A 115,343-nucleotide genomic window follows, 5' to 3' on the forward strand; every position below is an offset into this window, starting at 1 on the left:
CACCGGGACATCAAGCCGGCCAACGTGCTGACGAACGACTACGGCTGGCCGGCGCTGACCGACTTCGGGATCTCCGTGATGGGGGCGGGCGCGTCCGAGACCGAGACCGGCATGTCGATCCCGTGGGCCGCCCCGGAGTTCTTCGCCGACGACTCCCCGCGCGGCGTGACCGCCGACGTGTACTCCCTGGCCGCCACCCTCTACACGGTGCTCGCCGGCCGGTCGCCCTTCGAGGTCGTCGGGGGCAGCAACGCCGCGTTCGACCTGATCTCCCGGATCACTCGCGAGGACGTCGCGCCCATCGGTCGCCAGGACGTGCCCGGTTCGCTCGAGAACGTGCTCGCCCGCGCGATGGACAAGCGTCCGGCTCGACGGTTCGCGACGGCGCTGGATCTCGGACGGGCGCTGCAGCGCGTCGAGCTGGAGCTCCACCTCGCCCCGACGCCGATCGACGTCCCCGACGTGCGCAAGGTCGGCGGCCAGACGGGCGCCGCGGCGAGCGTCGTGTTCGGCGAGACCCAGGTGCGCCCGGTCATCGACATCGACCCGTCGCCCGGGACCGCCGCCGGCTGGACGCCGGGGACGCAGCCGACGCGCCCGCTGGCCGGTCAGGGCCAGGAGCGGCAGCCGTTCACCGGCGTCGCCGGCTACTCCGTGACGAGCCCGACGGGCGGTCAGACGGCCCCCGTCCGGGTGCCGCGCCGGCCGGACGACCCCTCGGTCTGGGAGGCTCCGGCACAGGTCGCCAAGCCCTGGGAGAAGCCGACCGAGCAGGAGGTGGACCCGCACGAGCTGCCGCCCGTCCCGCGGCGCCCCTGGCTCGGGGTCCTGGTCGGGGGAGCGGTCGTCGCGATCGCCGTGACCGCCGTCGTCATGCTCAACCTCAACGGCGCGGACGAGCCGGAGACCCCGTTCACCCCGACCGCCGAACCGACCGAGAACGAGACCGTCGCCACCGGTTTCGTTCCCGAGCCCGACGACGTCCGCCTGACCCGTTCGCCCGACGAGCCCACCACGCTGATCATGGAGTGGGTGGCGCCCGAGGGGGTGCCGGACGCCACGTTCACCTATCGTGTGACCAACAGCGACGAGCCCTCGAAGCCGGTGGCGTCCTCGCCGCTCGTGCTCGACGGGATGCCGTCGGAGGCGACCTGCGTGGAGCTGCGGACCCGCACCCCGCAGGGGCAGGTCTCCCAGCCCTTCACGTTGTGCGTCTGACCCCCGACAGCTGATGGATCAAGGAGTTGCCCGTGCAGGTCGAGTTCTGCGGTGAGTGGTTCGACGTCGACCCCGAGACACCGTTCGTCGTCGGACGCGAGGGTGATCTCGCGATCGACGACAACCCCTACCTCCACCGGCGGTTCCTCGCCATCACGCACACGGGTGGGCTGTGGTGGCTGGAGAACGTCGGCTCGCTGATCCCGGCGACCGTCGCCGACGCGCAGGGCAACGTCCAGGCGTGGATCGCTCCCGGCGCACGGCTCCCGCTCGTCTTCGCACGGACGACGGTGCTCTTCACGGCCGGGCCGACGACGTACGAGCTGCTCGTGGTCGGCGAGGAGCCCGCCTACGTCTCCACCGCCCAGGAGGTCGAGCAGGGCGACACGACCATCGGCCCCGTCGTGCTCACCGACTCCCAGCGCGCCCTGGTCCTGGCGTTCGCCGAGCCGGTCCTGCGGGGCCGCGGCAGCACGACGGCGATCCCCACGTCGGCCCAGGCCGCCGCGCGGCTCGGCTGGACGATCACGCGTTTGAACCGCAAGCTCGACAACGTGTGCGACAAGCTCGCGCGGCAGGGGGTGCGCGGCCTCCGCGGCGGCCCCCGGAAGCTGGCGGTGAACCGCCGGGCACGCCTCGTGGAGCACGCCGTCGCCTCGCGTCTGGTCACCGTGGACGACCTGCCGCTGCTCGACGAGCAGGCGGCGCTGGCGGCCGCCGCGGCGGCCGAGCCCGAGGACGACTGACCCCGCTCCACGGCGGTCGGGATCGTCGGTATCGACGACGGACCCGAGTCCCTGCCACCGTTGGGCCTCGGATAACCTGGAACCTCATGTGCCGAGTTCCCCGGGGGAGACGTTGACCGAGCGTTCGAGACGTCGCAGCACGGTCGCCAGCGCGACCGCCGTCAGCCTCGTGGTCGGGACGGTCGTCGCGCTCAGCCTGACCTACGACGGCGTCGCGACGGCGGACGTCAGCCTCAACGACGGGGGCGTCTGGGTCACCTCCACCGGCGACGTCCAGTTCGGTCGCCTCAACTACCCGATCAGCCAGGTCGACGGTTCGCTCGCGGCCGACACCGCCGCGTTCGACGTGCTCCAGGAGGACGGCGACGTCCTCGTGATCGACGACGGCACCGACTACGTCAAGCGGGTCGATCCGGCCCAGGTCGCGTTCGTCGGGGGCGCCAGCCTCCCGGCCACCCGCGAGATCGCGCTCGGCAACGGCACGGTGTCCGTCCTCGACAGCGGTACCGGCGACCTGCGCATCGTGACCGTCGAGACGCTGAGCGTCCTCGAGGACGCCGAGACGCCGCCGACGCAGCGGTTCGACGCCCGCTCGGCGATCGACGTCGACGTCGAGGGCACCACCTGGGTCTTCGACCCCACCACGCGCGTGCTCACCGCCATCACGGCGGAGGAGGCCGAGATCTACGCCGCGATCGCGCGGGGCGAGGCCGCCGAGGCCGAGGCGACCGAGACCGCCGATGCCGACGCCGCCGACGACGCGGCCTCGACCACGGGTGCGGAGGCCGCCGCGGGCGAGCTCCCCACCGACCTGGAGGACCTCGAGGAGCCCGAGCCCGAGACCTGGGACCTGACCGAGTCGATCCTGGCGCCCGACGACCTCGACGACGCGGAGATCTCCCTCACGACGGTCGGGACCAGCCCGGTCGTCCTCGTCCACCGGACCATCCGCGTGGACGAGGAGAACGTCCCCCAGGTGGAGATCGTCCAGCCCGAGGTCGAGACCGTGCTGCTGTCGGAGCTCGCGGAGACCTACGAGCTCGACCTCGACGCCGAGGAGGTCGCCCTGCAGGCCACGGGCGAGGCCCGACCGGACGTCACGCTCGCGACGCGCGACGCCGTCGTGCGCCTCCCGCTGGACGGCGGTGAGCCCGACGTCGCCGAGGCCGGTGTGTCCGGCAGCCCGGCGACCCCCGTCGTCGTCAACGGCTGCGCCTACGGCGCCTGGAGCGGCGACACCAGCGCGACCGTACGGCTGTGCAACGACGCCGGCGTGCCGTGGCAGGTCGACGGCCTCGCGCCCGACGCCGACCTCACCTTCCGCATGAACCGCGGCTACGTGGTCCTCAACGACATGGCCACGGGCGCCGTCTGGAAGATCGAGAACCAGCTCATCCCCGTGGACGACTGGCTCGACACCTCCCCGCCGCCCAACGCGCAGCAGGAGGAGGAGGACTCCCACGACACGGTCCAGGAGGACGTTCCGCTCGACCGCGACGAGGAGAACCGGCCTCCGACCGCGAACGACGACACCCTGGGGCTGCGCCCCGGGACGACGCGGCTGCTGCCGGTGCTCGACAACGACGCCGACCCCGACGGCGACCTCCTCACCGTCCTGCCGCCCGCCGACTTCCCCGAGGGGTTCGGGACGCCGCAGGTCGTGCTCGGCGGTCGCGCGCTCCAGGTCGTCGTCCCCGAGGACGCCTCCGGCAGCGGCACCTTCACCTACACCGCCGACGACGGTCGCGGCGGCACCGACGACGCCACCGTCACGCTCAACGTCGTGCCCCCGGGGGAGAACAACCCCCCGGAGCTGCTGCGCGACATCACCATGCAGGTCTCCAGCGGCGCCAGCGTCAGCCGGAACGTGTTCGCGGACATCCGCGACCCCGACGGCGACGAGCTCACGCTGTCGTCGGCGACCGTCGACAGCGAGGGCGACAGCGTCCGCACGACGCCGGACGGGAACGTCACGTTCTCCGACGCCGGGGTCTCGACGGCGGCCAAGACCATCACGCTGCAGGTCTTCGACGGGTACGACGCCACCCCGATCGACATCATGGTCGAGGTGGTCGACGGGAACCAGCCGCCGCGGGCCGAGTTCGACTTCGCCTCCGGTTTCGTCGGCGACACGATCGTCGTCGAGCCGCTGCTGAACGACACGGACTCCTCCGGCGAGCCCCCGAGGCTGGCGCAGGTCAACCCGTTCTCGCCCGGTGGCACGACCACGCCCAACTACACCGACGGGACGGTCGAGCTCACGGCCGACCAGCCCGGCGCGTACTACGCGACCTACCTCATCGCCGACGACGACGGCGCGACCGGCGAGGGACTCATCCGCGTGGACGTCAAGGCGCGGGGCGAGGGCGACCCGATCGCCGTCCGCGACACGGCGCTGCTACCGCCGGGCGGCGAGGTCGTCGTCGACGTCCTGGTGAACGACACCGATCCCCGTGGCGGGGTGCTCGCGGTGCAGCAGGTCGACGTGCCGACCGGCTACGGGCTGAACGTCGCCGTCATCGAGCACCGGCTGCTGCGCATCACCAGCGACCGGGTGCTCCAGGAGCCCGTCACCGTCGGCTACACGATCGCGAACGAGAGCGGGACGGCCGAGGGCCAGGTCCAGGTGATCCCGCTCCAGGCCGACACCCAGCCGCAGCCGCCGATCGCCGTCAAGGACGTCGCGAACGTGCGGGTCGGCGACTACGTGACGATCCCCGTCCTCGCCAACGACCACCACCCCAACGGGCTCGAGTTCCACGTCGAGGAGACGATCGTGACGCCGCCCGCGGCCGGCCTGATGTTCGTGACCCAGGACGTGGTGCGCTACCAGGCGCCGACGGAGGCGGGGCAGCAGACCGCCATCTACTCCGTCGTCGACTCCAACGGGCAGAAGACCTCGGCCCAGATCGTGATCAACGTGCTCGCGTCCGAGGGCAACGCCGCCCCCGTGCCCGTGGACGTCGAGACCCGGGCGTTCCAGCGCGAGCGGATCCGGGTCCCGATCACGCTGATCGGCATCGACCCCGACGGCGACTCGGTCCAGCTCCTCGGCATCGGCTCCGCGCCGACGCTCGGCCAGATCGTGGAGGTGGGGACGGACTACCTCGACTACGTGGCGTATCCCAACTCGGTCGGCACCGACGAGTTCACGTTCCAGGTGCGCGACCGTCCGGGTCAGATCGCCACGGGTGCCGTGTCCGTGGGGATCGTTCCGCCGCCGGCCATCAACCGCAATCCCGTGGTGCCGGCCGTCGAGGCCCACCACCGCCCCGATCGCGACGTCACGGTGGACGTGCTGGCCGAGGCGACGGATCCCGACGGCGATGCGCTCGTCGTCGACGCTTTCATCGACAAGGGCGGGCTCGAGGTCACGACGGGCGAGGAGAGCCGGCTCGCGATCCGCACGCCGGTCGATCCCGGCACCTACACGGTGACCTTCCGGGTGATCGACCGCAACGGCGGTCAGGCGATCTCGACGCTCACGCTCCAGGTCTCGCCCGACGCCCCGCTGCACACGCCGATCGCGCTGGACGACATGGTGCCCGTCCCGGAGATCGTGGGGCAGGACTCCGTCGAGGTCGACGTGCTCGCCAACGACTACGACCCCGACGGCGAGGCGGCCTCGCTCGTGCTCGGCCTGCCGGACGGACAGCCGAACGCGTCGCTGGTCACGGTCGACGGGATCAGCAAGGTGCGGGTCGTGCTCGCGCCGACCCGTCAGATCGTCACCTACCAGGTGACCGATCCGGACGGCCTGTCGACCTATGCCTTCGTGGACGTGCCCGGGGTGGAGGACTCCGGTCCCGCGCTGCGGACCGATCTCGCCCCGCTCGAGGTCCTCACGGGTCAGCCGCTGACGATCGAGCTGAACGACGTGATCGTCACGGTCTCGGGCGACCCGGTGCAGGTGACGGACACGAGCAAGGTGCTCGCCACCAACTCCGACGGCTCGGAGCCCGTCGTCGACAGCGACACCGTGACCTTCACGTCGCTGGCCGGCTACGTCGGCCCGGCCAACGTCACCGTGGAGGTCACCGACGCGGCCGACCTCAACGATCCGGAGCGCAAGGTCTCGACGCTCACGATCCCGATCGAGGTGCTCCCGGACGGCAACATGCCGCCCACGCTGAGCAGCACGGAGATCGACGTCGAGGCCGGGGTGACCGAGCCGCAGGTGATCAACCTGCAGAGCCTGTCCAACGACCTCAACCCCGAGGACCTGGAGAACCTGCGGTTCGAGCTGCTCGGGCAGCCGGCGGGCTTCACCGCCGAGCTCGTCAGCGGCATCGAGCTGCACGTCACCGCGGCGCTCGACACGCAGAAGGGCACGCGGGGGGAGTTCCAGGTCTCGGTCACCGACCAGGTCAACGAGCCGGTGGTCGCCACGATGATCGCGAACGCCGTCGCGAGCCAGCGGCCGATGGCCTTCGCCGCCGACGACGACCTCGGTGAGGTGCAGCAGGGACAGACCGTCCCGATCGACGTGCTCGCCAACGACACCAACCCGTTCCCCGACCAGCCGCTCGTGATCGTCGGGACCCCCGAGGTCGAGACGGGGTCGGCCTCGGTCTCGGTGTCCGGCGGCACCGTGAGCGTCACCCCGCCCCAGGACTTCGTCGGCCGCCTCTCGATCCTCTACACGGTGCAGGACGCGACCCAGGACCCCGACCGCGCCGTGCAGGCGCGCATCCGCGCCAACGTCATCGGCGTTCCCGCCGCCCCGTCGGCGCCGCGGGTCGAGGCCGTCGGGAACCGCGAGGTGACGCTGTCGTACACGACGCCCGTCGACAACGGCGCCCCGATCACGGGTTACACGGTGACCTGGGCGGGCGGCGCGCAGCAGTGCGCCGCGACGACCTGCGTCATCGGGGGCCTGACCAACAACGTCGAGTACACGTTCACGGTGACGGCGAGCAACAAGGTCGGCGAGGGGCCCGCCAGCGCGTCCTCCGCCATCGCCCGCCCCGATGTCAAGCCCGAGGCCCCGTCCGCTCCGACCCTGGCGTTCGGCAACGCGCTGATCGACGTCACGTGGACGACGCCGGTGAACGAGGGGTCGCCGATCCTGGAGTACGACGTCCAGATCTCGCCCGCGACGGGCGGTGGTCAGCAGACCGTCGGCGCCCAGACCCAGCTCACGTGGTCCTCGCTCCAGAACGGCACGGCCTACACGTTCCGCGTCCGGGCCCGCAACAGCGCACCGGATCCGGGGGACTGGTCGGCGTGGTCGGCCCCGGAGATCCCGGCGGCACCGCCGTCGCGCCCCGAGGCCCCGCGGGCGACGCGCGTCGACACCCCGATCGGCGGCCAGATCCAGGTCGCCTGGACGGCACCGGCGAACAACGGCGACGCCCTGCGCGACTACATCCTCACGCCGTACCGGACCGGCGTCGCGCAGCCGTCGATCAGTCTCCCGCCGGGGCAGACGTCCTACACCTACGCGGCCGACAACGGTCAGGACTACACGTTCACGGTCAGCACCTCCAACAAGGCGGGACCGTCGGAGACGTCGGCGGCCTCCGCCTCCGTCCGGTCGTTCGGCAAGCCCGGGCAGGTGACCGGCACGACCGCGGCTCCGACCGGCTCCAACGGCCAGATCGTCATCGACTACGGCACGCCGGGCGACAACGGCCAGGCGATCGACCGGTTCCAGTACGCGCTGAACGGTGGCGGCTGGTCGAACGTGCCGGCCAACAAGACGATCGGCGGGCTCACGAACGGCTCGAGCTACACGGTCCAGGTCCGGGCGTGCAACACCTACTGCGGCGACGCCAGCGCGGCCACGGGTGCCGTCACGCCGTACGGTCCGATCGGTGCGCCCGCGGTGCGTGGCGAGAAGGTCGGGGCGCAGGGCGTCCGCTTCACGATCACGCGACCCGCCAGCGGCGCCAACGGAAGACCCGAGGCCGCGTTCCAGTACCGCGTGAACAACGGTGGCTGGGAGAACGTGCCCGGCAGCGGGGTCGTCAACCTCGGCAACGGCTACGACCAGGAGTTCACCGTGCAGGCGCGCTACGCCGTGTCCGGTCCGGCGCAGGAACAGCTGTCGAACACCGACACCCGACGGACCGACCCGCCGCCGCCGCCGGACCCGCCGCGGCTGTGGATCACGAAGGGTGGGGAGCGAGCCTGCCAGCGCCCGTACAGCCCGTCGGGCTGCTACACGCTCATCGTCCACTGGGCCGGCGTCACCGCGGACCGCGACCTGGTCGTCGGCTTCAACATGGACGGACAGTGCAACTTCTCGGGATCGGGATACTCGCTCGCGATCCGCGGGGCGAGCGGTTCGCAGCAGATCTCTCGGGGGGACCCGCCGCCCCACCGCGGCGCCTGCTCCGGCCAGGTCTGGGTCACGGGTGCTCCCGGCGAGTTCACCGCTGAACGCAGAGCCTGGTGAGGGGCGTCATGATTCCGACACGCCCCGAGCACGATCCACCTCCCCAGAACGTCGAAAGGCCGGCCGCCACGTGACCACCGCCCCCGCCCCGCAGTACATGACGGCCGAGCAGGCCGCCTGGTTCTCCCAGACGTTCACGCGCCTCGTCGACAACGTCGGCCAGGCGGTCCTCGGCAAGCCCGAGGCCGTCAAGCTCGCGTTCACGTGCCTGCTCTCGGGCGGCCACATGCTGCTCGAGGACTTCCCCGGCACGGGCAAGACGTCGTTGGCGCGCTCGCTCGCCGCGACCGTGCAGGCCACGCACAGCCGCATCCAGTTCACGCCCGACCTGCTCCCGAGCGACGTCACGGGTGTGACGATCTTCGACCAGAACAGCCGCGAGTTCGAGTTCCACCCGGGCCCGATCTTCGCTTCGATCGTGCTGGCGGACGAGATCAACCGCGCCTCGCCGAAGACGCAGTCGGCACTGCTGGAGGTCATGGAGGAGGGGCGCGTCACGATCGACGGCACCCCCCACGAGGTGGGTCGTCCGTTCCTCGTCATCGCGACGCAGAACCCCATCGAGCAGGCCGGCACGTACCGGCTCCCCGAGGCGCAGCTCGACCGCTTCCTCATGAAGTCCTCGCTCGGCTACCCCGACCACGACGCCACGGTCGACATCCTCAGCGGGGCCGCGGTCCGCGACCGCTCGGCCACGCTGGCGCCCGTCATCACGGCGCAGGCCGTGGTCGAGATGATCGACCTCGCCGCCACCGTCTACGTCGACCCCGCCGTGCTCGACTACGTCTCGCGCCTCGCCGCCGCGACGCGCTCCACGACCGACATCCGCCTCGGCGTCTCCGTCCGCGGCGCCCTGTCGCTCGTCCGGGCCGCGAAGAGCTGGGCCGCCGCGAACGGCCGCCACTACGTCGTGCCGGACGACATCAAGGACCTCGCCGAGCCGGTCCTCGCACACCGCATGGTGATGGACGCGGAGGCCGAGTTCGACGGCGCGACGGCGGCCGTGTCGCTCGCCCGCGTGCTCGCCGACGTCGCACCGCCCCAGCAGCGCGCCTGAGCATGTCCACGACGTCCCGCACCCCCGCACCCGTCGCGGGGACCACCACCCGCGGTCGCCTGTTCCAGGGCACGCGGTCGACCCTGCAGGCGGGCCTGCGCCAGGTCACCCCGGTCCTGGGATGGGTGAGCCTGTCGGCGTGGGTGGTGCTCGCCGTCGTCGTCGCGAGCCTCGTGATCGGCCACCGTTTCGGGTGGGTCGAGCTGGTCGCGATCGGCTGGGGGCTCGGGGCGACGCTCGTCGTCGCGCTCGCCTTCACCGTCGGTCGCCACCCCTACGAGGTGCGGCTCCGGCTCCGCGAGCACCGCGTCACCGTCGGCGACCGGGCCGTCGGCGGCATCACGGTGCGCAACGTCGGCGACCGCCGCGTGCTACCTGCCCGGATCGAGCTGCCGGTCGGCGCCGGCCGAGCCGGCTTCGGCCTCCCGTCGCTGGGTGCGGGGGAGGAGCACGAGGACCTGTTCGCCGTCCCGACCTCCCGGCGCGCGGTCATCGTCGTCGGCCCCGTGAGCTCGGTGCGCGGCGACCCGCTCGGCCTCGTGCGCCGCACGGTCACGTGGACCAAGCCGCAGGAGCTCTACGTCCATCCCCGCACGGTTCGCCTCGCGAGCAGCCACTCCGGGCTGGTGCACGACCTCGAGGGCCAGGAGTCGCGGGACCTCACCGCCTCCGACCTCACCTTCCACGCGCTGCGCGAGTACTCCCCGGGAGACGACCGCCGCAGCATCCACTGGCGCTCGTCCGCGCGCACCGGGAAGCTGATGGTCCGCCAGTTCGTCGAGACCCGGCGGTCGCAGCTCGTCGTCGCGCTCTCCTGCCGGCCCGGCGACTACGGCACGGATCCCGAGGAGTTCGAGCTCGCCATCTCGGCGCTCGGCTCCTACGCGCTGCACGCCGTGCGCGAGCAGCGCGACATCGCGGCGCTGACGACCCACGAGACGCTCCGCACCTCCTCGCCGGACGCGCTGCTCGACTCCCTCACGGCGGTCGAGCAGGCGGGCGGCGGCGTCACGCTGACCGAGACCTGCCGCACGATCGCCCGGGACTACCCGCGCGCCGCGATCATCGTCCTCGGCGTCGGGAGCGTGCCCGGCCCCCGTGACCTGCGCGCCATGGCGTCGGTCCTGCCGCTCGGGGCGCAGGTCATCGCGGTGCGGGCCCAGCCCGGCGCGCCGACCGCCGTCCGGAAGATCCCGGGGCTGTCCTCCATCACGCTCGGGTCGCTCGGCGAGCTCGCCCGCGCCCAGCACCGGAGCTCCTCGTGAGCGGGACGTCGGCGCCCGCCGTCGAGGTCGGTGCCCGCCGCGCGACCCGCACCGGTGCGTCCGGCACGGTCCAGCGCGTCGTCGACATCGCCGTCCCGAGCCTGCTCCTCCTGGTGGCGCTCCTCCCGCTCTGGCCCGTCTACCGCTCGGGTCACGCCGTCGTGGCCGCGGTGGTCGGCGTGGCGCTCGGTGCGGGGATCGCGCTGCTCGGTGCGCGACGGCGATGGAACGCTGTCGTCGTCGCCGCCGTGACGCTCGGTGGCCTCATCGCGACGGCGGCGCTCACCGCGCCGACGACGGCGATCGGCGGCGTCCTGCCGACGCTCGAGACGTGGCGCACGCTCGGGATCGCCGTCGTCCGCGTCTGGAAGCAGGTGCTGACGCTGCAGCCGCCGCTCGGCAACGCCGACGGCCTCCTCGCGGTCGTCTACCTGCTCGCGCTCCTCGGCTCCGTCGTGGCCGTGACGATCGCGCTCCGCGCGGGACGGTTCCGGCCGCTCGCGCTGCTGGTGCCGGCGATCGTGCTCGTGGGCAGCGTGCTGCTGGGCACGACGACGACCGTCGCGCCCGCGGCGATCGGCGGCGTCGCCGTGCTGGCCGGCCTCGCGTGGCCCGCGTGGCGCTCGGGGCGCATCGAACTCAACCGCCCCGTGGGCACGGCGGTGCTGGGCGCGGTCGCCGTGCTCGGGGTCGTCGGCGGCAGCATGCTCGCCGCGCCCGCGGAGCCCCGCTACGTGCTGCGCGACCACGTCGAACCGCCCCCGCTCGAGGAGAACTACCCGAGCCCGCTGGCCGGCCACCGCGCCTACCTGAAGGACTTCGAGGACGACGTCCTGCTCACCCTCGACGGCGTCCCCGAGGAGCTGACCCGGATCCGGCTCGCGACCCTGGACACCTACGACGGCCTCGTCTGGGACGTCAGCGACGGCGAGACGCTCACCGGTGGCCGCTACCTCCGCGCGACCGACCGGTTCGTCGCGGAGCTCGACCGCGACGCGATCGAGATCGACGTCACCGTGAACGCGTACGACGACGTGTGGCTGCCGATGATCGGCCGCGTCGAGGACGTGACCTTCGAGGGCGACCGGGCCACGAACCTCTCGCGGACCGTCTTCTACAACGACCGGACGACGACGGCGATCGTCACGGCGAAGCTGACCGAGGGCGACTCCTTCACCCTCACCACCCGGCCCGACCCGGTCGTCACCGGCGACCAGCTCAGCGGTGAGGTGTTCAGCGAGACCCCCTACCCCCAGGTCACGGGCGTCCCCGACGGGCTCACGGCGAAGGCCGCCCAGCTCATGGAGGGCGCGACGACGGACGTCGACCGCGTCCAGAAGCTGGCCGACGGCCTGGCGCTGCAGGGCTTCTTCTCCCACGGCCTCGAGGGCGACGTCCCCTCGGCGGCCGGGCACGGCCAGGCGCGGATGGCCCTCATGATCGAGGCGCCCGAGATGATCGGCGACGCCGAGCAGTACGCGGCGCTCATGGCGCTCATGGTCCGCGAGCAGGGCTGGCCCGCCCGCGTCGTGTACGGCTTCGCGCGCGGCGAGCGGGACACGGGCACCACCTGGGAGGTCACGGGCGGCAACGTCACGGCCTGGGTCGAGGTGCAGTTCGAGGGTGCCGGCTGGGTCGCGTTCGACCCCACGCCGCCCGAGAACAACGTCCCCATCTCCGAGGACCCGGCACCGGCCGACCGCCCCCAGCCCCAGATGCTGCAGCCCCCGCCGCCGCCGGTCGCGGCCCCGGACATCCCCAGCCTCGACTCCGGGAACGCCGACGTCGAGACGGACAACGAGCCCGAGCCCGAGCCCGAGGTGCCCGCCGTCGTCCGCTGGCTCGGCTACCTCGGCATCCCGCTGGTGCTGCTGCTCCTGCCGGCGCTGGTCGCCGTGCTGCTCAAGGTCCGCCGGCGACGGCGTCGCAAGCGTCGCGGCGACGGCGCGGCGCGTGTCGCGGGCGGCTGGCTGGAGCTCCAGGACACCGCGCGCGACCTCGGCCTGGAGCGGCTCCCGACCGGCACCCGCCGGGAGCAGGCCGGTGCGATCCGCGGCTACTTCGGCAGCTCCGGGACCTCGGCCGTCGCGCTCGCCACGCGTGCCGACGAGGCGGTGTTCGGCCCGACCCCGGCCGACGAGGCCGCGGCCGACGCGTTCTGGTCCGAGGTCCGCGGGACGGAGCGCTCGTTGCGCACGAAGGCCTCGCTGTGGCGACGGCTGCGGGCGCGCACGACGTTCGCCTCGCTGCGCCGGCGCGCGTGAGCCGCCCCCGGACCACCACAATGGCCCCATGGCGCTGCTCGACTCCACCCCCGCCCGGGCCCGACCGTTCCTCGGCGAGGCCTACCGCCGTCCCCGCGTCGCCGGGTCCGGCGGCGAGGCGCTGCGGCAGGAGGCCGTCGGCACGCTGACGGCGACGCTCGCCCGGCCCGGCCGCCTCGTGCGTCAGGTCGTCGCGCTCCTCGCCGTGAACGCCGGCCTCGTCGTCCTGCTCCGACGCTGGCTCGTCGACGCCGGTGCCGGGGTCGGCGTCCCCGGTGGTTCCGTCACCGGCACGCTCGGCGGGGTCGCCCTCCTGCTCGGCGGGCTGCTGCTCGCGGCGGGCCCCGTCCGCGAGGGGTCCACCACCACCCGCGCCCTCCAGGGATGGTTGGTCGGAGCGCCGACGCCCCCCACCCTCGGCGCCCTGCTGCGCCCGACCGGGGTCGTCCGGCTGGTGGGCTGCGGCGTCCTCGTGCTCGGTGTGCTGGCGTCCGTCGCGACCACGGTCCTCGGCGGACCGCCGGCGCCGACGGCGGGGCAGGTGGTGGCCGGGCTGGTCACCACCGTGCCGGCCCTGGTGACGCTGGCGCTGGCCGCCGTCGGCACCCGGCGCCTGGCCCAGGGCCGGCGCGGCCACGACGTCAGGGGGCGTGGCGACGTGGCGGAGCAGGCGGCGAGCTTCGCCCCGCTCGACTCGCCGGCCGCCGGGGCCGGGTGGGTGGCGCCGAGCCCGTACCCGAACGCGGCTCCTGCCCCGGTGGCGAGCCCCGTGCCGCCGCCTCCACCCCCGCCGTCGCCCCCCGTCCCGCTGGTCCCCGGCGCCCCCAGCCCGCTGCCGGCGACGACGACGGAGCGGGCACCCCGCGCCGTCGTCCCGCCACCCGCCCTCGCACCCGCGCCCGCACCGAGCCAAACCCCGAGCTCCGACCTCCCGGAGCACACCACCGTGCGACCGGTCCCCAGCCCGTCCGTGCCGGTCGTCGTCGTGCTCGACGACGGCCAGGACCCCCGCGTGCTCGGCCCCGGCCGGTGGCTCGTGGGACGAGCGCCCCGCGCCCGGGAGGGCGAGGAGGGGCTGCTCCCGCTGGTCGTGACCGATCCGGGGGTCTCCAAGACGCACGCCCTGCTCGAGGTCGGGGAGCACGAGGTGACGGTCACCGACCGCGCCTCCAGCAACGGCACCGCGGTGGTCTGGGCCGCTGGACGCCGGCGCCTGCACCCGTGGGAGGGCGCCGTCGTCGGGCCGGGAGAGACCGTGACGCTCGGCGCGGTCGCGATCCGCGTCGAGGCGGTCGATCACCGGTCCGCGTGAGGGACGGTGCGTCACCGGTCCTCCGACGTGGGCTATGGTGACGGCGTGCTGCCCTTCGGTGCCCTCCTCCTTCGGTGCCGCGACGAGGCCTAGAACGGCTGGCTTCCTCGTCGCGGCGTTCCCGCTGCCTGCCGGAGCCCCTCGCACTGGAGAGAGAACGATGAGCCACCGCCCTTCCACCAACAGCCCCGCCGAGCTGGACGTCACCCCGATGCCGCTGGCGAAGTACCCGCCCTTCCACGAGGTCAACGGGATCGATCTGCCCGACCGGACGTGGCCGAGCAAGCGCATCCTGCAGGCGCCGCGCTGGCTGTCCACCGACCTGCGTGACGGCAACCAGGCCCTGATCGAGCCCATGGACCCGGCGCGCAAGCACCGGATGTTCGAGCTCCTGGTCCGCATGGGCTACAAGGAGATCGAGATCGGGTTCCCGGCCGCGAGCCAGACCGACTTCGACTTCGTCCGCTCGCTGATCGAGTCCGACGCGATCCCGCAGGACGTGACGATCTCGGTGCTGACGCAGGCCCGCACGGACCTGATCGAGCGCACCGTCTCCTCGCTGGTCGGCGCGCACCGCGCGACGGTCCACATGTACAACGCGACCGCGCCGGTCTTCCGCGACGTGGTGTTCCGCACGGACAGGGACGGCACGAAGAACATCGCCGTGTCGGGCACGCGGGACGTCATGGACTACTTCGAGAAGTACCTCGACTCCGACACGATCGTCGGCTACGAGTACTCGCCCGAGATCTTCATCGACACCGAGATCGACTACGCGCTCGAGGTGTGCGAGGCGGTCATGGACGTCTGGGAGCCCGACGGCGACCGCGAGATCATCCTCAACCTGCCGGCCACGATCGAGCGCGCCACCCCGAACGTGTACGCCGACCAGATCGAGTGGATGAGCCGCAACCTCAGCCGCCGCGAGCACGTCGTGCTGTCCGTGCACCCCCACAACGACCGCGGCACCGCCGTCGCCTCCGCCGAGCTGGCCGTGATGGCCGGGGCGGACCGTGTCGAGGGCTGCCTGTTCGGCCACGGCGAGCGCACGGGCAACGTCGACCTCGTCACGCTGGGGATGAACCTCATCTCGCAGGGCGTGGACGCCGGGATCGACTTCTCCGACATCGACGACATCCGTCGGACCGTGGAGTACTGCGGCCAGATGGACGTCCACCCGCGTCACCCCTACGGCGGCGACCTGGTCTACACCGCGTTCTCGGGCTCGCACCAGGACGCGATCAAGAAGGGCCTGACCAAGCGCGACGCCGACGTGGCCGCGGCCGGTGGCGACGAGCTCGCCGTGCCGTGGACCGTCCCGTACCTGCCGGTGGACCCGCGCGACGTCGGCCGCAGCTACGAGGCCGTCATCCGCGTCAACAGCCAGTCGGGCAAGGGCGGGATCGCCTACCTGATGTCGACCGAGCGCAAGCTCGACCTGCCGCGCCGCCTGCAGATCGAGTTCAGCCGCATGGTGCAGGCGCACACGGACAGCGCCGGCGGCGAGGTCACCGCCGACCGGCTGTGGGACATCTTCACGGACGAGTACCTGCCCGCTCCCGCGGATTCCGCGCTGCACCCGTGGGGCCGGTTCGCCCTGCGGTCGACGCGGCTGACGACGGCGGGCGAGGGCAGCGACACCGAGCTCGAGGCGGTGCTGGTCGACGGCGGCGTCGAGCACGAGCTGCGCGGCCTCGGCAACGGCCCGATCGACGCGTTCTCCTCGATCCTGCGTCAGCGCGGGGTCGACGTGACCGTCATGGACTACGCCGAGCACGCCCTCTCGCAGGGCGAGGACGCCAAGGCCGCCTCCTACATCGAGGCCGAGGTCGAGGGACAGGTCCTGTGGGGTGTCGGCATCGACGCGTCCATCACGACGTCGTCCTTCCGCGCGATCGTCTCGGCGGTCAACCGCGCGGTGCGCTGAGCCACCACCAGCAGCAAGCACCACCAGCACCGCCGAGGGCGATCCATCCGACCCGACGGCGATCCGCGCAGGATCGCCGTCGCGGCGAAGGATCGCCCTCGCGGTCGCTCACGCTCGTCGCGTGCGCGTCGCGGAGGGCGATGTCGCATGCGTGAGGGAGGATGGACCGGTGCGGACATATCGGGACGAGGCGGTGGTGCTGCGCACCCACGACCTCGGCGAGGCCGACCGCATCCTGACGATGCTGACGCGCGAGCACGGGCTGGTCCGCGCCGTCGCGAAGGGGGTGCGCCGCACCTCGAGCAAGTTCGGCGGGCGCCTGGAGCCCTTCGGCGTGATCGACGTCCAGCTCTACTCGGGCCGCAACCTCGACGTCGTCACGCAGGTCGACACGCTCGCGCCGCACGGCCGCTCGCTCATGGCCGACTACGCGCTGTTCACGACGGCGACGGCGATGGTCGAGACCGCGGCCCGGCTCACCGACGTCGAGCACGAGCCGGCCACGCAGCAGTACCTGCTGCTCGTGGGGGCGCTGCGCGCGCTGGCCGACCGCCGGCACGCCGCCACCCTCGTGCTGGACTCCTACCTGCTGCGCGCGCTCGCCGTCGCCGGCTGGGCCCCCAGCTTCTCCACCTGCGCGCGCTGCGGCGAGGCAGGTCCGCACCGCGCGTTCTCCGCCCCGATGGGCGGCGCGCTGTGCACCGACTGCCGTCCCCCGGCGCCGCCGCCCCCGCCCCCGAGACGTTCCTGCTGCTGGGCGCCCTCCTGGCCGGTGACTGGTCGGTGGCCGACACCAGCGACGAGCGGCACCGCCGGGAGTGCAGCGGCCTGGTCGCCGTCTACCTGCAGTGGCACATGGAGCGTCAGCTGCGGTCGCTGCGCCACGTGGTGCGCGCATGAGGCGCCGTCAGGGGCCGGTGCGCTGGGAGCCGCACGAGATCGTCGACCCGCCCGCGCACCCCTCGGGTGAGACCGCGCCCCGGCTCGACCCGCGGTTCGTGCCGAAGCACGTCGCCCTGGTGATGGACGGCAACGGCCGGTGGGCGAACGCCCGCGGCCTGCCGCGCACCGAGGGGCACGCCGCGGGGGAGCAGGTGCTCCTCGACGTCGTGGCCGGCGCCATCGACCTGGGTGTCTCCCACGTCAGCGCCTACGCGTTCTCCACCGAGAACTGGAAGCGCTCGCCCGAGGAGGTGCGGTACCTCATGGGCTTCAACCGGGACGTGCTGCGCCGCCGTCGCGACGTCATGAACTCCTGGGGCGTGCGTGTGCGGTGGGCCGGCCGCCGGCCGCGGCTGTGGCGCAGCGTCATCGCCGAGCTCGAGGAGGCCGAGGCGCTCACCGAGGGCAACACCCGCTGCACCCTGACGATGTGCGTGAACTACGGCGGGCGCGCCGAGATCGCCGACGCGGTCCGCCGCATCGCCGCCGACGCCGCGGCCGGGCGGATCGACCCCGCCCGCATCAGCGAGCAGACGATCGCGCGTCACCTCGACGAGCCGGACATGCCCGACGTCGACCTGTTCATCCGCACCGGCGGCGAGAAGCGCGCCTCCAACTTCCTCATCTGGCAGGCGGCGTACGCCGAGTTCGTGTTCCTCGAGAAGGCGTGGCCCGACGTCGATCGCCGGGACCTGTGGGCCGCCGTCCTGGAGTACGCCCGTCGCGACCGCCGCTACGGCGGGGCCGTGGACGCCGTCGGGAGCTGACCGCCGCCGCCGGGTCCGCCGCCGGTCGGTGAGACCGCGAAACCGTTCCCGCCCGGATGTCGCACGGCCGCCCTACGCTGGCGGCATGGGCCTCAACCTCGGCATGATCACGACCGACTCCACCGACCCGGTGCCGCTCGCGCACTGGTGGGCCGGGATCCTCGACGGTGAGGTGCTGGCCGAGAACGAGGGCTGGTTCGTCGTCGTCTCGACGCCGTCGGGCACCCTCGCGTTCCAGAAGGTCGACGAGGTCACGCCCGGCAAGAACAGGGTGCACGTCGACCTCGTCGTGGACGGCGACCTCGACGTCGAGCACGCCCGCCTGGTCGAGCTCGGCGCCGCGAGCCTGGGGGAGCGCAGCGAGGGCGAGAACCGGTGGTTCACGCTCGCCGACCCGCAGGGCAACGAGTTCTGCGTCGCCACCGAGGCGACCGAGGGGCCCTAGCTCAGTCGGACGAGGACTCGACGGACGCGCGCCGGCGCCGCACCCGCACGACGATCGCCGCGGCGGCGAGCATCACCACCGCGACGATCGCGGCGATGCCCCACGGTGACCCGGTCGCCGCCGCCAGGGCCGCGCTCCACGCCGCCCAGCCGACCGTCGCGTAGATCGTGGCGTGCGCGACGCACCCCAGCAGCATCGCCGGCAGGTAGCGCGTGAAGGGCATCGTCAGGACGCCGGCGGCGGCGTTCACCACCGTCTTGGTCCCTGACGCCAGGAAGGACAGCGGGACGGCGACCAGCCCCCAGCGCTCCACGGTGCGGACCCCGCGGGCGGCGCCCTCGCCCTGGAGCCAGTCGTGCACGCGCCGGACCCACGGCCGCTGGGGCCGGGTGTGGTCGAGCGACCACGCCGTCACGAGCCGCGCGGCCCAGTAGGTCAGCTGGGTGCGGAGCAGGACGATGCCGAAGAAGAAGGCGAAGAGCGGCCAGAAGGGCGCGCCGTCGAGCTGCTCGGGCACGGGAGAGCCCGGTCAGGCGGCGGCGCTGCAGGCGGCGCAGAGGCCGAACAGCTCGATGGTGTGCTCGACGGCGGTGAAGCCGTGCTGCGACGCGATGCGGGTGGACCACGCCTCGACGGCCTCGGCGTCGAGCTCGACGGTCGTGCCGCACGAGCGGCACACGAGGTGGTGGTGGTGGGCCTGCTGGTCGCAGCGGCGGTAGCGCGTCTCGCCGTCGGGCCCGCGCAGGGCGTCGACCTCACCGGCGTCGACCATGGACTGGAGCGTGCGGTAGACGGTCGCGAGACCGACCGGGGCATCGCGGTCGGCGAGCATCCGGTGCACCTCCTGGGCGCTGTGGAACGCCTCGGTGTGCTCCATCAGGTCGCTGACGGCGGTGCGCTGACGCGTCGTTCGCTGCACTCCTCAGGCCTCCACTCAGGTGCGATCGCCGGCCGGGGGCGTCATGAGGACGTCGTCCGGCAGGTCCGGGTGCGGGTCGGCGTGCTCGGCGCGTCGGCGACGCAGCCACGGACCCACGGCGGCCACCCCAGCGTAGACGGCGATGGCGAGGCAGACGATGACGGCGCCGGGGGAGAGCTGGTGGTAGTACGTGATGACCAGCCCGCTGACGCAGACGAGGACCCCGACGACCATCGCGATGCTCATCGTGGAGCGGAACGAGGGTGCCACCTGCTGGGCGACGGCGACGGGCACGATCATGATCGCGCTCACCAGCAGCAGCCCGACCACGCGCATCGAGACGGTCACGGTCAGGGCCGCGACGACGGCGATCACCAGGTTGAGCACGCGGACGGGGAGGCCGAGCGAGAGCGCGAACTCCTCGTCCTGCGAGACGGCGAACAGCGCCGGCCGCAGCCCCAGCCCGATGGCGAGCACCACGGCACCCAGCACGGCGATCGTGAGGACGTCGCCCCCGCTCACGGTGGCGATGGAACCGAAGAGGTACCCCATGAGGTTGGCGGTGGTCCCGCCCGCCAGGCCGATGAGGAGGACGCCGCCGGCGATGCCGCCGTAGAACAGCAGCGCGAGCGCGACGTCACCGCTGGTTCGTCCACGAGAGCGGACGACGTCGATGACGACCGCGCCGATGACCGCCGCCACGACGGCGCCGGGGATCGCCAGCGCGTCGTGGGGGGTGAGCGACATCGCGCTGCCCACCAGCCACCCCGCGGCGACGCCGACGAGCGCCACGTGACCGACGCCGTCGCCCAGCAGCGAGAGCCGGCGCTGGACGAGGTAGGTGCCGACGACGGGCGCGGCCAGGCCGACGACGAGCGCCGCGACGAGCGCGCGCTGCATGAGCGGGCTGGTGAGCATCTCCACGAACGTGCTCATCGAACGACCCCCGGGTCGGCGGGAAAGGCGCTGTGCAGCCCGAGCGTGTCCGGCGGCAGCAGGTCCTCGGCGTGCGCGTGCTGGTGGTCGTGGTCGAGGTGGTCGTGACCGGGCGCCGGGCGGGGCGGTGCGCCGTCGTGGACGACGCGGCCGTGGCGCAGCACGACGGCGCGCGAGAGGAGCGGCGCCAGCGGTCCGGCCTCGTGGAGCACGACGAGCACGGTGACGCCGTCGTCGTGCAGCTGGCCCATCGTCTGCGCGAAGGAGTTCTGGTTGTCGCTGTCGACACCGGCCAGGGGCTCGTCGAGCAGGAGCAGCTCGGGTTCGCGCGCCAGGGCGCGGGCGATCAGCACGCGCTGCTGCTGACCGCCGGAGAGCTCGGCCACGGCGCGCGGCGCGCGGTCGGCGAGCCCGACACGGTCGAGCGCCGCGAGCGCCCGCGCCCGCGAGTCGCGTGGCGGTCGCAGCCGGCCCGCGGCCAGCAGGCCCGACGTCACGACCTCGATCACGGTGGCGGGGACCCCCGCCGTCGCCGTCGACCGCTGCGGGACGTAGCCGAGCCGGGACCACGGCACGCCGCGACGCCGGGTGATGTCGGCGTCGAGCACGCGAACGGTGCCGCGGGTGGGGGGCACCACGCCGACGAGGGTGCGCACGAGGGTGGACTTGCCCGAGCCGTTCGCACCCAGCAGCGCGACGAACTCCCCGCGGCGGACCGTCAGGTCGACGTCCTGCAGGATGCCGGCGGTGCCGAGGGTGACGCCGAGGCCGCGGACGTCGATGACGGGGGTGGGCTCAGGCACAGCGCAGGGCCTCACGAAGCGTGGCGAGGTTGGACTCCATGACAGCAAGGTAGTCAGAGTCGGGGTGGGTGAGGTTCTCGACCGGGTCGAGGAGCGCCGTCGTGATGCCGAGGTCGTCCGCGAGCACCTGCGCCACGCGGGGGTTGATCAGCGACTCGGTGAAGACGACCGTCACGTCGCGCTCGTCGATGACCCTCTCGATCTCGCGGAGCCGGGCCGGGGAGGGCTCGCTCTCGGGGTCGATCCCGGCGATCCCGACCTGCTCGAGACCGTAGGCCTCCGTCAGGTAGCCGTACGCCTCGTGGGCGACGACGATCGTGCTCTGCTCGCACGAGGCGAGGCCCTCGCGGTAGTCGGTGTCGAGCTGCTCGAGCCGGGTGCGCAGGTCTGCCGCGTTCGCCTCGAAGGTCTCGGCCTGCTCGGGCACGGCCTCCGCGAGGTTCGCGGCGACGGCGTCGGCCGTGTCGGCCATGCGGAGCGGGTCGAGCCAGAAGTGCGGGTCCGAGGAGCCGGCGTGGTCGGCGTGCTCCTCCTCCGTCTCGCCCTCGGCGTGCGCGTGCTCGCCCTCGAGCCGCGCCGCGTCGGCGACGTCGAGCGCCGTCGGGTCGGCCTGGGCCACGGCGTCGTCGACGGCGGGCTGGAAGCCGCCGAGGTAGACCACCAGGTCGGCCGAGGACATGCTCGCGACCTGGGAGGGCGACAGCTCGAGGCTGTGCGGGTCCGTGCCGGCCGGGACGAGGCTGGCGACCGTGACGGCGTCGCCGCCGATCTGCTCGACGGCGTACTGGAGCGGGTAGAACGCCGTCATCACCTCGACCTCGCCGCCGTCCGCGCTACCGCCCGAGCCGCCGCCGTCACCGCACGCCGCGAGCGGCAGGGCCAGGGCGAGGGCGGCCAGGGGGACGAGGGCACGACGAAGGGAACGCTGCATGAGAATCATTCTCGACTGAGTGAGAATCGTTGTCAAAAGGACGTGGCGCGCCTCACGTGAACCGTCCGAGCAGCAGCGTCACGATCATGGCGACCAGGACGCCGTTGACGATGAAGGCCGTCACCGCGTGCTGCGTGAGATCCCGCCAGCCGGCCCGCGTCGTCGGCGTCGCCGGGGCGGCGACCCCGGCCACCGAGACGAGCAGCGAGTGCTGGAGGTAGTCGGCGAACACGGGCTCCTCGTCGCCGCCGAAGTCGAGCGAGCGCTCCTGGGCGTCGCGCTCGCAGTAGCGAAGGGCGTGGGTGTAGACCATCACGACCCACGACGACGCGACGCTCAGCGCACTGATGGCGAGGAGCCAGATCGAGGATCGCCAGACCGGGGACTGCGCCAGCACGAGGGTGAAGACGAGCACGATGAATCCACCGCTGATCGTCCACGACGCCGGACCGCCCGAGCCCAGCAACGGCGTGTACCAGTGGCGGTGACGGGACGCGGCCTCGCGCGCCGACCGCTCGCGCAGGGTGGCGGCGCCCAGGCGGGAGAGGTGGACGTGTGTGAGGAGGCAGTACAGCAGCGTGGCCGCCGACCAGAAGGTGAGCATGATCGTCGGGATCCCGACCTCGGCGTAGCGCTCGACGAAGAGCTCGGCGCCCCACACCCGCGTCTGCACCACCGTCACCGCGAGGGCGAACGGCAGGGCGGAGACGGTGGCGGTGATGGTGCGGGACAGGTCGCTGGCGACGGCACGGCTGAGGACGGACATCGGCGGGTCTCCTGCGGGGTCGTCGGGCGGGGCGGTGGGACGGAGCGGCGATGCGGGGAACAGGTCCGGCCGGCGCCCGCACGGTAGGTTGGACGACGCCGTGCGCACCAGCCAGGTGCGCCTCCCCAGTCTGCAAGGAGCACCACACCGTGGCTACCAGCCGTCTCGACTCCGTCATCGCCCTCGCCAAGCACCGGGGCTTCGTGTTCCAGTCGGGCGAGATCTACGGGGGTTCCCGCTCCGCCTGGGACTACGGACCGCTCGGGGTGGAGCTCAAGGAGAACATCAAGCGCCAGTGGTGGCGCGCGATGGTCACGCGGCGCGACGACATCGTGGGTCTCGACTCCGCCGTCATCCTCCCGCGCCAGGTGTGGGTGGCCTCCGGCCACGTCGGCGTCTTCACCGACCCGCTGACCGAGTGCCTGTCCTGCCACAAGCGCTTCCGCGAGGACCACCTCATCGAGGAGTTCGAGGCGAAGAAGGGCCGCGCCGCCGAGAACGGCCTCGGCGACATCGCCTGCCCGAACTGCGGCACGCGCGGGCAGTGGACCGAGCCGCGCGACTTCAACATGATGCTCAAGACCTACCTCGGCCCGGTCGAGGACGAGTCGGGCATGCACTACCTGCGCCCCGAGACGGCCCAGGGCATCTTCGTCAACTACGGCAACGTCGCGACGGCGGCCCGCAAGAAGCCGCCGTTCGGCATCGCCCAGATCGGCAAGTCCTTCCGCAACGAGATCACGCCGGGGAACTTCATCTTCCGCACGCGCGAGTTCGAGCAGATGGAGATGGAGTTCTTCGTCGAGCCCGGCACCGACACCGAGTGGCACCAGTACTGGATCGACACGCGCATGGAGTGGTACACGGGCCTCGGCATCGCCGCGGACAACCTGCGCCTGTACGAGCACCCGGCCGAGAAGCTCTCTCACTACTCCACGCGCACCGTGGACATCGAGTACAAGTTCGGCTTCACGGGCGGCGAGTGGGGCGAGCTCGAGGGCATCGCCAACCGCACCGACTTCGACCTCAAGACCCACACCGAGCACTCCGGCAAGGACCTGTCCTTCTTCGACCAGGAGAAGGGTGAGCGCTGGGTGCCGTACGTCATCGAGCCGGCCGCGGGCCTGACCCGCTCGCTGATGGCGTTCCTCGTCGAGGCCTACCACGAGGACGAGGCGCCGAACGCGAAGGGCGGCGTCGACAAGCGCACCGTCCTCAAGCTCGACCCGCGCCTCGCGCCGGTCAAGGCCGCCGTGCTGCCGCTGTCGCGCTCGGGCGAGCTCTCGCCCAAGGCGCGCGCGCTGGCCGCCGAGCTCCGCGAGCACTGGAACGTCGACTTCGACGACGCCGGCGCCATCGGCCGCCGCTACCGCCGCCAGGACGAGATCGGCACGCCGTTCTGCGTCACGGTCGACTTCGACACGCTCACCGACGACGCGGTCACGATCCGCGAGCGGGACACCATGTCGCAGGAGCGTGTCGCGCTGTCGCAGGTCGCGAGCTACCTGGGCGCGCGACTCCTCGGCGCGTGACGACCCACGAGCACGGCCACGGCCCGGTGCACCTCCCCGCGGGGGAGGTGCGCCGGGCCCGGCTGCTGCTGACGGCGATCGTCGTCCCGCTGCTGCTGGCCACGATCGTCGGGCTGGCGCTGCTGTGGCCCAAGGGCGACTCGCTCGCGGGGTCGATCCCGATGACGGCCCCCGGGGTCTCGTTCGAGGAGGCGCGGATCCTCGCCGTCCCCGGCACCGAGGGGGCCGAGGTCACGGCCGAGCTGCTGACGGGCGAGGGCGCGGGCCTCGAGGTCGCCGTCGGCGTCCCGCCCGACGTCCTGGCCGAACCGATCCCCGTCGGCGCGCGCATCGTGGTGCTGTTCCAGCCCGGGGGACTGGAGTCCGGCGCCGCGTTCACCTTCATCGACTACCAGCGCCAGATCCCGCTGATCTGGCTCGCGGTCGCCTATGTCGCCCTGGTGGCGGTCGTGGCGCGCTGGCGCGGGCTCGCCGCCGTCGTCGGCCTCGCGGTCTCGCTGGGCGTGATCGGCCTGTTCGTCCTGCCCGCGCTGATGAGCGGCACGAACCCGCTGCTCGTGGCGATCGTCGGCTCCAGCGCCATGATGTTCGTCTCGCTGTACCTCGCGCACGGGGTATCGATCAGGACGACGACGGCGCTGCTCGGCACCTTCGTCGGGCTGGCGGTGACGGCGGTGCTCGCCATCGTCTCCGCCTCCGGCGCCCACCTCCTCGGCACGGGGTCGGAGGAGGGGTACCAGGTCATGACGACCTTCCCCGAGATGAGCATGCGCGCCCTGCTGGTGTGCGGGTTCGTCATCGCCGGCCTCGGGGCGCTCAACGACGTCACGATCACCCAGGCCAGCGCCGTCTGGGAGCTGCACGCCAGCGACCCGACCGTGCCACGCCGTCGGGTCTTCCTGCGCGCGATGCGCATCGGCCGCGACCACATCGCCTCGACCGTCTACACGCTGGCGTTCGCCTACGTCGGAACGGCCCTGCCGATGCTCATGATCGCCTCGGTCTACGACCGCTCGCCCGTGCAGCTCATCACGTCGGCGACGATCGCCGAGGAGCTCGTGCGCACGCTCGTCTCCTCGATCGGCCTCGTGCTGGCGATCCCGGTGACGACGGCGATCGCGGCGGTCCTGGTCCGGACCTCGCGCCGCGACGAGCGGCAGCACGTCGTCGTGGCCGCCGGGCCGGCCACCGCGGCCGTGCCCGTCGCGCAGGGGCCCACGCCCGCCGTCGGCCCGGACCCGGCCCCCGTGCCCGACCAGACCCCCGCGCCGGACCCCACCCCCGCCGTCGACCCGGACGGGCCGCCCCGCCGGGACCGCCGGTCGCTGCGGTCTGGGACCATGGAGGAGTGAGTCTCTCCCTCGGCCGCTTCACCGTCGGCACGCCCGTCGTGCTCGCCCCCATGGCGGGGGTGACCAACGCACCCTTCCGTCAGCTGTGCCGCGAGGCCGCCAGGGCAGGGCTGCCCGGTGTCGACGACGCCGTGGCGGCGTCCGCCGTCGACCTGGCCGCCGTGCACGCGAGCGACGCCCCCGAGGGCATCTTTGTCTCCGAGATGGTCACCTCGCGCGCGCTCGTCGAGCGCTCGCCCGAGTCGATGCGCATCATCACGCCGGCGCCGGACGAGACGATCCGCAGCGTGCAGCTCTACGGCGTCGACCCCGCCACCGTGCGGGCGGCCGTCCGCCTCCTCGTGACGGAGGACCGTGCCGACCACATCGACCTCAACTTCGGCTGCCCGGTCCCCAAGGTGACCCGGCGCGGCGGGGGAGCGGTGCTGCCCTGGAAGCGGGACCTGTTCACGGCGATCGTGCGCGGTGCCGTCGCGGAGGCCGCGGAGGGCGGCGTGCCGCTCACGGTCAAGATGCGGATGGGCATCGACGACGACCACCTCACCTACCTCGAGGCCGGGCTCATGGCGCAGGATGCCGGCGCCGCCTGGGTGGCGCTGCACGCCCGGACCGCGGCCGAGTACTACTCGGGCAACGCCCACTGGGACGCGATCGGTCGGCTCAAGGAGACGGTCACGGACATCCCGGTGCTCGGCAACGGCGACATCTGGTCCGCCGAGGACGCCGTGGCGATGGTGGCGGACACCGGCTGCGACGGCGTCGTCGTCGGCCGCGGCTGCCAGGGTCGCCCCTGGCTGTTCACCGACCTGGTCGCGGCGTTCGCGGGCTCGGAGCGCCGCGAGCGTCCGGGGCTGCGGTTCGTCGCGTCCGTGCTGCGGCGCCACGCCGAGCTGATGATCGATCACGCGGCCGGCGACGAGGGCCGGGGACTGCGCGAGCTGCGCAAGCACATGGCCTGGTACCTCAAGGGGTACTCCGTCGGGGGCGACGCGCGCGCCGGCCTCGCGCTCGTCGACTCCCTCGCCGACCTCGACGCCAAGCTCGGGGCGCTCGACCTCGACCAGCCCTACCCTGGCGAGGCTGCGGAGGGGCAGCGCGGTCGCGCGGGCACCCCCAAGATCCCGCACGTCCCGCAGGGCTGGCTCGACTCGCGCGAGATCGACGCCGAGCTCGCGGCCGCGCTGCACGAGGCCGAGCTCAGCGTCTCCGGCGGCTGAGCGTCTCCGGCGGCTGAGCCCGAGGTTCAGTCCCGCGCGGTCCGTGCGGGTGCCGTCGACCCGCGCACGATGAGCTCCGGGGCGAACCGCAGCTCGATCGGGGCGGCGGTGCCCTGCATCGCGCTGAGCAGCGTGTCCACGACCGCCTGGCTCATCGTGTCCACGGGCTGCCGCAGCGTCGTCAGCGGCGGGTCGGTGAAGTTCATGAAGACGGAGTCGTCGAAGCCGACCACGGAGACGTCCTCCGGTACCCGCATGCCGGCCTGACGGACCGCCCGGATCGCCCCGAGGGCCATCACGTCGCTGCCGCAGATGATCGCGGTCGCGCCCTCCCGCACGAGGGCGCGGGCCGCGGCCTCGCCCCCCTCGACCGTGAACAGCGACGTCAGCACGCGGTGCTCGGCGTCGTGCCCCACGTAGCGCTTCATGGCGGTGACGAAGCCCTCGCGCTTGTGGGCCGCGGGCAGGAGTCGGTCGGGGCCGACGGCGAGGGCGATGCGCGTGTGGCCGAGCGAGGCCAGGTGCCGCACCGCGATGTCCATCCCGAGCCGCTCGTCGACCGAGACCGACGGCGCCACGAGCTCCTCGCGGTGGCCGTTGACGAGCACGTAGGGACGCCGCGCTCCGTGAGGCGCTGGTACCGGGCCACGGGGCCTGGGAGTCGGCGTGCAGACCGTTGACGAACACGATCCCGGCGACGTCGGCCGCCAGGAGCGTCTCGACGTACTCGTCCTCGGAGACGCCGCTCGCCGTCTGGGTGCACAGCAGCGGCGTGTAGCCGTGGTGCGCCATCGCGGTCTCGACCTCCTGGGCGAACGCCGGGAAGACCGGGTTGGACAGCTCCGGGATGACCAGTCCGATGAGACCCGCCGACGGCGAGTTCAGGCGGCGCGGTCGTTCGTAGCCGAGCATGTCGAGCGCGTGGTAGACCGCCTGCCGGGTCGACTCCGCCACGCCGGGCTTGCGGTTGAGCACGCGCGACACCGTCGCGGTGCTGACCCCCGAGTGCTCGGCCAGGTCGGCCAGCCGGGTGCGCGGCACGTCGTGAGAGCTCACGGCGAGGTCCTTTCGATCACGGTGGGCGAGGCGTCGCCCGAGGGCGATCGTCCCCGCTCGCGACGCGACGGCGCGCCCCGACGGGTTCGGCAACGGTTACCGGGATGAAAATCTATCGCAACTTGCAGACGAGGTGACGGAGGTCACGCGGGGTGGCACGTCGCGGACGGCCGCAGCGCGATGCGGTTGCGGGGGAGCCCTCCCGTCACGATTCGGTCACAGTCGCAACGGGGTCGAGAGAAGCGTCCTTCTTTGCTGCAAGTTGCAGTACTGTGACGCACGTCGCAGCGTGGCGAACGGAGCTCGGCCATCGGGGCCCGGGCAACCCTCGTTGCAGACCCGCAACCGGAGGATGAACATGCGCAAGAGCACCATCACGGCAGTGATCGCGTCAGCGGCCCTGCTCCTCACCGCCTGTGGCGGTGGGGGCGGCGGCACCGAGGAGGAGCCCACCACCGGCGAGACGACGTCCGAGGAGGCGACCGAGACCGAGACCGAGGCCGCGCCCGAGGGCGAGGAGGGGGCCACCGAGGCTCCCGTCCGCGGCAGCGAGGACCTGGTCATCTGGACCGACGACGTCAAGTTCGACGCCGTGCAGGCCGCCGCCGAGGCGTTCGGCGAGGCCAACGACATCACGGTCGGCGTGCAGGCGATCGTCAACACCCGCACCGACTTCATCACGGCCAACCAGGCCGGCAACGGCCCCGACGTGCTCGTCGGCGCCCACGACTGGATCGGCCAGCTCGTCGCCAACGGCGCCATCGACCCCCTGCAGGTCGCGCCCGACGCCCTCAGCGGTTACGCCGAGCGCGCCGTCTCCGCCGTCAGCTACAACGGCCAGCTCTACGGCATCCCGTACGGCGTCGAGTCCCTCGTGCTGTACTGCAACACCGCGTACGCCCCGACACCTACGCCACGATCGACGACGCCATCGCCGCCGGTCAGGCCGCGAAGGACGCCGGCTCCGTCCAGTCCGCGCTCAACGTCGCGCAGGGTGTCGACGGCGACCCGTACAACATGCAGCCCCTGTACACCTCCGCGGGCGGGTACCTGTTCGGTCTCACGGCTGACGGCACCCCCGACCCGGCCGACCTGGGCGTCGGCTCGGCCGCCGGTCAGGCCGCCGCCGCCAAGCTCGCCACGCTCGGCGACGCCGGCTCGGGCGTCCTGTCGACCGCCATCTCGGGCGACAACGCGATCGCGCTGTTCGCCGACGGTCAGGCCGCCTGCCTGATCTCGGGCCCCTGGGCCCTGGGCGACGTGACCACCGGCCTCGGCGCGGACGGCTTCACCGTCCAGCCCATCCCGGGCTTCGCGGGCATGGGCCCGGCCGTGCCGTTCATGGGCGCCCAGGCGTTCTACGTCGCCGCCAACGGCCAGAACAAGGCGTTCGCCCAGGCCTTCGTCACTGGCACGACGGCCGGCGGCCTGAACACCGAGGAGACCATGCAGATCCTCTTCGACAACGCCAACCTCCCGCCGGCCATGACGTCGGTGCGCGAGGCCGCGGCCGCGGCCGACCCGCTCGTGGGTGTCTTCGGCGACGCCGCCGACCAGGCCCAGCCGATGCCGGCCATCCCGGCCATGGACCAGGTCTGGACCCCGCTGGGTCAGGCCTACGCCGCGATCATCGGCGGAGCCGACCCCGCGGCCACGATGACGACGGCGGGCGACACGATCGCCGCGGCGATCGCCTCCTCCTGACGGCACGCCCGGGGACCCGTCCGGCAGGACGGGCCCCCGGGCCCTCCCTCGTTCCCATCGTCCGAGCGGGCGCGCGTCCCCTCGTCACCTCCTGGAGCGTCCCCGTGACCCAGACCCTCACCCCGCGCCGCACCGTCGCAAGGAAGCGACCCGGCGCCGACGTCATCCGTTCTCCATCGACGCGTCCACCTCGGGCACGCTCCTGGTCAAGATCCTCGGCCTCGGGCTCCTGCTGGCACTGCTGATCGCCCTCACCCCCACGCTGGTCGCCACCGCGAACTGGACGCTCCTGGCGGTGATGTGGGGCGCCGTCCTCGTCATCCTCGGCGTCTACGTGACGGGTCGCGCGATCCCCGCCAAGTACCTGCTGCCGGGGGTCCTGCTCCTGGTGCTCTTCCTGATCTACCCGATCCTGCTGACCTTCCAGCTCTCCACGACGAACTACGGCGACGGCACCCGCAACAGCAAGGAGGCCTCGATCGCGCGGATCGTCGGCAGCTCCGCGGTCCAGGTCCCCGACGGCTCCATCTACTCGATGGTCGTCGGCACCACGGGCACGGCCACCACGGGTCCGTTCGTCATGCTGCTCGTCGACTCCGCGACCGACCAGGCCTACCTCGGCTCGGAGGAGGACGGCCTGAGCGAGCTCAGCGGCGACGCCGTCGTCGTCGAGGAGGGCACCGTGGTCGAGGCGGCCGGCTACACGATCCTCACCCGCAACGAGCAGAACGACCTCAGCGGCGCCGGCCAGCCCCTCGACGGCTTCGCCGTCCCCGTCAGCGACGACACGGTCATCAAGGCCCAGGGCTTCCAGGCGCTGGAGATGCGCACCCCCTCGTCTACGACGAGGCGGCCGACACGATCACCAACATCGACACCGGCACGGTCTACACCGCGGAGCGAGGACCGTCCGGCGACCGGTCGTTCTTCGTCGACGCCAACGGCGAACGCCTGTCGCAGCAGTCGTGGGCGGAGAACGTCGGCCTGTTCAACTACGAGCGGGTCTTCTCCGACTCGAAGATCACGCGGCCGTTCCTGTCGATCCTCGGCTGGACGCTGATGTTCGCGGTGGGGTCGGTCGGCAGCACCTTCGTCGTCGGGCTGCTGCTGGCCACCACCCTCAACGAGCCCCGGATGCGGTTCCAGAGGCTCTTCCGGTCGCTGCTGATCATGCCGTACGCCATCCCCGGCTTCATCTCGCTCATGGTGTGGGCGGGCTTCTGGAACCGTGACTACGGCCTCGTGAACGACATGCTCGGCCTCGGCATCGACTGGCTGGGGAACGCCAGCTGGGCGAAGGTGGCCGTGCTGATGACGAACCTGTGGATGGGCTTCCCCTACATGTTCCTCATCTGCACCGGCGCGCTGCAGTCGATCCCGAGCGACCTGAAGGAGGCCGCGGCGATCGACGGGGCGACCGGCGTCGTCCAGTTCCGCCGCATCGTGCTGCCCCTCCTGCTGGTCTCCACGGCACCGCTGCTGGTGTCGTCGTTCGCGTTCAACTTCAACAACTTCAACGCGATCCAGCTGCTCACCGCGGGTGGCCCGTTCAGCCCGGACAACCCGACGGCCGGCGGCACCGACATCCTCATCAGCTACACCTACCGACTCGCGTTCGGCAACGGCGGCTCGCAGATCGGCTTCGCGTCCGCCGTCTCCGTGCTGCTCTTCATCCTGACCGGTGTGCTCGCCGCGATCCAGTTCCGGGGCACCCGGAAGCTCGAGGAGATGAACTGACATGACCTCCGCACCCACTCCCACGGCCGCCACCGTCGCCACGACCGCGGTCACCAAGCCGTCCCGCCGTCGCGGTGAGGACAGGGGCGCCCCCCAGGACAAGGTCCGCGGCGCCCGCTGGTGGCGCGAGATGTCCTGGCGCTACCTCGTCGGCGTCATCGCGTGCGTCTACGCGGCGATCCCGATCCTCTACATCGTCTCGGCCTCGCTCAACCCGATCGGCTCGGTCGCCTCCACGGACCTGATCCCGACCACGATCAGCTTCACCAACTTCGAGCAGCTGTGGAGCACGCCCTCGCGACCGTTCTTCCGCTGGGCGGGGAACACGGTCGTCGTCGCCCTCGTCGTGGTGGTGGCCCAGCTGCTGTGCAGCTGCTTCGCGGCCTACGCGTTCTCGCGGTTCCGCTTCAAGGGTCGCCGCGCGGGGCTCCTGTCCCTGCTGCTGGTGCTGATGTTCCCGCAGATCCTCGTGACCGTCGCCCTGTTCCAGATGTTCAGCGTCGTCGGCGAGGTGATGCCGTCCGTGGGGCTCGACACGCTGCCCGGGTACATCCTCATCATGCTCGGCGGCTCGCTGGGCCAGGTCTACCTGATCAAGGGCTTCTTCGACACGGTCCCGCCGGAGCTCGACGAGGCCGCGAAGATCGACGGCGCGGGCCACTTCCAGGTGTTCGTGCGCATCCTGCTCCCGCTGCTGCGCTCCATCCTCGTCATCTCCGGACTGCTGGTCTTCGTCGGCGTGGTGGGGGAGTTCCTCCTCGCCTCGATCTTCCTGCGCTCGACCGACATCAAGACGATCGCCGTCGGCATGCAGGGCGTGCTCGCGGCCGACAAGTCCAACAACCTGGGCTGGTTCGCCGCGGGGTCCGTGGTCATCGCTGTGCCGATCATCCTGCTCTTCCAGTACCTGCAGCGGTACATCGTCGGAGGGATCACCTCGGGCGCGGTCAAGGGATGACGGGCCCCACGCTCCGAGATCCCCACCACGACGGCTCGGTGCGCTTCGTCGCGCCCGGACCGCACGCGCTGGGCGACGACGTCCGGCTGACGGTGCTCGTGCCCGACCTGGCCGACGGCCGCGAGGGCGCCGAGCGCGTCGTGCTGCGATCGCTGCGCGACGGCGAGCCGCACCTCGCGCCGGCCGCGCCGGGGGAGCGCACGGCGGGCAGCCGGTGGTGGACGGTCGAGATGCGCCTGGTGAACCCGGTGATGCGCTACCGGTTCTTCCTCGGGGGACCCGACGGCGGCTACCGGTGGCTCAACGCCGAGGGCGTCCACGCCCGGGACACCTCCGACGGGGCCGACTTCGTGCTCAACGCCGTCGCGACGCCGCCGGACTGGGTCGTGGACCAGGTCGCCTACCAGATCTTCCCCGACAGGTTCGCGCGGTCGTCGCCCGACACCCCCCGGCCGGTCTGGGCCGACGAGGTGTCCTGGGAGACGCCGGTGATCGGCTCGGGGCCCGGCGTCGAGCGTCAGTGGTACGGCGGCGACCTGGACGGGATCGCCGCCCGGCTCGACCACGTCGTCGCCCTCGGGGCGGGCGTGATCTACCTGACCCCGGTCTTCGAGGGGCGCTCGAACCACCGGTACGACGCCGTGACGTTCGACCGCGTCGACCCGGCACTGGGCGGGGACGCGGCGCTGCGCCGACTCATCGACGCCGCGCACGCCCGCGGGCTGCGGGTGCTCGGCGACCTCACGACCAACCACACCGGTCGCGAGCACGAGTGGTTCCTGGCGGCGCAGGCCGACGCCGACGCCCCCGAGGCGGCCTTCTACCGTTTCCGCGAGCACCCCGACGACTACGTCGCGTGGCTCGACGTCCCCTCCCTGCCGAAGCTCGACCACGCGGGCGAGGAGATCAGGCGTCGGCTGTACCGCGGCCCCGACTCCGTCGTCGGCCGCTGGCTGCTGGCCGGTCTGGACGGCTGGCGCATCGACGTCGCGAATATGACCGGACGGCTCGGGGCGGACGACCTCGCGCACGAGGTGGCCAGGGAGATCCGCGCCACGATGCACGCGATCGATCCGGAGGCGTGGCTGCTCGCCGAGCACGGTCACGACGCCGGGGGAGACCTCGTCGGCGACGGCTGGGACGGCACGATGGACTACCAGGGCTTCACCCGGCCGCTGTGGGTGTGGCTCAACGGCGGGGCCCCCGGCGCCGCCGCGGCCGCCGAGGCGGCCGGGACCGGGCCGCGACCCGTCGAGCACGGGCTCGACTTCCTCGGGCTGCCGGCCGACGTGCCGGTCCTGCCGGCGACGGCCGTCACGGCGACCATGCGGGAGGTCCACGCCGCCATGCCGTGGGCGGCGCAGGCCGCCTCGACGCTGCACCTGGACTCCCACGACACGCCCCGGTTCCGCACGGTGGTGGGCGGCGGGACCGACGGCACGGTCGACCGGTCGGGGGCGGGGCGGAGGCGCCACCTCCTCGGCCTCGCGCTGCAGCTCACGATGCCGGGCGTGCCGAGCATCTTCGCCGGCGACGAGATCGGACTCACCGGGATCAACGGCGAGCACTCCCGCACACCGTTCCCGTGGGATCCAGCAGCCTGGGACGCCCCGACCTGGGACGCCTACCGGACGTGGGTCGCGCTGCGCGCCGACAACGTCGCCCTGCGGCGCGGCGGCCTGCGCTGGGCGCACGTGGGCGCCGACTCGATCACCTACCTGCGCGAGCACCCCGAGCAGCGCGTCCTCGTGCACGTCGCGCGGGCCGACGGCGAGGAGGTCCGCCTGCCGCTCGACCTGCTCGGCGGCGAGGCCCCCGTCGCGCTGCAGGGGAGCGCCCCGCGCGTGGAGGGAGCCGACGTCGTGCTCCCCGCCGTCGCCGGCGCGCTGCTGTGGCAGCTCGCCACCGACACCACCTGGACCTCGAGCAAGGAGAACGCGTGACCAACCCCTCCCGACAGCGGATTGTCCACCCGGAGTGGAGCCGGGACGCCGTCATCTACCAGATCAACACCCGACAGTTCACGCCGGAGGGCACGCTGACCGCGGCGAGCGAGCAGCTCGGGCGGCTCGCCGACCTCGGCATCGGGATCGTCTGGCTGATGCCCGTGCACGAGATCGGCGAGCTCAACCGCAAGGGCAGCCTCGGCAGCCCGTACGCCGTCAAGGACTACTACTCCGTCAGCAGCGAGCTCGGAACGGTCGAGGACCTGCGGGCGTTCGTCGAGCAGGCGCACGCCCTGGGGCTGCGCGTCATCCTCGACTGGGTCGCCAACCACACGGCGTGGGACAACGTGCTCGTGAGCGAGCGGCCCGAGCTGTACGCACGCGGCTGGGACGGCGAGCTCACGCCGACGCCGTGGTGGGACTGGGACGACATCGTCGACCTCGACTTCGCCGCCCCCGGGATGCGCGAGTACATGCGCGACGCGATGACGTACTGGGTGCGGGAGGTCGGCGTCGACGGCTACCGGTGCGACGTCGCCGGATTCGTGCCGACCGACTTCTGGGAGGACGTGCGGGACGCGCTCGAGGAGATCAAGCCGGTCTTCATGCTCGCGGAGTGGGAGTCGCGCGAGCTGCACGAGGCGGCGTTCGACATGACCTACGCCTGGTCGTGGAACTCCTCGATGCACGAGCTCGCCTCGGGCAGGGCGGACGTCGACGCGCTGCGCGTCTACTACGCGTGGAACGACCGGGCCTACCCGGACGACGCGATGCGGATGCTGTTCGTCTCCAACCACGACAAGAACGCGTGGGAGGGCACGGAGTTCGAGCAGTTCGGCGACGCCGTCGAGGCGGCCGTCGTGCTGTCGTTCGTCAGCGACGGCATGCCGCTGATCTACAACGGCCAGGAGGCGGGCAACGACCGTCGGCTGGCGTTCTTCGACCGTGACCCGATCGTCTGGCGCGAGCACCCGATGGGGGACCTCTACCGTCGGCTGATCGAGCTCAAGCACGCCACCGCGGCGCTGCACAACGGCGCGTGGGGAGCCCGGATGGTCGAGGTGCGCACGTCCGACCGCCAGCAGGTGCTGGCGTTCGTCCGCGACAGCGGCCAGGACGCGGTCCTCGCGGCGTTCAACCTCTCCGGCGCCGCGCGCGACGTCGAGCTGCTCCGCGGTCCCGTGGCCGGCACCTGGCGGGACCTCGCCACGGGCCGTCAGGTGCGGCTCGAGGTCGGCGACGTCCTCCCGCTGCCCGCGTGGGGCTGGCAGGTGCTGGTGCGCGCCTGACCTGCGCCGCCGTCGCGACCGAGGCGACCGACGACGGCGGGGCCCACCTCTGGGAGGTGGGCCCCGCCGTCGTCGTTCTGGGTGCCGAGGTTCTGAGGTGCTGGTGCCGGTCAGTCCGGGCCGAACGGCTTGCGGCCGGGCTCGGGGTGGACCCGGGTCGCCCACAGGGTGGTGTCGGCGGGCAGGAACAGCGCACCGTCGGTGTGCTTGTCCAGCTCCGTGCTGCTCAGGAGCGGCTCGAGGTCCTCGGGCAGGCGCACCTGCTCGCCGGTGGTGTTGGCCAGGACGACGAGCTCGCCGTTCGCCAGACCCAGCACGCCCGGGCGGTCGAGGTCGATCCACGCCAGGCCGCCGGAGCCGAGGGCGAAGTCACGGCGGGTGCGCAGCGCGCGACGGTAGAACTCGTACGTCGAGCTCGGGTCGCCCTTCTGCGCGTCGAGCGCGTACCGGGCCCAGCCCTCGGGCTGCGGCAGCCAGCTCGCGCCGGTGGGGGAGAACCCGAACGCCGGGGCGGCGGCCTCCCACGGGAGCGGAACGCGGCAGCCGTCGCGGCCGAGGCCGCCCCCGCGGGCCACGGTCGGGTCCTCGCGGACCTCGGGCGGCAGCGTCGTGTGCTCGGGGAGACCGAGCTCCTCGCCCTGGTACAGGTAGGCGGAACCGGGGAGCGCGAGCATCAGCAGCGTGGCGGCGCGGGCGCGGCGCAGGCCGAGCTCGGCGTCGGGCTGGAGGTCGTCGGGACCGACGGGCTCGACGTTGCCTCCGGCGGACGGCAGCCCGAGACGGGAGGCGTGGCGCACGACGTCGTGGTTCGACAGCACCCAGGTGGTCGGGGCGCCGACCGTGTCGTTGACCTGGACGGAGTGCTCGATCACGCCCCTCATCTCCTCGGCGTGCCAGTGCGAGGCGAGGAAGGCGAAGTTGAACGCCTGGTGCATCTCGTCGTCGCGCACGTACTTCGCGAGGTCGGTCAGGGGGGAGACCCAGGCCTCGGCCACGAGCATCTTGTCGGCGCCGTACTCGGCCAGCACGGCGTGCCAGTCGCGGTAGACCTCGTGCACGCCGGGCTGGTTCCACATCGGACCGTTGTTGCGCAGGTCGACCTCACCGTCGTCGGCCTGCTCGTCGTCGTCGCCGTCATCGTCGGCCGGGGCGGAGGTCTCCTCGCCCGACTCGTGCTCGGAGATCATGGAGGAGTGCCCGGCCCAGTCCGGCAGGCCCTCCTCCTTGACGAGGCCGTGCGCGACGTCGACGCGGAAGCCGTCCACACCGCGGTCCAGCCAGAACCGCAGCACGTCGCGGAACTCGGCGCTGACCTCCTCGTTGCCCCAGTTGAGGTCGGGCTGCCGCACGTCGAACAGGTGCAGGTACCACTGGCCGGGCGTGCCGTCCGCGTCGGTGGTGCGCGACCACGCGGGGCCGCCGAACACGCTGAGCCAGTTGTTGGGGGGCAGCTCGCCGTTCTCGCCGCGACCGTCGCGGAACAGGTACCGCTCGCGCTCGGGGCTGCCGGGGGCGGCCTCGAGGGCCGCCTGGAACCAGACGTGCGCGTCGGAGGTGTGGTTGGGGACGAGGTCGACGACGACCCGCAGCCCCAGCTGGTGCGCGCGCTCCAGCAGCGCGTCGGCGTCGGCCAGCGTGCCGAACAGCGGGTCCACGTCGCGGTAGTCCGCGACGTCGTAGCCGGCGTCGGCCTGGGGGGAGGTGTAGAACGGCGAGAGCCACAGGGCGTCGACGCCCAGGCGCGCGAGGTGGCCGAGGCGGGCCGTGATGCCGGGGAGGTCGCCCATCCCGTCGCCGTCGGAGTCCGCGAACGAGCGCGGGTAGACCTGGTAGATGACGGCGGTGTGCCACCACTGGAGGGTTCCGGTGCGGGGCACCGAGATCGGGCGGGTCGTGCAGATGGCGGGGGCGCTTGCACTCATCCGTCCATTGTCGCGGCGTCGTCACGGAAGGGCCAAATCGTGCGGTTCGTCCACATCCGCGCGGTCGCGTCGCCGCCCCGCCCACTAGGCTGGTGGCGATGTCCTGGCAACCACCTCTGACGATGCACGCCTCCGGCGTGAGCGACGTCGACCGGTGGCTGCCCGAGGAGTCCAAGAACGTCCGCCGCTCGCCGTTCGAGCGTGACCGCGCCCGGGTGCTCCACTCCTCGGCGCTGCGGCGGCTCGGGGCCAAGACCCAGGTGCTCGCCCCCAGCACGGACGACTTCGTCCGCACCCGACTGACGCACTCGCTCGAGGTCGCCCAGGTCGGGCGCGAGCTGGCCAAGCAGCTCGGCTGCGACCCCGACGTCGTCGACACCGCGTGCCTCGCCCACGACCTCGGTCACCCGCCCTTCGGCCACAACGGCGAGGCCGCGCTCGCCGTCGTCTCGGAGGACGCCGGGGGCTTCGAGGGCAACGCCCAGACCCTGCGCATCCTCACGCGGCTCGAGCCGAAGGCGTTCCGCGAGGACGGCCGCTGCGTCGGCCTCAACCTCACGCGCGCCAGCCTCGACGCCTCGGCGAAGTACCCGTGGCGCCGCGAGGACGCCCCGCGCCGCGTGGACGGCCGACGGAGCCGGAAGTTCGGCGTCTACGACGACGACCTCGAGGTCTTCGCGTGGCTGCGCGCCGGCGCCCCGATCGCCACGACGTGCCTCGAGGCCCAGGTGATGGACCTGGCCGACGACGTCGCCTACTCGGTGCACGACGTCGAGGACGCGATCGTCGGGTGGCGCGTGGAGCCGCGACGGCTGCGGGCGCAGGCCGAGCAGGACCGCGTGGTCGCGCAGGTGCGCGCCTGGTACGACCCGCCCGAGTCCGACGACGAGCTCGGCGCCGCCCTCGGCCGGCTGCTGGAGTCCTCGGCGTGGGTCGAGGAGTACGACGGCACCCGCACGAGCCTCGCGCACGTGAAGGACATGACCTCCCAGCTCATCGGCCGCTTCGTCGGCGTGAGCGTGGACGCGACGCGCGCCAGCCACGGCTCCGGCGACCTCGGGCGGTACTCGGCCCGGCTCGAGGTGCCCCCGACGACCCGGGCGGAGATCGCCGTCCTCAAGGGGATCGCCGCCCTGTACGTCATGGCGCCGCGCGAGCACGAGCCGCTCTACCGCTACCAGCGCCAGATCATCACGGAGCTGGTGGAGGTCCTCACCGAGCGCGCCGAGCTGACGCTCGAGGCCCACTTCCTCGAGGACCACCGCGCGGCGACGACGGATGCGGAGCGCCTGCGCGTCGTCGTCGACCAGGTCGCCTCTCTGACGGACCTGTCGGCCATGGCGTGGCACGCGCGGCTCGTCCCCGCGCCCTGAGACGGACGATCCCGATCGGGTGACGTGGCTCACCCCGGCGTAGCGTGGAGGCCATGACCTCTGTGCGCATCGGTGTCCAGCTCCAGCCCCAGCACGCCAGCTACTCCCAGATCCGCGACGCGGTGCTGCGCGCGGAGGAGGCCGGCGTCGACGTGATCTTCAACTGGGACCACTTCTTCCCTCTCTCCGGTGAGCCCGACGGCCTGCACTACGAGTGCTGGACGATGCTCGCCGCGTGGGCCGAGCAGACCGAGCGGGTCGAGCTCGGCGCGCTCGTCTCGTGCAACAGCTACCGCAACCCCGAGCTGCTGGCCGACATGGCCCGCACGATCGACCACATCTCGAACGGCCGCCTGATCCTCGGGATCGGCGCGGGGTGGTTCGAGCGCGACTACGCCGAGTACGGGTACGAGTTCGGCACGGCGGGCAGCCGGATCGCGGACCTGGGCCAGGCGCTGCCGCGCATCAAGGCGCGCTGGGCGAAGCTCAACCCGGCGCCGACGCGCGACATCCCGATCCTCATCGGCGGCAGCGGTCCCCGCAAGACGCTCCGACTCGTGGCCGAGCACGCCGACGTCTGGCACTCCTTCGGTGACGCCGCCGCGCTCCGCGAGCGCTCGGAGCTCCTCGCCGCGCACGGCGAGGACGTCGGCCGACCGTCGTCCGCCGTCGAGCGCTCGATCGGTGTCTCCGTGCCGCCGAGCGAGGTCGCCGACGAGCTGCTGGAGGCCGGCGCGACGTTCTTCACGGTCAGCACCGGCGGTCCCGACTACGACCTCGAGCTGACGAAGCAGTGGGTCGCCTGGCGCGACGAGCGCGCGGGCGCGAGCGCCTGAGCTGTCCCCAGGCGGTGGCGACGGCGGGCTCCCCACGGGGACCCGCCGTCGCGTCACGTCGTGGCCCGCGGCGACCTAGACTCGGGCCATGGCTTCCCTGATCCGTCGCGACGTCATCGCGACGGTGCGGGAGACGGCCAAGATCGAGGAGGTCGTCGGCGAGCACGTCGCGCTCCGCGGCGCCGGCGTCGGCTCGATGAAGGGCCTGTGCCCCTTCCACGACGAGCGCACGCCCTCCTTCCACGTCCGACCTCCCGTGGGCCTGTGGCACTGCTTCGGCTGCGGCGAGGGCGGCGACGTCATCTCGTTCGTCCAGAAGATCGACCACCTCCCGTTCGGTGAGGCCGTCGAGCGTCTGGCGGGCCGCTACAACGTCACGCTGGCCTACGAGGACGACGGCGTCGGCGGCCCGTCCCGGCCGCGCGAGGAGCCGGGCAAGCGCCAGCGCCTCGTCGAGGCCCACCGCGTCGCCGCGGAGTACTTCGCGCAGCAGCTCACCTCCCCGGAGGCCGCGACGGCGCGTGCCTTCCTCGCCGAGCGCGGCTTCGACCGCGCGGCCGCGGCGCACTTCGGCGTCGGCTACGCCCCCAAGGGTTGGGACTCGCTGCTGCGCCACCTCCAGGGCCGCGCGTTCACGCAGGCCGAGCTCGCCGCCGCCGGGCTGGTCTCGCAGGGCAACCGCGGCCACTACGACCGGTTCCGCGGACGCCTGATGTGGCCGATCCGCGACCTCACGGGTGACGTCATCGGGTTCGGCGCGCGGCGCCTGTACGACGACGACCCCGGGCCCAAGTACCTCAACACCCCCGAGACGCCGATCTACCACAAGGCCCAGGTGCTCTACGGGATCGACCTCGCCAAGAAGGCGATCTCGACCGGCCGCCAGGTTGTCGTGGTCGAGGGCTACACGGACGTGATGGCGTGCCACCTGGCCGGGATCACGACGGCGGTGGCCACCTGCGGCACGTCGTTCGGCAACGACCACACGCGGATCATCCGACGGCTGCTGGGGGACTCCCAGACCGGCGTCGCGGGCGTTCAGCTCTCCTCCGGCCACGCCGTCGGGGGAGAGGTCATCTTCACGTTCGACGGCGATGCCGCCGGCCAGAAGGCCGCGATGCGCGCGTTCGACGAGGACCAGCAGTTCGCCGCGCAGACGTTCGTGTCGGTCTCGGCCGACGGCCTGGACCCGTGCGACGTGCGCGTCCAGCACGGCGACGCCGCCGTGCGCAAGCTCATCGGGGACCGCGAGCCGCTGTTCGAGTTCGCCATCCGCACGGTGCTCTCGAACGTCGACATGGCGACGGCGGAGGGCCGGGTCGCGGGTCTGCGCGTCGCGGCACCGGTGGTCGCCACGATCCGCGACGTCGCCCTGCGCGCCGAGTACGCCCGGCAGCTCGCCGGCTGGGTCCAGATGGAGCCGACCGACGTGCGCAAGGCCGTCGGCGAGGCCGCGCGGCGGGCGCGCAGCACGCCGCCCGCCGGCTCCGGTGGCTCGGGTCCGGACCAGCGCCGCGGCCAGGGGCCGTCCGGCGGCCAGGGCGCTCGTGGAGGCGACCAGCGGGGCGACCGTCGCGACGGCGGTAGCGGGGCCCGCCAGGAAACCCCGCCACCGCCCTACCGCCTGCCCGACGACCCCGTGGCCCGGCTGGAGCGGCAGGTGCTCGAGGTGGCGCTCCAGCTGCCCGGCTTCGCCGCGCCCGCCGGCTTCGACGCGCTCGACGCGCAGGTCTTCCAGGTGCCGAGCCACCGCGCCGTGCACGACGCGATCCGCGCAGCCGGGGGAGTCTCCATCCCGGCCCGCACGACCGTCGAGCTCGGCGGCACCGCCGACGCCCACCGAGCCGCGTCCGCGCGCTGGGTGACCGAGGTGCTCGAGGGCGCCACGGACGCGCTGGCCCCGCTGGTGCGCCAGATGACCGTGGCGCCGATCCCCGCCGTCGAGACCGAGATGGAGGGTTACACGCTCGGCGTCGTGACGGCGCTGCGTCGGCTCGGTCTGACGCGGCAGATCGGCGATCTGAAGTCGCGCGCGCTCTCCCTGGACGCCACCGATCCGGAGGCCGGTCCGCTGTGGGCGCAGGCGTACGCGCTCGAGGAGGAGCGGCGACGCCTGGCGGAAGTCTGAGGCGCTGACGTCCGACGACAGTCGCCGGCGCTCAATCTGATTCAACTTTCCACTACGATAGTTGCGCAGAAGCGGCGCACGCGTTGGGCGCCAAGTTGCGCACGCCGATCACAGTTGGTTTAATACTGCACGAAGGCCCCCTCGGCCGAACGGCTCCGCCCCCTGCGCCGCTCGAACGAGGGGGCCTCTCTCATTGCCGCGGCCGGCCGGCGGAAGGCGCGTGGCCTCCTCGCGCACGTCCCTGACCGTCCCCGGGAGGGACGAGTTGACCCCGCCCAACCGTGGCGGCTGGGCGGGGTCGACCGCTCGGCTACCCGCGAAGAGCGTTGCAGGCGATGCCGTCCCTGTTGCCGTCGAGGCCGTAGACGTCACCGTAGAGCGGGAACCAGTACTCGAACGTGTCCTGCGCTGCGCGCCAGCTTCCGCCGAAGCTGTCGCAGTTGCGTGAGTCCGTCGGACGATTCGGCGTCCGGACCTGCGGCGCCGGAGAGCCCATCGCGCGCCACTCGGCGGCGGTCAGGATTCTGTTGAACGCCGGTCCGGCGTACCAGATGTTCGGGTCACGGTAGTTCTGGTAGACCGTGTCGCCGGGTACCCGGCCGACGACCTGCGGCGTGGGGAACGCCTCTGCCGCCCACTGGTTGTAGTTGATGCCGTACCCGCTGCCCCCGGCGATGTTGGTCATGCGGATGATGGTGTTGTCCCAGGAGTACTTGAAGAAGCCCTCGTTGGAGCGGTTGTTGAACGTCCCCACCTGGGCCTGGGCCCACTCGGAGGCGGTGAGCTTCTTGTACACGCCGTCGGGCGCGATCGCGAAAAGCTCCGGGCTGGTCGCCCACTTGTAGAAGTAGGTGCCCTCGATCCACCCTGCCGTGCTGGGCGCAGGGAAGCCGGCGCGCTGCCACTGGTCGTAGGTGACCTTGGCCCAGACCCACTCGCTTCGCTGGTCGCCGAAGAACGTCACCGCGTAGATGGTGGGCGACCAGGCGTACTTCTTGAACTCGGTCGGCGCGGGACGCGGCGCGGGGGACCCGAGGCTCTGCCATTCGGCGAAGGTGAGCTTGCGAATCTCGCCGCTGCTGGCGTTCACGTTGTAGAGGTCCCCGCTGTAGGGGATGGAGAAGACGCCGCTGGAGTAGATGGCGGCGTTGGCTGCGGGGGCGACGACAGCGGCGCCGGTCAGGCCGACGATCGCTGCGGCGAGGATCGCGCCGAGCCTTTTCATACGCTTCACGAGAAAGGTGCCTTTCGGAGATGTCAGGAGAGCGCGCCAGCGCTGGCGCACGGGATCACCGTAAAGCGGGCCGCTGAAAACCGCCTGCGGAGAAATGTCGGTTCCATCTCGTTCGGCAGGGTGGGGACGGACAGAGGTTTCGTGTGCCAAGAATGCGCCTCAAGGCCAAGAAGCATTGTTTAAGTGCGTTGTAGGACTTTGGGCCGCAGGAGCACCGCGGGCCGCGTTTCAGGGCGACGTGAGCCGCAGCTACAAGAATGCGGCGTTCGCGCGCGCCGGTCTCGAGCATCGAGAGCTCGATGGGCGGAGGGGCCTCGTCGGCCATCTCGTCACCCTGCCTGACTCCGCCACCCCATGCAGGTGGAGCAGTCAGGGGATCAGCGAGCTCGTTCTCGACGCCGCGCTCGCACCTGAAGAGACACGGCGAAGGTGCCGAGGGCGAGGAAGAGGAGCGCGAGAACGCCGTCCCGCGTGCCGCCGTCGAGGAACCACAGAACACCCCAGGAGGCAGCGAAGATGAGCCAGACCACGCCCATCGCGAGCATGTAGGGCGTCCAGACGAGGGCGGGCGGTCGTCGGCGCGGATCGGGGGCGTCCATCGATGCACCATGCCGGAGGAGGGTGCGCGCGGCGAGCCGGAAGATGGGGCTGGCCCCGGGTGGCCGCTGGGCCGATGCACGACCAGCCGCGGCGGGGACATGGAATCGTGGCGTTCAGGGCTCGGCTGCAGCGCTGACGGTGCCCCCTCTGGGGCTTGAACCCAGGACCGACGGATTATGAGTCCGCTGCTCTGACCGGCTGAGCTAAGGGGGCGGTCGCCGGCGTACCGGCGGCGTCGATCCTACGGCGACGACGACGGACGGGCCCCCTCGTCCATCACGAGGAGGCCCGTCCGTGTCGTGCGTCAGCGGCTCACCGGTTCACCCGAGCGGCCGCGGGGTGGTCACCTGTCCAGCTCGTCGAACCGGGAGAGGAAGGCGGCCATGGCGTCGCGGGCGACGGAGGAGAGCGGCTGGTAGATCGCCGTCCCGTCGTTGCCCTTCCAGCCGGTGGCCACGCCGGTCTCGGCGAGCCAGGTGATCTCGGCGTAGAACTGGTCCTGCGGCGTCACGTCCGTGAAGGGTGAGGTCGCCGGGCTCTCGTGCGCCGGCTCGTCGGCCAGACGGTAGAGGAACGCCGCCATCGCGTCACGGGCGATCGGCTCGAGCGGGCGGAAGGCGAACGTGCCGTCACCGTTGGCCCACCCGGTGGAGACGCCGCTCTCGGCCAGCCAGGCGATCTCCGTGTAGAACTGGTCGCCGACGTTCACGTCCGAGAACGGGGACGTCGCCGGAGCCGTGTAGCCCTCGGGCGCGACCAGGCGGTAGAGGAACGCCGCCATCGCATCGCGTGCGATCGGTGCGAGCGGCCGGAACGTGTACGTCCCGTCGCCCTCGTCCCAGCCCGTGGAGATTCCGCGCTGCGCCAGCCAGGAGATCTCGGCGAAGAACTGGTTGTCCGGCGCGACGTCGCTGAAGCTGCGCACGTAGGTGAGCGGCGGCGCGAACGTCGTGTGCTGCTGCGCCTGGGTCTGCTGCTCGAGCGCGTAGCCGAGGCCCAGCACCTGAGCGTCGTCCCAGGCCCGCCCGACGAGCTGCAGCGACGTCGTGTAGCCGTGCGGGTTGGTGCCGACGGGCACGACGACGGTCGGGAGGCCGACGTTCGACGTCAGGACGCCGCTCGCCCGGTCCGAGGTGAGCTGGCTCGCCGCGGCGTCGTTGTTGTACATGTCGCTGAGGAAGCCCGGGTAGACGACGGCGTCGACTCCCGCCGCGTCCATCCACGCGCCGATCTCGGTCTTGTAGGTCTTCCGGTAGGTGTCCCAGGCCGTCACCTGCTCCGGCGTCAGACGCTGGGTGGTGCCCAGGTTGCGGCGGTTGTAGGGAAGCACCTTGTCGGAGGCGAGGATCGCGTTGCCGTCGACGAACGGGAAGTTGTCGTGCAGCTCGATGTAGCGGGCCCAGCCCTCCATGCCCCGGCTGCCGCCGGGTGCACCCGGGACGACCGGCGGCGCGGTCATCTCCACGACCGTGGCGCCGGCCGCGACGAGTTCGTCCAGGCGCTCGCGCGCGGACTCCCCGGTGCCGTCGTCCGCGTAGCTGGAGGTGAACGAGGTGGGGATGTAGCCGACGACGGCGCCCTCGAGGGCCTCGGCGTCGAGCGAGGTCGTCCAGTCCGCGGGGCGGCGGGCGTCGGCCTCGACCGTCAGCGGGTCGCCCGCGTCGGTCCCGGTGGTGGCGTTGAGCAGGTAGGCCAGGTCGGTGACGGTGCGGGCGATCGGCCCGGCGTAGTCCTGGTACCAGGTCAGGGGGATGACGCCGTGGCCGCTGGCCATGCCGTCGGTGCCGCGGAACGTCGTGAGCGAGGCGCCCGTCGTCGGCGCGTACAGCGAGACGCCCGTCTGGGTGCCCATCGCGGCCGTCGCGAGGCTCGTGGCGACGGCGACGGCGGAGCCGCCCGACGAGCCGAACGACGTCTTCGACGGGTACAGCGCGTTCCACGTCTGCATCCAGCCCGACTCGCTCTGACCGCCCGAGTTGGCGAACTCAGAGAGGTTGGCCTTCCCGATGACCACCGCCCCGGCCTCGCGGAGCTTCGCGACCTGGAACGCGTCCTGGGCGGGCTGGAAGCCCTCGAGCGCCCGGGTGCCACCCGTGGTCGGCATGTCGTAGGTGTCGTAGAGGTCCTTCAGCGCGATCGGGATCCCGAGCAGCTCACCGCTCGTCCCCGCCGCGCGGGCCGCGTCGGCCGCGCGGGCCTGCTCGACCGCGTCGTCAGCGACGTGGAGGTAGGAGTGGAAGCCCTGCGGGCCGCCGTCGTACACCGCGATGCGGTCGAGGTAGGCCTGCGTGATCTGCTCCGACGTCACGACGCCGGCGGTCATGTCCGCCTGGAGCTGCTCGATCGTCTTCCCGACGACGTCGTAGTCCACCGACGTGAACGGGGCGGGGGCACCCGGTGCCGCGGGCGGGTTCACGGTCGTCACGGCGTCGCAGGCCGCGGCGTCGTAGCCCGGCAGCGCGGTGACGTCCCAGTTCTCCAGGGTGCAGACCTGGGCGATGGTGAGGCCCGCGAGGTCCGGAGCGGCGCTGAGGGCCGCCAGGCTCTGCTCGGCGGCGGGGAGACGCTCGGCGCCCTGCGTGCCGACGTGCACGAAGCGGGCGAGAGAGCTGGAGGTGCCGGGCTCGATCGTGAGCTCGTTCACGAAGCCGTAGAACGACGCCTCGTGGCCGGTGGTGGACAGCGGCGTCTCGAACGGGTCGCGCTGCTGGTTGCCCGTCCCCGTCAGCGTTCCGGGGGCGCCGAGCACGACGCCCACCGGGCGCGAGTTGGCCACCGTCGTCGCCATCACGGCCCACGCGTCGGAGGAGTCCACGGTCGTGTCCCCGCTCGACGTCGCGCGGACGAGGCTCTGGTTGGTCCCGGTGCCGTAGCCGAGCGAGCCGCCGAAGGAGACCTGCACCGTGAGGGGCGCGTCGGTCGTGTTCGTGAACGAGTCGACGAACCGGGCGGCGGTGCCGGCGGAGTCCAGGTCGAGGTCGCGCGTCACCAGGACGCCGCCCAGGTCGACCGACTGCGTCGTGTCGAAGGAGAGGTCACCGGTCTGGGTCAGCCCGAAGCCGCGGGCCAGCTCGCCGTTGAGGCGGGGCTCGTCGGCGGGGTCGAGGCCGTCGACGCGGACGAAGATGCCGCCGAAGCCCTGGATCGGGGAGCCGCTCGCCAGGCGGATGCTGCCGGTGTCGAGGCCGGGCGGGGCGGCGTCGTGGACCTGCCACTGGATGCCGCGGGCGTCGGTGACGTAGGTGAGCGCGCTCGCGGGGACGACGGCGCCGGTGAGTGCGACGGCGACGGCGGCAGCCCCGGTCAGGAGGCGCCGTCGGCGGAGCGTGGCGGGAGAGGGTGACGAGGAGAGTGGCATGACCAGCTTTCGTGCTCGGTGCGGTGCCCCCCGCCCGTCCATACGACAGGTCGCGCGTGTCGCGGGCGTTACGCCCGAGGCCCACCTCTGTTTCGACGTCCCGCGCGCTAGGTTCGGAGCATGGCTCTGTTCCGTCGTCCCGCCCGCCTGCCCGCCGAAATCGCCGCCCGGATCCCGGGGGCGACGCCGATCGCGGTCGCCGAGGTCGTCGGGGGAGGCTGGCTCGTCCTGACCGCCCGCGAGTGGATCGACGTCCCTGCCGGCGCCGACGCCGCTGTGGCACGCCACGGGTGGCACGAGGTCGACAACGCCCAGTGGCTGACGGACACGAACGCGCTCCAGGTGCGGTGGATCGACGGCGTCTCGCGGGAGGTCCGGCTCGTGGGGGAGGACCCGCGCGTGCCGCAGGTGGTTCGCGAGCGTGTGGAGGCCTCGATCGTCCACGTGGTCTCCGGTGACCTTCCCGGCGGCGTCCAGGTGCGAGCCGTCGTCCGGCGCGACGGCGACGGTGCGCTCTCCAGCCAGGTCAGCGTGGTCGGCACGGCGGCCACGAGCCCTGCGATGGCGCGGCTCGCGACCGAGCTGGAGGCCCGCGCGAGGGCCGACGTCGGGCTCCCCGAGTAGCGGTGTGGTCGAAGCAGCTCGTCGGCGCTGGTAATGTTTCTTACCGCGATCCCGCATAGCTCAATTGGCAGAGCATCCGACTGTTAATCGGACGGTTGATGGTTCGAGTCCATCTGCGGGAGCCACCTCGACCCCCGTCGGCCAGCAGGCCGGCGGGGGTCGTCGCATCTCCGACGCCACGGCGTCCGGCCCGCGACGAATCCCGCCGCCGGGCGCGGCCATCTGCGAGAATGTTGGCCGACGCGTCCGTACCGAAGGGGACACCTGTGGCCTACCAGTTCAACCCGCCGCCCGGCTGGCCGACCCCGCCCCAGGGATGGTCCCCGCCCGAGGGGTGGGAGCCCGACCCGTCGTGGCCCTCGCCGCCCGAGGGCTGGGCGTTCTGGGTCGAGGAGTCCGCCGCCGCGCCGACGCCGCCGCCCGCGAGCGAGCCGCAGCCGTTCAGCCAGCAGCTCCCGCCGGCGTCGTTCCCCGGGTCCACGCCGTCCTCGGCGCAGCAGCCGGCGAGCCCGCCGCCGCCCGCGTCGTTCCCCGGTTCCTCCGCCACGCCGTCGCAGCAGCAGTCGTCCGCGCAGCAGCCGACGCAGCAGTTCCCGTCGCAGCAGCCGCCGACCCAGCAGCTGCCGTCGTCCTCGACGCCGGCGCCTCCCGCGCCCTACCAGGGCGCCCCCACGCAGCAGCTCCCGAGCCAGGGCTTCGGCAGCCAGGGCTTCGGCCTCCCGGGCGCCGGCCACGGCGGCGACCCCTCCTACTCCGCCGCTCCGGCCCCGTACTCGGGCGAGCCGACGGCGCAGCTCCCGTACGCGACGGACCCCTCGGCCTTCGGCGGGTCGCCCCCGAGCTACGCGACGGGTGGCTTCGGCGGTCAGCCGGGCGGGCCGGGTGGCCCCGGCGGTCCTGGTGGGCCGGGCGACCCCGGGAGCAAGAAGCAGAACGTCGGACTCCTGATCGGCATCATCGTGGGCGCGGTGGTGATCCTCGGTCTGGGCGCCTTCTTCCTGTTCCGGGCCCTGACGAGCAACGAGGCGGACCCGACGCCCTCGCCGAGCACGTCCGCGACGGCCGACCCCACCACGGACCCGACCACCACGGACCCCACCGAGGACCCGACGACGGACACCCCGACGGAGGACCCCACCACCGACGAGCCCACCGAGGACCCGACGACGGACGACCCCGCGCCGCCGGCCGGGGGCAGCGCGCCCGCCGGCACGGTGGAGGTGGCGCTGGGCGCCCCGTACGACGTCACGGACTTCGACGGCGCCGTCGAGGGCACGATCACCCTCACGGAGATGGCCTGGGACCCGGAGTGCACCTCGTCCTTCGGGGCCGACGCGGAGGGCCGCCTCCTGGCGCTGCGCTTCGACGTGACCGTCCCCAACCCGACCCCGTCGGGTGACGCCTTCACGCTGAACACCTTCTACTTCGACGCGTTCAGCGACTCCGCCAACACCGGGACCTCCTGGAGCTTCTGCGACGTCGCCGACGCGCTGCCCTCGGACGTCCAGCCCGGCGCCTCGGCCTCCGGCTGGGTCGTCGTGGACGTGATGGAAGGATCGACCTGGATCACCTACGAGCCCCTGTTCGGGCTCGGCGGTGACAGCGCCGCCTGGCGCCTCCCGAGCTGAGGTCGGTCCCGCTCCATGGCTTTTCGTGACATCCGTGTGATCGGCGACCCGGTGCTCCGCACCCCGTGCGCCCCCGTCACCGTCGTCGACGACCGCGTCCGCGCCCTCGTCGATGACCTCCTGGAGACCGTCGACCACGACGGGCGCGCCGGCCTCGCCGCCAACCAGATCGGCGTCGGACTGCGCGCCTTCTCGTGGAACATCGACGGCGACGTCGGCTACGTCCTCAACCCCACGATCGTGGAGCTCTCGGAGGAGGTGCAGGACGGCGACGAGGGCTGCCTCTCCGTCCCGAGCCTGTGGTTCCCGACGGCGCGCGCCTGGTACGCGCGGGTCGTGGGCACCGATCTCGACGGCGGCGAGGTCGTCGTCGAGGGTGAGGAGCTCATGGCCCGCTGCCTGCAGCACGAGGTCGACCACCTCGACGGGATGCTCTACATCGACCGCCTCGAGCGGTCGGTCCGCAAGAAGGCGATGCGCGCGCTCCGCGACCTCTGACCGGCACCCTCGCGCACTCCCGGAAGCCCCGGGGGTGCGCGAAGTGCTGTTCATCGGGCATAGTGGTGCCACTCCGTTGCCGCATGGCACCGACGGTCAGGTTCGAGCGCGTTGGGGAAGACGTCACTCGAAACGACTGGAGGGTCGACATGCCGGGTCCTACCCGCGGTGTTATTTTCGTGCACTCTGCGCCCCGGGCTCTCTGCCCGCACGTCGAGTGGGCGGCAGCATCCGTACTCACGGGCCGTCCGGTCATCGACTGGACGGCGCAGCCCGCCGCGCCCGGGATGCTGCGCACCGAGATCTCCTGGACCGGCCCCGTCGGTACCGGCGCCCGCCTCACCTCCGCCCTGCGCGGCTGGGACCACCTGCGCTACGAGGTGACGGAGGAGGCCACGACCACGACGGACGGCTCGCGCTGGTCGCACACGCCTGACCTCGGCATCTTCCACGCCCAGACCGACCGCGTCGGCAACGTCGTCGTGCCCGAGGACCGCATCCGTGCGGCGCTGGTGCACGCCGGTGACCCCGTGCGCCTCGCGCAGGCGCTCGACCTGGCCCTCGGCCAGGCGTGGGACGACGAGCTGGAGCCCTTCCGCTACGCCGGCGCCGGCGCTCCCGTGCGCTGGCTACACCGCGTCGGCTGACGCCCGGACCTCCGGGGCGGGATCGCAGCCCGCCCCGGGACCACGACGACGGCCCCCGTCACCTTCGCAGGTGACGGGGGCCGTCGTCGTCGGGGCTGGTGCCTCAGGCCGAGGCGACGATGAGGCTCACGTTGTGCCCGCCGAACCCGAACGAGTTGTTCAGCGCGGCGATCTGACCCGACCGCAGCTCGCGCGGCGACGTCGCGACGTCCACCGGCAGGCGCGGGTCAGGGTCGTGCAGGTTGATGGTCGGGGGAGCGACGTGGTTGGCCACGGCGAGCACGGTGAAGACCGTCTCGAGCGCGCCGGCGCCGCCCAGCAGGTGGCCCGTCATGGACTTGGTCGCCGAGACGACGACGTCACCCATCACGCTCGCGATGGCCTCGGCCTCGCCGATGTCGCCGGCGGGCGTGGAGGTGGCGTGGGCGTTGGCGTGCACGACGTCCTCGGCCGTGAGGCCGGCGTCGACCAGGGCCGAGCGCATCGCGCGGGCCTGCCCGGCGGCGTCGGGAGCGGCGATGTCGCCGGCGTCCGAGCTCATGCCGGCACCCGCGAGGCGGGCGTAGACCTTGGCGCCGCGGGCGCGGGCGTGCTCCTCGCTCTCGAGCACGACGACCCCGGCACCCTCGCCCAGCACGAAGCCGTCGCGGGTGGAGTCGTAGGGCCGCGAGGCGGTCTCGGGGGAGTCGTTGCGGGTGGAGAGCGCCTGCATCCGGGCGAAGGCGGCGATCGGGAGCCCGTGCACGCACGCCTCCGTGCCGCCGGCCACGACGACGTCGGCGCGACCCGAGCGGATCATGTCCAGCCCGTAGGCGATGGCCTCGGCGCCGGAGGCGCACGCGGAGACGGTCGCGTGCGTCCCGGCCTTGGCGCCCAGCTCGATCGAGACGTAGGCGGCGGAGGAGTTCGGCATCAGCATCGGGACCGTCATCGGCAGGACGCGGCGCGGGCCGCGCTCCTTGAGCGTGTCCCAGCCGTTCATGAGGGTCCAGAGACCACCGAGACCGGTGCCGACCACGACGCCGAGACGCTCGCCGTCGACCTCGGGGGCGCCGGCGTCGGCCCACGCCTCGCGGGCGGCGACCATGGCGACCTGCGCGGAGCGGTCCATGCGGCGGGTCTCGGGGACGGTGAGGACCTCGGAGGGCTCGACGGCGAGCTCGGCGGCGAAGGTGACCGGGAGGTCGAGCGCCGTGACCCAGTCGTGGGTCATCGTCGCGACGCCGGACGTGCCAGCCAGGGCGGCGGCCCAGGAGTCGGCGGCGGTGCCGCCGATCGGAGACGTCGCACCGAGTCCGGTGACGACGACGGTGCGAGCGGCTGACATCAGTCGGTCTCCTCGAGGTGGTGGGGTGGGGGATGGGCGACGGCCGCGCCGAGCGCGGCCGTCGCACCGTCAGTGCGTGGGGCGCTGGATCAGGCCTGCGCGCCGGTGATGAAGCGGACGGCGTCGCCCACGGTCACGAGGTTCTTGACCTCGTCGTCGGGGATGGTGACGCCGAACTTGTCCTCGGCCTGCGTGACGATCGTCATCATCGACAGCGAGTCGATGTCGAGGTCGTCGGTGAAGGACTTCTCCAGCTCGACCGAGTCGGTCGGCAGGCCGGTCTCCTCGTTGACGATCTCGGCGAGGCCCGTGAGGATCTCCTGCTCGGTGTAAGCCATGGTGCTTCTCCTAGGTGAAGGTGTGTGGTGCGGGTCAAGTGTTCCAGCCCGGGCGCGCGTGGCGAACCCGGCGCGCGGGATCAGGGCAGGACGACGACCTGGGCCGCGTAGGCGAGACCGGCGCCGAAGCCGATCTGGAGCGCGATCTGCCCGGAGCGGGCCTGGCCCTCGCGCAGGAGTCGCTCGGTCGCGAGCGGGATCGACGCGGCCGAGGTGTTGCCGGTGTCGGCGATGTCGCGGCCGACCACGACGTCCTCGCGCAGGCCGAGCATCTTTACGAGCTGGTCGATGATGCGCATGTTGGCCTGGTGGGGGATGAACACGTCGATGTCGTCGAGCTCGAGGCCCGCGGCGGCGACGGCCTGGCGCGCGATCTCCGGGATCGAGGAGATGACCCACTTGAAGACGCTCGGGCCCTCCTGGCGCAACGTCGGCCACGCGGCGGCGTCGACCGTGGCCGGGACGCCCTCGCCCTGGTCCTGGCGCAGCTCGAGCCACGGCGTCGTCTGCGTGATGTGACCGGCGAGCGACCCGTCCGAGCCCCACACGGTCGGGGCGATGCCCGGCGTGTCCGAGGGGCCGACGACGGCGGCGCCCGCGCCGTCGCCCAGCAGGAAGGAGATGCTGCGGTCCGTCGGGTCGATGAAGTCGCTCATGCGCTCCACCCCGACGACCAGCACGTTGCGGGCCTGGCCCGAGCGGACCAGCGCGTCGGCCTGGCCGATGCCGTAGCAGTAGCCGGCGCACGCCGCGGAGACGTCGTAGGCGGCGGCCGGCGTGGCGCCGATGGCGTCCGCGAGACGGGCGGCCAGCGACGGCGTCTGCTCGAAGTAGGTGACGGTCGACAGCAGCACGACGTCGATCTGGTCCGGCGTGACGCCGGAGGCCTCGAGCGACTCGTTGGCGGCGATCACGGCCATGTCGAGGATCGAGGTCTCGGGGTTGGCGCGTCGGCGCGTGACGATCCCCGTCCGCTGCCGGATCCACTCGTCGGAGGAGTCGATCGGGCCGATGATGGCCGCGTTGTCGACGACCTGTTCGCCGCGGAAGCCTCCGACGCCCAGGATGCGGGTGCCGGCGACGGGCTGGATCTGCTTGAGCTGGACGGTCATGCCGCTCCTTCGCTGTGCTCGGCCACCAGCGCGGCGGCCGAGGCGAGGTCGTCGGGGGTCTTGATGGCCACGCGGGCCACGTCGGGAAGGGTACGCCGGGCGAGGCCGGCCAGGACGCCGCCGGGGGCGAGCTCCACCAGGCCGGTGACGCCGAGCGCGCCGAGCCGGTCCTGGCACAGGTCCCAGCGCACCGGCGAGACGATCTGCGACGAGAGGCGGCGAAGCACCTCGGTCCGGTCGCCGAAGCCGACGCCGTTACCGCCGTCGGGGGCGACGGCGAGCCCGCCGTCGGTGTTGGACAGCAGCGTCAGCCGGGGGTGCTCCGCCGTCCACTCGGCCACGACGGCCTCGAAGCTCTCGTGCGCGGTCGCCATCAGCGGCGTGTGGAACGCCCCGGCGACCTGCAGCGGGACGACGCGGGCCTTGGCGGGCGGGCCGGCGGCCAGGGCCGCCAGCGCCTCGTGCGAGCCGGCCGCGACGACCTGACCGGCACCGTTGACGTTCGCGGGCCAGGCGCCCGCGCGCTCGATGGCCGCGAGGACCTCGTCGGGGTCGCCCCCGAGCAGGGCGGTCATGCCGGACGGGTTGGCCGCGGCGGCCTGGGCCATGAAGCGCGCCCGGGCGGAGACCAGGGCGACGGCGGACGCGGCGTCGAACAGGCCGGCCACCGAGGCGGCGGCGAACTCGCCGACGGAGTGACCGGCGGCGACGTCCACGAACGAGGCGGCGTCACGGCCGGCCGCGAGCGCGTGGAACGCGATCAGCGACGTCGCCACGATGAGCGGCTGCGCGATCGCGGTGTCGCGGATCGTGTCGGCGTCGGAGACGGTGCCGTGGGTCGTCAGGTCGGTGCCGGAGGCCTCGCTCAGGGAGTCGAGGAGCTCGGGCACACCGTCGAGGTCGAGCCACGGGGAGAGCATGCCGGGGGACTGGGCGCCCTGTCCGGGCGCGAGGATGGCGAGCACGTCTCCAGCATGCCGCGCCGGACCCGTCGTGGTGGGATGACGACGCGGACAAGGGCGCGCGTGTCGTTTGTAGGTTTCCTACGAGGCGCCGCTCGAGCCGGCGCCGAGGCGCCCGAGCACGAGGGCGATCTGGAGGACGAATCCCTCGCGCGCGTCCATCGCGTCCCAGCCGGAGACCTGGGCGATGCGGCGCAGCCGGTAGCGGACCGTGTTGGGGTGCACGAACAGGGTCCGCGCGGCCGCCTCCAGCGAGCGACCGGACTCCAGGTAGGCGGCGAGGGTCTCCACGAGGGGACCCGGGGCGGCGTCCAGCAGGTCGTGCACCTCGCGCAGCGCGGTGAGGGCCTCGGCGTCCCCGGCGAGCGCACGCTCGGGCAGCAGGTCGGCCGCCAGCGCGGGTCGGGGGGCGTCGGGCCAGCCGCGCGCCGCCGTGAGGCCGGCCAGGGCGATGCGGGCGGAGCGACCCGCGCGGGTGACGTCGGCGACCTCGGGCCCCAGCACCACCGGACCCGCCGAGAACCTCGGCAGCAGTGCCTCGGCCGACCGGCGCAGGTCGCCCTGGCCGCCCAGCACCACGATGATGCGGTCGCCGTGGATCCCGACGAGCGCGTCGGCGGCCGTGCGGCGGGCGGCCCGTCGCAGGTCGGCCGCCATGCCCTCGTCGATCGGCCCCTCGACGGTGCCGACCATCGTCAGGACAGCGCCCGTGCCGCTCCAGCCCAGGGCCGCGACGCGCGAGCGGAGACCGTCGTCGTCGCCCCGCAGCAGCGAGTCGACGGCGAGCGCCTCCATCCGCGCGTCCCACGCGCCGCGCGCCTCGGCGGCGCGGGCGTAGACCTCGGCGGCCGAGAAGGCGACCTCCCGGGAGTACACCAGCACGGCCTCGCGCAGCTGCGAGGCGCGCGCGGGGGAGGCGATCTCGTCGGTGTGCTCCTCGACGATCTCCACCACGATCCGCACCAGCGCGAGCGCGTGCTGCAGCGAGATCGACCGGATCAGCTCGGGCGGGGCGGCCCGGAAGATCTCGGCGGCGTTGTAGGTGGTGGGGGCCGGGTTCTCGTACCAGTCGATGAACGTCGTGATGCCCGAGGTGGCGACGAGGCCGATCCAGGACCGGTCGTCGGCGGGCAGGGCGCGGTACCACGCGACGTCGGAGTCCAGCCGGCGCAGGGCGGCGGCGGTGAGGACGTCGGTGCGGCCGCGCAGGCGACGGATCGTCTCGGCATCGGCGCTGCGTCGGACTCCCACGACGATCAGCCTACGGCGTCGCCGCCGGCCGCCGCTCGCGCGCTGTTGTAGACCTGCCACAACGCGAGGTCCTGACGAACTCGCCACTGTGCTTGCGGCGTCGACCGGCTAGGGTAAAGAAATGGCATTGATGAGCTGGTTGCGCCGTCTCGGCGAACGCGAGTCCCGTCCTGCACCCGCCGAGCGGGTCCTCACCCATCGCGAGAGCACTCCCGCGGAGCACGAGCTGCGTGAGCAGCTGGCGCACGACCCCAACGACGAGGCCGCGTTCGACGCCCTCGTCGAGATCGTCCGCGAGCGCGCGGACGAGGGGACGCACCTCGACCCCCTGACCGCCGCCCCCGAGACCCCCGTCGCTCAGGACCACGCCGTGTGGGCCCTGGCGGAGGAGCTCGCGGGTCAGCCGCGCGCGTGGCTGCCGCTCATCGTCCTCGCGCGGCTGTCGCTCGAGGCCGACCACGAGTCCGCCATGCGCCGCCTGCACCTCGCGTGCGAGCGCGAGACCACCGGGCTGGCGCTGACGCACGCCGTCGCGATGCTGCGCGACGCCGACGCCCCCGCCGAGGCCATCGCCTTCGGCGTCTCCCACTGGGAGCTCGCGTCCCGCGACCCCGAGGCCGGGGGAGAGGTCGTCCTGGCGGCGCTGGAGACGGGCCGTATCGAGGAGGCCCGCCGCCTGCTGGACTCGCTCGAGGCCACCACGCCGGCGCTCAGCGCCCGCATCGGCGACCTGAACCGCCTCGTCGAGGCCGCGGAGGACCGCACCGCCTGACCACCCGAGCCGCGAGCGCGGCCGACGCAGACACGAGAGGGGCGGACCGGCATCAGCCGGTCCGCCCCTCTCGTGGTGCTCGGGGTGGTGACGTCAGGCGTCGCCGCCCGCGTTGCCGGTGGTGCCGGCGGTGACGTCGAGCAGGCGGTACTTCTCGATCGCCTTCGCCGGGGCGTCGGAGGCCACCTCGCCGCGGCGCGCGAGCACCTGCAGCGTCTTGACCACCAGCGAGTGGCTGTCGATGAGGAAGTGACGACGCACGGCGGAGCGCGTGTCCGAGAGGCCGAAGCCGTCGGCACCGAGCGTCGCGTACTCGCCCGGGATCCACGCTCGCAGCTGGTCGGGGACCAGGTGGTCGTAGTCCGACGTCGCCACGAACGGCCCGTTCGCACCCTGGAGCTTCTGGGTGAGGAACGGCACGGGAGCCTCGGCGCCCGGGTTGACGAACGCCTCGCGGTCGGCGCGCAGCGCGTCGCGGCGCAGCTCCGACCAGGAGGTCACCGACCACACGCCGGCACGCACGCCCCACTCCTCGGCGAGGATCTGGCGCGCCTCGAGCGCCCACGGCACCGCCACGCCGGACGCGAGCAGCTGGGCCTGGGGGCCCTCGCCCTCGGGCTCGGCGAGGTTGTAGATGCCGCGCAGGATGCCCTCGACGTCGACGTTCTCCGGCTCGACCGGCTGCACCATCGGCTCGTTGTACACCGTGAGGTAGTACATGACGTTCGGGTCGCTCTCGAGACCCGAGACCCGGCTGGAGCCGTACATGCGCTCGATGCCGTCGCGGACGATGTGGCGGATCTCGTACCCGTAGGCCGGGTCGTAGTGGACGATCGCCGAGTTCGTGCCCGCCAGCAGCGGCGAGTGGCCGTCGGCGTGCTGGAGACCCTCACCCGTGAGGGTGGTGCGCCCCGCCGTCGCGCCGATGAGGAAGCCGCGCGTCAGCTGGTCCCCGGCCGCCCAGAACTGGTCGCCCGTGCGCTGGAAGCCGAACATCGAGTAGTAGATGTAGAACGGCACGAGCGCCTCGCCGTGCGTGGCGTAGGACGTGCCGACCGCCTGGAACGCGGAGGCCGAACCGGCCTCGTTGATCCCGGTGTGCATGATCTGACCCGCGTCCGACTCCTTGTAGCTGAGCATGAGGTCGCGGTCCACGGACAGGTAGTTCTGACCGAGGGTGTTGAAGATCTTGGCGCTCGGGAAGATCGAGTCCAGGCCGAACGTGCGGGCCTCGTCAGGAATGATCGGGACGATCCGCTTGCCGAACTCCTTGTCCTTGACCAGGTCCTTGAACAGCCGGACGAACGCCATCGTGGTGGCGACCTCCTGCTGTCCCGAGCCCTTGGCCAGGAGCTGGTACGTCTTGTCGCCGGGGACCTGCACGGGGGTGAAGGTCGAGCGACGCTCGGGCACGAAGCCGCCGAGCTCGCGACGACGCTCGAGCATGTACTCGATCTCGGGGGCGTCCGCGCCGGGGTGGAAGTACGGCGGGAGGTAGGGGTTCTCCTCCAGCTGCGCGTCCGTCAGCGGGATCTCGAGGGAGTCGCGCAGGAGCTTGGCGTCCTCGGGCTTGAGCTTCTTCATCTGGTGCGTGGCGTTGCGGGCCGCGAAGCCCGGGCCCAGGCCGTAGCCCTTGACCGTGTGCGCCAGGATGACCGTCGGGGCGCCCTTGAACTCGGTCGCGGCCTTGTAGGCGGCGTACACCTTGCGGGCGTCGTGGCCGCCGCGCTTCATGGCCCACAACGTGTCGTCGGAGAGGTCCTCGACCATCTCCTTCGTGCGCGGGTCGCGGCCGAAGAAGTGCTCGCGGATGAAGCCGCCCGACTCCGCCTTGAAGGTCTGGTAGTCGCCGTCGGTCGTGGAGGACATGATGTCGACCAGCGCGCCGTCGGTGTCGCGGGCGAGCAGCTCGTCCCACTCGCGGCCCCAGACGACCTTGACGACGTTCCAGCCGGCGCCGCGGAAGAAGCCCTCGAGCTCGGTGATGATGCTGCCGTTGCCGCGAACCGGGCCGTCGAGGCGCTGCAGGTTGCAGTTGACCACGAACGTCAGGTTGTCGAGCTTCTGCTGGGCGGCGAGCTGCAGCATGCCGCGCGACTCGGGCTCGTCCATCTCGCCGTCGCCGAGGAAGGCCCACACGCGCTGCGCGCTGGTGTCCTTGATGCCGCGGAGCTCGAGGTAGCGGTTCGTCCACGCCTGGTAGATCGCGCCGGACGGGCCGAGACCCATCGAGACGGTCGGGAACTCCCAGAAGTCCTGCATGAGGCGCGGGTGCGGGTAGGACGGCAGGCCGCCGCCCGGGTGGGACAGCTCCTGGCGGAACCCGTCGAGGCGGTCGGCCGAGAGGCGACCCTCCATGAAGGCGCGGGCGTACATGCCGGGGGAGGCGTGACCCTGGAAGTAGATCTGGTCGCCACCGCCCTGGTGGTCCTTGCCCTGGAAGAAGTGGTTCAGGCCCACCTCGTAGAGCGTCGCGACGGACGCGTAGGAGGAGATGTGGCCGCCGACGCCGACGCCGGGGCGCTGGGCCCGGGTCACCATGACGGCGGAGTTCCACCGCAGGTAGTCGCGGTAGCGGTTCTCGATCGCCTCGTCACCGGGGTAGGAGGGCTCGGCGTCGACGTCGATCGTGTTGATGTGGGGCGTGGTCACCCCGCTGGGCACCGACAGGCCGCGCTTGGAGGCGCGGTCGATGACGGCGGAGATCACCGTCTGGGCGTGATCCTCGCCCCTCGAGTCGACGAGGGCGTCGACGGAGTCGATCCACTCGGTGCGCTCCTCGGCGGCGTCGTCACCGGCGAAGGTGGAGTCTGATGCGGTCACGGACTCTCCAGCTCATTGAGGTCGTGGCCCGCGCGGTAGCAGGGGCCGTTGCGTGATCCCCCGCGGTGGGCGGACCTGGACACGTGCGGACGGATCGTCCGGAGCGCCCGCAACAGCCTATCGAGACTGGGAGCCGGTTGCGGCCCGCGTGTCGGGTGGCGGACCAGCGCGCCCGGAAGGCACGGTGGCCCCGGCGGGCGGTAGTCTCGCGGAAACGTAACCGATGGACGTCACGACGAGTGACGCACACCACGAAAGGCAGTTGACGTGACAGCGACGACCGACCCGGCGGCAAGTGGCGCCGGTCGACTGGGATTTTCCGCGGACCAGGTCATCCAGGAGTGGGGGTTCGACGACGACGTCGACCAGGACTTCCGCGACCAGCTCTCGGACGACGTCGGCGTGGAGCTGGTCGACGAGGACTACGGCGACGTGACCGACTCGGCCATCGTGTGGTGGCGGAGCGACGACGGTGACAGCACCGACCTGGAGGACCTCCTCGTCGACGCCGCCAGCGCCCTCGACGACGGCGGCCTGATCTGGGTGCTCGTCCCCAAGATGGGCACGCGGGGCCACGTCCCCGCCGCGGAGATCGGTGAGGCCGCGCAGACCGCGGGCCTGCAGCCGACCACCTCGCTCAGCGCAGCCCCCGGCTGGCTGGGCGTCCGCCTCGCCGCACCCGGCCGCGGCAAGTAGCGCCCTTGGTCCCCGACCTCGCCCTGGCCCTGCCCTTCGGGCAGCAGGTCACGCTCGGGGAGCTCCGCGGGACACCGACCCTGCTGGTCTTCGTGCCGCTCGCGTTCTCGCCGATCTGCACGGGCGAGCTGCGCGACGTCGCCGACGCGCTTCCCTCGCTCGCCCCGGCCCGGGTGCTGGTGGTCTCGTGCGACTCGGCCGCCGCGCTCCACGCGTGGCGGGAGAGCGAGGGCGTGGGCGTCGAGGTCGCCTCCGACTTCTGGCCCCACGGGGCCGTCGCGCGGGCGTTCGACGCGTTCGACCCGGCACGCGGCTGGCCGGTGCGACGCACCGTGCTGCTCGACGGCGGAGGGGAGCCGGTGTGGTGCGACACGTCCCCCGGGGGCCGGCCGCGGGACGTGGGCGACGCCGTCGCCGCCGTCGCTCGCCTGACCCGCGGGTAGCGTGGTCGACGTGAGCCAGCCGACCGTCACCTCGACGTCCTCCCCGACGTACCCGCCGGGCAGCACGTACTCGGTGCCCGAGCCGCGCCGGGGGGCGGCGTTCAGCCCCGCGCAGGCGACCCCGTACGACCGGCTTCCCCGGACGCTGCGCTGGGAGTGGTGGCGCCCGCTCGTCGCACTGACGGTCTTCGGCGTCCTGGCCGTGATCGGCTCCGTCGCCGTGGTCGGCGTCGCGATGGTCGCCGTCGTGCTCGAGGGTGGCGCGGCCGGCCCCGCCCAGCTCGACGCCCTCCTGGACCGCCTGCTCGCGATCGACGCGACCGACTCCCTCGTCCTCGTGCTCTCGCTCGCCTCCATCGCCGTCTGGCTGCCCGCCGTCGCCGGTGCGCTGCGGATCGCGGGGATGCGCCCGATCGGCCACGTCTCGTCCGTCGTGCTGCGGCTGCGCTGGCGCTGGCTCCTCACGTGCAGCGTCCTCGCCGTCGCGACCCTCGCGCTCAGCCTCGGCCTGAGCTTCGGCCTCGGCGCACTGGTGGGGCAGAACGCGACGCCGGTCTGGACCTCGTTCGACCGCCTCTGGCTCCCGCTCCTGATCATCATCCTGCTGGTGCCGTTCCAGGCCGCCGCCGAGGAGTACGTGTTCCGCGGGGTCCTCGTGCAGGCGCTCGGCTCGTGGCTCCCGCGCCGCGCGTGGTCCCGCGTCATCGTGGTCGTCGTGCCGACGATCGCGTTCGTCCTCAGCCACGGGTACGGCCTGTGGGGACTGCTGGACGTGGGCGTGTTCGCGCTCGCCGCGATGTGGGTCACCCTGCGCACCGGGGGCCTCGAGGCGGCGATCGCGCTGCACGTCGTCAACAACGTCGTCGTCTTCACGGCACTGGCCAGCGGCGCGTTCGGGACCACCGTCAACGGGGACGAGGGCGGGTCGCTCGCGGGCGTCCTCATCACCGTCATCACGTCGATCGGGTACTGCTGGATCGTGGAGATCCTCGCGAACCGACGCGGCCTCGAGCGGACCTCGTCCTGGCCCGAGCGCGGACCCGTCGCGCCCCTGGCGCTGCCCGTCCCGCACCCCGTGGCGGGGTGGACCGGGACTCCCACGCACGACCTGGTCGGATCCGCGCGCTGAGGCGATGGGGAGTTCTGCCCCCGGTTCGGTGCGGGAGTTCGGCCCGATTCCTCGTAGGGTTGACCCGACACCACATCGGACCGGCTGACTTCGGACCGACTCTGACAACACGAGGGGCAACACCCATGTCGAAGCGCAACATCTTCCTGGTCCTGCCGATGGCGGCCGCGCTCGCCCTGTCGGCGTGCGGTGGCGGCAGCGGCGGCGCCGAGCGTCCGTCCGCCGACGAGATCGCCGACGTCTTCACGTCCGGCGCCGAGGAGCTCGGCGGCGTGGCGCTGCCCGAGGAGCAGGCCACCTGCATCGCCGAGGCGCTCGAGGCCTCCGACGTCTCCGACGAGACGCTGCGCGCGATGGTCGACCTCGACGAGGACTACTCGCCGAGCGACGAGGAGACCACGCTCTTCACCGACACGATCACCTCGGCCGCCACGGAGTGCGTCACGGGCTGATCAGCACCACTCGTTCGCGGCGGTCCGCCACGTCCTTCGCCGGAAGGCGTGGCGGGCCGCCGTTCGGGGCTCATAGCTCAGCTGGTTAGAGCGCCACGCTTACACCGTGGATGTCGGGGGTTCGAATCCCTCTGGGCCCACCACGGGCACAAGGCTCGAACCCTTGCCAACGGCATCGTTGGCTGGGGTTCGGGCCTTGTCGTTGTTCTGGGTCCAGTTGAGCGCGTTGGCGTTGACCTCGGGGTCGAGGAGCATCTCGAAGGGCCGGTTGTTCTCGACGAGGATTTCGTCGTCTTCGTCGATGTAGACCTTGGTGAAGAAGGCTTGGTTGCACAGTCGTCGGTTGGCGTCGTCGCAGCGCTGGTAGATGTCGGCGCAGCTAGCCAGAAGTCCGAGGGCGTCGTCGAGATGGGCGCGGGCGTCGGCGTAGTCGCCGTGGTGGGCGTCGATACGCCGGTTGAGGCCGTCGAGTTCGCCGAGGATGCTGTCTTGTTCTCGTTTGAGGACGGGTAGCGGGATGGCGTCGGCGTAGTGGGCTTGCATGAGCCAGTCTTGTTCGTGTTCGAGCCGGTCGCGGTGCTTGGTGAGGCGTTCGAGTTCGTCGGTTTCGGCGGCCATGGGTCGGTCGAACTCGTGGCGGAGCATCCCGGAGAGGGCTTCGCGCTGGGCGGGGCTGATCTGCACGCTACATGCCCACCAACCGGCTGCTTGACGCGATCCGACGCCGACGCAACTTGAAGTTGGGCATCCCCGCGATGCTCCTTGCCGTTCCCTACCTGCTGATCACGAACATCTGCACCAACGCCCTCGACCAGGGTGCCCCAGGCTGGCTGCATCTGGTCGTGCTCTGGTCGGTGTGGAACGCGATGAAGTTCATCATCATGGGGCCGATCAGCCTCGTCCTTCTGGTGCGCGCCCGTATCCAGAGGCTGCTGCAGTCACCGGGATCGAACACTCAAGACCCTGAGCCGGACTCCGCGCCAGGAGGAACCGACTACCTACGTCGCGGCGCGGTAGCCCTCGCCGGGACAGGCCTCACTTGATCCGCGTGCGTAGTCACGCTCGCGGCGGTCCAGAGGCAGGCCGCGAACTAGCACGCCCTATCGGTGCGTTGGTGTCCCTTCACGCGCCTGCCGGTCGCTCTAGAATGGAGCCTGAGTAGCACGGTCGCTCCCGACCTCGCACTCGCGGCGAGGGAGGATGACGGTGACAGACGCGACGCCACCTCAACGGGTAGACTCGCGCGACCTGCTCAGCGAGTGGGCGAACACCTCCGACGAGTGGGTCCGCTACATCGTGAGGCACGTCCTCAACGGCGGCGGGCCGCTCGGAAGCGAGGAGCAATCCGGAGCGTATGTCCTGTTTCGTCAGGAGAAAGCCTTCGATACCCGCGAACTCCCCACGGAGGAGCCGCTGGTCACCCTCGAACGCGAGGATGAGGCGATCGAGCCGTTGACCCTTACCTCGCTCTCCGATGTCGTTGGTGTCAACGCCTTGGTAGAGGGCGGAGTCATCGAGCCGCATGCCGGCCTGACGATCTTGTTCGGAGAGAACGGCACGGGCAAGACGGGGTACTCCCGCATCTTCAAAGCCCTCGCGGCGAGCCGCACTGCCGATGTGATCCTCGGCGACATCGAAGCGGCATCGCCGCAGAACCAATCAGCACTTGTCGGCTATACGCTCGGCACTGAGACGAAGACCTACACCTGGACCGGACAACAGGGCGTCGCGCCCTTCACCAGGATGTCCATCTTCGACAGCCCTTCTGTCAGCTTCCACGTCGATGACGACCTTGAGTACGTCTACGTGCCAGCAGCCCTGGCACTGTTCAATCACGTCATCGCAGGCATCAAGTCGGTACAAGCCCACATCGACCAGGCCGTCGAAGACCTACGATCTGGGTCCACAGGGCTTCTGTCTCGCTTCCCACGCACTGCCGCGGTTTACCCGCTCATCGAGACTCTGGGAGCGTCCACTGATCTGGAACACCTGAGGTCGCTCGCCGACTCCGATCCCGACGTCGAGACACGTATCGGCGACCTGCGCCGCACGGTCGCCGCGCTGGAGGCGGACACCATCAGCGCTGAGATCAAGCTGCAACAGCGAGTCGAACGCGTCTTGACGCAAGCTTCCAACGCGGCCACCGTGATGGCTGACTTCAACGTGGAGGTATACGGCCGCGAACGCGACACCCTCCACGGACTTGAAGAGGACTACCGCGCCTTCCGAGCCGCCCTGTTCGAGGCAGCCGACCTGCCGGCCAAGCCCGACGACACCTGGAGCACGTTCATCGAGGCCGGCGAGGCATACCAAGCACATCTCATCGCGGTCGGAGCACACGACGCCGATCGGTGTCTGTACTGTCGGCAGCCTCTGAACGAAGCGGCGCGATCGCTGATCGGCAAGTACTCCGAATACCTCGAAGACAAGATCACCACTGACATCGCCGCTGCAAAGGCGCGGCTCCACGCAGTTATAGAACCGGTCACCTCGATCCAGGTCAACGACGTCTCTACCTTCGCCGACGAGTACGCAGGCACCGAGGACAAGCCTCACTTCCACGTTGAACTTGACCGGACACTGAGCACCATCGCGGAGCTATCCGAGCAGCTTCTCGCCGATTCCGCCGTGAGCACAGCGCCGACCGAACACGCCGGCACAGATGCGATAGCGCTCGGCTCGGCGTTGGAGACCGCCAAGCAGGCCCTCAGTGAACTGAGGACACAGGCAGCCACACGGGCTGACACCTTGGCCGAGAAGAAGAAAGAGCTTGTCGAGCTAGAAGCCTCAGCAGAACTGACGAAGTCGTGGACGCTCATCGAGTCAGACGTACTCGACGCCAAGCAGGCTGACCGGCTCATACTGCTCGCCAAGCCCATGCCTGGGCTCCTGCGCGCTGTAACCGGGCTGGCCAAGACCGCGAGTGACCAGATGATCAACGAGAGCTTCGATGCGCTTTTCAACGAAGAGTGCGCGGCACTTCGCGCGCCCGCGCTACACGTGGAGTTCGTCGGCCGCCAGGGGCGCGCACAACGCCGCAAGATCCTCAGCGGGAAACATAAACCGTCCAAGGTGCTCTCCGAAGGAGAGCAGAAGGTCCTCGCAATAGCGGACTTCCTCGCCGAAGCGCGCCTCGCCGGAATCACCGCGCCGGTCATTTTCGATGATCCTGTCTCAAGCCTCGACCATCGCCGCGTCAACGAAGTCGCGCAGCGCGTCGCGTCGCTCGCTGACACGACACAGGTCATCGTCTTCACCCACGACATCTTCTTCGCCAGCACGCTGCTTACGCTCATGGAAGCAACCAAGCGCTGCTCCTACTTCCAGATCACCGATGAAGAGGGCAAAGGAAAGGTCACCCGAGCGACAGGACCCCGCTGGGACAGCTTGAACAACATCAAGAAGAACATCAACGAGACCATCCAGGCAGCAAAGTCGCAGGACGGCGATGCGCGGGCGGCACTGGTCCGCACGGGTTACGACTGGGTGCGCGCGTGGTGTGAGGTCTTCACCGAGACTGAACTGCTCCAGGGCGTCACGCAGCGCTATCAACCCAACGTGCGGATGACCAACTTGCCCAAGATCAAGTCCGAAGCACTTCCCGCTGCGATCGATACCGTCAACCGCATCTTCGAGGAAGCATGTCGGTACATCGACGGCCACTCTCAACCTCTGCCTAGCCTCGGGGTCAGCCCTACACTCGCCGGACTCGAAGCCCACTGGGCCGAGCTGACCGAAGCGCGAACCGCTTACAACGCGGCGACTCCTTAGGTCCTCTCAGCGATACACCCGCCGCAGTGGACCCGAGTCCCAGCCCCAGGTCCTCGTGTCAGTCCTCGGGCTCGGCAGGCCGGGTGCGAAAACTGTTCACCCGTTGTGCGTCGGAATCGTGAGGGATAGTTAAGCTGTGACTGAGCACATCCCTGAGGCAGAGGCGTACATCCGGTTTCGCCTGGACGAGCTCTCGTCGCGGAACGAGCATCATCGGTTCGAGGAGATCGCTACGCGGGTTGCTCAGAAGCGGATCAGCTCGAACATCCTGATCGCGACCGGGCCCGTCAGTTCGGGCGGCGATCAGCAGCGAGACGCGGAGACGTTCACAACCCGCCTCCCGAGCGAGCTGCCGCACTCGGCGGGCTTCGCGGCTGCCGCCTCCACGTCGCCGTTGGTGGTGGCCTGCACCGTCCAAAGCGGAGGCCTGAAGCAGAAGGTTCTGAGTGACCTCGCCGGCATCTGCGCCAACGATGCGGCTGACGTTGACCACGTCGCATTCTTCAGCGTGCACCCCATCTCCGAGGGCGTGACCCACGACGTCCAGCGGACCGCCCGCGAGTCCTACGCAGTGACCCTGGACATCTTCTGCGGCAGCGACATCGCGACGTTCCTCGTCGAGGCAGACTTGGTGTGGGTCGCACGGCATTACCTCGAACTGCCTTCGCATCTGGTCCCCACGCCGGAGGACGAGCCGGCACCGCAGTGGTACGCGGATCTGATCGATGGGTTGCGTCACAACCATGGACCAGTAGCCCTGACGCCAGCGGTACAAGGCGAGATCACTCACGGACTTCGACACGCGACGTGGGACGAGCACGCGAACGCCGACTTGCCGGAGTGGTTGGACTTCATGGGGGCGTTCCTAGCTCACTCCGCAGACGGCGCGGACACCGAGCTGGTGTTCCGAGCGTGCTACGAGATGGCTATCGCACGGTTCCGGGGCATGGGCGTCGCAGCCGGAATCGAGGACTTGGTTCGTCGCGCCATCGAATACGCGTGTACGAGCACCCGGCCGAACATCGTTGACGACGCTGTGACGCTCTGCGCTTACTGGGGGACGATGTGGATGACCGGGGTCGCGAAGGCCGAGGCATCCGAGATCAGTGCTGCGATGCTGCGGCTACGATCGCACCTCGTCAACCTACTCGACGCCACCGATTCGGTGACGCATCCGGTGCGGTCGGCGACCTTGACGGGAACACTCGCGTTCGCCCACCTGGTACCGGACTGGGGGCGCATCGAGACGACTGACGGCAAGCCCCCACCCGCCGCGGTTGCCTCCAACGTCGGAGTGCAACTGGACGAGTCCGCCGTCGACACCTCGGCATTGCCGGTGTCGCACCTGTTCGACTTCGACGTGGCGATGTCCTATTTGGAGCAGCTGGTCGACCTATTGCCAAGGGCTCGCGCCTACTCGTCGAGCGAACTCGCGCGTCTGTTCACGATGTACGCGCCCGCAGCCTCCGGGCACACCAACTACGAAAAGGTCCGTGACGGCTTCGACATCGTGCTGGCCCAAGTACAGGGCGACTCCGCCACCGCCGAGCGATGCCGCGATCGCGGGATGGCATTCGTGAGGGCTGGCCAGCCCCTGAAGGCTCTGTCCGAACTGCACAACGCGAAAGCACAATGGTTCAACGGGGACACCATCTACGGCGCCATCCTCACGATGCGCTACCTGGGCTCGCTTTACGCCGGCCTCGGGCTGATGTACGCGGCCAAGATGTACGCGTGCACCGCCGCCGCCCTGGCCATGATGAGCGACGACAGCGACGTGCAGATGCACGTGCCCAAGGCCCTGCTGGAGACAGCCAAGTACGCCCAGCAGACCGGCACCTGGGTCGACGCAGCCCGACTCACCGAGGTCGCACTCCTGGCACGCGCCCAGATGCTGCCCGATCCATTCGACTACGACAAACACCCCGACCTCGCAGCACACGACACCAACGCCACCTTGGAGCTAGCCGGCATCCGCACATTCTGGCCCGAGCTTGAACCACTTATCGAAGCAGCCCACAGGACGACGAACTGGTACAAGCAGTTGGTCGAAGTCATCGAGCACGACGACTCACGGTTCGACATGACCGAGCACGAGTTCCAGGCTCGCGCCGCCGAGCAGCTCGCCGGCCCACTCCTCGGCGACGTCGGCCACAGACGACTCATCGACTTCCAAGCCCTCGGCATCCGCTGGACCTTCCAGTTCGACAACAACCGAGAGACGGTGCTGACCGCCGAGGGCTTCGTCGCCGCACTCCAGGTCCTCTTGGCTGACATCGCACCGATGAACCCGGTCCTGATCAAGAGCACAATTCGGGGCGCCGTAGACGTGAGACCCGGCGCCAGCCGAGAAGATGACTCGATCGACATCGACGACTCAGGGCCCGAGGTCCTGGCCAACGTTGTCCTATCGAACTCGCTGACGGACACCGAAGCGCACAACAGGGCGATCCTCGCGACGTGCTACCAACTGCTCCACGCCGTCCATGTCCGCCCACCAGACGAACTCCAGAACCTCCTAGAGCCTCTATTCAGAGGCGGCCTCATTCATAAGGTGTCTATCGGTCGCCCCTACGAGGAGACCGCCGCCCTACTGGACGACGATCACTACGCCCGATGCGCTGACGCAAGCAGGCCGTCGTCCTCCGACGCCTTCCAACCCACCGAGTGTGAGCACTTGCCGGCCTCAACCGTTACAGGTCCGGGCTATGACAGCGATGAGTCACTTCAGGCCATTCACGAACGGTACGAAGTTGCCAATGAGGCCCTGCGGTTCACGCTCCCACGACTGTTGTCTGATCAAGCCGGGCGAGCAACCGTCGTGAGGCTGCGCAACGATGGTTGGCTCGACTGGCAAATCCTCGTCGCCCTAGTGAACACCTCCATGAACTGGCGGATGAAACGCGCGGGACTACGACCCGGTGTAGGCGACCCCCGGCGAGCGCTCGACCTTGCCCGCGAACCGGAGACATCAGCTTCCCCGACGATGCCGCTGTCAGAGTTCACCGACGACGTCGTCGACATGCACATCTTTACTCAGACGGTGTCAGTCGCCCGCCGGTGGAACCTCCGCGGACGGCCCGAAGCGCCCGGTGAGAACGCGATGCGTGACCTCCTGACCCGCCGGTACCGATATGCCACCGATGACATCCCACACCGCGACCTACTCGACTGCATCGATAAGTACGGAAACCTGCTCACACTGCTCGACATCCCCACCGACCACGGCAACAATGACCACCGGGCCCGCGATGCCAGCGAGTCCGCCTAGATTCTGTCGGCGATCGCAGGACCGGGGAGACGCCCATGAAGAAGCCGCGATTGACAGTGCAGTTATGACTAGCCCAGGTGGGAGAGCATGTCCGTGGATGCGAGTTCAAGCATGTGCTCTGTTGTGAAATGAGGGTCCCGTGCTTCGCGTCTATCTCGATCAGTTCTCATGGATCGGTCTCGCCAGAGCTGCGCATGGCCGGACCGGCGGCGAGCGCTACCGCGACGCGCTGGAGATGTGCCGTGCCGCAAGGGTGCACGAAATGGCATCGTTTCCCCTCGATCTGTATCGGTACTGGGAAACAGCCAAGAACCACAACGAGGGCTCCAGGAACCGCCTCGTTGAGACGATGATTGAGTTGTCCGACTTCGACACCATCACCACACCCAAGCAACCTCTCTATTACGAGATCGACATGGCCCTTCGTGCCCGCTTCGGCCGGCCAACCGATGTGACTGCGCCTCGCGTCTTCGGACGAGGCATCGCTCACCTGACCGCTGGCGGCGTCCACAACTCAATGAGACCGACCAATAAGTGGGCCACCTCCGGAGACAAGAGCAGCGACCTCCGGACTCCCGTCGACCGTCAGCTCGAAGAGCTACTGCTGCGCGCAGGTCCAAGCACACACGAGCACGCGGGCCTCCCACTCGATCTAGTCAACTGGGGTGACCTGTTCGTACAGCACGAAGTCAGCGTCGCTGAAGAGATCGCGCGACGGAAGGTACCGCGCGCCGAGTTGCTTCCTGCGGTCGTCCACTCAGACTTCAACGACATCGCCCCGGCCCTCCGTGATCGGGTCACAGCCGCCGGCATCAGTGCAACGGAAGTGAAGGAAACCTTGGGTGGCGTAGGTCTGCTCCAACTCGTTCAGTCCCTCCCCACCCGCCGGGTGACCAACGCACTGCGGGTGAGCAAGCACCTGCATCCGCCCCAGCATCAAAAGTGGAAATCGAACGACTTCATCGACGTCATGCAACTACCCGTCCCCACGGTCTACTGCGACCTGGTGTTCACCGAACAACAGTGGGTCCGAGCCCTCACTCGCGATAAGGACGACAAGCTCGATGAGCGGTTCGATACCAAGCTGATCTTTAAACCCGAGCAGCTGGTCGAGGCGCTGGTCACCGCGAGCCCGTGACGGCGGTAGCGATCATCCCGGTCCATCCACGGAAGCGACAGGTGACTATGGCGCCGAGTACGCAGACTTGTTTACGGCCGACTGACGGCGCCCGCTGGGGCGAATCTCGGCACCCCCTGCGACCAGCTCTCTGCTCACCGCCTTCTGGCTCACGCCGAAGCGCAGCCCGACCTCCACCAGCGTCAATCCACCCGCATACAACTCAATCGCTTCGGCGAGGTGGCACTCATCGAGACCGCGCCGGCGGATCGGGACTGAGCGGCGGACAAGGTGCGCCGCCGCGGTGCGGCGATGAATGCTGAACCGCTCGCCCAACTCCACGAGTGTCGCGCCCGACTCACACGAGGCCACCAGCTCGTCCACCTGTGCCGGGCTTAGAAGGGTTTGAGTCATCCCAACTGCACGCACCATCCTGCCCCGCTCGTCCACTACAGACGGCTCCAGCGGCCTCTGGTCCCGCCGGTAGATGCCCCGCGACCCGCGAGAAGCCACGGTTTTCAAGGCCGTGCAGGGGTTCTCGAACTCTCTACGGAGGTCCACCGACCATCCCCGGGCGCCTACCGCTGCGGCGGGATGTGGAAGTCGATCTCGTTCGCGCGCACGCGCCCGTTCTCGTCACCGACCGTGGCGATCGTGAACGGGTCGAGGTTGATCGTGTCGCCGGCGTAGAGCGGCATCGCTCCCTGGCCGAGGTCGTGCATCGAGGACGCCGAGCCGCGACGGATCGCGTTGATCCACTCCAGGTAGGGGTAGTGGTCGATGCAGAACCTCTCGGCGACGGCGGCCAGGACATCGCCCTCGGCGGCCCGGTAGGCCACGGGCAGCCCGGCGTCGTCCACCGTCGCCTCACCGGTGGCCTGCGGCCTCGGACCGAGGTCGCGCAGCTCGGAGTACCAGTACCCGTGGACCCGCCGGTCGTCGTCGTCGTTGCGGGGTTCGAGGCTCGGAAGGCCCTCGCAGCCGTCCCCTCCGCGCTCGGGCACGCTCGCCCGGCCGTCGTCGACCGTGAAGTAGATCTCGGGGTCGTCCTCGGTGGCGGGGGCCGCGGGCTCGCTCTCCGTGGGGGCGGGCTCGGGCACGCCGAGCGGCCGCGCGGGAGGCACGAGCGACGGCGACGGGGAGGCGGGCGCGGCGGGGAGGGCGGAGCATCCCGTGAGCATCACGACACCGAGCACGACGGCGGCAGCGGTGGTCGTCCTCCGGGTGCGGTGCATCCAGCCATCGTGGCACCCGGCACGGGACCGGACCACTTCGCGGGGTCGTAGCGTCGCCTTTACCTGCCGGACACCTGGCCCACCTAACGTCCCCGTCACGGGCGCGTCACGAGTCGTCGTGGCGCCGAGCTGGACGGAGGGCCGCATGCTCGAGCACGTCGATCCGTTCCTCGGCACGGGCGCCACCGACCTGCCGCCGCGCACCGGGCTGGCCGCGACCTGGTGGTGGCCCAAGCCGCAGGTCGGCAACACCCACCCGGGGGCCACCTACCCGCTCGGCATGGTCTCGGCCTGCTCGTACTCCGGCGCCTACCCGACGGGCTACGGCCTGTACGACCTCGGTACCGAGGGCCTGCCGGTCCCGCTGCACGACGGCCTGCGCGCCTCCGGCTTCACCCACTTCCAGCAGTCCGGCACCGGCGCGATCCGCAAGTACTACAACTACCTGCGCGTGACGCCGATGCTCGCGCCGCTCGACGACCTCGGTCGCAGCTGGGACATCGTCGAGGAGTCCGCCAGCCCCGGCTACTACCGCGCCGCCTTGGCCAGCGGTGTCGTCGCCGAGATCACCGTCGGCCCGAAGAGCGCCGTCCACCGCTACACGTTCCCGGCCCACCACGACGCCCGCGTCGTCGTCGACCTCTCGATGGGCGGGCTGACGATCCCGTACGGCGAGACGGTGCCGCTCCGCGCCCACCTGCAGACGCTCGAGCCCGGTGTCGCGTGCGGCGAGATCGTCGTGGAGGGCGCACCGCTCGCGTTCCACGTCGAGTGCGACACCCCGGGCCTGCGCCAGCTCCTGTGGTACGACCGCCGCCTGATGCCCGGCGGTTCCCGGCTCGAGTTCACCGACATCCGCCCCACCACGCTGCGTCCCTTCGGCCTGATGTGGGCCGGGCCGACCACGCAGGGGCAGGTCGTCGAGCTCCGGATCGGGTTCTCGCTGCGCGGGTCGGAGCAGGCCGCCGCGAACCTCCGTGCCGATCTGCCTCCCATCGCGCCACCGCCGGGTCAGCCCGCACGTTCCGGGTTCGACGCGCGTTGGGCCGCCACCCGCGAGGCCTGGGCCCACGAGCTCGGCAAGATCCAGGTCGACACGTCCGCCGAACGCTCCACCGTGATGGCGACGGCGCTCTACCACTCGCTGATCAAGCCGTGCTTCGCGCTCGACGAGAGCCCGTTCTGGCCGACGGACGGACCGTTCGTGTTCGACGTCGCCACGCTGTGGGACATCTACCGCACCCAGCTCCCGCTGCTCACGCTCCTGCGCCCCGACGCCGCGGTCGCGCTCGGCAACGCGCTCCTGCGGATCTGCGAGGAGGAGGGCAACTTCCCGATCGGCTACCGGATGGCCCGCGGCGCCGACCGGTTCTCCCGCCAGGCCAGCGCGCTGGCCCACACGCTGCTGGCCGACCTCAGCCAGCTCGGTGCGACCGGGATCGACTGGGACTGGGCACTGGTGCACATGCAGTCCGATCTGCGCCGCACCTACGGCGAGGAGTACCTGCGCCAGGGCATCACCCACCCCGTGAGCCACACGCTCGACCTCGCGTTCGGCTACTGGTGCACCCAGGCGGTCGCGCTCCGTCAGGGTGACGGCGCGCTGGCGGCGGAGTCCGGCCGGCTCGCCCAGGGGTGGCCCGCCGCGTTCGACCCCGCCACCGGGCTCCTGCGGTCCTCGACGTTCTACGAGGGCGGACCCTGGAACTACTCCTTCCGCCTGCTGCACGACATGCGCGCCCGGATCGCGCTCGCCGGTGGGGACGAACGGTTCACGACGATGCTCGACGAGTTCTTCGGGCACGGCGCCGCCCCGGTCGTCCAGCCGGGACTGGCGCCCGGCGTGGAGGAGATGGCCGCCGGCTACGCCCTGCAGCGCTTCGAGGGGCTCAACAACGAGCCCGACATGGAGGCGCCCTGGGCGTACATGTACGCGGGACGGCCGGACCGCACCGCCGAGGTGGTGCACGCCGGCGTCCACCAGATGTTCGGCACGGGCCGCGGCGGGCTCGCCGGCAACGACGACTCCGGGGGTCTCTCCTCCTGGTACGTCTGGGCGTCGCTCGGCCTGTTCCCGGTCGCCGGCCAGAACGTCGTGCTCCTGAACGCGCCGTCGTACGAGGAGGCGAGCATCGCCGTCGTCGGCGGTCGTCTCGACCTGCGCACCCGCGGTTTCGCGGGCGGCGATCGCGACTCACCCGTCCAGTACGTCGAGTCCGTCACGCACGACGGCGTCGCGCTGGCGCGCCCCTGGCTCAGCGGCCAGGAGCTGCACGCGGGTGGCGAGCTCGTCGTCACCCTCACCGACCACCCCACGTCCTGGGGCACCACGCACCGCCCGCCCTCCACCCCCGAGAGGTGATCGAGATGTCCGCACTTCCGCCCGCCACCGCCCCCGCCGCCGTCCTGGAGCGCTACCGCCGTCTCGTCATCGTCGTCCGAGCCGATCCGGTGATCTGCGGCCACTCCGTCGAGGCCCGCAACCTCGCCGAGGCCGCCCTGCAGCAGGGCTTCGAGGAGGTCACCATCCTCACGTGGCCGATCGACCGGCTGGAGGCGGCCGGCCTGCCGCTCAAGCCGCTCGACCGCGTCATGGAGTACTCGCCGGGGATCACCGTGGAGCGCCCCGACCCCGTCGGTGACTACCGCGTCCCGGACGGCCGCTGGCAGGCCGGGCTGGTCGGGCGGCTCATCGAGCTGTTCACCGACGGCGTGCCGACCGTCTGCCTCTCGCTCTACCTCAGCCCGCACACGCTCGCCGTCACCGAGGCCGTGACCGCCGCGCGGCGGACGGGGCTGCCCGTCGACGTCGTCACCGTCGCCGAGGCGGTGGGCTCGGACATCACCAACGTCGTGCGCACCTGCGTGGCCGAGGGCCGCTTCGGTGCCGCGGCGCACGTGCTCACCTCGTACCTGGCCAACGACGTCGTCGTGGCCGTGTCGGAGTACACCAAGGAGCTCATCGTCAGCGCGGCGACGGAGATCGACGCCCGGCACGGCACGTCGTTCGCCGCGCAGTCGGCCGAGCGCGTGCGCATCTCCTACCCGGCGCTCGACACCGCCTCCTACCTCGAGGTCAGCGACGCGGACGTCGTGGAGGTCCTCGAGCGTCGCGGGCTCGCGGACGCGCCGTACGTGCTCTTCCTGTCCCGCCTCACCGAGGCGAAGGGCGTGCCGGACCTCATCACGGGCTTCGAGCGCTCCACGGCCGCGGCCTCGGCCCGGCTCGTGATCGCGGGGCGGGGACCGCAGGAGGCGGAGATCCGCGCCCTGGCCGCGGCCTCACCGCTCGCGGACCGCATCCACGTGCTCACCGACGTCGACGACACCGAGAAGCCGGCGCTCATGCAGGGCGCGGTGGCGTTCGTGCTCCCGACGCTTCCCCGCCCCGAGTTCGTCGAGACGTTCGGCATCGCCGTCGTGGAGAAGATGCTCGCGGGCGGGGGAGTGGTGGCGACCACGACGACGGGCGGCGTCCCCGAGGCGGTCGGCGACACCGCGAAGATCATCGGGATCTCCGACCCCGACTCGATCACGCGCGTGCTCGACGAGGTGCTCCTCATGACGGACGACGAGCGCACCGCCTGGGAGGAGCGTGCGCGCGAGTACGCGCTCCAGTTCGACCGCACGGTCGTGCTGCGCAAGATCCTCGAGCTCGTGGCCCACGAGGTCGGCGTGCCGGAACCGGCCGCCGCCTGACTGCCCGGCCGGGCACGCCGCCGGGACGACGCCCGGACGACGCCCGGCCCGGTCCCCTCGCGGGGCCGGGCCGGCGTCGTTCTCTGGGTGGCGTCAGGTCAGAGCGCGCCACCGCTGACCGCGAAGGTGTCGCAGGAGGCGACCGAGTTCTGGTCGTAGCCGGTGAGGAACCAGCGCTGGCGCTGCTCGGAGGAGCCGTGGGTCCACGTGTGGGGCGTGACCTCGCCCTGGAACGTCTCCTGGATGTGGTCGTCGCCCACGGCCGCAGCCGCCGAGAGGGCGTCCTCGATCTCCGCCTTCGTGGGAGCGAGCAGGTAGGAGACGCCGTTGGCGTCCGTCGTATCGACGGCGCCCCGCACCCACATGCCCGCGTAGCAGTCGGCCTGCAGCTCGAGCCGCACGGCGTCGGACGTCGGGCCGGTGCCGGCGCGGTCGATCGCGTTCATCGTGCCGAGCTGGTTCTGGATGTGGTGCCCGAACTCGTGCGCGATGACGTAGAGCTCCGCGAGCGGTCCGCCGTTGGCGCCGAACTTGCTCGTCAGCTCGTCGAAGAAGGAGGTGTCCACGTACACGGTCTGGTCACCCGGGCAGTAGAACGGCCCGACGGCGGAGGTGGCGGCACCGCACGCGGTGCTGACCTGACCGGTGAACAGGGAGAACGGCGGCGGGACGTACTCCACGCCCGCCTGCGCCGGGAGCACCTCGCCCCAGTAGGCGTCGAGCGAGAGTCCGGTGGCGTCCATCCGGCACTCGATGTCGGTGTTGGCCTGCTCGCTCGTGGTGCACTCCTCGACCGAGTCCCCACCCTCGGGCTCGTAGGAGTACTGCTCCTGGCCCGTCAGCCCGCTGAGGTCGACGTTCTGACCGGTGAACAGCTGCAGCAGCAGCACGACGACGAGGCCGAGCCCGCCGATCCCGCCACCGACGGCGGCGCCCGTCCGACCGCGACTGCGACCCCCGCCCCGCCTGGCCCGGTCGCCCGAGATGTCCGCGCCCTTGTTGAACGTCATGTGCCCCACCTTCTCTCTCGGGGCACATCGTAGGGCTCGAGGGCCGCTAGCCCGTCAGCCCGAGCCGCCCCAGCGCGTCGGCGAAGGCACCCTTGACGAGCACGGCCGCGCCGCCCTCGTCGGTCGTCCGGCTGATGCGCTGCAGCGTGCCGTCGGGGGAGCGGTAGTGCACCTGGTCGATCAGCGCGCCGGGCAGGTCGGCGCGTGCGAGGTTGACCAGGGTGCGGATCGCGTTGTTCATCGCCACGGGATCGGGTCCGAGCACGTGGACGCCCAGCGACTGCCGACCCGGCATCGCCACGAGCAGGCCGTGCGAGGCGTCGACCGGCTCGCCCAGAGCCTGCGCCAGCACCTCCTCGACCACCAGCAGCCGCGTCGCCCCGAAGAAGTCCTCGGTCTCGAACAGGTGGACCGTCCCGACACCCTCCTGGCCCGGTCCGGCCTCGATCCGGCGGTGGTCGGGTCGGGGCAGCGACCGCAGGTTGGCGACGGCGACCGGCCAGATGGCCTCCCAGCCGCCGTAGGTCTCGGGGTGCAGCACGGTCTCGACGGTGTCGGGGCGGTCGATCGCGGGCAGCAGGTAGAGGTCGGGGGTGAGGACCCGCGCGGCCCGGGCGGCCTGCTCCGCCGCGGCCTCGGCGGCGGCGAACATCTCCCGGTGCAGGATCCGCGGGAAGATCGCCTGACGCACGTCCTCGAGGGTCTCGGGGCCCTGCTGCTTCTCCGCCGTCATCACGCCGACCCACCGCTCGACCTCGCGCTCGAGGTCGGCCGGGGCCAGGTCGCGGGTCATCCTGGCGAGGTTCTCGAGGTAGAGCGTCTGCGACCCGACGGCGAACTCGCCCGCGTTCAGCTGGGTGAAGGGGAGCCCGCGCCGGGTGAGGGCGGCGGCCACGAGGCCGGCGAGGTCGGGGGCGGAGTCCTGCGGCTGGCGCCGTCGCGAGAAGATACCCATCCCACGACGGTAGAGGACGTCCGCGATCAGCGTGCGAGGTAGATCGAGTTCGACGAGCGACCACCGGTGCGCGGGTTGTCGAAGGGCACGACCTCGGCCCGCACCTCCTCGAACACCTCGCCGAGCACGGCCGTGAAGGCCGCGTCCGGGAGCGCGTCCGACCACAGCGCGAAGACGCCGCCCGGCGTCAGGTGGTCCTTCAGCTGCTGCAGCCCCTCGCGCGAGTAGAACGGCGCGTGCGAGGGGTGGAGGTGGTGGGAGGGGGTGTGGTCGACGTCGAGCAGGATCGCGTCGAAGCGCCGCGTCACCTCGCGCTCGCGCACGTGGGCGAAGAAGTCCCCCAGCTCGAGCGTCGTGCGCGGGTCCGCGGTGATCTCGGCGGAGATCGGCAGCAGTCCGCGCACGTGCCAGTCGATGACGACGTCGATCGCCTCGAGCACGACCAGCGACCGCACGCGGTCGTGCTCGAGCACCGCCCTGGCGGTGTAGCCGAGGCCGAGACCGCCGACGAGCACGTCGAGCTCGCGGTCGGGGGCCAGGTCGAGCCCGAGGTGGGCGAGCTCGATCTCGGCCACGGTGAAGTACGAGGACATCAGGTGCTCGTCGCCGAGGATCACCTCGTAGACGTCCTGCCGGAGCAGCGGGTCGAACCGACGGCGGAGCGTGACCTCGCCCATCGGCGTGCGCTGCCAGTCGAGCTCCACCAGGCGGGCGCTCACCTCGGGTCGTCCACTGGGTGCGTCATCCCGCCAGGGTAGTCCGGGGTGGTCCGGGGTGGTCCTCGCCCAGCCGTCGACGCCGCCCGCGTCCGCCCTGTCGGAATCCTCCAACGGTGCGCGGCCGGGTTTGGCGGCGTTGCGTCCCGACGGCGCGCCGTCGTCGTCCTACGGTTGTGCCGTGACCACAGCAGCTGCCCCCCGCCCGGCCCCCGGCCCCCGCGTCCTCGCCGACGTCGTCGCCACGTCCCGCGTGCGGGACGTCCTCCTCGTCGTGGGGGGTGCCGGCCTCGTCGCGCTCGCCTCGCAGATCGCGATCCCGCTCGGCTTCACGCCGGTCCCGCTCTCGCTCGGCACCTTCGCCGTGCTGGTCGTCGGTGCCGCCCTCGGGCCGGCGCGCGCGACGGCGTCGCTCGCCCTGTTCCTGCTCGCCGGCGTCGCCGGGGTGGGCTGGTTCGCCGACGGGCACGCCGGCTGGCAGTTCGCCTCGTTCGGCTACATCCTCGGCTACGTGCTGGCCGCCGCCCTCGTCGGACGCCTCGCGAGCCGGGGTGCCGACCGCACGCCGCTGGCGACGGTCGGGCTGATGCTCGCGGGCGGCGCCGTCGTCTACGCCGCCGGCGTGCCGTGGCTCATGGCCTTCCTCGGGGTGGACCTGCCGACCGCCCTGGGCCTCGGTGTGGTGCCGTTCCTGATCGGTGACGCCATCAAGGCGGTCGTCGCCGCGGTGCTCCTGCCGGGCACCTGGGCCCTCGTGAGGCGTTTCCGCCCGTAACATGGGCTCACGTGATCACCACCCACTCCCTCGAGATCCGCATCGGCGCCCGCGTCCTGCTCCAGGACGCCTCGCTGCGCATCGACTCGGGCGACCGGATCGGCCTGGTCGGGCGCAACGGTGCCGGCAAGACCACGCTGACGAAGATCCTCGCGGGGGAGGGACAGCCCACCGGCGGTCAGGTGATCCGGACCGACGACGTCGGCTACCTCCCGCAGGACCCGCGCACGGGTGACCTCGACGTCCTCGCGCGCGACCGGGTGCTCTCCGCCCGCGGCCTGGACGCGACGATCCGCAACATGCGCAAGACCGAGGACGTCATGGCCAACGGCACGGCGGCCGAGCGCGAGAAGGCCATGGACCGCTACGACCGGCTCGAGGCGACCTTCCAGTCCAAGGGTGGCTGGGCCGCCGAGGCCGAGGCCGCGACGATCACGAGCAACCTGGGGCTGCCCACGCGTGTGCTCGAGCAGCCGCTCAGCACGCTGTCGGGTGGTCAGCGCCGCCGCGTCGAGCTGTCCCGCATCCTGTTCTCCGGCGCGCGCACGCTGCTGCTGGACGAGCCCACCAACCACCTCGACGCCGACTCCATCGTCTGGCTGCGCGAGTACCTGCTCGGCTACCCGGGCGGCTTCGTGGTCATCTCCCACGACGCCGACCTGCTCCGTGCGACCGTCAACAAGGTGTTCCACCTCGACGCCAACCGCGGTGTGATCGACGTCTACAACCTCAAGTGGGACGCGTACCTGCAGCAGCGCGAGACGGACGAGAAGCGCCGCCGCCGCGAGCGGGCCAACGCCGAGAAGAAGGCCGCGACGCTGTTCGCCCAGGCCGACAAGATGAAGGCCAAGGCCACCAAGACCGTCGCGGCCCAGAACATGGCCCGCCGCGCCGAGCGTCTGCTGTCCGGGCTCGAGGAGGTGCGCGCCGTCGACCGCGTCGCCAAGCTGCGCTTCCCCGACCCCGCCCCGTGCGGCCGGACCCCGCTCCGCGCCAGCGACCTGTCCAAGACGTACGGCTCGCAGGAGGTCTTCACCGGCGTCGACCTGGCGATCGACCGCGGGTCCCGCGTCGTCGTGCTCGGGCTCAACGGCGCAGGCAAGACCACGCTGCTGCGGATCCTCGGCGGTGTCGAGAAGCCGGACACCGGTCAGATCGAGCCCGGTCACGGACTCAAGATCGGCTACTACGCCCAGGAGCACGAGACGCTCGACACCTCCGCGACGGTGGTGGAGAACCTGCGGCGCAACGCCCCCGACCTCACCGACACCCAGGTGCGCAGCGTGCTGGGCTCGTTCCTGTTCTCGGGCGACGACGCCGACAAGCTCGCCGGCGTTCTCTCGGGCGGCGAGAAGACGCGTCTGGCGCTGGCCGTGCTGGTCGTCTCGGCTGCGAACGTGCTGCTGCTCGACGAGCCCACGAACAACCTGGACCCCGCGAGCCGCGCCGAGATCCTCGGTGCCCTCAAGACGTTCGCGGGCGCCGTCGTCCTCGTGACGCACGACGAGGGGGCCGTCGAGGCCCTCGAGCCCGAGCGCGTCCTCCTGCTGCCCGACGGCGACGAGGACATGTGGAACGCGGACTACGCGGAGCTGATCTCGCTCGCCTGATCGCGGCGCCCGGCGGTGGCCCTGTCCGCCGCCGCCCGCTCGGCCGCCGCGCGCTCGGCGGCGTCCAGGAGCGCGTCCTCCTCGTCCTCCATCGAGGCCCGACGGCGACGCGCGGCCACCGGCCGCTCCTCGCCGGCCGCCTCGGCTGCGGCCTCCGCGTCCTCGGCGTCGGCCCGTCGCTTGAGGACGACGGCGGCCACCGGGATCGCGGCCGCGAAGAACCACCACTGCAGGGCGTAGGACAGGTGCGAGCGCAGGCTCGTGTCCGGGTCGGGCAGGGCGCCGAGCGGCGTCGTCGGCACCGGCGAGACGATCATCCCGTAGGCGCTGGTGACCAGCGCGCCGTCGAGGGCGTCGGCGTCGAGCGACGTCTGCTCGAGCACGCTCCCCGGGTGCACGCGGAACACCTCGCCCGCGGGGTTGGCGCGCTCGTCGAGGTCCTCCTGGGCGCGCAGGCGGACGACGATCTCGCTCGTCCCGCCCGGCACCTCCAGCGAACCGTCGGGCACGACGTCCGTCTGGCGCCACCAGCCGCGGTCGACGACCAGCACGCGCGCCGGCGTCTCGTCGGTGCGGAACAGCGCGAGGGCGTGGGAGGCGTTCGCGTCCTGCACCGGCCGGTTGCGCAGCTGGACGCCCGAGCCCTCGACCCACGTGCCGGTGACGGTGACGGGACGCCAGACGTCCTGGGGGTCGAGGTCGTCGCCCAGGACGTCGGTCAGCGGGGCGACCGGGGCGTCGAGGTTGGTGGTGATGAGGTCGACCTGCGCCACGCGGTCGTTGTGCCGACTGAGCTGCCACAGACCGAGCAGCACGCAGACGGCCACGCCCAGCAGCAGGAGCCCGACGACACCGACCGTCCGGGAACCGGCACGGTTCACGGCGTCGCCTCGACCTCGGACGCCGTTCCGAGCTCGGTGACCTCGAGCGGGAACGACCGCGCCGCGAGGAAGGTGCGGAGGTGGTCGAGGTGGTCGGGGCACGCCACCCACTGCTTGCGGCGGGCGGTGTCGTGGATGCGCGGGTTGCGCCAGGAGATGACCCAGACCGCGAGCGCGTTGCAGCCCTTGGAGCTGCAGATGACCTCGGCGCTCACCGGTCCTCGCTCCCGCCGGGGTGGGGGGCGGTCGGCGCGGGACGCGGGTCGGCGGGGGGAGTCGGCTCGTGCGGGAGCGCGCCGGTGTCGAGCAGGTAGGTGGAGGACGGGTCGACGCGCTTGCGGCGACCGGCGTTGGCCAGCACGACGGCGATGTAGGGCAGCACCACGGCGCCGACGGCGAAGGTCCAGCGCAGCCAGCCCTCGGTGAAGACGGCGGCGAAGAAGCACGCGACGCGGATGCCCATCATGATCGTGTAGCGCATCGCGCGGTCCGAGATGTCCGAGTCGCGCGAACGCCCGGCGGACGTGATCGACGGGACGGGATCCATTCCTCGAGCGTACGCCGGTTGCCGCCCACCACCCGCGCCCGATCGTGGCACGGTGGCGCGGGTCACCGGCGGGGGAGCAGCCTCATCCGGTAGGTTGACCCGGTGCCTGACGAGACTCCCCAGCCCCGTACCGTCGTCGTCACGGGGGCCACCCGTGGCATCGGACGAGCCATCGCCTCACGGTTCGTGGCGGCGGGCGACCGCGTGGCCACCCTCTCCCGCGGAGGTGACGTGCCCGACGGCGTGCTCGCCGTCCCCGGCGACGTCACCGACTCCGCCGCCGTCGACGCCGGCTTCACGGCGATCGAGGAGCAGCTCGGCCCGGTCGAGGTGCTCGTGGCCAACGCCGGCATCACCCGTGACGGCCTCCTCATGCGGATGAGCGACGAGGACTTCGACGCCGTGCTCGACGTCAACCTCGCGGGCGCCTTCCGCTGCGCGCGCCGGGCCAGCAAGGGCATGATCCGGCAGCGTCGCGGCCGCATCGTGCTCATCTCCTCGGTGATCGGCCTGTACGGCGGCGCCGGGCAGGTCAACTACGCGGCCAGCAAGGCGGGCCTGGTGGGCATCGCCCGCTCGATCACGCGCGAGCTCGGCGGCCGCGGCATCACCGCGAACGTCGTCGCCCCCGGCTTCATCCAGACCGCCATGACGGACGCGCTGCCGCAGGCGCAGCAGGACAGCTACCTCGCGGCCATCCCCGCCGCGCGCTTCGCGCAGGCCGACGAGGTCGCCGGCGTCGTGCAGTTCCTCGCCGGCCCCGACGCCGGCTACATCTCGGGCGCCGTCATCCCCGTCGACGGCGGCCTCGGCATGGGTCACTGACCCTCCGCACCGCCCCGGACCCGACCCCGTCCCCCTGACCTTCCCCCGTTCCACCCCACGCATCGGAGAACCCCCATGGGCCTGCTCGACGGCAAGACGCTCCTCATCACCGGTGTCCTCACGGACGCCTCCATCGCCTTCCACGCCGCCCGGCTCGCGCAGGAGGAGGGCGCCGAGGTCATCCTGTCCTCGTTCGGACGCCAGGCGAAGCTCACGCAGCTGGCCGCCAAGCGACTGCCGCGCCTCGCGCCCGTGATCGAGCTCGACGTCACCGACGCCGACCACCTCGCCGGCCTCGAGGCCGCGGTGCGCGAGCACACCGACCGGCTCGACGGCGTGGTGCACTCCATCGGGTTCGCGCCGCAGAGCGTCATGGGCGGCAAGTTCCTCCAGGCCGAGTGGCCCGACGTCGCCACCGCGATGGAGGTCTCGGCCTTCTCGCTCAAGTCGCTCGCCGTGGCCGCGGCCCCCTGCTGAGCGAGGGCGGCTCCGTCGTCGGGCTCACGTTCGACGCGCGCTTCGCGTGGCCCGTCTACGACTGGATGGGCGTGGCCAAGGCCGCGTTCGAGGCCACGTCGCGCTACCTCGCGCGGGACCTCGGTGCGTCGAGCATCCGCGTCAACCTCGTCTCCGCGGGTCCGATCAAGACGACGGCCGCGCGCTCCATCCCCGGCTTCGAGCAGATGGAGAGCAACTGGTCCGAGCGCGCGCCCCTGGGCTGGGACTCCAAGAACCCCGAGCCGGCCGCGCGCGCCGTCGTCGCGCTGTGCTCGGACTGGTTCCCCGCGACCACCGGCGAGATGGTCCACGTCGACGGCGGTTTCCACGCGATGGGGCAGTAGGTGACCGAGCCCCGCACCCTCGTCCTCCTGCGCCACGCGAAGGCCGAGGGCTTCGCCGGGTCCGACGAGGCGCGGCCGCTCGCGGTCGCCGGCCGTCGGCAGGCGACGGCGGTGGGCCAGGCCCTGCAGGCGTCCGGACCCGTGCCCGACGCGGCGCTGGTCTCCTCGGCGGTGCGCACGAGGCAGACCTGGGAGCTGCTCGCGTCCGGGCTGACGGCCCCGCCCGAGCCCGAGCTCCTCGACGACCTCTACGACGCGACGGCGCGCAGCGCCCTCGACCTCGTGCGGCACGTCGAGCCCGACGTGCGCACGCTGCTCGTCGTCGGGCACGAGCCGGTGATGAGCTCGCTCGCGCTGCTGCTGGCCGGCCCGGGGTCGATCGACCTCCACCAGGTCTCCGCCGGCATCCCGACGGCGACCCGCTGCGTGCTGACGCTCGAGGGCCCCTGGGCCGAGCTGGGGAGACAGGGCGCCGCCCTGACGGCCGTGGTGCGCACGCCGCACGAGTGAGGCGCGCGTGACCCACGCGTGAGCGGGGACGGGGTGGCCGCGAGGCCCGCCCCGTCCCCGCTCGCGTCAGGGTTGCGTCAGTCCTGGAGCTCGATGCCCAGGGCGGCGGAGGCGCGGGCGAGCTCGTCCGCGCTGAGGTCGAGGTCGGCCGCCTGGGCGGAGTCCTCGATCGAGGCGATCCGGCGGGCACCCGGGATCGGGATGACGTGGTCGCCGAGGGACAGCTCCCACGCGAGCACCGCGCGCTGCGGGCTCACGTCGTGGTCGCGCGCGATGTCCGCGAAGACACCGAACCGCGAGCCGACGTCGCGCGCACCGCCACCGGTCCCGCCCAGCGGGCTCCAGGGCAGGAACGCGATGCCGTGCCGGCCGCAGAAGACCAGCTCGTCGTAGCTGCCGGGGTGGCGCGGGGAGAACTCGTTCTGGACGCTCGCGAGACCGCCCTCGCCGAGCACCTCCAGCGCGATCTCGATCTCCTCGACGTTCGCGTTGGAGATGCCGACGGCGGTGACCAGGCCCTCGTCCAGGAGCACGCGGAAGCTCTCGATCGTGTCCGCGTAGACCATCGAGCGGTCGGGGCGGTGGTACTGGTAGAGGTCGATGGTGTCGACGCCGAGGTCGGTCAGCGACTTCTCGACGGCGGCCCGGACGTAGCCGCGCGAGGCGTCCCTGCCCCACGCCTCGCCGTCGGCGCGCGTGATGCCGCCCTTGGTGCCGAGGACGACGCCGGAGGCGTCCCCGGACCAGCTGCGCACGGCGGCGCCGACGATCTTCTCGTTGTGGCCCATCGTGTCCCAGGACGGGGCGTAGATGTCGGCCGTGTCGATGTAGGTGACACCGGCGTCCAGGGCCGCGTGCACGGTGGCCTCCGCCTCGTCCGGCGTCGGGTAGCGCTTGTCGTTGTTCATCGACAGGGGCATGGCGCCGAGGCCGATCGCGGAGACGGTGAACGGGCCGAGGGTGCGCTGCTTCATGATGTCCTTCGCTTCGGGGGTCGTCGGTCGGTGGGGGTGCGGCCGGGGCGTCAGCCGAGGACGCCGACCAGGTAGGCGACGAAGAAGGCGGCCGCCAGGACGCCGAACGCGACGACGGCGATCGCGGCGGCGCGGTTGGCGCCGCGGCCCGAGGCCTTCGGCTGGTCGGCGGGCGCGGCCGCCGTGCTGGACTCGCCGGGCGGCGTCTCGCCCGGGGGCACGCCTCCGCCGGGCTCGAGGCCCGTCGTCGTCTCGGGGTCGGGATCGGGGGTGCTCATCACGGTACTTCCTCGCCTCGGGGGTCGTTGCCACGCTACGTCGACCGCGGCGCGGCGGGAAGGACGGCGTTCTCGCCGTCGTCCCTCGTCCCGGCCGTCAGCGCAGGAGGGCGACGACCTCTGCCAGCGTGTGGTGCACGGCGTGGTCGGCCTGCTCCGCCACCACGGGCTTCGCGTTGAAAGCGATCCCGGTGCCGGCCGCCGCGAGCATGTCGAGGTCGTTTGCGCCGTCGCCGATCGCGACGGTGCGCGCCATCGGGATGCCGTCGGCCGCGGCGAACTCCCGCAACGCGGACTCCTTCGCGGCCCGGTCGATCACCGGGCCGGTGACCCGGCCGGTGAGCCGGCCCTCGTCGTCGACCTCGAGGGCGTTGGCCCGCGCCCGGGTGATGCCCCAGGTCGCCGCGAGCGGACCCACGATCTCGATGAAGCCGCCGGAGACGAGCGCCAGCGGCCAGTCCCGCTCGGCGAGGAAGGCCACGAGCTCCGGGACGCCGGGGGAGACCTCGACTGCGTCCCTGACGTCGTCGAGCACGGAGACGGGGAGGCCGGCGAGCGTCGCCACGCGCTGGTGCAGCGAGGCGGCGAAGTCGATCTCGCCGCGCATCGCCGCCTCGGTCACCGCCTGCACCTCGGCCCGCGTCCCCGCGTGGTCGGCGAGCAGCTCGATCACCTCGGCCGTGATGAACGTGGAGTCCACGTCCATCACGACCAGGCGACGGTCGGTCGTGCTCGTTGCGGTCGGGTCGGGGATGGTGTGGCTCACGACCCCAGTCTGCGGCCGAACTCGTACGGGGTCACGCTGTCCACGCCCACGATGGTGCCCTTCGGGACCACGGTGATGCCCGACGGCGTGACCGTGAAGCCGCGGGCGATGTCGAGCTCGCGGTTGAGGCCGACGCTCGCGCCCTCCTCGATCGTGACGAACTTGTCCAGGATCGCCCGGTTGACGTGGGCGCGCCGCGCGATCGTGACGTTGTCCAGCAGGACCGAGTTGTCCACGCGCGACCACGAGTTCAGCTTGGTGTGCGGCGAGAGCACGGAGGCGTGCACCTCGGCTCCCGAGACGACGACGCCGGGGGAGATGATCGAGTCGACCGCGAGCCCGACCCGCTCGGGCGAGGAGTGCACGAACTTGGCCGGGGGCAGCCCCGTGTAGCCCGTGTAGACCGGCCACTCGTCGTTGTAGAGGTTGAACACCGGCTCGATGTTGATGAGATCCATGTTCGCCTCGAAGTAGGCGTCGATGGTGCCGACGTCGCGCCAGTAGTCGCGGTCGCGGTCGTTGGAGCCGGGCATGTCGTTCTCGATGAAGTCGTACAGGGCTGCCTCGCCCCGCTCGACGAAGGCGGGCACGATGTCGCCGCCCATGTCGTGGCGCGTGTCGTCCCGCAGCGCGTCGGCGCGCACCGCCTCGACGAGGGCGTCGGCGTCGAAGACGTAGTTGCCCATCGACACCAGCACCTCCTCGGGGGAGTCGGCGAGCCCGACGGCGTCGCTCGGCTTCTCGCGGAACGCCTTGATGCGGCGGGGGTCGGCCGGGTCGGCCTCGATGACCCCGAACTGGTCGGCCAGCTCCCGCGGCTGCCGGATCCCGGCGACGGTGAGCTTCGCGCCCGACGCGACGTGCGCGTCGACCATCTGCGAGAAGTCCATCCGGTAGATGTTGTCGGCGCCGACCACCACGACGATGTCGGGGCGCTCGTCGTCGAGCAGGTTGAGGCTCTGGTAGATCGCGTCGGCGCTGCCGAGGTACCAGTTCTTCCCCATCCGCTGCTGCGCGGGGACCGGCACGACGTAGTTGCCGAGCATGCGGGACATGTCCCACGTCTTGGCGATGTGGCGGTCCAGGCTGTGGGACTTGTACTGGGTCAGCACGACGACGTGCAGGTACCGGGAGTTGACAATGTTGGAGAGGGCGAAGTCGATGAGGCGGTAGATGCCCCCGAAGGGGACGGCCGGCTTAGCCCGATCAGCGGTGAGGGGCATGAGGCGCTTGCCTTCGCCGCCGGCCAGGACGATTGCGAGGACGCGTTTTGCTGCCATGGCCCGACCCTAGGGGTTCCGGACGTGTCTTCGCCACGCCGACGTCGGCGCGTCCCACCTGACGGTGACGCCGCTGGTCGGACGGCGAGATGTGGCGCGCGTCACCTCGCGGACCTGGCAGGATCACCGCATGCGCGTCGATCTCCTCACCCGTGAGTACCCGCCCCACGTCTACGGGGGCGCCGGCGTCCACGTGACCGAGCTCGCCGCCGTGCTGGCCGAGAGTCTCGACGTCCGCGTGCGCTGCTTCGACGGGCCTCGTCCCGATCAGCCCGACCTCGTGCCCGACGCCGGGCGGCCGGTCGTGACCGGCTACGCCGCGATCCCCGCGCTGGAGGGGGCCAACGCCGCGCTCGCCACCTTCGGGGTCAACCTGCCGATGGCCCAGGACGTCGCTGGCGCCGATCTCGTCCACTCCCACACCTGGTACGCGAACCTCGCCGGGCACCTGGCCGGGTTGCTGCACGGCATCCCGCACGTGCTGTCCGCGCACAGCCTCGAACCGCTGCGCCCGTGGAAGGCCGAGCAGCTCGGCGGCGGCTACGCGCTCTCGAGCTGGGCCGAGCGCACCGCCTACCTCGGCGCGGCCGGCGTGATCGCGGTCAGCGCAGGGATGCGGGCCGACATCCTGCGCTCCTACCCCGACGTCGATCCCGCCAAGGTCCACGTCGTCCACAACGGCATCGACCTCACCTCCTGGGTGCGGCCCGTCGGCGAGGACGGCGAGCTGACCCCCCGCGCGCTGGAGATCGCCCGGGGCCGCGGGATCGACCCCGACCGCCCCGCCGTCGTGTTCGTCGGACGCATCACGCGGCAGAAGGGTCTGCCGTACTTCCTCCGCGCCGTGCGGGCGCTGCCCGCCGACGTCCAGGTCGTGCTGTGTGCCGGCGCACCGGACACCCCCGAGATCATGGCCGAGGTGACGGCGCTCGTGGAGCAGCTCCAGACCGAGCGCGGGGGCGTCGTCTGGATCCCCGACATGCTGCCGCGCGAGGAGCTCGTCGCCGTCCTCGCCGCCTGCACCGTCTTCGCGTGCCCCTCGATCTACGAGCCGCTCGGCATCGTCAACCTCGAGGCGATGGCCGTGGGCCTGCCCGTGGTCGCCTCGGCGACGGGGGGTATCCCCGAGGTGGTCGACGACGGCGTGACCGGCATCCTGGTACCGCTCGCCCAGGAGACCGACGGGACCGGGACCCCGCTCGAGCCCGAGCGCTTCGAGGCCGACCTCGCGGCGGCGCTGACCGCGCTGACGAGCGACCGGGCGCGGGCGGCGTCGATGGGGGAGGCCTCGCGCCGTCGCGTCGAGGACCACTTCGCCTGGCACGCGATCGGCGAGCGCACCGTGGAGGTCTACCGCCGGGTGCTCGAGGGGGCCTGACGCCACGGCTCCGACGCCTCGGGCGCCGTCCCGGGTGTGCTCGCTAGGACCGGCGGCGCACGACCTGGACGCTCGCGACGGCGACCGCGGCGCGGGCCGAGCGCTCGAGCTCGCGCAGCACCGCGCTGCGGGCGTTCATCTGTCCCGCGGTGACGGCCGCGCCGTCGTCCTGCGCCGCCAGCGCCGTGATCGTCAGCACCCGGACGGCGCGCAGCAGGAGCTCGGCCCGGCGGTCGTCCAGGCCGTGCGTCAGTGCGTCGGTGTCCCGGTCGGGCGGGCCCGTCAGGTCGAGGAACGCCTCACGGAGGTCCGGCCGCTCCTTGGCGACGTCCAGCGCCGTCAGCTCCGCGATCGCCTCCTGCAGCGCGGCGTGCAGCGCCAGCCGTGCCTCGCCGGGGGAGACCGCCGGTCCGCGCACGCCGGCGCCGTCGTGAGCGCGCCAGCGGACCAGCACCCCGGGCTCCAGCTCCGTGCCGAACGGCACGACGTCAGGCACCAGCACGGTCGTGCCGCCGGGGTGCTCGACGACGACGGCCTCGCCCGCGACGACGGCGTGCGCCGCGGCGCCCGGCGGCAGCCCCTGCGGATCGCCGGGGGCGGGCAGGACCGGCCAGACGTGGCGGGCGTCGAGCTCGCGGCAGGCCTCCAGCAGGGGACGCGCGCCGAGGGTGTGCGGCTCGTCGTCGTCGAACAGCAGGGTCGCGGTGTGCGGGGCGTCGAGCTCGGTCCACAGCAGGGCGAGCGCGACCGACCGGGGCAGGACGCGGGAGTCGGCGGGCACGGCACCAACCTACGACGCGCGGCCGCCTGCACCCCTGGACGCCCGTCCGTGGGTAGGGTCGAGGGCATGGCTTCCGTGCTCTCGTTCGACGACGTGACCGTACGACGTGGAGGGCGCGACATCCTCTCCCACCTGACGTGGGACGTGAACGACGGCGAGCGGTGGGTCGTGCTGGGCCGCAACGGCGCCGGCAAGACGACCCTGGTCCAGCTCGCCGCCACCCGGCTCCACCCGACCACCGGCACGGTCGAGGTCCTCGAGGAGCGGCTGGGGCGCACCGACGTGTTCGAGCTGCGCCCGCGTATCGGGTTGTCCAGCGCCTCGCTGGCGGAGAGCATCCCCGGCGACGAGAGCGTGCTCGACGTCGTCCTCACGGCCTCCTACGGCGTGACGGGGCGCTGGCGCGAGACCTACGAGGACCTGGACACCGAGCGTGCGACGGCGCTGCTGCACGCGTTCGGGATGGGCACGATGCTGGCGCGGACCTACGGCACGCTGTCGGAGGGCGAGCGCAAGCGGACCCAGATCGCCCGTTCCCTCATGAGCGACCCCGAGCTGCTGCTCCTGGACGAGCCGGCCGCCGGTCTCGACCTGGGGGGTCGCGAGGAGCTCGTGGCCGCGCTCGCCGAGATCGCCGCCGACGACCGCTCGCCGGTGCTCGTGCTGGTCACGCACCACGTCGAGGAGATCCCGCCCCACTTCACGCACGTCCTGCTGCTGCGCGACGGCGCCGCCCAGGCGGCCGGGCCGCTCGCCGAGGTCCTCACGGCGCAGAACCTCACCGCCACGTTCGGCGTCGAGCTGGAGGTCACCGAGCGCGACGGTCGGTGGAGCGCGCGGGCCGCCGCGGCCGGGTCCCGCGGGCGCCGCAGCGCCTGATCGACCCATCTGCTTGACTTTTTCTTTACACTGGTGGGAGGACGTGCCTCCTCACCCGTGATGCGTCCGACCCTGTCCCGCACGATCCCGGCGCCCCTGGCGTCCCCGAGCTCGCGGAGGTGATGACGATGGAATGGGTGTGGTGGCTCGCGCTGACCCTCATTCTCGGAGTGGTCGAGGTGCTGATCGTCGACCTGCTGTTCCTGATGTTCGCCGGTGGCGCTCTCGCCGCCACGGTCGCGGCGGCGCTCGGCGCGCCGCTGGCGGTGCAGGTCGCCGTCTTCGCCGTCGTCTCCGTGCTCCTCCTGGTCGCGATCCGCCCCTGGGCGCTGCGTCGCTTCAAGAACCAGGAGCCGGGCACCGCGACCAACGCCGGTGCGCTCGTCGGCCGGACCGCCGTCGTCCTGGCCGCCACGTCCGGCTCGGCCGGTCGCGTGAAGCTGGTCGGCGAGGTCTGGACGGCCCGCTTCGACGGGTCCGGCGTCCTCCCCGTGGGCACACCGGTGGAGGTCGTCGCCATCGACGGCGCGACCGCCGTCGTGGTCCCCACCGAGACCGTGCCCGGGGTCCCGGGCGTCGCCACCGGTGGCGGATCGAGCTGGGGCGAGGGGCCGAGCGGCCCGCCCGCACCGGCGTACCCGCCCGGCTACCCCACGGCTGCGCCCCCGGCCCAGCCCTGAGACCTGACGTCACCCAAGAGAGGGATCCCCCGTGGAACCATCGACCATCATCGGCATCATCGTCCTGGTGCTGCTGGCCATCTTCGTCGTCACCGCCATCGCGCGGGCGGTGCGGATCGTCCCGCAGGCCGTCGCCCTCATCGTGGAGCGGCTCGGTCGCTACAACTCGACGATGTACGCCGGTCTGCACTTCCTGATCCCGTTCGTGGACCGCGTCCGCGCCGGCGTCGACCTGCGTGAGCAGGTCGTCTCCTTCCCGCCGCAGCCCGTGATCACCTCGGACAACCTCGTCGTGAGCATCGACACGGTCATCTACTTCCAGGTCACCGACCCGAAGTCCGCGACGTACGAGATCGCCAACTACATCACCGGTATCGAGCAGCTGACGGTGACCACGCTCCGTAACGTCATCGGTTCGATGGACCTCGAGCAGACGCTGACCAGCCGTGACCAGATCAACGGTCAGCTGCGCGGCGTCCTCGACGAGGCGACCGGCCGCTGGGGCATCCGCGTCAACCGCGTCGAGCTCAAGGCGATCGACCCGCCCGCGAGCGTGCAGGGCTCCATGGAGCAGCAGATGCGCGCCGAGCGTGACCGTCGTGCGGCGATCCTGACGGCCGAGGGTGTCAAGCAGTCGCAGATCCTCACGGCCGAGGGTGAGAAGCAGTCCGCGATCCTCCGGGCCGAGGGTCAGGCGCAGTCCGCGATCCTCAAGGCGCAGGGTGAGTCCAAGGCCATCACGCAGGTGTTCGACGCCATCCACCGCGGTGACGCCGACCCGAAGCTGCTGGCCTACCAGTACCTGCAGATGCTGCCGCAGATCGCCAACGGCACCTCGAGCAAGATGTGGATCGTGCCGACCGAGTTCACGGCGGCCCTCAACGGGATCGCCGGAGCGTTCGGTGTCAACCCGGTCGCGGGTCCGCCGTCGGGCGACGGCGGCGAGACCGCCACCGAGCGGGCCCGCCGCGAGGCGACGGAGGACGACGACGACCCGTTCGCCGGCACCGCGCTGCAGGATCCGGCCGAGGCGCTGGCGCAGGCCCGCAGCTCGGCCAGCGAGGCCTCGGGCGAGGCCCGCGAGTCGGGCACGCTGAGCGGTCGACCGTTCGACCACGGCACCGAGAGCGGCCAGCGGCCCGCGGGCGAGAGCGCCCCGCCGGTCACCGGCTTCGACGAGCCGGGCGGGAGCGGGGCCGTCCCGCCGCGACCGGGCCAGTGAGCTGACGAGAGACCCCCGGGTGCCACGGCGCCCGGGGGTCTTCTCGCGCCCGGACGCCCCCGGTTCCTCCCACCCTCGGGGGAGGGAGATCATCCGCGGAGCGGACCGGCGATGTCGGTGATCTGGCGTAGCGTCAGATCGTGCTCATGACTCTTCTCCGCAGCCACCTGCGGCCCTACCGCCGCGACGTCGTCGTGGTCGTGGTGCTCCAGCTGGTGCAGACGATCGCCTCGCTCTACCTGCCGAACCTCAACGCCCGCATCATCGACGAGGGCGTCGCCGTGGGCGACGTCGACGCGATCTGGCGGCTCGGCACGATCATGCTCGCCGTCACCGTCGTCCAGGGCATCGCCGCGGTCGTCGCCGTCTACTTCGGCGCGCGTGCCGCGATGGCCTTCGGCCGGGACGTCCGGGCCTCGCTGTTCTCCCGGGTCCAGACCTTCTCCGCGCAGGAGATGGCCGGCTTCGGCGCCCCGTCCCTCATCACGCGCACGACCAACGACGTGCAGCAGGTCCAGATGCTCGTGATGATGTCGCTCACGCTCATCGTGATGGCCCCGATCATGCTGTTCGGCGGCACGATCATGGCGCTGCAGGAGGACGTCCAGCTCTCGGCGCTCCTGCTCGCCATCGTTCCGGTGCTCATCATCGTCGTCGGCCTCGTCGTGTGGCGCCTCGTGCCCAACTTCCGTCAGATGCAGACGCGGATCGACGCGGTCAACGGCGCGATGCGCGAGCAGATCACCGGGATCCGCGTCATCCGGGCGTTCGTCCGCGACGACCTCGAGCGGGCCCGGTACGCGCTGGTCAACGGCGACCTGCGCGACGTGTCCCTCCGGGTCGGCAAGCTGATGGCGCTGATGTTCCCGGCCGTGATGCTGGTGATGAATGCCTCGAGCGTGGTCGTGCTGTGGTTCGGCGGACGGTACGTCGACCAGGGGGAGATGGAGGTCGGCGCCCTGACGGCGTTCCTCAGCTACATCATGTTCATCCTCGGGGCCGTGATGATGAGCTCGATGATGCTGATGATCGCCCCGCGCGCCGCGGTGTCGGCGAACCGGATCATGGCGGTCCTCGACTCCGAGCCGACGGTGGTCCAGCCGACGACCCCCGTCACCCCGGCCACGAGCACGGGCCGGGTGGAGTTCACCGACGTGAGCTTCGGCTACCCGGGCGCCGACGAGGACGTCCTCCACGGGATCTCGTTCGTCGCGGAGCCCGGGCGGACGACGGCGGTGATCGGCTCCACGGGATCCGGCAAGTCGACGCTGCTCAACCTCGTGCCACGGCTGTTCGACGCGCACGAGGGCTCGGTGACGATCGACGGCGTCGACGTGCGCGACCTCGACCCGACCTACCTCACGTCCGCGATCGGGCTCGTCCCGCAGCGCGCGTTCCTCTTCTCGGGCACGGTCGCCTCGAACCTGCGGTTCGGCGCGCCCGACGCCGGGGACGACGAGCTGTGGGAGGCGCTCCGGGTCGCCCAGGGCGCGGACTTCGTCCGCGCGATGGACGCCGGGCTCGGGTCCGAGATCTCCCAGGGGGGAACCAACGTCTCGGGCGGGCAGCGGCAGCGGCTCTCGATCGCCCGGGCCCTGGCGCACCGGCCGCGCATCTACCTGTTCGACGACTCGTTCTCGGCTCTCGACTTCGCCACGGACGCCGCGCTCCGGGCGGCGCTCAAGCCCGTGACGAGCGACGCCGTCGTGATCGTGGTGGCGCAGCGCGTCGCCAGCATCCGCGACGCCGACCAGATCCTCGTGCTCGACGAGGGGAACCTCGTGGCGTCCGGAACGCACACGGAGCTCCTCGAGAGCTCGGAGACCTACCGCGAGATCGTCACCTCGCAGATGACGCTGGAGGAGGCGCGATGAGCGAGCAGAACGGGCGCGACGACGCGGCCCCCGACGCCGACGCGAAGGTGGTCCAGGAGGGTCGCCGCGGGCGCGGCGGCGGTCCGATGGGCGCCATGGGCATGCCCGCCGAGAAGCCGTTGGACATGCGCGGCACGGTGGGCAGGCTGATCGGCGACATGCGCGAGCACCGGCTCGCGCTGCTCGTGAGCATCGTCCTCGGGATCGGCTCCGTCGTCCTGGTGGTGCTCGGGCCCAAGCTGCTCGGCAACGCCACGAATCTCGTGTTCGGCGCGGTGCTCGGGCGCGACCTGCCCGCCGGCGTCTCGCGCGAGGAGACCATCGAGGCGCTGCGGGCCGCGGGGGAGACCACGCGCGCGGACATGCTCGCGCAGGTGCCGTTCACCCCGGGCGAGGGGCTCGACACGCAGGCCCTGATGACGACGCTGGCGTGGGTGCTCGCGGTCTACGTCGGCTCGTCGCTGCTGTCCTGGCTGCAGTCGCGCATCATCGCGATCGTCGTGCAGCAGACGATGTACCGGCTGCGGCGGGACGTCTCCGCCAAGCTCGGACGCCTGCCGCTGTCCTATTTCGACTCCACCTCGCGCGGCGACGTGCTCTCGCGGGTGACGAACGACATCGACAACCTCTCGCAGTCGCTCTCGCAGACGCTGGCGCAGCTCGTCACGTCCGTCTTCACGGTCGTCGGCGTGCTGTTCATGATGTTCCTCATCTCGCCCGTGCTGGCCGCCGTCGCGCTGGTCGCCGTGCCGCTCTCGGCCGTCGTGACCGCAATGATCGCCAAGCGCTCGCAGCCGCAGTTCATCAAGCAGTGGCGCACCACCGGCGACCTCAACGGTCACATCGAGGAGATGTACACCGGCCACGCCCTGGTGAAGGCCTACGGCCAGTCCGCCTCGGCGCAGGAGACCTTCGACCGTCGCAACGAGGACCTGTACGGCTCGTCGTTCAGGGCGCAGTTCATCTCCGGGACGATCCAGCCCGCGATGGGCATCATCGGGAACCTCACCTACGTCGTCATCGCCGTGCTGGGCGGTCTCCGGGTCGCCTCGGGCACGATGAGCCTCGGCGACGTCCAGGCGTTCATCCAGTACTCGCGCCAGTTCACGCAGCCGATCACGCAGATCGCCTCGATGATGAACATGCTGCAGTCGGGAACGGCGTCGGCCGAGCGCGTCTACGCGCTGCTCGACGCCGCGGAGCAGGAGCCCGACCCGGTCGCGGAGGCCGTGACGGACGTCCGCGGACGCGTGGAGTTCGACGACGTCAGCTTCTCCTACGAGGCGGACCGTCCGCTCATCGAGCACCTCAGCCTCGTCGCGGAGCCCGGCCAGACCGTCGCGATCGTCGGACCCACGGGGGCTGGCAAGACGACGCTCGTCAACCTCATCATGCGGTTCTACGAGATCCAGGGCGGGACGATCTCGCTCGACGGCGTCGACACGAGCGCGATGACCCGCGAGGACCTGCGCTCGAAGATCGGCATGGTGCTGCAGGACGCGTGGCTGTTCGAGGGCACCATCGCCCAGAACATCTGCTACCCGCTCCAGACGTCGGCGACCGGCGAGGTCACCCCGCAGATGCGCGAGCAGATGCTCCGCGCGGCCGAGGCCACGCACGTCGACGCCATCGTGCGATCCCTGCCGCAGGGCTACGACACCGTGCTGAGCGACGAGGGCACGTCGCTGTCGCAGGGGGAGCGGCAGCTCCTCACGATCGCCCGGGCGTTCGTCGCGGATCCGCCGATCCTCATCCTCGACGAGGCCACGAGCTCGGTGGACACCCGGACCGAGGTGCTGGTGCAGAAGGCGATGAACGCCCTCCGGGAGGGGCGGACGTCGTTCGTGATCGCCCACCGTCTCTCGACGATCACCGGCGCCGACGTGATCGTGGTGATGGAGGAGGGCCGGATCGTCGAGCAGGGGTCCCACACCGCCCTGCTCGAGGCCGGCGGGGCGTACGCCCGGCTCTACGAGAGTCAGTTCGCGGCGCCAGCGGTCTAGCCGGGGGACCGGAGGGTCCTCGGCAGCGGGAGGGGTCGCGTCGCGACGGCGCGCGGGGGCGCGCCTCGGGTCCGACCGCGCCCCTGTGGTCGCGGTGCTGGGCGAGCGCGCCCTCGTGGTCGCTGTGCCTGCCGCATCGCGACCACGAGGGCGCGGTGGCGCCGGGGCGTCGTCGTCGGGATCAGCCCCCGCCGCGGGGTGGTCAGGACGTCTGGACGGGGTGAGCCTCAGCAATCGGCGGTGCCGGCTGCACCGGCCTCGTCCGGCCGCGCCGCCGTGTGCGCGCGAAGGAACGCGACGCTCGCCTCGTGCGTCGTGCGGCCGGCCTCGGAGGCGAGGTCGAACTGGAACTCGTGACCCAGTGGCGGCTCGTGGTCCGGCTCGGCGAAGTCGGCGACCACCTCGACCCCGAGCTCGACCAGGCGCTCGGCGAACGCGCGGCCCTGCGGGGTCAGCGGGTCGGCGTTGCCCCCGGAGAGGTAGGCGGGCGGGAACGCCGCGCTCGCGTGCCGCAGCACCGAGGCCAGCGCGAGGACGGGATCCGTGCCCGGGGTGCGGCGACCGGTGTAGGCCCACAGCACCGACTCCACGAACCAGGCGCCCGCGCGGGAGGAGGCCTCGCGCAGGTCGAGGTCGTAGGCGCCGCAGTGCAGCACGACCGCGCGCAGCTCGTCGGACCGCACGGCAGGGTCGACCCCGAGCGCCCGCGCGTAGGTCGGGTCCGTCACGGCGGCGGCCACCTGGGCCGCGATCTGGGACCCGGCGGAGTCGCCGGCCAGCACGAGGCGCGACGTGTCCAGGTCGAGGTCCTCGGCGTGGGCGAGCAGGTGACGCAGCGCCGCGAGCACCTGGTGCACCGGACGCGGGTAGCGGGCGCCGGGTGCCAGGGAGTAGTTCACCGCCACCACGACGAAGCCCTCGGCTGCGAGGATGCGCAGATAGTTGGCGACCTGGTCCTTGCTGCCGGAGACCCAGCCGCCACCGTGCACCCAGACCACCGTGGGGTGGGGTCCGGGCGCCGCGGGGCGGTGGATGTCGAGCAGGGCCACGGGGTCGGTTTCGTCGTAGCGGACGTCGGCGCGCGTGACGACGTCGTCCGGCACGCGGTCGGCCAGCGCCGCGTTCGTCTCGTGGCCACCCTTGTCGAACGCCCGACGGATCAGGAGCGCCCCCGGCCAGGGGCTGAGGCTGAAGGCGGTGGCGACGAGGACGACGAGACCCAGGACCGCGCCGACGGCGACGCCGAGGGCGGTGAGGGCGACGCGGACGGCGGAGCGGGTGCGGGACACGGACCCGACGCTAGCGGGCGTCCGCGCGACGTGCCTGGGGGCGGAGTCCGTCGGCACCTGGCGTGGTCGAGGGCCTGGGAGGATGACGGGGTGTCCCGCCCCGCACCCCTGCCGCTGACCGACCCCGACGACCCGAGGGTCACGGAGTACACCGGACTGACCGACGTCGCGCTGCGCACGCGGTACGAGACCGGCGCCGGCCTCTACATGGCCGAGTCCTCGACCGTCATCCGCCGTGCGGTCGCCGCCGGCCACGTGCCGCGGTCCTTCCTCATGGCGCCGCGCTGGCTGGAGCAGATGGCCGACGTCGTCGAGGCCTTCCCCGACGCCCCCGTCTACACGGCGCCCGAGTCCGTTCTCGAGGGCGTCACCGGCTTCCACCTGCACCGCGGCGCGCTCGCGGCGATGAACCGTCCGGCCCTGGCGCCGGTGGCCGACGTGGTCGCCGGAGCGCGGCGGGTGGCGATCATCGAGGACGTCGTCGACCACACCAACGTCGGTGCGATCTTCCGCAGCGCCGCCGGGATCGGCGTCGACGTCGTGCTCGTCACGCCGAGCTGCGCCGATCCGCTGTACCGCCGCAGCGTTCGCGTGTCGATGGGCACGGTCTTCCAGGTGCCCTGGACGCGGGTGCCGCAGTGGCCGTCGGCGATCGCCGACCTGCGCGCGGAGGGCTTCGTCACCGCCGCGCTCGCGCTGTCGGACGACGCCGTCACGCTCGACGAGCTCGCCGACGCCCGGCACGAGCGCCTCGCGCTGGTGCTCGGCAGCGAGGGCCACGGACTCAAGCCCGCGACGGTCGACGCGAGCGACGTCGTCGTACGCATCCCGATGGCCGGGGGAGTGGACTCCCTCAACGTCGCGGCCGCGTCGGCCGTGGCGTTCTGGGCCACCCGCCGATGACCGTGGGCGCGGCGGGAGGCCGGAAGCCCCGTGCACTCGTCGCCGGGCTGCTGGGCGTCGTGGCTGTGATCGCGTTGGTCGTCGGGGTGGTCGGGGCTCAGGCCCGCGCCCTGGTGACCTCGACCGACGCCTACCTCGCCGTCGCCGGCCCTGCCCTCGAGGATCCGGAGCTGCGGGCGGCGGCGGCGGACGCCGTCGCCGCCCGAGTGGTGGCCGTCGTTCCCGAGGGATCCCTGACCGCCTGGCTCCCCGACGACGCCGGGTCCGCCGCCGGCACTCTCGCAAGGGCCGCGCTGACCGCTCTGGTGCGCGACGCGACCGCACGGGTGCTCGCGAGCGACGCGGCCGCCGGGCTGTGGCGGGGCGCCAACCGCGTGCTGCACCAGCAGGTCTCGGCGACTCTCCAGGGCCGCGACGGTGCGGTCGTGGTGACGCGAGGCGGGCCGGCCGACGGCGTCACGGGCGAGACCGACGGCGCGATCGTCGCCCTGGACCTCACCGCAGTCTGGGACCGGGCGCGCGGGGAGCTCGCCGAGCTCGGCGTCCCGAGCGCGCTGCTGCCCGAGCGCAGCGTGCTGGTCGACGTCGCGGGGTCGGACGCGGGGGCGGCGGTGCTCCGCGTGCAGCACGCGACGTCCTGGTTGCTGGTCCTGCCGTTCGCCGCGGCCGGTACGGCAGTCGTGGCCGGTGCCGGCGCCGTGCTGCTGGCCCGGCGGCGCCGCAGGGCGGGCGTCCTCCTCGGCCTCGGCACCGCGACGACGGCCGCGCTCGCGATCGCCGTCCTCACCCTGCTCGTGCCGACCGGAGCGCACGACGTCGTCGGTCTGCTGGTGGCCGGGGTCGCCGAGCGGGCTGCCGCAGGTGTCCTCGGGTGGCTCTGGTGGCTGCTGGCCGCCGGCCTGGCCGCGACCCTCGCCGTCGTGGCGCCTCGCGTCCATCGGCGCGTGGCCAGACCGAGGAGCGGTGGATGAACGACCGTGAGCTCTGGGAGCTCGTGCACGCCGAGCGCGACGCGCTCGCCGACGACCTGGCCGGGCTCGACGACGCGGCGTGGCGCACGCCGTCGCTCTGCGGCGACTGGACCGTGCGCGAGACGCTCGCCCATCTCACCGCCGTGGCCACGCTGGGCACGCCGGCCTGGCTCCGCAGCGTCGTCGGGGTGCGGTGGGACTTCGACCGTCACAACGAGCTGCGGATGCGGGAGCAGCTCGGGGCCGGTCCGGCCGAGACGCTCGCGCGCTTCCGTGCCGCCGCGCACGCCCGGACCCGGATCCTGGGACCCCGACCGGCGGCGCTCGGCGAGAACGTGATCCACGCCGCGGACATCCGTCGACCGCTCGGGCTCCCGAGCCGGACGGCGCCGACGGTGGCCGCCGAGCTGCTGACGTGGTTCGCGACGCACGAGTTCGCCGTCGTGTCCCGGTCACGCGTGCGTGGCCTGGAGCTGCGGGCCACCGACGCGGAGGTGGCCGTCGGCGCGGGCGCTCGGGTCGAGGGTCCGGCGCTGGCGCTGCTGCTGGCGACCTGCGGTCGCTCCGACGCGCTCGCGGACCTGGACGGCGACGGCGTCGCGGTGCTCACGGCGCGGTGCCGTCCGGGGTGGACGGCGCGGGGGCGAGGCTGAGCCCGCAGCCGCGACGACGCGTCAGACCGCGGCGACCTCGCGCCGGGTCCGGCGCCGCGCCATGCCGCGGGCGTAGCCGATCCCCGCGAGGATGTGGCCGACGGCCCCGAGGTAGATGAGGACCAAGCCGACCAGCCGCAGCCACTCGGCGTCGAGCGCGGCGGCCACGATGAGGATGGGCAGGGCGGCGAGCAGGGCGGCCGTGCGCCACTTGCCGATCCGGCTCACGGGGAGGTCGGGGGAGCCGCGGAACCACAGGGCGGCCAGGACGGCCAGGAGCACGTCGAACGCGAGGATGACGGCCACCAGGCCCCACGGGATCATCCCGACGGCGACCATCGCCCCGCCGATGACGACGATCGAGATCCGGTCCGCGACCGGGTCCAGCCGCTTGCCCAGCAGGCTGACCTGCTTCATCCGGCGAGCGAGGAAGCCGTCGAACCAGTCGGAGGCGCCGAGGACGACCAGTGCGATCAACGTCGACCAGAGGTGCTGGTTCAGCAGCAGCCAGACGGTCAGGGGGAGCAGGATCACCAGTCGCCCGAAGGAGATCACGTTGGGAAGGGTCCACACGCGATTCTCCGGACGGGGGTCGGTCACCCCCCGATCCTAGGGTGCGCGCCGCGTGGAACGCCCCTCGAGCGGCGGCACGTCGCGGGTCGGCGAGGCCTCGCCCGGGTCGACGGGGGTCGTATGACGGACGTCACAGGTCCGGATGGCGAGATTTCCGACCCCGGTTGGAGTCGCTCGCGCTGCGCTGGCACGCTGCACGGGCGTCGGACACCCCGGCAGCACGACCGCACGAAAGAGAGTTTCATGTCCAGCAAGCACCTCCGCGTCCTCGTCCCCGCGATCGCCGCCGCGGGTCTGATGATGACCGCGTGCGCCGCGCCCGGGTCCTCCTCGGGTGGCGACACCGACAGCGACGCTCCCATCACGATCGGTGTCGTGAACGCCGCCGACGCGCAGTGGACGATCTTCACCGAGAAGGCCGCCGAGGAGGGCATCGAGGTCGAGATCACGAACTTCTCCGACTACCAGCTGCCGAACAAAGCGCTCGACGAGGGCACGCTCGACCTGAACCAGTTCCAGCACCTGCAGTTCCTCGCGCAGTTCAACGTCGCGACGGACAGCGAGCTCGTGCCGGTCGGCGCCACCGCGGTCTTCCCGCTCGGTCTCTACGCCACCGAGTACACCGACCCCGCCGACATCCCCGAGGGCTCGGACATCGCCATCCCGAACGACGAGACGAACCAGGCTCGCGCCCTTCTCGTCCTGCAGGAGGCCGGCCTCCTGACGCTCCGCGACGGTGGCAACTCGTTCTCGACCGTGAACGACGTGATCGCCGAGGAGTCCACCGTCACGGTGACGGCCGTCGACGCCGCCCAGACCGCCATCGCCCTGCAGTCGGGGAGCGTGGCCGCGGCCATCATCAACAACGACTTCGTGGGTGATGCGGGCCTGACCGCCGAGGACGCGATCTTCAACGACGACCCGAGCAGCCCCGCGTCGGAGCCGTACATCAACATCTGGGTGGCCTCGGCCGACCAGGCCGACGACGAGCGGTTCGCCACGCTCGTGGACCTGTGGCACACCGAGGAGGTCGAGGCCGCGGCTCTCGAGGAGTCGGGCGGCACGGCGGTCTTCACCAACACCTCGCCCGAGGAGCTCCAGGAGATCCTCGCGGGCATCGAGGAGAACCTCCGCGCGCAGGCCTGATCGCCGTCGCACCGGAGGAGAGGAAGAATCCCCCACATGGGTGAAGCGGTCATCTCGCTGCGTGGCGTCTCGAAGGAGTTCCCGGGACGCCACGCGGCGGTGCGCGCGGTCGACGACGTCGACCTCGACGTCTTCGAGGGCGAGATCTTCGGCGTCATCGGATACTCCGGCGCCGGGAAGAGCACGCTGGTGCGGCTCATCAACGCGTTGGAGCGGTCCACCGCCGGCACGATCACCGTCGCCGGCACCGAGATCACCAGCCTGTCCGAGCGGGCCCTGCGGCCGGTGCGGGCCGGCATCGGCATGATCTTCCAGCAGTTCAACCTGTTCGCCTCGCGCACGGTCGCGGGCAACATCGCCTACCCGCTCAAGGTGGCCGGCGTCCCCAAGGCGCAGCGCGCGGCCCGGGTGGCGGAGCTGCTGGACTTCGTCGGGCTGTCGGACAAGGCGAAGGTCTACCCGAACAAGCTCTCGGGCGGACAGAAGCAGCGCGTGGGCATCGCCCGGGCGCTGGCGACGTCGCCCCGGATCCTGCTCGCCGACGAGTCCACCAGTGCGCTCGACCCCGAGACCACCGCCGACGTCCTCGGGCTCCTGCGCCGCGTCAACGCCGAGCTCGGGATCACGATCGTCGTCATCACGCACGAGATGGACGTCGTCAGGGCGCTGTGCCACCGGATCGCGGTCATGGAGCGCGGGAAGGTGGTGGAGGTGGGCGAGGCCTACCAGGTCTTCGCCGCGCCCAAGCACCCGGCCACCGCCCGGTTCGTGGGGGCCAGCCTCCACGACGTCCCGACGCCGGCGGTGCTCGAGCGCCTGCGGCGCCGTCACCCCGGACGCCTCGTCATGCTGCGCATGCAGTCCGACGGCGGGGCGGGCGGCTACCTGACCCGCAGCCTCCGCGAGCACGCGGTGGAGGGAACGATCATCTACGGCGGGATCTCCGAGATCTCCGAGCGCCCGTTCGGGTCGCTCACGCTCGAGATCACGGGGGAGCCGGGGGCCGTGGCCGGCTTCGTCGACCACGTCGTCACCTCGGCCGGCGCCACCGACCTCGGCACGGTGGACGCCCCGCTCGCCCTGCCGCTGCACGCCGCGGAGCGAGCCGCGGCCACCGAGGACGGAGAGCGCGCATGAGCTACTGGGAGCGCTACGGCGACACCTTCCTGCTGGCGCTGGGGCAGACCGCGTTCATGGTCACCTGGACGATGCTGCTCGGTGGGCTCCTCGGCCTCGTGATCGGGATCGGGCTGTACATCACGCGGCGCGGAAACCTCCAGGGCAACCGCGGCGTCTTCATCGGGCTCAACGCGGTCGTCAACGTCGTGCGCCCGATCCCGTTCCTCATCTTCATCACGGCGATCTACCCGCTGACCAACCTCGTGGTCGGGCGCACCATCGGCACCGAGGCGGCGACCTTCGCCATGGTGATCATGGCGACGTTCGCCTTCTCTCGACTGGTCGAGCAGAACCTCGTCAACCTCGACCCCGGCGTCATCGAGGCGGCCAGGGCGATGGGGGCGGGGCCGCTGCGCATCATCGTCACGGTCCTCGTGCCGGAGGCGCTCGCCCCGCTCATCCTGGGCTACACGTTCCTGTTCGTCGGGGTGCTCGACATGTCGGCCGTCGTCGGCGCGATCGGTGGTGGCGGCATCGGGGCGTTCGCCCTCGACTACGGCTACAAGAAGTACGACTGGCCCCTGACGTTCTTCGTCGTCGTGATCATCATCGCGATCGTGCAGCTGGCCCAGCTGCTCGGCAACACGCTCGCCAGGCGCGCGCTGCACCGCTGAGCCTGCGAGCCGCGCCGCCCTCCGGCACGTCCCACCCCGCCGCCGGCTCGTCCGTCGGCGGGGTGAGTCGTCTCCGCCTCGTGGGGGATCCGTCCGAGCCGCGCCCCTGGCTAGCGTGGAGGCCGACCCCCTGACGGCGAGACGAGCGAGGCGAGATGCACGACGCATCGGTACCCGGGACACCCATCGAGGTGCAGGGACTGAGAAAGACCTTCGGCGACGTGACGGCGGTGGAGGACCTGTCCTTCGCCGTCCAGCCCGGCCGGGTCACCGGCTTCCTGGGCCCCAACGGCTCCGGCAAGACCACGACCCTGCGGATCCTGCTCGGGCTCGTGCAGGCGACGTCCGGGGCCGCGACCATCGGTGGTCGGGCCTACCGGGACATCCCCGACCCCCTGCGGACGGTCGGGGCCGCGCTGGAGGCCGCGAGCTTCCACCCCGGCCGCACGGCGCGCAGCCACCTGCGCATCCAGGCGCTGGCCAACGGCATCGACCGCGGCCGGGTCCAGACCGTCCTCGACATGGTCGGCATGACCGAGTACGCCGACCGTCGCGTGGGCGGCTACTCCATGGGGATGCGGCAGCGCCTCGGCCTCGCCGGAGCGCTGCTGGGCGATCCCGGCGTCCTGGTGCTCGACGAGCCGGTCAACGGCCTCGACCCCGAGGGCATCCGCTGGATCCGGTCCTTCCTCCGTGCGCTGGCCGAGCAGGGCCGCACGGTCGTGGTGAGCTCCCACATGCTCGGCGAGGTCCAGCAGAGCGTCGACGACGTCGTCATCATCGCGCAGGGGCGCCTCGTGCGCGCCGGCACCATCGCCAGCCTCGAGGCGGAGAACCCGCCCCAGGTGCTCGTGGACGCCGCCGACCGCGACGCGCTCGCCCGCTCCCTCACCGCGGCGGGGCTCGCGTTCGTCGCCGGACCGGACGGCTTCCGCGTCGCGACGGCGGACCCCGGCCTGGTCGGTCACGTCACCTTCGCGGCCGGGGTCGAGCTGCGCACGCTGCAGCGCCTGTCCACCGGGCTCGAGGACACGTTCCTCGCCCTCACCGGGACGGGGGCCGCGGCATGACCGCCTTCACGCAGGCCGTCCGGGCCGAGATCGCCAAGGTCACCACCACGCGCATGTGGTGGCTGATCGCGCTCGTCATGGTCGGGTACGTCGTCCTCATGGCCGGCGGCCTCGGGGCCTCGCTCGGCTTCGCCTTCGACGAGGGGGGCGACACGGGCCTGCCGCCCGGCCTCGACCTGTCCACGCTGATCTACAGCTTCGCCACCAGCATCGGCTACGTGTTCCCGGTGATCGTCGGCGCGCTCAGCGTGACGGGGGAGTACCGCCACCAGACCGTCACGCCGACCTTCCTGGCCGTCCCGCGGCGCGGTCTGGCCCTGGGGCCAAGTTCGCCGTGCAGGCCGGGCTGGGCGCGCTCTACGGCGTGCTCGCCTTCGCGGGCTCGATCGCCGCCGGGGCGATCGCCCTCAACGCGTTCGGGCTCGAGACCGGGCTCGGGACCTCCGCGGTCTGGCTCCTCGTCCTGCGCGGCATCGTCGCGATGGCGCTCTGGAGCGTCATCGGCGTGGGGCTGGGCACGCTCGTGCGCAACCAGGTCGCCGCGATCGTCATCGTGCTCGCCTTCACGCAGTTCCTCGAGCCGGTGCTGCGGTTCGCCGCGCTGCTCAACTCCACCACCGCCGGGATCGGCACGTTCCTCCCCGGTGCCGCCAGCGACGGGCTCGTCGGGGCCAGCTTCCTGTCCTTCGGCGGCCTCGGCGGCGACTCCGCGCCGGGGATGCTCGAGCCCTGGCAGGGCGGCCTCGTCCTGCTGGCGTACGCCCTCGCCGCCGTCGTCGGCGGGTACTTCACGAGCTGGCGCAAGGACGTCACGTAGCCCGCGCCGCGGGCCGGGCGTTCGGCGCCCGGTCCGCGGTCATCGGTCCGCGGTCAGCCAGCCAGCAGCGGACCGGTCTCGCGCGTCATCGCGACGAGCGTGCGCTGCAGGTCCACGTAGGCGGCCGGGTCGGTGCGGCTCCACAGCAGCGACCCCGTCGCCCCGTCCGCCGCCTTCGTGACCACCTCGGCGCGCATCGGGTCGAGACCGTCGGTCGCGAGCCTGGCCTGCCACTGCTCGTCGTCGAGCCGGACGAACTCCTCCACGCCGGGGCTGCTGCCGATCATGCCCATGAGCGTGACCTTCTCGCGCGCCCGGTCGCCGTCGAACAGGTCCGCGAACACGGCGTTCACGTAGGCGCGCACGAGCCGGCCCGCCCCCTCGGGCTCCTTGTCCAGCTCGCGCTCGACCGCGGCGTCGAACTCGGCCAGCAGGTGGCGCATGACCGCCACGAGCAGCTCCTCCCGTGTGGGGAAGTGGTGCAGCAGGCCGCCCTTGGAGACGCCCGCGCTGCGGGCGATGAGGTCCAGGCTGACGTTGACCCCGTGCTCGGAGATGGCCGACGAGGCGGCCTCCAGCAGGCGGGCCCGGGTGCGGGCGGCGTCGCGACGTGGACCTGGCATGAACCCTCCGGTGCTCGCGTGCCGGCGGCACGGTGGTGAACAACACTAGGGCACCCCGTTGGCAACTAACCGTCCAGCCGGTACGTTAAACGCCATGAGCACCACAGCGCCCGCCTCCGCCCCGACCGCTGTCGTCCCCGTCGACGCCGGTCCCCGGGCGACGCGTCGCGACTGGTGGGGCCTGGCGGTCCTCATGCTTCCGGTGCTGATCGTGTCCATCGACAACACCGTGCTGAGCTCCGCGCTGCCCTACATCGCGCTCGACCTCCAGCCGGGAGCCGCCACGCAGCTGTGGATCGTCGACATCTACCCGCTCGTGCTGGCCACCCTGCTCGTGAGCATGGGCAACCTCGGGGACCGGATCGGGCGCCGTCGACTCCTCCTGATCGGGGCGGTCGGCTTCGCCGCCGTCTCCGTGGTCGCCGCCTACTCCACCACCGCCGAGATGCTGCTGATCTGCCGGGCGCTGCTCGGCGTGTTCGGGGCCGCCCTCATGCCGTGCACGCTCTCGCTGCTGCGGGGGATGTTCCACGACCGCGGCCAGCGCCGGCTCGCGATCGCCGTCTGGGCGACCGGGTTCGCCGCCGGCGGGGCGATCGGCCCCGTGGTCGGCGGATTCCTGCTCGAGCACGCGTCCTGGGGCTCGGTGTTCCTGCTGGCCGTGCCGTTCCTGGTGCCGCTGCTGATCCTCGCGCCGCTGCTGGTGCGCGAGTCGCGCGATCCGAACCCGGGTCCGTTCGACGTCGTGGCGATCCTGCTGTCGATGGCGACGTTCGCGCCGATCGTCTACGGCATCAAGCACCTGGCGACCTCGGGCCTGGACGTCGTAACCGTCGCCTCGTTCCTCGTCGGGGTCGCGGCGGGCACGCTCTTCGTGCGGCGCCTGCTGCGCCAGGAGAACCCGCTGCTGGACGTCCGGCTGTTCGCGGTGCCCGCCTTCACGGGCTCGGTGCTGGTCAACCTGCTGAGCGTGTTCTCGTTCGTGGGCCTGCTGTACTTCCTCAGCCAGCACCTGCAGCTCGTCGTCGGGCTCAGCCCCGTGAACGCGGGGCTCGTGCTCGTCCCGGGGACGCTGGCGATGGTCGCGGCCTCGCTGCTGGTGGTGCGTCTGGTGCGGCACGTGCGCCCCGCCCGCCTGATGGCCTTCGGGCTCTCGCTCGCCGCCGTCGCCTACGTCGTCTTCGCCGTCACCGGCGGCCACGCGGCCATCCCGCTCATCGCCACGGCGTTCGCGCTGCTCAGCATCGGGATCGGGATGGCGGAGACGCTGTCCAACGACATCATCGTGGCGGCGGTGCCGCCGGCGAAGGCCGGGGCCGCGTCCGCGGTGTCGGAGACGTCGTACGAGCTCGGAGCGGTGCTCGGCACCAGCGTGCTCGGGGAGTCCTCGCCGCGGGCTACGCCGCCAACCTCGCGATCCCGGACGGCGTCTCCGCCGCCGACGCCGCGCAGGCGGAGCAGACGCTCGCCGGCGCCCTCACGGTCGCCGAGCGGCTGCCGGCCGAGCTCGGCACCGCGCTGGCCGACTCGGCGCGCGCGGCGTTCGACTCCGGTGTCGTGGCGACGTCGGTGGTCGGGATCGCTCTCGCCGTCGGGGCCGCGCTGGTGGCCCTGCGGGCCGTGCGGGACGCGAGGGCCTGACGAGGGTCAGGCGGCCAGGCCCTCGACGACCTCCGTGCGCGGCCACGCCGCGAGCAGGTCGCCGGGCAGGAGGAGCTTGGAGCGGCGCAGCCCGCTGCCGATGAGCGCGTCGCCCTCCAGGACGCGGGCGTCCAGCAGCACGCGGTAGCCGTCCGGCAGCCCCAGCGGGGTGATGCCGCCGAACTCCATGCCGGAGTCGGCCACGGCGCGCTCGGCAGGCAGGAACGAGGCCTTGCGGACGTCGAGGAGCTTCTTGATCGTCCGGTTGACGTCGGCGCGCGTGGTCGCGCGCACCACGGCGGCAGCGAGCCTCTCCTCGCCGGCACGGCTTCCCCCGACGAGCACGCAGTTGGCGCTCACCTCGAGGTCGAGCCCGTAGTGGTCCGTCAGCGCCTGGGTGTCGGCGAGGTCAGGATCGATCCGCGCGACGAGCACCTCGCTCGCCACGCGCGGCTCGCTCCACGACCACGCCAGCAGGGTCTCGCGGACGGTATCAGCGACGTCGTCCAGCGCCTCGAGCGCCGGGGTCCAGGTCAGGGTGGGGGACGCGGTCATCGCAGCCTCGCCCCGCCGCTCAGCGCTGGTAGGTGACGGTGAGGGTCGCCCGGGCCAGGGTGCGGAACAGGCCGGTGAACGCGACCGCCGTCGGGCTGGCGTCGGGGTCGAGGTCGAGCGTGTCGACGTCGAGCGCGTGGACCGCGAAGACGTAGCGGTGGGCGCGGTCGCCCACGGGCGGCGCGGCGCCGGTGTAGGCGTGGCTGCCACCGTCGTTGCGGACGTGGAACGAGGCCCCGGGGAGCATGAGGTCGCTCTCGCCCGCGTCGGCCTCCAGCTCGGTGATGTCGGCCGAGAGGTCGACGACCGTCCAGTGCCAGAACCCGGCGGGGGTCGGGGCGTCCGGGTCGAAGCAGCTCACCACGAAGCTCTGCGTCTCGGGCGGGAAGCCCGACCAGGCGAGGTGGGGGGAGCGGTCACCCCCGTGGGCGACGAAGTCCTCGCCGAGCGGGGCCCCCTCGATGAGGTCCCGGCTCGTCAGCGCGAACGACGGGACGGGAGGGAGCTGGTCGTAGGGCGCCGGCGCTACCGGCCGCGAGAGATCCACCTCGCCAGGCTAACCCCCGACCCGTCCGCCGGGGTCGAGGTGACGGACGACGCACCGAAATCACCTGCCGACCGGCCGGGCGGTCGGTAAGATGGAGGAGTCATCCCGAACCGCGTCGACACCGTCCGCGACCCGGGTGGCACCCCATCACCCACGCCGATCGGCGTGGAACAGTCGCGCGCCGAGACCCGGCGCCGTCGTCACGGAGAGGAGGAGACCATGAGCACGAAGCACCCGCGATCCGGGGCCGTCCAGGGGTCTGCCGTCCGCCGCGTGCTGCGAACCTTCGGCGCCCCCGGCGCCGAGGCGTACCGCGAGAGCATGCAGCGGCGCGAGCGGTACGCCGTCGGGCTGCTCAGCGGCTACGTCGCGCACCGCAGCACCGACGACCGCTGACGACGGCGACCGCCGGCCACGCCGTCGGTCACTCGCCCGAACGCCCCCACCGCCCTGACGGCGGTGGGGGCGTTCGTCGTCGCGGGCGACGACCGGGTCGGGCGCGACTACCAGCGCGGGTGGATCGCCGCGCGCAGGTGCTCCTCGTAGGTGCGGCGGACGGCGGCGTCGAACTCCGCCACGTCGAAGCCGGAGGCGAGCAGGTCGGCGGCCGCCGAGTTCGACCGCGCCTGCTCCGGGGTGCGGGCGCCGGGGATGACGGACGTCACGCCCGGGCGCGAGACGATCCAGGCGAGCGTCGCGGCGGGCAGGCTCACGCCGTCGGGCAGTGCGGCGGTGAGCTCGCCGACCGCCTGCAGCCCGACGCCGAAGTCGACGCCCGAGAACGTCTCGCCCTGGTCGAAGGCCTCGCCGTGGCGGTTGAACGTGCGGTGGTCGTTCGCCGCGAAGGTGGTGGACGCGTCGTAGCGACCGCTGAGAAGCCCCGACGCGAGGGGCACGCGGGCGAGGATGCCGACGCCCGCCGTCGTCGCCGCGGGGAGCACCTCGTCCAGGGGCTTGAGGCGGAACGGGTTGAGGATGATCTGCACGCTCGCCGTGCCCGGGCGGGCGATGGCGGCCAGCGCCTGCTCGCACGTCTCGACCGACACGCCGTAGGCGGCGATCGAACCGTCGGCGACCAGGGCGTCGAGCGCGTCGTAGGTCGCGTCCGCCTCGATGACCTCGCTCGGCGGGCAGTGGAGCTGGACGAGGTCGAGCGTGTCGACGCCGAGGTTGGTGCGGGACCGGTCGACCCAGGCGCGGAAGTTCGCGGGGGAGTAGTTGGCGCTCTCCTGCGGCAGGCGGCGCCCCATCTTCGTGGCGACCGTGAGGCCGTGCCCCGGGTGGGCCGCGAGGAACGTGCCGATGAGCTGCTCGGAGCGCCCGTCGCCGTAGACGTCCGCGGTGTCGAGCAGGGTGACGCCGGCGGCGACCGCGGCGTCGATCACCGTGAGGGCGTCGGTCTCGCTGACGTCACCCCAGTCGGCGCCGAGCTGCCAGGTACCGAGGCCGACGGCGGAGACGTCGCGACCGGTGCGTCCGAGGGGCGAGCGAGCATGGGGGCACTCCTTGTGGGGGCTGACGGGTGGTGCGGGGACGGGCGACGGTGCGTGTTCGTCGTCGGCGTAGCGTTCACCGACCATTTCCCCGATGCGGGGTTACCAGGATCGCACCCGGACCTGTAGTGTTGTTCGTGGTTGCAGTGAATCGCACGTCTGAGCGCCCCAACCCTCGAGGTCCGGGGCGCTTTCTTCACCTGAAGGTTAGGCGCCGGGCACCGTGGCTAGGGCTCGACAGTCGGGCCCGGCACCTACTCGAAGGATTTCCCATGACTGACGGAACTGTGAAGTGGTTCAACGCCGAGAAGGGCTTCGGCTTCATCACTCCTGACGACGGTGGCAGCGACGTGTTCGCCCACTTCTCCGCGATCGAGGCCGACGGCTACCGTTCGCTCGAGGAGAACCAGCGCGTCTCCTTCGAGGTCACGCAGGGCCCCAAGGGCCCGCAGGCCTCGAACATCCGCTCGATCTGATCGAGTCGCTCTCTGAGCATCGGCTCCTGACGAACAACCTTCGTCACTGAGCTCGACGGCCGCGGGGGCGGAGCACATGCTCCGCCTTCGCGGCCGTTTCACATTCGCGGCAGTGCACGACGATGCCGCACCCGGGCCGTTTCCCCCTCCGGCCCGCCCTGCTGCTGATCGGACCACCGCATGACCGCACTCGACGTCTCCGCTCCGACGCCCGGGGGCACTCGCCCTCGTGACCGTCAGATCAGCCAGTACGCCGCGCTGACCAAGATGGTCCAGGAGACCGGGCTCATGCGCCGCCGCTACGGCCACTACTGGAGCAGGCTCGTCGGTGCCGTCCTCGTCGTCGCCGGCCTCGTCGCCGCCGTCATCTGGATCGGCGACTCGTGGTGGCAGCTCGCCGTCGCCGCCGTGATCGGCGTCGTCATGACGCAGATCGCCTTCCTCGGCCACGACGCCGCGCACAAGCAGATCTTCGCGTCGGGCAAGTGGAACGACTGGATCAGCCTGATCCTCGCCAACCTCTTCGTCGGACTCAGCTACGGCTGGTGGCAGGGCAAGCACAACCGCCACCACGCGAACCCGAACAAGCGCGGGTCCGATCCCGACATCGACCTGCCGGTCGTGACGTTCACGCCGGAGCAGGCCGATGAGCGCCGCGGCGTCCTGTCGAACTGGTTCCTCAAGCACCAGGGCTGGTTCTTCTTCCCGCTGCTGCTCATCGAGGGCGTCGACCTCCACGTCACCAGCACCCGCCGCGTGCTCGGTCGCGAGGCCATCAAGCGCCGCGCCGTCGAGATCACCTTCCTCGCGGTCCGAATCCTCGGCTTCCTCTCCCTGGCCTTCATCGTGATGTCCCCGGGCAAGGCCCTCGCGTTCATCGGCATCGAGCTCGCCGTCTTCGGGTTCTACATGGGCGCCTCGTTCGCGCCGAACCACAAGGGCATGCCGATCGTCCCGCCCGACATGAAGATCGACTTCCTTCGCCGTCAGACCCTGATGAGCCGCAACATCACGGGGAGCCGCTTCGTCGACGTGGCCATGGGCGGCCTCAACTTCCAGGTGGAGCACCACCTGTTCCCGAGCATGCCGAGCCCGAGCCTGCGCAAGGTCGCGCCGATGGTCCGCGAGTTCTGCGCGACCCACAACGTCAGCTACACCGAGATGTCGCTGTGGAAGTCCTACGGCATCGTCGTGCGCCACCTCAACGAGGTCGGCCTCGGCGTCAGGGACAACTTCACCTGCCCCCTGGTGGCGCAGTACCGCTGAGACGCGTCTCGGCCCGACGCCTCAGGTCCTGACGGCCGGGAGCGCCCCGATCTCGTGGTGCACCCGGCCGCCGGTCGGACAGGCCCAGACGGCGCGCTCGACGGCGACCACCGCCTGCAGCGGATGGCTGTCCGGGTGCTCGGGGCACGGCGGCCAGTTCGTGGGCGACGTCGCCCAGAGCTCCTCGATCCACCACTCCTGGACGACGTCGGCGACCCGGGCGACCCGCTCCGGCTCGCTCGCCCCCAGCGCGACCGCGACGCCGGTCCCGGCCGAGGTGCCGATGAGCGCCGACACCATCCCGGGGAGGTCCACCCAGTCCTCGTGCACCACGACCGGGGCCGGTGCCCCGAGGCCGCGAGATCCGCCAGCACCGGGGCGAGCGCGCGGTCGAGGACCTCGGCCGCGGCGTCCGGCGGCGGCGCGCTAGAGATGGACCGCTCCGTCGGGCTCGATCGACCACGTCGGGTTGTGGGCGATCTCCCACAGGACCCCGTTCGGGTCCCGCACCAGGGCGTGGAAGATGCCGCCGAACTCGCTCTCCCGAGGTGGCTTCACGACGACGGCGCCACCGGAGACCATCACGGCCACCAGCGGCGCCACGTCCTCGCGCGAGGCCACGTTGTGCGCGAGGGTCACCCCGGACACGCCGCCGTGCGCCTGGCCGGTGTCGCGGTCGAACTTCTCGCCGTCGAAGAAGCCCAGGAGCAGCCCGGGGGCGACCTGGTAGAACACGATCTCGCCCGGCACGTCCGTGTGGGGCTCCCAGCCGAGAGCGTCGGAGTAGAGGCGACGGACGGCGTCGAGATCCGCCGTCGCGACGGTGAGGAGATGCAGCTGCTGCGTCAACGGAACTCCGTCCTCGGGGGCCTCGCCCGCTAGCGTGTCACCGGCCGTCCGCGTGAGTTCGGCCGTTCACCGCGAGGAGCACCATGATCATCTTCGGCACCTACGTCATCCACCGTACGCTCGGCGAGGGGCACTTCATGTGCCCGCAGTGCATGGGTGTGACGGCCTACCGGGTCCGCCGCGGCCGCTGGTTCTTCCACATCCTCTTCATCCCGCTGATCCCGATGAGGAAGACCCCGCCGCACGTGGAGTGCCGCACGTGCCGGTCGAAGTTCGCCCTCGGCGTCCTGGGTCCGGACGCCGAGCAGTACCGCGACGGAGCCGCGCCGCCGCCCTGGAGCAGGTCATGCAGCAGGTGCCGCCGGCCGGTCATCACGTTCCGTCGGGCTCTCCCGGCCTCCCGCCGGTGCCGCAGGCTGCCGCGAGCGCTCCCGGGAGCGCCTCCTCCGTCGACGTGCTCGCCCTCGTCCGCGGCCTCACCGCCGAGGTGCTGCGCCGCGCGGACGCCGTCACCGACGCCGGGGTCGAGGCCGCCGTCTCGCTGGTGCGCAGCCGCGGCGTGGAAGACGTGCGGCCCGAGTACGTCCGGCACGACGTCGCGAACCTCGACACCACCTACCTGAGCGGCCTGGTGCGCTCCGGCGTCGCCTCCGGCGTGCTGGCGGGCGCCCCGGCGCGCGGCCTGGTCGCCGAGGCGACCACGCTCGCGCACCGCAACGGCGGGCTCACCGCGGCCCAGTGGGACTGGATCGTCGCGCTGGGGCTGGACGCCGGGGTCGGACCGACGGCGAGCGGCGAGATCCGCGACGGCGTGCTCGCGCGCGGCTGACGGGCACCGTGGCGCTGGCCGTCACATCTGCCAGGCGTGGAAGAGCACCCCGTTCGCCACGCCCAACGGCTTGCCCTGCTCGGCCGTCATGCGGGTGATGAACGGTCGCGCCGGCGGGTGGTCGGGGATCGCCTCGAGGTAGACGCGGTGCGCCTCGAGCGAGGCGATGCCGCGCTCCAGCGGCTCGCCGGAGACGTCCACACCGTGCGTGGGCCTGCCGTGACCGCCGACCAGCAGGGTGCGCGCCGCCCACGGCTCGAGCCCGGCCTCGGTCAGGTCGGTGAAGACCCACGGGTTGTCGGCGTCGCGGATCGCGTCGACGACGGTGATGCCGGCCACGCGGTGGTCGACGTGGTTGAGGCCCCAGGGCGACTCCAGCTCCCAGGTCCCGGTGACGACGACGTCGGGGCGCACGTCACGGATGACGCGCGCCACCTCGCGCCGGAGCTCGAGCGACGGCGTCAGCTCGCCGTCGGGGAAGTCCAGGAACCTCACGTCGGTGACACCGACCGCGCGGGAGCCCTCGATCTGCTCGCGCTCGCGGAGGACGGCGGTCTCGGCCGGGGCCAACGTGCGGATGCCGGCCTCGCCCCGCGTCAGCAGGAGGTAGGTGACCTCGACGCCGCGCGAGGTCCAGGCGGCGACGGCGCACGAGGTCCCGTACTCGACGTCGTCGGGATGGGCCACGACGCAGAGCACGCGTTCGAAGGCGGAGTCGTCCAGCAGCGAGACCTCGATGTCCATGCGGCCGAGGGTACGCCGGGGACGTCGGGGAGGGGAGAGGATTCTCCGAGGGCCGGCAGGGGTCTCAGAGCAGCGCGAGCGCCTCGTCGCGTCCGCCCGGCGGACCCACCACCAGCAGCACCACGTAGGCGGCCACCACGAGGAACGCGAGGACCGCGCCCAGCTGCACCGGGTGGCGCAGCGTCCAGCGCAGCGCCCGGTCGTGCCAGCGCGAGTCGCGCGGGTGGTCGCTCACCTCGCGCCGCCACGCGCCCGCGAGCTTTCCCCGGCGGTCGAGGGCGATCTCGGTGGGCAGCGTGGCGTACGGGACCACGGCGGCCCCGACGGCCAGGGCGGAGGTGCCGAGGCTCCAGCGCTGGTTGAGCGCCACGAGCAGGGCGGTCGTCGCATAGGCGAGGAACACGAAGCCGTGGATGGCGCCGCCGATCGTCACGGCGATGCGCAGGTCGGCGGTGGCCCGGAGGATCATCCCGCCGATCAGGAGCGTCCAGGAGACCATCTCGGCCAGGGCGAGCGCGCGGAACAGGGCGCGGGGCGTGCGGAACACCGGGGTCCTCTCGTGGGTTTCTCCCACCCTATGTCGGCCCGCGCTAGCCTCGAACCGGAGGTGGCACCGATGCCCGACCTGAGAGACCTCGCCCGAGCGCACCTGGAGCTGGCCCGGGAGGATCCGCACGGACGCAGCGCGCACCTCGTGGCGCACGACGGCGAGCTGAGGCAGACGGTGATCGCCCTGCGGGCCGGCGCGAGCCTGGGGGAGCACAACTCCCCGCCGGCCGCCACGCTCCAGGTCCTGCGAGGACGGGTACGGGTGCTGACCGGCGACCGGCTCCTGGGCGAGATCGGCGAGGGTGAGCTGTGGGTGCTCACGCACGAGCGCCACTCCGTCGCGGCGCCCGAGGACGCCGTCTTCCTCCTCACGACCGTCACGAGCGTGGGGACGACCGCGCACGAGTGAGGTCGGCGCGGCGCCGCCGTGCCGCTCCGGAGGCCCTCGGCGAGTCGTTCCTCGGCGTGTCCGGGGCGCCTCCTCGCCCCCGGTCGTCCGGCCCCCGTCCCACGTTGACATCCCGATGTCGTACCCCTGTACTAGACATCTTCCATCGAACACACGTTCGGCTGGAAGGTGGATGGAGATGAGGACGACGGTGCTGAGGGACGACCGCGCGCAACGCCTGCAGAAGGTGCAGGCGGCGCTGGAGCGTGCCGAGACGGCCACCGGGCTGAGGCCGGTGGGATGGGGTCGTCAGGGCGTCCGCGGGGGAGCGGAGGCCGTTGCTGCGCCGGCGCAGGAGGTGTCGGCCGAGACGTTCGCCGAGGGGTTCGGAGCCTCGGGGTCGTCGACGTCGCAGGGAGCGCTGCTGCCCGCCGACGCCAGCTGGCTCCCGGTCACCCCCGCGATCGGTGCCCTGCTGCCGCACGGCGCGGTCCGGCGCGGCACGTCGCTCGTGGTGGAGGGCTCCACCGCCCTCCTGCTCCACCTGACGGCCTCCCTGATGGCCGACGGCGCCTGGTCCGCCCTGGTCTCCCACCCGGATCTGGGCCTGGCGGCCGCGCTCGACGCCGGCGTCGACCCCGACCGCT

Annotated in this window: 103 protein-coding genes, 3 tRNA genes and 6 pseudogenes (2 of these 112 only partly in view); 69 read left to right on the plus strand and 43 right to left on the minus strand. The window is 71.9% G+C overall.

Annotation, left to right across the window (positions count from 1 at the left end):
* From C8046_RS18940 to C8046_RS00930, 11 genes and pseudogenes are all read left to right on the plus strand, one after another.
* Positions 1-1,218 carry the 3' portion of a serine/threonine-protein kinase gene (locus tag C8046_RS18940; protein ID WP_109227872.1) on the plus strand. The gene continues 402 nt to the left of window position 1, outside the view, so 1,218 of the gene's 1,620 nt are visible here — the last part of the coding sequence; its start codon lies beyond the left edge, outside the window; it ends in the stop codon at positions 1,216-1,218.
* A 32-nt stretch (positions 1,219-1,250) separates the two neighbouring features.
* Complete coding sequence (locus C8046_RS00885; RefSeq protein WP_109227873.1) at positions 1,251-1,964, plus strand: hypothetical protein; 714 nt, start codon at positions 1,251-1,253, stop codon at positions 1,962-1,964.
* Between the two features lie 112 nt (positions 1,965-2,076).
* Positions 2,077-8,364: an Ig-like domain-containing protein gene (locus C8046_RS00890; protein ID WP_109227874.1), complete on the plus strand. Its 6,288-nt coding sequence runs from the start codon at positions 2,077-2,079 to the stop codon at positions 8,362-8,364.
* Between the two features lie 97 nt (positions 8,365-8,461).
* Positions 8,462-9,421, plus strand: a complete 960-nt coding sequence (locus C8046_RS00895) for an AAA family ATPase (RefSeq protein WP_109230640.1) — start codon at positions 8,462-8,464, stop codon at positions 9,419-9,421.
* 2 nt (positions 9,422-9,423) lie between these two features.
* The gene (locus tag C8046_RS00900) at positions 9,424-10,686 is read left to right on the plus strand and encodes a DUF58 domain-containing protein (protein WP_109227875.1); all 1,263 of its coding nucleotides are present in this window, start codon (positions 9,424-9,426) and stop codon (positions 10,684-10,686) included.
* Complete coding sequence (locus C8046_RS00905; RefSeq protein WP_109227876.1) at positions 10,683-12,950, plus strand: transglutaminaseTgpA domain-containing protein; 2,268 nt, start codon at positions 10,683-10,685, stop codon at positions 12,948-12,950. The genes C8046_RS00900 and C8046_RS00905 overlap by 4 nt, the downstream gene beginning before the upstream one ends.
* A 28-nt stretch (positions 12,951-12,978) precedes the next feature.
* The gene (locus tag C8046_RS00910) at positions 12,979-14,262 is read left to right on the plus strand and encodes an FHA domain-containing protein (RefSeq protein WP_109227877.1); all 1,284 of its coding nucleotides are present in this window, start codon (positions 12,979-12,981) and stop codon (positions 14,260-14,262) included.
* A 160-nt stretch (positions 14,263-14,422) separates the two neighbouring features.
* Positions 14,423-16,189, plus strand: a complete 1,767-nt coding sequence (gene leuA / locus C8046_RS00915) for a 2-isopropylmalate synthase (protein ID WP_235866015.1) — start codon at positions 14,423-14,425, stop codon at positions 16,187-16,189.
* 169 nt (positions 16,190-16,358) lie between these two features.
* Positions 16,359-17,089 (plus strand): annotated as a pseudogene (recO, locus tag C8046_RS00920) (DNA repair protein RecO).
* A complete protein-coding gene (locus tag C8046_RS00925; RefSeq protein WP_109227878.1) occupies positions 17,086-17,898 on the plus strand; it encodes an isoprenyl transferase in 813 nt (270 codons plus the stop codon). The pseudogene recO and the gene C8046_RS00925 overlap by 4 nt, the downstream one beginning before the upstream one ends.
* An 85-nt stretch (positions 17,899-17,983) precedes the next feature.
* Positions 17,984-18,343: a VOC family protein gene (locus C8046_RS00930; RefSeq protein WP_109227879.1), complete on the plus strand. Its 360-nt coding sequence runs from the start codon at positions 17,984-17,986 to the stop codon at positions 18,341-18,343.
* Between the two features lies 1 nt (position 18,344).
* On the opposite strand, the gene C8046_RS00935 is transcribed toward C8046_RS00930, so the two are convergent.
* Genes C8046_RS00935 through C8046_RS00960 form a run of 6 tightly spaced genes read right to left on the minus strand, consistent with a single transcriptional unit; the run spans position 18,345 to position 22,698 of the window.
* Entirely contained in the window at positions 18,345-18,860 is a 516-nt protein-coding gene (locus C8046_RS00935; RefSeq protein WP_109227880.1) for a DedA family protein, read from the minus strand.
* 12 nt (positions 18,861-18,872) lie between these two features.
* Positions 18,873-19,262, minus strand: a complete 390-nt coding sequence (locus C8046_RS00940) for a Fur family transcriptional regulator (protein ID WP_109227881.1) — start codon at positions 19,260-19,262, stop codon at positions 18,873-18,875.
* 15 nt (positions 19,263-19,277) lie between these two features.
* Positions 19,278-20,198: a metal ABC transporter permease gene (locus tag C8046_RS00945; protein ID WP_109227882.1), complete on the minus strand. Its 921-nt coding sequence runs from the start codon at positions 20,196-20,198 to the stop codon at positions 19,278-19,280.
* Positions 20,195-21,001 (minus strand): metal ABC transporter ATP-binding protein, encoded by an 807-nt coding sequence (locus C8046_RS00950; protein WP_109227883.1) that lies wholly within the window; start codon positions 20,999-21,001, stop codon positions 20,195-20,197. Before C8046_RS00950 ends, C8046_RS00945 begins: the two co-directional genes overlap by 4 nt.
* Positions 20,994-21,932: a metal ABC transporter substrate-binding protein gene (locus tag C8046_RS00955; protein WP_109227884.1), complete on the minus strand. Its 939-nt coding sequence runs from the start codon at positions 21,930-21,932 to the stop codon at positions 20,994-20,996. The genes C8046_RS00950 and C8046_RS00955 overlap by 8 nt, the downstream gene beginning before the upstream one ends.
* A 52-nt stretch (positions 21,933-21,984) precedes the next feature.
* Positions 21,985-22,698: a DUF1345 domain-containing protein gene (locus C8046_RS00960; protein WP_109227885.1), complete on the minus strand. Its 714-nt coding sequence runs from the start codon at positions 22,696-22,698 to the stop codon at positions 21,985-21,987.
* Positions 22,699-22,847: 149 nt separating this feature from the next.
* On the opposite strand from C8046_RS00960, the gene C8046_RS00965 reads away from it, so the two are divergent.
* Genes C8046_RS00965 through dusB form a run of 3 tightly spaced genes read left to right on the plus strand, consistent with a single transcriptional unit; the run spans position 22,848 to position 26,799 of the window.
* Entirely contained in the window at positions 22,848-24,230 is a 1,383-nt protein-coding gene (locus C8046_RS00965) for a glycine--tRNA ligase (RefSeq protein WP_235866016.1), read from the plus strand.
* A complete protein-coding gene (locus C8046_RS00970) occupies positions 24,227-25,582 on the plus strand; it encodes a YibE/F family protein (RefSeq protein WP_109227887.1) in 1,356 nt (451 codons plus the stop codon). Before C8046_RS00965 ends, C8046_RS00970 begins: the two co-directional genes overlap by 4 nt.
* Before the next feature lie 50 nt (positions 25,583-25,632).
* On the plus strand, positions 25,633-26,799 hold the full coding sequence (dusB, locus tag C8046_RS00975) for a tRNA dihydrouridine synthase DusB (protein WP_109230642.1): 1,167 nt from the start codon (positions 25,633-25,635) through the stop codon (positions 26,797-26,799).
* Positions 26,800-26,825: 26 nt separating this feature from the next.
* On the opposite strand, the gene C8046_RS19845 is transcribed toward dusB, so the two are convergent.
* The 3 genes and pseudogenes from C8046_RS19845 to C8046_RS19015 form a co-directional block, all read right to left on the minus strand.
* On the minus strand, positions 26,826-27,407 hold the full coding sequence (locus tag C8046_RS19845; RefSeq protein WP_328587559.1) for a substrate-binding domain-containing protein: 582 nt from the start codon (positions 27,405-27,407) through the stop codon (positions 26,826-26,828).
* 349 nt (positions 27,408-27,756) lie between these two features.
* A pseudogene (locus tag C8046_RS19850) lies at positions 27,757-27,855 on the minus strand (LacI family DNA-binding transcriptional regulator); the annotation flags it as partial.
* A gap of 391 nt (positions 27,856-28,246) precedes the next feature.
* Positions 28,247-28,582, minus strand: coding sequence for a hypothetical protein (locus C8046_RS19015; protein WP_235866489.1), 336 nt, complete (start codon positions 28,580-28,582; stop codon positions 28,247-28,249).
* On the opposite strand from C8046_RS19015, the pseudogene C8046_RS20125 reads away from it, so the two are divergent.
* From C8046_RS20125 to C8046_RS01010, 7 genes and pseudogenes are all read left to right on the plus strand, one after another.
* Positions 28,499-28,705, plus strand: a pseudogene (locus tag C8046_RS20125) (extracellular solute-binding protein); the annotation flags it as partial. The gene C8046_RS19015 and the pseudogene C8046_RS20125 sit on opposite strands and share 84 nt — an antisense overlap.
* An 80-nt stretch (positions 28,706-28,785) precedes the next feature.
* Positions 28,786-29,559: a sugar ABC transporter substrate-binding protein gene (locus C8046_RS19020; protein ID WP_419183568.1), complete on the plus strand. Its 774-nt coding sequence runs from the start codon at positions 28,786-28,788 to the stop codon at positions 29,557-29,559.
* A 298-nt stretch (positions 29,560-29,857) separates the two neighbouring features.
* Positions 29,858-30,619 (plus strand): hypothetical protein, encoded by a 762-nt coding sequence (locus C8046_RS19025; protein ID WP_235866397.1) that lies wholly within the window; start codon positions 29,858-29,860, stop codon positions 30,617-30,619.
* On the plus strand, positions 30,619-31,296 hold the full coding sequence (locus C8046_RS19030; protein ID WP_235866017.1) for an ABC transporter permease subunit: 678 nt from the start codon (positions 30,619-30,621) through the stop codon (positions 31,294-31,296). Before C8046_RS19025 ends, C8046_RS19030 begins: the two co-directional genes overlap by 1 nt.
* Before the next feature lies 1 nt (position 31,297).
* Positions 31,298-32,254 carry a sugar ABC transporter permease gene (locus C8046_RS01000; protein WP_109227890.1) on the plus strand — a complete coding sequence of 319 codons (957 nt, stop codon included), beginning with the start codon at positions 31,298-31,300 and terminating at the stop codon, positions 32,252-32,254.
* Positions 32,251-34,197, plus strand: a complete 1,947-nt coding sequence (locus C8046_RS01005) for a glycoside hydrolase family 13 protein (RefSeq protein ID WP_109227891.1) — start codon at positions 32,251-32,253, stop codon at positions 34,195-34,197. Before C8046_RS01000 ends, C8046_RS01005 begins: the two co-directional genes overlap by 4 nt.
* Entirely contained in the window at positions 34,194-35,489 is a 1,296-nt protein-coding gene (locus tag C8046_RS01010) for an alpha-amylase family glycosyl hydrolase (protein WP_199224357.1), read from the plus strand. The genes C8046_RS01005 and C8046_RS01010 overlap by 4 nt, the downstream gene beginning before the upstream one ends.
* Before the next feature lie 110 nt (positions 35,490-35,599).
* On the opposite strand, the gene C8046_RS01015 is transcribed toward C8046_RS01010, so the two are convergent.
* A complete protein-coding gene (locus C8046_RS01015) occupies positions 35,600-37,411 on the minus strand; it encodes a glycoside hydrolase family 13 protein (protein ID WP_109227893.1) in 1,812 nt (603 codons plus the stop codon).
* A gap of 98 nt (positions 37,412-37,509) precedes the next feature.
* Here C8046_RS01015 and C8046_RS01020 point away from each other — a divergent pair, with 98 nt between their 5' ends.
* From C8046_RS01020 to dnaG, 3 genes are all read left to right on the plus strand, one after another.
* On the plus strand, positions 37,510-38,784 hold the full coding sequence (locus C8046_RS01020; RefSeq protein ID WP_109227894.1) for a deoxyguanosinetriphosphate triphosphohydrolase: 1,275 nt from the start codon (positions 37,510-37,512) through the stop codon (positions 38,782-38,784).
* 53 nt (positions 38,785-38,837) lie between these two features.
* Positions 38,838-39,620 (plus strand): LLM class F420-dependent oxidoreductase, encoded by a 783-nt coding sequence (locus tag C8046_RS01025; protein WP_109227895.1) that lies wholly within the window; start codon positions 38,838-38,840, stop codon positions 39,618-39,620.
* A gap of 88 nt (positions 39,621-39,708) precedes the next feature.
* On the plus strand, positions 39,709-41,748 hold the full coding sequence (gene dnaG, locus C8046_RS01030; protein ID WP_109227896.1) for a DNA primase: 2,040 nt from the start codon (positions 39,709-39,711) through the stop codon (positions 41,746-41,748).
* A gap of 310 nt (positions 41,749-42,058) precedes the next feature.
* Here the strand turns inward: dnaG and C8046_RS01035 are convergent, their stop codons facing one another.
* The 4 genes from C8046_RS01035 to C8046_RS01050 form a co-directional block, all read right to left on the minus strand.
* The gene (locus C8046_RS01035; protein WP_146197020.1) at positions 42,059-42,982 is read right to left on the minus strand and encodes a hypothetical protein; all 924 of its coding nucleotides are present in this window, start codon (positions 42,980-42,982) and stop codon (positions 42,059-42,061) included.
* Between the two features lie 377 nt (positions 42,983-43,359).
* Complete coding sequence (locus C8046_RS01040) at positions 43,360-43,581, minus strand: hypothetical protein (RefSeq protein WP_109227898.1); 222 nt, start codon at positions 43,579-43,581, stop codon at positions 43,360-43,362.
* Positions 43,582-43,721: 140 nt separating this feature from the next.
* Positions 43,722-43,795 (minus strand) — tRNA-Ile (locus C8046_RS01045).
* A 130-nt stretch (positions 43,796-43,925) separates the two neighbouring features.
* Positions 43,926-46,940, minus strand: a complete 3,015-nt coding sequence (locus tag C8046_RS01050; protein ID WP_199224358.1) for an amidase family protein — start codon at positions 46,938-46,940, stop codon at positions 43,926-43,928.
* A gap of 120 nt (positions 46,941-47,060) precedes the next feature.
* On the opposite strand from C8046_RS01050, the gene C8046_RS01055 reads away from it, so the two are divergent.
* The 5 genes from C8046_RS01055 (at position 47,061) to C8046_RS01075 (ending at position 50,337) form a co-directional block, all read left to right on the plus strand.
* Positions 47,061-47,564, plus strand: coding sequence for a hypothetical protein (locus C8046_RS01055; RefSeq protein WP_109227899.1), 504 nt, complete (start codon positions 47,061-47,063; stop codon positions 47,562-47,564).
* A gap of 49 nt (positions 47,565-47,613) precedes the next feature.
* Positions 47,614-47,689 (plus strand) — tRNA-Asn (locus C8046_RS01060).
* A 141-nt stretch (positions 47,690-47,830) separates the two neighbouring features.
* The gene (locus C8046_RS01065) at positions 47,831-49,192 is read left to right on the plus strand and encodes a hypothetical protein (RefSeq protein WP_109227900.1); all 1,362 of its coding nucleotides are present in this window, start codon (positions 47,831-47,833) and stop codon (positions 49,190-49,192) included.
* Between the two features lie 15 nt (positions 49,193-49,207).
* The gene (def, locus tag C8046_RS01070; RefSeq protein ID WP_109227901.1) at positions 49,208-49,690 is read left to right on the plus strand and encodes a peptide deformylase; all 483 of its coding nucleotides are present in this window, start codon (positions 49,208-49,210) and stop codon (positions 49,688-49,690) included.
* Positions 49,691-49,839: 149 nt separating this feature from the next.
* Entirely contained in the window at positions 49,840-50,337 is a 498-nt protein-coding gene (locus tag C8046_RS01075) for a DUF3145 domain-containing protein (RefSeq protein WP_109227902.1), read from the plus strand.
* Positions 50,338-50,440: 103 nt separating this feature from the next.
* Here the strand turns inward: C8046_RS01075 and C8046_RS01080 are convergent, their stop codons facing one another.
* The 5 genes from C8046_RS01080 to C8046_RS01100 all read right to left on the minus strand — a co-directional run bounded on the left by C8046_RS01080 (position 50,441) and on the right by C8046_RS01100 (position 55,327).
* Entirely contained in the window at positions 50,441-51,664 is a 1,224-nt protein-coding gene (locus C8046_RS01080) for a beta-ketoacyl-[acyl-carrier-protein] synthase family protein (protein ID WP_109227903.1), read from the minus strand.
* An 89-nt stretch (positions 51,665-51,753) separates the two neighbouring features.
* Positions 51,754-52,002 carry an acyl carrier protein gene (locus C8046_RS01085; RefSeq protein WP_109227904.1) on the minus strand — a complete coding sequence of 83 codons (249 nt, stop codon included), beginning with the start codon at positions 52,000-52,002 and terminating at the stop codon, positions 51,754-51,756.
* A gap of 80 nt (positions 52,003-52,082) precedes the next feature.
* On the minus strand, positions 52,083-53,114 hold the full coding sequence (locus C8046_RS01090; RefSeq protein ID WP_109227905.1) for a beta-ketoacyl-ACP synthase III: 1,032 nt from the start codon (positions 53,112-53,114) through the stop codon (positions 52,083-52,085).
* A complete protein-coding gene (locus C8046_RS01095) occupies positions 53,111-54,079 on the minus strand; it encodes an ACP S-malonyltransferase (RefSeq protein ID WP_109227906.1) in 969 nt (322 codons plus the stop codon). Before C8046_RS01095 ends, C8046_RS01090 begins: the two co-directional genes overlap by 4 nt.
* A 78-nt stretch (positions 54,080-54,157) precedes the next feature.
* Entirely contained in the window at positions 54,158-55,327 is a 1,170-nt protein-coding gene (locus C8046_RS01100; RefSeq protein ID WP_235866018.1) for a PucR family transcriptional regulator, read from the minus strand.
* 121 nt (positions 55,328-55,448) lie between these two features.
* On the opposite strand from C8046_RS01100, the gene C8046_RS01105 reads away from it, so the two are divergent.
* A complete protein-coding gene (locus C8046_RS01105; protein ID WP_146197021.1) occupies positions 55,449-56,099 on the plus strand; it encodes a hypothetical protein in 651 nt (216 codons plus the stop codon).
* A gap of 93 nt (positions 56,100-56,192) precedes the next feature.
* Here C8046_RS01105 and aceE read toward each other — a convergent pair whose 3' ends face one another.
* Positions 56,193-58,922 carry a pyruvate dehydrogenase (acetyl-transferring), homodimeric type gene (gene aceE, locus C8046_RS01110; protein ID WP_109227908.1) on the minus strand — a complete coding sequence of 910 codons (2,730 nt, stop codon included), beginning with the start codon at positions 58,920-58,922 and terminating at the stop codon, positions 56,193-56,195.
* A gap of 267 nt (positions 58,923-59,189) precedes the next feature.
* On the opposite strand from aceE, the gene C8046_RS01115 reads away from it, so the two are divergent.
* From C8046_RS01115 to C8046_RS01160, 10 genes are all read left to right on the plus strand, one after another.
* Positions 59,190-59,618 carry a DUF3052 domain-containing protein gene (locus C8046_RS01115; RefSeq protein ID WP_109227909.1) on the plus strand — a complete coding sequence of 143 codons (429 nt, stop codon included), beginning with the start codon at positions 59,190-59,192 and terminating at the stop codon, positions 59,616-59,618.
* Between the two features lie 5 nt (positions 59,619-59,623).
* Positions 59,624-60,061, plus strand: a complete 438-nt coding sequence (locus C8046_RS01120; RefSeq protein ID WP_158277098.1) for a redoxin domain-containing protein — start codon at positions 59,624-59,626, stop codon at positions 60,059-60,061.
* A gap of 10 nt (positions 60,062-60,071) precedes the next feature.
* Positions 60,072-61,190: a CPBP family intramembrane glutamic endopeptidase gene (locus C8046_RS01125; RefSeq protein ID WP_146197022.1), complete on the plus strand. Its 1,119-nt coding sequence runs from the start codon at positions 60,072-60,074 to the stop codon at positions 61,188-61,190.
* A gap of 125 nt (positions 61,191-61,315) precedes the next feature.
* A complete protein-coding gene (locus C8046_RS01130; RefSeq protein ID WP_109227912.1) occupies positions 61,316-61,642 on the plus strand; it encodes a hypothetical protein in 327 nt (108 codons plus the stop codon).
* A 66-nt stretch (positions 61,643-61,708) separates the two neighbouring features.
* A tRNA-Val gene (locus C8046_RS01135) sits at positions 61,709-61,785 on the plus strand.
* Between the two features lie 181 nt (positions 61,786-61,966).
* Positions 61,967-62,155, plus strand: coding sequence for a hypothetical protein (locus tag C8046_RS17975; protein ID WP_146197023.1), 189 nt, complete (start codon positions 61,967-61,969; stop codon positions 62,153-62,155).
* A 176-nt stretch (positions 62,156-62,331) separates the two neighbouring features.
* Positions 62,332-62,685, plus strand: coding sequence for a hypothetical protein (locus tag C8046_RS01145; protein ID WP_235866019.1), 354 nt, complete (start codon positions 62,332-62,334; stop codon positions 62,683-62,685).
* A gap of 157 nt (positions 62,686-62,842) precedes the next feature.
* Positions 62,843-65,413 carry an AAA family ATPase gene (locus tag C8046_RS01150; RefSeq protein ID WP_235866020.1) on the plus strand — a complete coding sequence of 857 codons (2,571 nt, stop codon included), beginning with the start codon at positions 62,843-62,845 and terminating at the stop codon, positions 65,411-65,413.
* Positions 65,414-65,549: 136 nt separating this feature from the next.
* Positions 65,550-68,684, plus strand: a complete 3,135-nt coding sequence (locus C8046_RS01155; RefSeq protein WP_109227913.1) for a hypothetical protein — start codon at positions 65,550-65,552, stop codon at positions 68,682-68,684.
* 139 nt (positions 68,685-68,823) lie between these two features.
* The gene (locus C8046_RS01160) at positions 68,824-69,822 is read left to right on the plus strand and encodes a hypothetical protein (RefSeq protein ID WP_109227914.1); all 999 of its coding nucleotides are present in this window, start codon (positions 68,824-68,826) and stop codon (positions 69,820-69,822) included.
* A gap of 45 nt (positions 69,823-69,867) precedes the next feature.
* Here C8046_RS01160 and C8046_RS01165 read toward each other — a convergent pair whose 3' ends face one another.
* Both C8046_RS01165 and C8046_RS01170 read right to left on the minus strand, forming a co-directional pair.
* Positions 69,868-70,185 carry a hypothetical protein gene (locus C8046_RS01165; protein WP_235866021.1) on the minus strand — a complete coding sequence of 106 codons (318 nt, stop codon included), beginning with the start codon at positions 70,183-70,185 and terminating at the stop codon, positions 69,868-69,870.
* Between the two features lie 194 nt (positions 70,186-70,379).
* The gene (locus C8046_RS01170; RefSeq protein ID WP_109227915.1) at positions 70,380-71,036 is read right to left on the minus strand and encodes a hypothetical protein; all 657 of its coding nucleotides are present in this window, start codon (positions 71,034-71,036) and stop codon (positions 70,380-70,382) included.
* 145 nt (positions 71,037-71,181) lie between these two features.
* On the opposite strand from C8046_RS01170, the gene C8046_RS01175 reads away from it, so the two are divergent.
* Together C8046_RS01175 and C8046_RS01180 are read left to right on the plus strand one after the other, a co-directional pair.
* Positions 71,182-73,398, plus strand: coding sequence for a glycoside hydrolase domain-containing protein (locus C8046_RS01175; RefSeq protein WP_109230645.1), 2,217 nt, complete (start codon positions 71,182-71,184; stop codon positions 73,396-73,398).
* A gap of 5 nt (positions 73,399-73,403) precedes the next feature.
* Complete coding sequence (locus tag C8046_RS01180) at positions 73,404-74,735, plus strand: glycosyltransferase (protein WP_109230646.1); 1,332 nt, start codon at positions 73,404-73,406, stop codon at positions 74,733-74,735.
* 98 nt (positions 74,736-74,833) lie between these two features.
* Here the strand turns inward: C8046_RS01180 and C8046_RS01185 are convergent, their stop codons facing one another.
* Genes C8046_RS01185 through C8046_RS01195 form a run of 3 tightly spaced genes read right to left on the minus strand, consistent with a single transcriptional unit; the run spans position 74,834 to position 77,419 of the window.
* Positions 74,834-75,745, minus strand: a complete 912-nt coding sequence (locus C8046_RS01185) for a neutral zinc metallopeptidase (RefSeq protein ID WP_109227916.1) — start codon at positions 75,743-75,745, stop codon at positions 74,834-74,836.
* Positions 75,746-75,791: 46 nt separating this feature from the next.
* Positions 75,792-76,700 (minus strand): hypothetical protein, encoded by a 909-nt coding sequence (locus tag C8046_RS01190; RefSeq protein ID WP_109227917.1) that lies wholly within the window; start codon positions 76,698-76,700, stop codon positions 75,792-75,794.
* Positions 76,701-76,726: 26 nt separating this feature from the next.
* A complete protein-coding gene (locus C8046_RS01195; protein WP_109227918.1) occupies positions 76,727-77,419 on the minus strand; it encodes a spermidine synthase in 693 nt (230 codons plus the stop codon).
* Between the two features lie 178 nt (positions 77,420-77,597).
* Between C8046_RS01195 and C8046_RS01200 the strand changes: the two genes are divergently transcribed.
* Both C8046_RS01200 and C8046_RS01205 read left to right on the plus strand, forming a co-directional pair.
* Entirely contained in the window at positions 77,598-78,191 is a 594-nt protein-coding gene (locus tag C8046_RS01200) for a biotin transporter BioY (protein WP_109227919.1), read from the plus strand.
* An 11-nt stretch (positions 78,192-78,202) separates the two neighbouring features.
* Positions 78,203-79,801: an ABC-F family ATP-binding cassette domain-containing protein gene (locus C8046_RS01205; RefSeq protein ID WP_109227920.1), complete on the plus strand. Its 1,599-nt coding sequence runs from the start codon at positions 78,203-78,205 to the stop codon at positions 79,799-79,801.
* Here C8046_RS01205 and C8046_RS01210 read toward each other — a convergent pair.
* The 3 genes from C8046_RS01210 to C8046_RS01215 are packed head-to-tail and all read right to left on the minus strand — an operon-like array spanning position 79,774 to position 81,229.
* On the minus strand, positions 79,774-80,682 hold the full coding sequence (locus C8046_RS01210; RefSeq protein ID WP_146197024.1) for an SURF1 family protein: 909 nt from the start codon (positions 80,680-80,682) through the stop codon (positions 79,774-79,776). The genes C8046_RS01205 and C8046_RS01210 overlap by 28 nt on opposite strands.
* On the minus strand, positions 80,679-80,897 hold the full coding sequence (locus C8046_RS17980; RefSeq protein WP_146197025.1) for a hypothetical protein: 219 nt from the start codon (positions 80,895-80,897) through the stop codon (positions 80,679-80,681). Before C8046_RS17980 ends, C8046_RS01210 begins: the two co-directional genes overlap by 4 nt.
* Positions 80,894-81,229, minus strand: a complete 336-nt coding sequence (locus tag C8046_RS01215; RefSeq protein ID WP_109227922.1) for a DUF3099 domain-containing protein — start codon at positions 81,227-81,229, stop codon at positions 80,894-80,896. The genes C8046_RS17980 and C8046_RS01215 overlap by 4 nt, the downstream gene beginning before the upstream one ends.
* A gap of 102 nt (positions 81,230-81,331) precedes the next feature.
* On the opposite strand from C8046_RS01215, the gene fabG reads away from it, so the two are divergent.
* The 3 genes and pseudogenes from fabG to C8046_RS01230 all read left to right on the plus strand — a co-directional run bounded on the left by fabG (position 81,332) and on the right by C8046_RS01230 (position 83,406).
* Complete coding sequence (gene fabG / locus C8046_RS01220; protein ID WP_109227923.1) at positions 81,332-82,054, plus strand: 3-oxoacyl-ACP reductase FabG; 723 nt, start codon at positions 81,332-81,334, stop codon at positions 82,052-82,054.
* Positions 82,055-82,129: 75 nt separating this feature from the next.
* Positions 82,130-82,896 (plus strand): annotated as a pseudogene (fabI, locus tag C8046_RS01225) (enoyl-ACP reductase FabI).
* Positions 82,897-83,406 (plus strand): SixA phosphatase family protein, encoded by a 510-nt coding sequence (locus C8046_RS01230; RefSeq protein WP_109227924.1) that lies wholly within the window; start codon positions 82,897-82,899, stop codon positions 83,404-83,406.
* Between the two features lie 77 nt (positions 83,407-83,483).
* Here the strand turns inward: C8046_RS01230 and C8046_RS01235 are convergent, their stop codons facing one another.
* The 4 genes from C8046_RS01235 to glgC form a co-directional block, all read right to left on the minus strand.
* Positions 83,484-84,380: an aldo/keto reductase gene (locus C8046_RS01235; protein ID WP_109227925.1), complete on the minus strand. Its 897-nt coding sequence runs from the start codon at positions 84,378-84,380 to the stop codon at positions 83,484-83,486.
* A gap of 50 nt (positions 84,381-84,430) precedes the next feature.
* Positions 84,431-84,658 (minus strand): DUF6480 family protein, encoded by a 228-nt coding sequence (locus tag C8046_RS01240; protein WP_109230647.1) that lies wholly within the window; start codon positions 84,656-84,658, stop codon positions 84,431-84,433.
* A 97-nt stretch (positions 84,659-84,755) separates the two neighbouring features.
* Positions 84,756-85,364 (minus strand): phosphoserine phosphatase SerB, encoded by a 609-nt coding sequence (serB, locus tag C8046_RS01245; RefSeq protein ID WP_109230648.1) that lies wholly within the window; start codon positions 85,362-85,364, stop codon positions 84,756-84,758.
* Positions 85,365-85,420: 56 nt separating this feature from the next.
* The gene (gene glgC, locus C8046_RS01250) at positions 85,421-86,704 is read right to left on the minus strand and encodes a glucose-1-phosphate adenylyltransferase (protein ID WP_109227926.1); all 1,284 of its coding nucleotides are present in this window, start codon (positions 86,702-86,704) and stop codon (positions 85,421-85,423) included.
* Between the two features lie 130 nt (positions 86,705-86,834).
* Between glgC and glgA the strand changes: the two genes are divergently transcribed.
* Positions 86,835-88,082 (plus strand): glycogen synthase, encoded by a 1,248-nt coding sequence (gene glgA / locus C8046_RS01255; protein ID WP_109227927.1) that lies wholly within the window; start codon positions 86,835-86,837, stop codon positions 88,080-88,082.
* A 43-nt stretch (positions 88,083-88,125) separates the two neighbouring features.
* Here the strand turns inward: glgA and C8046_RS01260 are convergent, their stop codons facing one another.
* Positions 88,126-88,863 carry a hypothetical protein gene (locus C8046_RS01260; protein WP_109227928.1) on the minus strand — a complete coding sequence of 246 codons (738 nt, stop codon included), beginning with the start codon at positions 88,861-88,863 and terminating at the stop codon, positions 88,126-88,128.
* Positions 88,864-88,929: 66 nt separating this feature from the next.
* Between C8046_RS01260 and C8046_RS01265 the strand changes: the two genes are divergently transcribed.
* The 5 genes from C8046_RS01265 to C8046_RS01285 all read left to right on the plus strand — a co-directional run bounded on the left by C8046_RS01265 (position 88,930) and on the right by C8046_RS01285 (position 95,521).
* Positions 88,930-89,742, plus strand: a complete 813-nt coding sequence (locus C8046_RS01265) for an ABC transporter ATP-binding protein (protein WP_109227929.1) — start codon at positions 88,930-88,932, stop codon at positions 89,740-89,742.
* 128 nt (positions 89,743-89,870) lie between these two features.
* Positions 89,871-90,422 carry an NfeD family protein gene (locus tag C8046_RS01270; RefSeq protein ID WP_109230649.1) on the plus strand — a complete coding sequence of 184 codons (552 nt, stop codon included), beginning with the start codon at positions 89,871-89,873 and terminating at the stop codon, positions 90,420-90,422.
* Positions 90,423-90,453: 31 nt separating this feature from the next.
* Positions 90,454-91,644, plus strand: a complete 1,191-nt coding sequence (locus C8046_RS01275) for an SPFH domain-containing protein (protein ID WP_109227930.1) — start codon at positions 90,454-90,456, stop codon at positions 91,642-91,644.
* A gap of 140 nt (positions 91,645-91,784) precedes the next feature.
* Positions 91,785-93,518, plus strand: a complete 1,734-nt coding sequence (locus C8046_RS01280; protein WP_199224360.1) for an ABC transporter ATP-binding protein — start codon at positions 91,785-91,787, stop codon at positions 93,516-93,518.
* Positions 93,515-95,521: an ABC transporter ATP-binding protein gene (locus tag C8046_RS01285; protein ID WP_419183531.1), complete on the plus strand. Its 2,007-nt coding sequence runs from the start codon at positions 93,515-93,517 to the stop codon at positions 95,519-95,521. The genes C8046_RS01280 and C8046_RS01285 overlap by 4 nt, the downstream gene beginning before the upstream one ends.
* A 227-nt stretch (positions 95,522-95,748) precedes the next feature.
* Here the strand turns inward: C8046_RS01285 and C8046_RS01290 are convergent, their stop codons facing one another.
* Positions 95,749-96,810: an alpha/beta hydrolase gene (locus tag C8046_RS01290; RefSeq protein ID WP_158277099.1), complete on the minus strand. Its 1,062-nt coding sequence runs from the start codon at positions 96,808-96,810 to the stop codon at positions 95,749-95,751.
* 90 nt (positions 96,811-96,900) lie between these two features.
* Here C8046_RS01290 and C8046_RS01295 point away from each other — a divergent pair, with 90 nt between their 5' ends.
* From C8046_RS01295 to C8046_RS01305, 3 genes are read left to right on the plus strand one after another with little or no spacing between them, the layout of a single operon-like run.
* Complete coding sequence (locus C8046_RS01295) at positions 96,901-97,713, plus strand: TrmH family RNA methyltransferase (RefSeq protein ID WP_109230651.1); 813 nt, start codon at positions 96,901-96,903, stop codon at positions 97,711-97,713.
* On the plus strand, positions 97,710-98,684 hold the full coding sequence (locus C8046_RS01300) for a hypothetical protein (protein WP_109227933.1): 975 nt from the start codon (positions 97,710-97,712) through the stop codon (positions 98,682-98,684). Before C8046_RS01295 ends, C8046_RS01300 begins: the two co-directional genes overlap by 4 nt.
* Positions 98,681-99,337, plus strand: a complete 657-nt coding sequence (locus C8046_RS01305) for a maleylpyruvate isomerase family mycothiol-dependent enzyme (protein WP_109227934.1) — start codon at positions 98,681-98,683, stop codon at positions 99,335-99,337. The genes C8046_RS01300 and C8046_RS01305 overlap by 4 nt, the downstream gene beginning before the upstream one ends.
* A gap of 21 nt (positions 99,338-99,358) precedes the next feature.
* Here the strand turns inward: C8046_RS01305 and C8046_RS01310 are convergent, their stop codons facing one another.
* On the minus strand, positions 99,359-99,937 hold the full coding sequence (locus C8046_RS01310) for a CDP-alcohol phosphatidyltransferase family protein (RefSeq protein WP_109227935.1): 579 nt from the start codon (positions 99,935-99,937) through the stop codon (positions 99,359-99,361).
* A 216-nt stretch (positions 99,938-100,153) separates the two neighbouring features.
* On the opposite strand from C8046_RS01310, the gene C8046_RS01315 reads away from it, so the two are divergent.
* The 5 genes from C8046_RS01315 (at position 100,154) to C8046_RS19035 (ending at position 104,736) form a co-directional block, all read left to right on the plus strand.
* Complete coding sequence (locus C8046_RS01315; protein WP_109227936.1) at positions 100,154-101,056, plus strand: MetQ/NlpA family ABC transporter substrate-binding protein; 903 nt, start codon at positions 100,154-100,156, stop codon at positions 101,054-101,056.
* Between the two features lie 36 nt (positions 101,057-101,092).
* Positions 101,093-102,193, plus strand: a complete 1,101-nt coding sequence (locus C8046_RS01320) for a methionine ABC transporter ATP-binding protein (protein ID WP_109227937.1) — start codon at positions 101,093-101,095, stop codon at positions 102,191-102,193.
* Positions 102,190-102,849 (plus strand): methionine ABC transporter permease, encoded by a 660-nt coding sequence (locus tag C8046_RS01325; protein ID WP_109227938.1) that lies wholly within the window; start codon positions 102,190-102,192, stop codon positions 102,847-102,849. The genes C8046_RS01320 and C8046_RS01325 overlap by 4 nt, the downstream gene beginning before the upstream one ends.
* A gap of 191 nt (positions 102,850-103,040) precedes the next feature.
* Positions 103,041-103,919, plus strand: coding sequence for an ATP-binding cassette domain-containing protein (locus tag C8046_RS01330; protein ID WP_235866022.1), 879 nt, complete (start codon positions 103,041-103,043; stop codon positions 103,917-103,919).
* Positions 103,920-104,253: 334 nt separating this feature from the next.
* Positions 104,254-104,736: a hypothetical protein gene (locus tag C8046_RS19035; RefSeq protein WP_235866023.1), complete on the plus strand. Its 483-nt coding sequence runs from the start codon at positions 104,254-104,256 to the stop codon at positions 104,734-104,736.
* 53 nt (positions 104,737-104,789) lie between these two features.
* Here C8046_RS19035 and C8046_RS01340 read toward each other — a convergent pair whose 3' ends face one another.
* Entirely contained in the window at positions 104,790-105,359 is a 570-nt protein-coding gene (locus C8046_RS01340; RefSeq protein WP_109227940.1) for a TetR/AcrR family transcriptional regulator, read from the minus strand.
* Positions 105,360-105,453: 94 nt separating this feature from the next.
* On the opposite strand from C8046_RS01340, the pseudogene C8046_RS01345 reads away from it, so the two are divergent.
* Positions 105,454-107,000: pseudogene (locus C8046_RS01345) on the plus strand (MFS transporter).
* Between the two features lie 6 nt (positions 107,001-107,006).
* Here the strand turns inward: C8046_RS01345 and C8046_RS01350 are convergent.
* Entirely contained in the window at positions 107,007-107,555 is a 549-nt protein-coding gene (locus C8046_RS01350; RefSeq protein ID WP_109227941.1) for a YbaK/EbsC family protein, read from the minus strand.
* 19 nt (positions 107,556-107,574) lie between these two features.
* Positions 107,575-108,102 carry a YbhB/YbcL family Raf kinase inhibitor-like protein gene (locus C8046_RS01355; RefSeq protein ID WP_109227942.1) on the minus strand — a complete coding sequence of 176 codons (528 nt, stop codon included), beginning with the start codon at positions 108,100-108,102 and terminating at the stop codon, positions 107,575-107,577.
* Between the two features lie 219 nt (positions 108,103-108,321).
* Here C8046_RS01355 and C8046_RS18290 point away from each other — a divergent pair, with 219 nt between their 5' ends.
* Positions 108,322-108,498 (plus strand): hypothetical protein, encoded by a 177-nt coding sequence (locus C8046_RS18290; protein ID WP_158277100.1) that lies wholly within the window; start codon positions 108,322-108,324, stop codon positions 108,496-108,498.
* A 107-nt stretch (positions 108,499-108,605) separates the two neighbouring features.
* Here C8046_RS18290 and C8046_RS01360 read toward each other — a convergent pair whose 3' ends face one another.
* The gene (locus tag C8046_RS01360) at positions 108,606-109,682 is read right to left on the minus strand and encodes an aldo/keto reductase (RefSeq protein ID WP_109227943.1); all 1,077 of its coding nucleotides are present in this window, start codon (positions 109,680-109,682) and stop codon (positions 108,606-108,608) included.
* A gap of 185 nt (positions 109,683-109,867) precedes the next feature.
* On the opposite strand from C8046_RS01360, the gene C8046_RS01365 reads away from it, so the two are divergent.
* On the plus strand, positions 109,868-110,071 hold the full coding sequence (locus C8046_RS01365; protein WP_109227944.1) for a cold-shock protein: 204 nt from the start codon (positions 109,868-109,870) through the stop codon (positions 110,069-110,071).
* A gap of 180 nt (positions 110,072-110,251) precedes the next feature.
* Complete coding sequence (locus tag C8046_RS01370; RefSeq protein ID WP_109227945.1) at positions 110,252-111,337, plus strand: fatty acid desaturase family protein; 1,086 nt, start codon at positions 110,252-110,254, stop codon at positions 111,335-111,337.
* A 21-nt stretch (positions 111,338-111,358) separates the two neighbouring features.
* Here the strand turns inward: C8046_RS01370 and C8046_RS01375 are convergent, their stop codons facing one another.
* Together C8046_RS01375 and C8046_RS01380 are read right to left on the minus strand one after the other, a co-directional pair.
* On the minus strand, positions 111,359-111,652 hold the full coding sequence (locus C8046_RS01375) for a hypothetical protein (RefSeq protein WP_146197026.1): 294 nt from the start codon (positions 111,650-111,652) through the stop codon (positions 111,359-111,361).
* A 111-nt stretch (positions 111,653-111,763) separates the two neighbouring features.
* A complete protein-coding gene (locus C8046_RS01380; RefSeq protein WP_109227947.1) occupies positions 111,764-112,186 on the minus strand; it encodes a VOC family protein in 423 nt (140 codons plus the stop codon).
* Positions 112,187-112,338: 152 nt separating this feature from the next.
* Here C8046_RS01380 and C8046_RS20130 point away from each other — a divergent pair.
* Together C8046_RS20130 and C8046_RS19040 are read left to right on the plus strand one after the other, a co-directional pair.
* Positions 112,339-112,497 (plus strand): annotated as a pseudogene (locus C8046_RS20130) (hypothetical protein); the annotation flags it as partial.
* Between the two features lie 35 nt (positions 112,498-112,532).
* A complete protein-coding gene (locus tag C8046_RS19040) occupies positions 112,533-113,015 on the plus strand; it encodes a hypothetical protein (protein WP_235866024.1) in 483 nt (160 codons plus the stop codon).
* A gap of 21 nt (positions 113,016-113,036) precedes the next feature.
* On the opposite strand, the gene C8046_RS01395 is transcribed toward C8046_RS19040, so the two are convergent.
* Positions 113,037-113,759 (minus strand): PIG-L deacetylase family protein, encoded by a 723-nt coding sequence (locus C8046_RS01395; protein WP_109227950.1) that lies wholly within the window; start codon positions 113,757-113,759, stop codon positions 113,037-113,039.
* A 64-nt stretch (positions 113,760-113,823) separates the two neighbouring features.
* The gene (locus C8046_RS01400; RefSeq protein ID WP_109227951.1) at positions 113,824-114,306 is read right to left on the minus strand and encodes a DUF3817 domain-containing protein; all 483 of its coding nucleotides are present in this window, start codon (positions 114,304-114,306) and stop codon (positions 113,824-113,826) included.
* Between the two features lie 69 nt (positions 114,307-114,375).
* Here C8046_RS01400 and C8046_RS01405 point away from each other — a divergent pair, with 69 nt between their 5' ends.
* On the plus strand, positions 114,376-114,717 hold the full coding sequence (locus tag C8046_RS01405; protein WP_109227952.1) for a cupin: 342 nt from the start codon (positions 114,376-114,378) through the stop codon (positions 114,715-114,717).
* 178 nt (positions 114,718-114,895) lie between these two features.
* On the plus strand, positions 114,896-115,343 hold the 5' portion of the coding sequence (locus tag C8046_RS01410; RefSeq protein WP_146197027.1) for a hypothetical protein. It continues 416 nt past the right edge of the window; 448 of the gene's 864 nt are visible here — the first part of the coding sequence; its start codon is at positions 114,896-114,898; its stop codon lies off the right edge, out of view.

This window comes from Serinibacter arcticus, from assembly GCF_003121705.1.
In the GTDB taxonomy this organism is placed as follows: Bacteria; Actinomycetota; Actinomycetes; order Actinomycetales; family Beutenbergiaceae; genus Litorihabitans.

Coding starts and splice junctions, on each gene's coding strand:
- C8046_RS01395 (WP_109227950.1), bottom strand. CDS start 113,759: ATGGACATCGAGGTCTCGCTGCTGGACGACTCCGCCTTCGAACGCGTG.
- C8046_RS01050 (WP_199224358.1), bottom strand. CDS start 46,940: ATGCCACTCTCCTCGTCACCCTCTCCCGCCACGCTCCGCCGACGGCGC.
- C8046_RS01025 (WP_109227895.1), top strand. CDS start 38,838: ATGACCTCTGTGCGCATCGGTGTCCAGCTCCAGCCCCAGCACGCCAGC.
- C8046_RS01235 (WP_109227925.1), bottom strand. CDS start 84,380: ATGAAGCAGCGCACCCTCGGCCCGTTCACCGTCTCCGCGATCGGCCTC.
- C8046_RS00960 (WP_109227885.1), bottom strand. CDS start 22,698: ATGTCCGTCCTCAGCCGTGCCGTCGCCAGCGACCTGTCCCGCACCATC.
- C8046_RS01130 (WP_109227912.1), top strand. CDS start 61,316: ATGTCGAAGCGCAACATCTTCCTGGTCCTGCCGATGGCGGCCGCGCTC.
- C8046_RS01075 (WP_109227902.1), top strand. CDS start 49,840: ATGCCGGGTCCTACCCGCGGTGTTATTTTCGTGCACTCTGCGCCCCGG.
- C8046_RS00925 (WP_109227878.1), top strand. CDS start 17,086: ATGAGGCGCCGTCAGGGGCCGGTGCGCTGGGAGCCGCACGAGATCGTC.
- C8046_RS01370 (WP_109227945.1), top strand. CDS start 110,252: ATGACCGCACTCGACGTCTCCGCTCCGACGCCCGGGGGCACTCGCCCT.
- C8046_RS01105 (WP_146197021.1), top strand. CDS start 55,449: ATGGCATTGATGAGCTGGTTGCGCCGTCTCGGCGAACGCGAGTCCCGT.
- C8046_RS01265 (WP_109227929.1), top strand. CDS start 88,930: ATGGCTTCCGTGCTCTCGTTCGACGACGTGACCGTACGACGTGGAGGG.
- C8046_RS01340 (WP_109227940.1), bottom strand. CDS start 105,359: ATGCCAGGTCCACGTCGCGACGCCGCCCGCACCCGGGCCCGCCTGCTG.
- C8046_RS01040 (WP_109227898.1), bottom strand. CDS start 43,581: ATGGACGCCCCCGATCCGCGCCGACGACCGCCCGCCCTCGTCTGGACG.
- C8046_RS01015 (WP_109227893.1), bottom strand. CDS start 37,411: ATGAGTGCAAGCGCCCCCGCCATCTGCACGACCCGCCCGATCTCGGTG.
- C8046_RS19030 (WP_235866017.1), top strand. CDS start 30,619: ATGTTCGCGGTGGGGTCGGTCGGCAGCACCTTCGTCGTCGGGCTGCTG.
- C8046_RS01215 (WP_109227922.1), bottom strand. CDS start 81,229: ATGGATCCCGTCCCGTCGATCACGTCCGCCGGGCGTTCGCGCGACTCG.
- C8046_RS01000 (WP_109227890.1), top strand. CDS start 31,298: ATGACCTCCGCACCCACTCCCACGGCCGCCACCGTCGCCACGACCGCG.
- def (WP_109227901.1), top strand. CDS start 49,208: ATGGCTTTTCGTGACATCCGTGTGATCGGCGACCCGGTGCTCCGCACC.
- C8046_RS01085 (WP_109227904.1), bottom strand. CDS start 52,002: ATGGCTTACACCGAGCAGGAGATCCTCACGGGCCTCGCCGAGATCGTC.
- C8046_RS01285 (WP_419183531.1), top strand. CDS start 93,515: ATGAGCGAGCAGAACGGGCGCGACGACGCGGCCCCCGACGCCGACGCG.
- C8046_RS19040 (WP_235866024.1), top strand. CDS start 112,533: ATGCAGCAGGTGCCGCCGGCCGGTCATCACGTTCCGTCGGGCTCTCCC.
- C8046_RS00930 (WP_109227879.1), top strand. CDS start 17,984: ATGGGCCTCAACCTCGGCATGATCACGACCGACTCCACCGACCCGGTG.
- C8046_RS00945 (WP_109227882.1), bottom strand. CDS start 20,198: ATGAGCACGTTCGTGGAGATGCTCACCAGCCCGCTCATGCAGCGCGCG.
- C8046_RS01090 (WP_109227905.1), bottom strand. CDS start 53,114: ATGACCGTCCAGCTCAAGCAGATCCAGCCCGTCGCCGGCACCCGCATC.
- C8046_RS00910 (WP_109227877.1), top strand. CDS start 12,979: ATGGCGCTGCTCGACTCCACCCCCGCCCGGGCCCGACCGTTCCTCGGC.
- C8046_RS01190 (WP_109227917.1), bottom strand. CDS start 76,700: ATGGGTATCTTCTCGCGACGGCGCCAGCCGCAGGACTCCGCCCCCGAC.
- glgA (WP_109227927.1), top strand. CDS start 86,835: ATGCGCGTCGATCTCCTCACCCGTGAGTACCCGCCCCACGTCTACGGG.
- C8046_RS01350 (WP_109227941.1), bottom strand. CDS start 107,555: ATGACCGCGTCCCCCACCCTGACCTGGACCCCGGCGCTCGAGGCGCTG.
- C8046_RS01240 (WP_109230647.1), bottom strand. CDS start 84,658: ATGAGCACCCCCGATCCCGACCCCGAGACGACGACGGGCCTCGAGCCC.
- dusB (WP_109230642.1), top strand. CDS start 25,633: ATGGCGGGGGTGACCAACGCACCCTTCCGTCAGCTGTGCCGCGAGGCC.
- C8046_RS01185 (WP_109227916.1), bottom strand. CDS start 75,745: ATGACGTTCAACAAGGGCGCGGACATCTCGGGCGACCGGGCCAGGCGG.
- glgC (WP_109227926.1), bottom strand. CDS start 86,704: ATGGCAGCAAAACGCGTCCTCGCAATCGTCCTGGCCGGCGGCGAAGGC.
- C8046_RS01055 (WP_109227899.1), top strand. CDS start 47,061: ATGGCTCTGTTCCGTCGTCCCGCCCGCCTGCCCGCCGAAATCGCCGCC.
- C8046_RS01175 (WP_109230645.1), top strand. CDS start 71,182: ATGCTCGAGCACGTCGATCCGTTCCTCGGCACGGGCGCCACCGACCTG.
- C8046_RS00895 (WP_109230640.1), top strand. CDS start 8,462: ATGACGGCCGAGCAGGCCGCCTGGTTCTCCCAGACGTTCACGCGCCTC.
- C8046_RS01180 (WP_109230646.1), top strand. CDS start 73,404: ATGTCCGCACTTCCGCCCGCCACCGCCCCCGCCGCCGTCCTGGAGCGC.
- C8046_RS18290 (WP_158277100.1), top strand. CDS start 108,322: ATGAGCACGAAGCACCCGCGATCCGGGGCCGTCCAGGGGTCTGCCGTC.
- serB (WP_109230648.1), bottom strand. CDS start 85,364: ATGGACGTGGACTCCACGTTCATCACGGCCGAGGTGATCGAGCTGCTC.
- C8046_RS01020 (WP_109227894.1), top strand. CDS start 37,510: ATGTCCTGGCAACCACCTCTGACGATGCACGCCTCCGGCGTGAGCGAC.
- dnaG (WP_109227896.1), top strand. CDS start 39,709: ATGGCTTCCCTGATCCGTCGCGACGTCATCGCGACGGTGCGGGAGACG.
- C8046_RS00900 (WP_109227875.1), top strand. CDS start 9,424: ATGTCCACGACGTCCCGCACCCCCGCACCCGTCGCGGGGACCACCACC.
- C8046_RS01305 (WP_109227934.1), top strand. CDS start 98,681: ATGAACGACCGTGAGCTCTGGGAGCTCGTGCACGCCGAGCGCGACGCG.
- C8046_RS01270 (WP_109230649.1), top strand. CDS start 89,871: ATGGAATGGGTGTGGTGGCTCGCGCTGACCCTCATTCTCGGAGTGGTC.
- C8046_RS01320 (WP_109227937.1), top strand. CDS start 101,093: ATGGGTGAAGCGGTCATCTCGCTGCGTGGCGTCTCGAAGGAGTTCCCG.
- C8046_RS01325 (WP_109227938.1), top strand. CDS start 102,190: ATGAGCTACTGGGAGCGCTACGGCGACACCTTCCTGCTGGCGCTGGGG.
- C8046_RS00955 (WP_109227884.1), bottom strand. CDS start 21,932: ATGCAGCGTTCCCTTCGTCGTGCCCTCGTCCCCCTGGCCGCCCTCGCC.
- C8046_RS01315 (WP_109227936.1), top strand. CDS start 100,154: ATGTCCAGCAAGCACCTCCGCGTCCTCGTCCCCGCGATCGCCGCCGCG.
- C8046_RS01150 (WP_235866020.1), top strand. CDS start 62,843: ATGACGGTGACAGACGCGACGCCACCTCAACGGGTAGACTCGCGCGAC.
- C8046_RS01080 (WP_109227903.1), bottom strand. CDS start 51,664: ATGTCAGCCGCTCGCACCGTCGTCGTCACCGGACTCGGTGCGACGTCT.
- C8046_RS01360 (WP_109227943.1), bottom strand. CDS start 109,682: ATGGTCGGTGAACGCTACGCCGACGACGAACACGCACCGTCGCCCGTC.
- C8046_RS01300 (WP_109227933.1), top strand. CDS start 97,710: ATGACCGTGGGCGCGGCGGGAGGCCGGAAGCCCCGTGCACTCGTCGCC.
- C8046_RS01365 (WP_109227944.1), top strand. CDS start 109,868: ATGACTGACGGAACTGTGAAGTGGTTCAACGCCGAGAAGGGCTTCGGC.
- C8046_RS19025 (WP_235866397.1), top strand. CDS start 29,858: ATGTGGGGCGCCGTCCTCGTCATCCTCGGCGTCTACGTGACGGGTCGC.
- C8046_RS01005 (WP_109227891.1), top strand. CDS start 32,251: ATGACGGGCCCCACGCTCCGAGATCCCCACCACGACGGCTCGGTGCGC.
- C8046_RS01405 (WP_109227952.1), top strand. CDS start 114,376: ATGCCCGACCTGAGAGACCTCGCCCGAGCGCACCTGGAGCTGGCCCGG.
- leuA (WP_235866015.1), top strand. CDS start 14,423: ATGAGCCACCGCCCTTCCACCAACAGCCCCGCCGAGCTGGACGTCACC.
- C8046_RS01170 (WP_109227915.1), bottom strand. CDS start 71,036: ATGCACCGCACCCGGAGGACGACCACCGCTGCCGCCGTCGTGCTCGGT.
- C8046_RS01145 (WP_235866019.1), top strand. CDS start 62,332: ATGCCCACCAACCGGCTGCTTGACGCGATCCGACGCCGACGCAACTTG.